At 48.2% G+C, this 115,343-nt stretch carries 100 protein-coding genes, 16 tRNA genes, 3 rRNA genes, 4 pseudogenes and 1 riboswitch (2 of these 124 only partly in view); of the genes and pseudogenes, 47 read left to right on the forward strand and 76 right to left on the reverse strand.

Translation table 11 applies throughout. From position 1 onward, the window contains the following. Positions 1-639, reverse strand: the beginning of a protein-coding gene (locus tag ABNN70_RS14625; protein ID WP_353948217.1) for an EAL domain-containing protein. 1,224 nt of this gene lie to the left of the window's left edge; 639 of the gene's 1,863 nt are visible here — the first part of the coding sequence; it begins with the start codon at positions 637-639; its stop codon lies beyond the left edge, outside the window. A 166-nt stretch (positions 640-805) separates the two neighbouring features. Further along, a riboswitch (SAM riboswitch) is annotated at positions 806-922 on the forward strand. A 91-nt stretch (positions 923-1,013) separates the two neighbouring features. On the opposite strand from ABNN70_RS14625, the gene metE reads away from it, so the two are divergent. Both metE and ABNN70_RS14635 read left to right on the forward strand, forming a co-directional pair. After that, on the forward strand, positions 1,014-3,320 hold the full coding sequence (gene metE / locus ABNN70_RS14630; protein ID WP_353948218.1) for a 5-methyltetrahydropteroyltriglutamate--homocysteine S-methyltransferase: 2,307 nt from the start codon (positions 1,014-1,016) through the stop codon (positions 3,318-3,320). Between the two features lie 228 nt (positions 3,321-3,548). After that, positions 3,549-3,959 (forward strand): DUF1259 domain-containing protein, encoded by a 411-nt coding sequence (locus ABNN70_RS14635; RefSeq protein WP_129927977.1) that lies wholly within the window; start codon positions 3,549-3,551, stop codon positions 3,957-3,959. A gap of 485 nt (positions 3,960-4,444) precedes the next feature. On the opposite strand, the gene ABNN70_RS14640 is transcribed toward ABNN70_RS14635, so the two are convergent. The 3 genes and pseudogenes from ABNN70_RS14640 to ABNN70_RS14650 all read right to left on the reverse strand — a co-directional run bounded on the left by ABNN70_RS14640 (position 4,445) and on the right by ABNN70_RS14650 (position 8,725). After that, positions 4,445-6,022 (reverse strand): peptide chain release factor 3, encoded by a 1,578-nt coding sequence (locus ABNN70_RS14640; RefSeq protein WP_353948219.1) that lies wholly within the window; start codon positions 6,020-6,022, stop codon positions 4,445-4,447. Positions 6,023-6,179: 157 nt separating this feature from the next. Then, a pseudogene (locus ABNN70_RS14645) lies at positions 6,180-7,921 on the reverse strand (phospho-sugar mutase). A gap of 129 nt (positions 7,922-8,050) precedes the next feature. Then, complete coding sequence (locus ABNN70_RS14650) at positions 8,051-8,725, reverse strand: HAD family hydrolase (RefSeq protein WP_129927972.1); 675 nt, start codon at positions 8,723-8,725, stop codon at positions 8,051-8,053. 401 nt (positions 8,726-9,126) lie between these two features. Here ABNN70_RS14650 and yhbH point away from each other — a divergent pair, with 401 nt between their 5' ends. Further along, on the forward strand, positions 9,127-10,290 hold the full coding sequence (gene yhbH / locus ABNN70_RS14655) for a sporulation protein YhbH (protein ID WP_165364193.1): 1,164 nt from the start codon (positions 9,127-9,129) through the stop codon (positions 10,288-10,290). Between the two features lie 137 nt (positions 10,291-10,427). Here the strand turns inward: yhbH and lepB (ABNN70_RS14660) are convergent, their stop codons facing one another. The 6 genes and pseudogenes from lepB (ABNN70_RS14660) to ABNN70_RS14685 all read right to left on the reverse strand — a co-directional run bounded on the left by lepB (ABNN70_RS14660) (position 10,428) and on the right by ABNN70_RS14685 (position 15,961). Continuing rightward, entirely contained in the window at positions 10,428-10,991 is a 564-nt protein-coding gene (gene lepB / locus ABNN70_RS14660) for a signal peptidase I (RefSeq protein WP_129927970.1), read from the reverse strand. A gap of 176 nt (positions 10,992-11,167) precedes the next feature. Beyond that, the gene (gene lepB / locus ABNN70_RS14665) at positions 11,168-11,737 is read right to left on the reverse strand and encodes a signal peptidase I (protein ID WP_353948220.1); all 570 of its coding nucleotides are present in this window, start codon (positions 11,735-11,737) and stop codon (positions 11,168-11,170) included. 52 nt (positions 11,738-11,789) lie between these two features. Beyond that, positions 11,790-13,684, reverse strand: a pseudogene (locus tag ABNN70_RS14670) (PrkA family serine protein kinase). Between the two features lie 159 nt (positions 13,685-13,843). Continuing rightward, a complete protein-coding gene (trmL, locus tag ABNN70_RS14675; RefSeq protein ID WP_129927967.1) occupies positions 13,844-14,317 on the reverse strand; it encodes a tRNA (uridine(34)/cytosine(34)/5-carboxymethylaminomethyluridine(34)-2'-O)-methyltransferase TrmL in 474 nt (157 codons plus the stop codon). Positions 14,318-14,461: 144 nt separating this feature from the next. Then, positions 14,462-15,364 (reverse strand): amidase domain-containing protein, encoded by a 903-nt coding sequence (locus ABNN70_RS14680; RefSeq protein ID WP_240697211.1) that lies wholly within the window; start codon positions 15,362-15,364, stop codon positions 14,462-14,464. Between the two features lie 66 nt (positions 15,365-15,430). Beyond that, a complete protein-coding gene (locus ABNN70_RS14685; protein ID WP_353948221.1) occupies positions 15,431-15,961 on the reverse strand; it encodes a methylated-DNA--[protein]-cysteine S-methyltransferase in 531 nt (176 codons plus the stop codon). A gap of 214 nt (positions 15,962-16,175) precedes the next feature. Here ABNN70_RS14685 and ABNN70_RS14690 point away from each other — a divergent pair, with 214 nt between their 5' ends. Then, positions 16,176-16,844, forward strand: coding sequence for a phenylalanine--tRNA ligase beta subunit-related protein (locus ABNN70_RS14690; protein WP_353948222.1), 669 nt, complete (start codon positions 16,176-16,178; stop codon positions 16,842-16,844). Positions 16,845-16,873: 29 nt separating this feature from the next. Further along, the gene (gene yvfG, locus ABNN70_RS14695) at positions 16,874-17,116 is read left to right on the forward strand and encodes a protein YvfG (RefSeq protein WP_353948223.1); all 243 of its coding nucleotides are present in this window, start codon (positions 16,874-16,876) and stop codon (positions 17,114-17,116) included. Between the two features lie 118 nt (positions 17,117-17,234). On the opposite strand, the gene ABNN70_RS14700 is transcribed toward yvfG, so the two are convergent. From ABNN70_RS14700 to ABNN70_RS14715, 4 genes are all read right to left on the reverse strand, one after another. Further along, a complete protein-coding gene (locus ABNN70_RS14700) occupies positions 17,235-18,170 on the reverse strand; it encodes a thermonuclease family protein (RefSeq protein WP_353948224.1) in 936 nt (311 codons plus the stop codon). Positions 18,171-18,258: 88 nt separating this feature from the next. Continuing rightward, a complete protein-coding gene (locus tag ABNN70_RS14705) occupies positions 18,259-18,981 on the reverse strand; it encodes a Crp/Fnr family transcriptional regulator (RefSeq protein WP_129927963.1) in 723 nt (240 codons plus the stop codon). Positions 18,982-19,152: 171 nt separating this feature from the next. Next, positions 19,153-20,403, reverse strand: coding sequence for a 2-oxoglutarate dehydrogenase complex dihydrolipoyllysine-residue succinyltransferase (gene odhB / locus ABNN70_RS14710; protein ID WP_353948225.1), 1,251 nt, complete (start codon positions 20,401-20,403; stop codon positions 19,153-19,155). A 17-nt stretch (positions 20,404-20,420) separates the two neighbouring features. Then, a complete protein-coding gene (locus ABNN70_RS14715; protein ID WP_353948226.1) occupies positions 20,421-23,330 on the reverse strand; it encodes a 2-oxoglutarate dehydrogenase E1 component in 2,910 nt (969 codons plus the stop codon). A gap of 395 nt (positions 23,331-23,725) precedes the next feature. On the opposite strand from ABNN70_RS14715, the gene ABNN70_RS14720 reads away from it, so the two are divergent. Beyond that, positions 23,726-24,592, forward strand: a complete 867-nt coding sequence (locus tag ABNN70_RS14720) for a S1-like domain-containing RNA-binding protein (RefSeq protein WP_240697209.1) — start codon at positions 23,726-23,728, stop codon at positions 24,590-24,592. A gap of 27 nt (positions 24,593-24,619) precedes the next feature. Here the strand turns inward: ABNN70_RS14720 and ABNN70_RS14725 are convergent, their stop codons facing one another. The 3 genes from ABNN70_RS14725 to ABNN70_RS14735 are packed head-to-tail and all read right to left on the reverse strand — an operon-like array spanning position 24,620 to position 27,157. Continuing rightward, positions 24,620-25,432 carry a metal ABC transporter permease gene (locus tag ABNN70_RS14725; RefSeq protein ID WP_353948227.1) on the reverse strand — a complete coding sequence of 271 codons (813 nt, stop codon included), beginning with the start codon at positions 25,430-25,432 and terminating at the stop codon, positions 24,620-24,622. 25 nt (positions 25,433-25,457) lie between these two features. Continuing rightward, on the reverse strand, positions 25,458-26,228 hold the full coding sequence (locus ABNN70_RS14730) for an ABC transporter ATP-binding protein (protein ID WP_129927958.1): 771 nt from the start codon (positions 26,226-26,228) through the stop codon (positions 25,458-25,460). Positions 26,229-26,254: 26 nt separating this feature from the next. Then, entirely contained in the window at positions 26,255-27,157 is a 903-nt protein-coding gene (locus tag ABNN70_RS14735; RefSeq protein WP_353948228.1) for a metal ABC transporter solute-binding protein, read from the reverse strand. A 288-nt stretch (positions 27,158-27,445) separates the two neighbouring features. Here ABNN70_RS14735 and ABNN70_RS14740 point away from each other — a divergent pair, with 288 nt between their 5' ends. From ABNN70_RS14740 to ABNN70_RS14770, 7 genes are all read left to right on the forward strand, one after another. Further along, positions 27,446-27,916, forward strand: coding sequence for an RpiB/LacA/LacB family sugar-phosphate isomerase (locus tag ABNN70_RS14740; RefSeq protein WP_353948229.1), 471 nt, complete (start codon positions 27,446-27,448; stop codon positions 27,914-27,916). Positions 27,917-28,642: 726 nt separating this feature from the next. Beyond that, positions 28,643-29,650: an acyltransferase family protein gene (locus tag ABNN70_RS14745; RefSeq protein ID WP_129927955.1), complete on the forward strand. Its 1,008-nt coding sequence runs from the start codon at positions 28,643-28,645 to the stop codon at positions 29,648-29,650. 89 nt (positions 29,651-29,739) lie between these two features. Further along, positions 29,740-31,374, forward strand: coding sequence for a sensor histidine kinase (locus tag ABNN70_RS14750; RefSeq protein WP_129927954.1), 1,635 nt, complete (start codon positions 29,740-29,742; stop codon positions 31,372-31,374). Positions 31,375-31,377: 3 nt separating this feature from the next. Next, on the forward strand, positions 31,378-32,118 hold the full coding sequence (locus ABNN70_RS14755; protein WP_129927953.1) for a LytTR family DNA-binding domain-containing protein: 741 nt from the start codon (positions 31,378-31,380) through the stop codon (positions 32,116-32,118). Between the two features lie 177 nt (positions 32,119-32,295). Beyond that, the gene (locus tag ABNN70_RS14760; protein ID WP_353948230.1) at positions 32,296-33,552 is read left to right on the forward strand and encodes an OFA family MFS transporter; all 1,257 of its coding nucleotides are present in this window, start codon (positions 32,296-32,298) and stop codon (positions 33,550-33,552) included. Between the two features lie 267 nt (positions 33,553-33,819). After that, positions 33,820-35,259 carry an FAD-linked oxidase C-terminal domain-containing protein gene (locus ABNN70_RS14765; RefSeq protein WP_353948231.1) on the forward strand — a complete coding sequence of 480 codons (1,440 nt, stop codon included), beginning with the start codon at positions 33,820-33,822 and terminating at the stop codon, positions 35,257-35,259. Further along, positions 35,225-36,523, forward strand: a complete 1,299-nt coding sequence (locus ABNN70_RS14770) for a (Fe-S)-binding protein (protein WP_353948232.1) — start codon at positions 35,225-35,227, stop codon at positions 36,521-36,523. The genes ABNN70_RS14765 and ABNN70_RS14770 overlap by 35 nt, the downstream gene beginning before the upstream one ends. Before the next feature lie 377 nt (positions 36,524-36,900). On the opposite strand, the gene ABNN70_RS14775 is transcribed toward ABNN70_RS14770, so the two are convergent. The 7 genes from ABNN70_RS14775 to ABNN70_RS14805 form a co-directional block, all read right to left on the reverse strand. Next, positions 36,901-37,647 (reverse strand): SDR family oxidoreductase, encoded by a 747-nt coding sequence (locus ABNN70_RS14775; protein WP_353949449.1) that lies wholly within the window; start codon positions 37,645-37,647, stop codon positions 36,901-36,903. Between the two features lie 48 nt (positions 37,648-37,695). Then, on the reverse strand, positions 37,696-38,940 hold the full coding sequence (locus ABNN70_RS14780) for a dihydrolipoamide acetyltransferase family protein (protein ID WP_353948233.1): 1,245 nt from the start codon (positions 38,938-38,940) through the stop codon (positions 37,696-37,698). A 13-nt stretch (positions 38,941-38,953) separates the two neighbouring features. Next, complete coding sequence (locus ABNN70_RS14785) at positions 38,954-39,934, reverse strand: alpha-ketoacid dehydrogenase subunit beta (protein WP_353948234.1); 981 nt, start codon at positions 39,932-39,934, stop codon at positions 38,954-38,956. 19 nt (positions 39,935-39,953) lie between these two features. Beyond that, a complete protein-coding gene (locus ABNN70_RS14790; protein ID WP_353948235.1) occupies positions 39,954-40,919 on the reverse strand; it encodes a thiamine pyrophosphate-dependent dehydrogenase E1 component subunit alpha in 966 nt (321 codons plus the stop codon). Positions 40,920-40,987: 68 nt separating this feature from the next. Then, complete coding sequence (locus ABNN70_RS14795) at positions 40,988-42,283, reverse strand: MFS transporter (RefSeq protein WP_353948236.1); 1,296 nt, start codon at positions 42,281-42,283, stop codon at positions 40,988-40,990. 47 nt (positions 42,284-42,330) lie between these two features. Then, a complete protein-coding gene (locus tag ABNN70_RS14800; protein WP_353948237.1) occupies positions 42,331-43,083 on the reverse strand; it encodes an SDR family oxidoreductase in 753 nt (250 codons plus the stop codon). A gap of 46 nt (positions 43,084-43,129) precedes the next feature. Then, positions 43,130-43,582, reverse strand: a complete 453-nt coding sequence (locus tag ABNN70_RS14805; RefSeq protein ID WP_353948238.1) for a VOC family protein — start codon at positions 43,580-43,582, stop codon at positions 43,130-43,132. 701 nt (positions 43,583-44,283) lie between these two features. Here ABNN70_RS14805 and ABNN70_RS14810 point away from each other — a divergent pair. Then, on the forward strand, positions 44,284-45,978 hold the full coding sequence (locus ABNN70_RS14810; RefSeq protein WP_353948239.1) for a sigma 54-interacting transcriptional regulator: 1,695 nt from the start codon (positions 44,284-44,286) through the stop codon (positions 45,976-45,978). A gap of 145 nt (positions 45,979-46,123) precedes the next feature. Here ABNN70_RS14810 and ABNN70_RS14815 read toward each other — a convergent pair whose 3' ends face one another. The 6 genes and pseudogenes from ABNN70_RS14815 to ABNN70_RS14840 form a co-directional block, all read right to left on the reverse strand. Continuing rightward, positions 46,124-46,981 (reverse strand): hypothetical protein, encoded by an 858-nt coding sequence (locus ABNN70_RS14815; protein WP_353948240.1) that lies wholly within the window; start codon positions 46,979-46,981, stop codon positions 46,124-46,126. Between the two features lie 31 nt (positions 46,982-47,012). After that, positions 47,013-48,107, reverse strand: coding sequence for an excinuclease ABC subunit UvrC (gene uvrC / locus ABNN70_RS14820; protein WP_353948241.1), 1,095 nt, complete (start codon positions 48,105-48,107; stop codon positions 47,013-47,015). Positions 48,108-48,173: 66 nt separating this feature from the next. Then, positions 48,174-48,755, reverse strand: a complete 582-nt coding sequence (locus tag ABNN70_RS14825) for a uracil-DNA glycosylase family protein (RefSeq protein ID WP_353948242.1) — start codon at positions 48,753-48,755, stop codon at positions 48,174-48,176. A gap of 122 nt (positions 48,756-48,877) precedes the next feature. Next, positions 48,878-50,226: pseudogene (locus ABNN70_RS14830) on the reverse strand (tripartite tricarboxylate transporter permease). A gap of 3 nt (positions 50,227-50,229) precedes the next feature. Further along, complete coding sequence (locus ABNN70_RS14835) at positions 50,230-50,475, reverse strand: hypothetical protein (protein WP_353948243.1); 246 nt, start codon at positions 50,473-50,475, stop codon at positions 50,230-50,232. Positions 50,476-50,600: 125 nt separating this feature from the next. Next, positions 50,601-52,631 carry an ABC transporter ATP-binding protein gene (locus tag ABNN70_RS14840; RefSeq protein ID WP_353948244.1) on the reverse strand — a complete coding sequence of 677 codons (2,031 nt, stop codon included), beginning with the start codon at positions 52,629-52,631 and terminating at the stop codon, positions 50,601-50,603. A gap of 481 nt (positions 52,632-53,112) precedes the next feature. Between ABNN70_RS14840 and ABNN70_RS14845 the strand changes: the two genes are divergently transcribed. Continuing rightward, entirely contained in the window at positions 53,113-53,247 is a 135-nt protein-coding gene (locus ABNN70_RS14845; RefSeq protein WP_353948245.1) for a hypothetical protein, read from the forward strand. 129 nt (positions 53,248-53,376) lie between these two features. Continuing rightward, positions 53,377-54,189: an ATP-binding protein gene (locus tag ABNN70_RS14850; protein WP_353948246.1), complete on the forward strand. Its 813-nt coding sequence runs from the start codon at positions 53,377-53,379 to the stop codon at positions 54,187-54,189. 78 nt (positions 54,190-54,267) lie between these two features. Here ABNN70_RS14850 and ABNN70_RS14855 read toward each other — a convergent pair whose 3' ends face one another. Then, positions 54,268-55,989 carry a hypothetical protein gene (locus tag ABNN70_RS14855; RefSeq protein WP_353948247.1) on the reverse strand — a complete coding sequence of 574 codons (1,722 nt, stop codon included), beginning with the start codon at positions 55,987-55,989 and terminating at the stop codon, positions 54,268-54,270. A 526-nt stretch (positions 55,990-56,515) separates the two neighbouring features. On the opposite strand from ABNN70_RS14855, the gene ABNN70_RS14860 reads away from it, so the two are divergent. The 4 genes from ABNN70_RS14860 to ABNN70_RS14875 all read left to right on the forward strand — a co-directional run bounded on the left by ABNN70_RS14860 (position 56,516) and on the right by ABNN70_RS14875 (position 61,590). Then, on the forward strand, positions 56,516-56,674 hold the full coding sequence (locus ABNN70_RS14860; protein WP_353948248.1) for a hypothetical protein: 159 nt from the start codon (positions 56,516-56,518) through the stop codon (positions 56,672-56,674). A 272-nt stretch (positions 56,675-56,946) separates the two neighbouring features. Next, positions 56,947-57,807 (forward strand): DUF1672 family protein, encoded by an 861-nt coding sequence (locus tag ABNN70_RS14865; protein WP_353948249.1) that lies wholly within the window; start codon positions 56,947-56,949, stop codon positions 57,805-57,807. Positions 57,808-57,826: 19 nt separating this feature from the next. Then, positions 57,827-59,920 carry a hypothetical protein gene (locus tag ABNN70_RS14870; protein WP_353948250.1) on the forward strand — a complete coding sequence of 698 codons (2,094 nt, stop codon included), beginning with the start codon at positions 57,827-57,829 and terminating at the stop codon, positions 59,918-59,920. 452 nt (positions 59,921-60,372) lie between these two features. Next, positions 60,373-61,590, forward strand: coding sequence for a dicarboxylate/amino acid:cation symporter (locus tag ABNN70_RS14875; RefSeq protein ID WP_353948251.1), 1,218 nt, complete (start codon positions 60,373-60,375; stop codon positions 61,588-61,590). A 7-nt stretch (positions 61,591-61,597) separates the two neighbouring features. Here the strand turns inward: ABNN70_RS14875 and ABNN70_RS14880 are convergent, their stop codons facing one another. From ABNN70_RS14880 to ABNN70_RS14900, 5 genes are all read right to left on the reverse strand, one after another. Next, a complete protein-coding gene (locus ABNN70_RS14880; protein WP_353948252.1) occupies positions 61,598-62,023 on the reverse strand; it encodes an OsmC family protein in 426 nt (141 codons plus the stop codon). Between the two features lie 259 nt (positions 62,024-62,282). Continuing rightward, on the reverse strand, positions 62,283-63,947 hold the full coding sequence (locus ABNN70_RS14885; RefSeq protein ID WP_353948253.1) for an IS1634 family transposase: 1,665 nt from the start codon (positions 63,945-63,947) through the stop codon (positions 62,283-62,285). A 426-nt stretch (positions 63,948-64,373) separates the two neighbouring features. Beyond that, the gene (locus tag ABNN70_RS14890) at positions 64,374-65,453 is read right to left on the reverse strand and encodes an NERD domain-containing protein (protein ID WP_353948254.1); all 1,080 of its coding nucleotides are present in this window, start codon (positions 65,451-65,453) and stop codon (positions 64,374-64,376) included. Between the two features lie 34 nt (positions 65,454-65,487). Beyond that, complete coding sequence (locus tag ABNN70_RS14895) at positions 65,488-66,627, reverse strand: DUF2927 domain-containing protein (protein ID WP_353948255.1); 1,140 nt, start codon at positions 66,625-66,627, stop codon at positions 65,488-65,490. A 364-nt stretch (positions 66,628-66,991) separates the two neighbouring features. After that, positions 66,992-67,459 (reverse strand): GbsR/MarR family transcriptional regulator, encoded by a 468-nt coding sequence (locus ABNN70_RS14900; RefSeq protein WP_353949450.1) that lies wholly within the window; start codon positions 67,457-67,459, stop codon positions 66,992-66,994. A gap of 454 nt (positions 67,460-67,913) precedes the next feature. Here ABNN70_RS14900 and ABNN70_RS14905 point away from each other — a divergent pair, with 454 nt between their 5' ends. The 7 genes and pseudogenes from ABNN70_RS14905 (at position 67,914) to ABNN70_RS14935 (ending at position 73,129) form a co-directional block, all read left to right on the forward strand. Continuing rightward, entirely contained in the window at positions 67,914-69,059 is a 1,146-nt protein-coding gene (locus ABNN70_RS14905) for a betaine/proline/choline family ABC transporter ATP-binding protein (RefSeq protein WP_353948256.1), read from the forward strand. 28 nt (positions 69,060-69,087) lie between these two features. After that, entirely contained in the window at positions 69,088-69,735 is a 648-nt protein-coding gene (locus ABNN70_RS14910) for an ABC transporter permease (protein ID WP_240697379.1), read from the forward strand. Positions 69,736-69,782: 47 nt separating this feature from the next. Beyond that, positions 69,783-70,658, forward strand: coding sequence for an osmoprotectant ABC transporter substrate-binding protein (locus ABNN70_RS14915; RefSeq protein WP_353949451.1), 876 nt, complete (start codon positions 69,783-69,785; stop codon positions 70,656-70,658). A 15-nt stretch (positions 70,659-70,673) separates the two neighbouring features. Continuing rightward, a complete protein-coding gene (locus ABNN70_RS14920) occupies positions 70,674-71,354 on the forward strand; it encodes an ABC transporter permease (RefSeq protein WP_129930821.1) in 681 nt (226 codons plus the stop codon). A gap of 268 nt (positions 71,355-71,622) precedes the next feature. Further along, positions 71,623-71,730, forward strand: a complete 108-nt coding sequence (locus ABNN70_RS14925; RefSeq protein WP_129930819.1) for an erythromycin resistance leader peptide — start codon at positions 71,623-71,625, stop codon at positions 71,728-71,730. A gap of 128 nt (positions 71,731-71,858) precedes the next feature. Further along, positions 71,859-72,206, forward strand: a pseudogene (locus tag ABNN70_RS14930) (ABC transporter permease subunit); the annotation flags it as partial. A gap of 47 nt (positions 72,207-72,253) precedes the next feature. Continuing rightward, positions 72,254-73,129 carry an osmoprotectant ABC transporter substrate-binding protein gene (locus ABNN70_RS14935; protein WP_129930833.1) on the forward strand — a complete coding sequence of 292 codons (876 nt, stop codon included), beginning with the start codon at positions 72,254-72,256 and terminating at the stop codon, positions 73,127-73,129. A 366-nt stretch (positions 73,130-73,495) separates the two neighbouring features. Here ABNN70_RS14935 and ABNN70_RS14940 read toward each other — a convergent pair. From ABNN70_RS14940 to ABNN70_RS15045, 22 genes are all read right to left on the reverse strand, one after another. Next, positions 73,496-73,577: transfer RNA gene (locus ABNN70_RS14940), tRNA-Leu, on the reverse strand. A gap of 23 nt (positions 73,578-73,600) precedes the next feature. Beyond that, positions 73,601-73,673 (reverse strand) — tRNA-Cys (locus ABNN70_RS14945). 14 nt (positions 73,674-73,687) lie between these two features. Next, positions 73,688-73,762: transfer RNA gene (locus ABNN70_RS14950), tRNA-Gly, on the reverse strand. A 7-nt stretch (positions 73,763-73,769) separates the two neighbouring features. After that, positions 73,770-73,841 (reverse strand) — tRNA-Gln (locus ABNN70_RS14955). A 7-nt stretch (positions 73,842-73,848) separates the two neighbouring features. Further along, positions 73,849-73,922: transfer RNA gene (locus tag ABNN70_RS14960), tRNA-His, on the reverse strand. Between the two features lie 9 nt (positions 73,923-73,931). Next, positions 73,932-74,002, reverse strand: a tRNA-Trp gene (locus tag ABNN70_RS14965). Between the two features lie 10 nt (positions 74,003-74,012). Then, a tRNA-Tyr gene (locus ABNN70_RS14970) sits at positions 74,013-74,094 on the reverse strand. 17 nt (positions 74,095-74,111) lie between these two features. Further along, positions 74,112-74,187, reverse strand: a tRNA-Thr gene (locus tag ABNN70_RS14975). A gap of 9 nt (positions 74,188-74,196) precedes the next feature. Further along, positions 74,197-74,272: transfer RNA gene (locus ABNN70_RS14980), tRNA-Phe, on the reverse strand. 69 nt (positions 74,273-74,341) lie between these two features. Then, a tRNA-Asp gene (locus ABNN70_RS14985) sits at positions 74,342-74,414 on the reverse strand. Positions 74,415-74,421: 7 nt separating this feature from the next. After that, a tRNA-Met gene (locus tag ABNN70_RS14990) sits at positions 74,422-74,494 on the reverse strand. 25 nt (positions 74,495-74,519) lie between these two features. Then, a tRNA-Val gene (locus ABNN70_RS14995) sits at positions 74,520-74,595 on the reverse strand. A gap of 77 nt (positions 74,596-74,672) precedes the next feature. Continuing rightward, positions 74,673-74,747, reverse strand: a tRNA-Glu gene (locus ABNN70_RS15000). A gap of 5 nt (positions 74,748-74,752) precedes the next feature. Further along, positions 74,753-74,844 (reverse strand) — tRNA-Ser (locus ABNN70_RS15005). 104 nt (positions 74,845-74,948) lie between these two features. Continuing rightward, positions 74,949-75,065: ribosomal RNA gene (rrf, locus tag ABNN70_RS15010) — 5S ribosomal RNA — on the reverse strand. Between the two features lie 84 nt (positions 75,066-75,149). Next, positions 75,150-78,079 (reverse strand): 23S ribosomal RNA (locus ABNN70_RS15015). A 130-nt stretch (positions 78,080-78,209) separates the two neighbouring features. Next, positions 78,210-78,285, reverse strand: a tRNA-Ala gene (locus ABNN70_RS15020). 1 nt (position 78,286) lies between these two features. Further along, a tRNA-Ile gene (locus tag ABNN70_RS15025) sits at positions 78,287-78,363 on the reverse strand. 87 nt (positions 78,364-78,450) lie between these two features. Continuing rightward, positions 78,451-80,001: ribosomal RNA gene (locus ABNN70_RS15030) — 16S ribosomal RNA — on the reverse strand. Together the 16S, 23S and 5S rRNA genes with 16 tRNA genes alongside form the textbook arrangement of a ribosomal RNA operon. A gap of 522 nt (positions 80,002-80,523) precedes the next feature. Continuing rightward, positions 80,524-80,958, reverse strand: a complete 435-nt coding sequence (perR, locus tag ABNN70_RS15035) for a peroxide-responsive transcriptional repressor PerR (protein WP_353949452.1) — start codon at positions 80,956-80,958, stop codon at positions 80,524-80,526. A gap of 368 nt (positions 80,959-81,326) precedes the next feature. Further along, on the reverse strand, positions 81,327-81,794 hold the full coding sequence (gene bcp, locus ABNN70_RS15040; RefSeq protein ID WP_129930156.1) for a thioredoxin-dependent thiol peroxidase: 468 nt from the start codon (positions 81,792-81,794) through the stop codon (positions 81,327-81,329). Positions 81,795-81,824: 30 nt separating this feature from the next. Continuing rightward, positions 81,825-82,823: a zinc-binding dehydrogenase gene (locus tag ABNN70_RS15045; protein ID WP_129930155.1), complete on the reverse strand. Its 999-nt coding sequence runs from the start codon at positions 82,821-82,823 to the stop codon at positions 81,825-81,827. 117 nt (positions 82,824-82,940) lie between these two features. On the opposite strand from ABNN70_RS15045, the gene ABNN70_RS15050 reads away from it, so the two are divergent. The 8 genes from ABNN70_RS15050 (at position 82,941) to ABNN70_RS15085 (ending at position 90,050) form a co-directional block, all read left to right on the forward strand. Next, positions 82,941-83,567: a CoA pyrophosphatase gene (locus ABNN70_RS15050; RefSeq protein WP_353948257.1), complete on the forward strand. Its 627-nt coding sequence runs from the start codon at positions 82,941-82,943 to the stop codon at positions 83,565-83,567. Positions 83,568-83,867: 300 nt separating this feature from the next. After that, a complete protein-coding gene (locus ABNN70_RS15055) occupies positions 83,868-85,160 on the forward strand; it encodes a glutamate-1-semialdehyde 2,1-aminomutase (protein WP_353948258.1) in 1,293 nt (430 codons plus the stop codon). A 170-nt stretch (positions 85,161-85,330) separates the two neighbouring features. Further along, entirely contained in the window at positions 85,331-86,413 is a 1,083-nt protein-coding gene (locus ABNN70_RS15060) for an aromatic acid exporter family protein (RefSeq protein WP_353948259.1), read from the forward strand. A 115-nt stretch (positions 86,414-86,528) separates the two neighbouring features. Next, positions 86,529-86,867 carry a flagellar basal body rod protein gene (locus tag ABNN70_RS15065; RefSeq protein WP_353948260.1) on the forward strand — a complete coding sequence of 113 codons (339 nt, stop codon included), beginning with the start codon at positions 86,529-86,531 and terminating at the stop codon, positions 86,865-86,867. Positions 86,868-86,890: 23 nt separating this feature from the next. Beyond that, positions 86,891-87,538, forward strand: a complete 648-nt coding sequence (locus tag ABNN70_RS15070; RefSeq protein ID WP_353948261.1) for a PspA/IM30 family protein — start codon at positions 86,891-86,893, stop codon at positions 87,536-87,538. A 103-nt stretch (positions 87,539-87,641) separates the two neighbouring features. After that, positions 87,642-88,385 carry a cell wall-active antibiotics response protein LiaF gene (liaF, locus tag ABNN70_RS15075; protein WP_353948262.1) on the forward strand — a complete coding sequence of 248 codons (744 nt, stop codon included), beginning with the start codon at positions 87,642-87,644 and terminating at the stop codon, positions 88,383-88,385. After that, positions 88,382-89,425: a sensor histidine kinase gene (locus ABNN70_RS15080; RefSeq protein WP_353948263.1), complete on the forward strand. Its 1,044-nt coding sequence runs from the start codon at positions 88,382-88,384 to the stop codon at positions 89,423-89,425. Before liaF ends, ABNN70_RS15080 begins: the two co-directional genes overlap by 4 nt. Beyond that, entirely contained in the window at positions 89,418-90,050 is a 633-nt protein-coding gene (locus ABNN70_RS15085; RefSeq protein WP_129930147.1) for a response regulator transcription factor, read from the forward strand. Before ABNN70_RS15080 ends, ABNN70_RS15085 begins: the two co-directional genes overlap by 8 nt. A gap of 108 nt (positions 90,051-90,158) precedes the next feature. Here ABNN70_RS15085 and ABNN70_RS15090 read toward each other — a convergent pair whose 3' ends face one another. Both ABNN70_RS15090 and mutY read right to left on the reverse strand, forming a co-directional pair. Further along, on the reverse strand, positions 90,159-90,320 hold the full coding sequence (locus ABNN70_RS15090; protein WP_129930146.1) for a gamma-type small acid-soluble spore protein: 162 nt from the start codon (positions 90,318-90,320) through the stop codon (positions 90,159-90,161). A 46-nt stretch (positions 90,321-90,366) separates the two neighbouring features. Then, positions 90,367-91,536, reverse strand: coding sequence for an A/G-specific adenine glycosylase (gene mutY, locus ABNN70_RS15095; RefSeq protein WP_353948264.1), 1,170 nt, complete (start codon positions 91,534-91,536; stop codon positions 90,367-90,369). Positions 91,537-91,634: 98 nt separating this feature from the next. On the opposite strand from mutY, the gene ABNN70_RS15100 reads away from it, so the two are divergent. Next, the gene (locus tag ABNN70_RS15100) at positions 91,635-92,624 is read left to right on the forward strand and encodes a metal-dependent hydrolase (RefSeq protein WP_353948265.1); all 990 of its coding nucleotides are present in this window, start codon (positions 91,635-91,637) and stop codon (positions 92,622-92,624) included. Positions 92,625-92,654: 30 nt separating this feature from the next. Here ABNN70_RS15100 and ABNN70_RS15105 read toward each other — a convergent pair whose 3' ends face one another. From ABNN70_RS15105 to ABNN70_RS15130, 6 genes are all read right to left on the reverse strand, one after another. Then, positions 92,655-92,780: a hypothetical protein gene (locus ABNN70_RS15105; protein WP_256359837.1), complete on the reverse strand. Its 126-nt coding sequence runs from the start codon at positions 92,778-92,780 to the stop codon at positions 92,655-92,657. Beyond that, positions 92,765-93,082, reverse strand: a complete 318-nt coding sequence (locus ABNN70_RS15110; RefSeq protein WP_129930143.1) for a YfhH family protein — start codon at positions 93,080-93,082, stop codon at positions 92,765-92,767. The genes ABNN70_RS15105 and ABNN70_RS15110 overlap by 16 nt, the downstream gene beginning before the upstream one ends. A gap of 19 nt (positions 93,083-93,101) precedes the next feature. Next, complete coding sequence (locus tag ABNN70_RS15115; RefSeq protein WP_353948266.1) at positions 93,102-93,926, reverse strand: RecX family transcriptional regulator; 825 nt, start codon at positions 93,924-93,926, stop codon at positions 93,102-93,104. Between the two features lie 528 nt (positions 93,927-94,454). Next, a complete protein-coding gene (gene pdaA / locus ABNN70_RS15120) occupies positions 94,455-95,207 on the reverse strand; it encodes a delta-lactam-biosynthetic de-N-acetylase (protein ID WP_353949453.1) in 753 nt (250 codons plus the stop codon). A gap of 110 nt (positions 95,208-95,317) precedes the next feature. Then, entirely contained in the window at positions 95,318-95,530 is a 213-nt protein-coding gene (locus ABNN70_RS15125; protein WP_129930141.1) for an SE1561 family protein, read from the reverse strand. 21 nt (positions 95,531-95,551) lie between these two features. After that, positions 95,552-96,730 carry a pyridoxal phosphate-dependent aminotransferase gene (locus ABNN70_RS15130; protein ID WP_353949454.1) on the reverse strand — a complete coding sequence of 393 codons (1,179 nt, stop codon included), beginning with the start codon at positions 96,728-96,730 and terminating at the stop codon, positions 95,552-95,554. Between the two features lie 195 nt (positions 96,731-96,925). On the opposite strand from ABNN70_RS15130, the gene ABNN70_RS15135 reads away from it, so the two are divergent. Then, a complete protein-coding gene (locus ABNN70_RS15135; protein ID WP_129930139.1) occupies positions 96,926-97,702 on the forward strand; it encodes a carbon-nitrogen family hydrolase in 777 nt (258 codons plus the stop codon). Positions 97,703-97,823: 121 nt separating this feature from the next. Then, positions 97,824-98,267, forward strand: coding sequence for a thioredoxin-like domain-containing protein (locus ABNN70_RS15140; protein WP_129930138.1), 444 nt, complete (start codon positions 97,824-97,826; stop codon positions 98,265-98,267). Here the strand turns inward: ABNN70_RS15140 and ABNN70_RS15145 are convergent. From ABNN70_RS15145 to ABNN70_RS15155, 3 genes are all read right to left on the reverse strand, one after another. After that, complete coding sequence (locus tag ABNN70_RS15145) at positions 98,252-98,698, reverse strand: VanZ family protein (RefSeq protein ID WP_129930137.1); 447 nt, start codon at positions 98,696-98,698, stop codon at positions 98,252-98,254. The genes ABNN70_RS15140 and ABNN70_RS15145 overlap by 16 nt on opposite strands. A 61-nt stretch (positions 98,699-98,759) precedes the next feature. Next, positions 98,760-99,623: a YihY/virulence factor BrkB family protein gene (locus ABNN70_RS15150; RefSeq protein WP_129930136.1), complete on the reverse strand. Its 864-nt coding sequence runs from the start codon at positions 99,621-99,623 to the stop codon at positions 98,760-98,762. A 40-nt stretch (positions 99,624-99,663) separates the two neighbouring features. Further along, positions 99,664-100,179, reverse strand: a complete 516-nt coding sequence (locus ABNN70_RS15155; RefSeq protein WP_129930135.1) for a hypothetical protein — start codon at positions 100,177-100,179, stop codon at positions 99,664-99,666. Between the two features lie 251 nt (positions 100,180-100,430). On the opposite strand from ABNN70_RS15155, the gene ABNN70_RS15160 reads away from it, so the two are divergent. Further along, positions 100,431-102,218, forward strand: coding sequence for a M3 family oligoendopeptidase (locus tag ABNN70_RS15160; RefSeq protein ID WP_353948267.1), 1,788 nt, complete (start codon positions 100,431-100,433; stop codon positions 102,216-102,218). Positions 102,219-102,664: 446 nt separating this feature from the next. Further along, entirely contained in the window at positions 102,665-103,342 is a 678-nt protein-coding gene (locus tag ABNN70_RS15165; RefSeq protein ID WP_353948268.1) for a VIT family protein, read from the forward strand. Here ABNN70_RS15165 and ABNN70_RS15170 read toward each other — a convergent pair. Continuing rightward, entirely contained in the window at positions 103,320-103,622 is a 303-nt protein-coding gene (locus ABNN70_RS15170; RefSeq protein WP_353948269.1) for a hypothetical protein, read from the reverse strand. The genes ABNN70_RS15165 and ABNN70_RS15170 overlap by 23 nt on opposite strands. 106 nt (positions 103,623-103,728) lie before the next feature. Here ABNN70_RS15170 and ade point away from each other — a divergent pair, with 106 nt between their 5' ends. The 5 genes from ade to ABNN70_RS15195 all read left to right on the forward strand — a co-directional run bounded on the left by ade (position 103,729) and on the right by ABNN70_RS15195 (position 109,178). After that, complete coding sequence (ade, locus tag ABNN70_RS15175) at positions 103,729-105,465, forward strand: adenine deaminase (RefSeq protein ID WP_353948270.1); 1,737 nt, start codon at positions 103,729-103,731, stop codon at positions 105,463-105,465. Positions 105,466-105,722: 257 nt separating this feature from the next. Then, complete coding sequence (locus ABNN70_RS15180) at positions 105,723-107,099, forward strand: RsmB/NOP family class I SAM-dependent RNA methyltransferase (RefSeq protein ID WP_353948271.1); 1,377 nt, start codon at positions 105,723-105,725, stop codon at positions 107,097-107,099. Between the two features lie 20 nt (positions 107,100-107,119). Continuing rightward, the gene (locus ABNN70_RS15185) at positions 107,120-107,998 is read left to right on the forward strand and encodes an LD-carboxypeptidase (RefSeq protein WP_129930130.1); all 879 of its coding nucleotides are present in this window, start codon (positions 107,120-107,122) and stop codon (positions 107,996-107,998) included. A gap of 140 nt (positions 107,999-108,138) precedes the next feature. Next, a complete protein-coding gene (locus ABNN70_RS15190; RefSeq protein WP_353948272.1) occupies positions 108,139-108,582 on the forward strand; it encodes a hypothetical protein in 444 nt (147 codons plus the stop codon). 50 nt (positions 108,583-108,632) lie between these two features. Then, entirely contained in the window at positions 108,633-109,178 is a 546-nt protein-coding gene (locus ABNN70_RS15195; protein ID WP_353948273.1) for an NUDIX hydrolase, read from the forward strand. Between the two features lie 4 nt (positions 109,179-109,182). Here ABNN70_RS15195 and ABNN70_RS15200 read toward each other — a convergent pair whose 3' ends face one another. From ABNN70_RS15200 to hypB, 4 genes are all read right to left on the reverse strand, one after another. Next, the gene (locus ABNN70_RS15200; RefSeq protein WP_353948274.1) at positions 109,183-109,914 is read right to left on the reverse strand and encodes an ABC transporter ATP-binding protein; all 732 of its coding nucleotides are present in this window, start codon (positions 109,912-109,914) and stop codon (positions 109,183-109,185) included. A gap of 13 nt (positions 109,915-109,927) precedes the next feature. Then, on the reverse strand, positions 109,928-110,722 hold the full coding sequence (locus ABNN70_RS15205; protein ID WP_353948275.1) for an energy-coupling factor transporter transmembrane component T: 795 nt from the start codon (positions 110,720-110,722) through the stop codon (positions 109,928-109,930). Next, complete coding sequence (gene cbiM, locus ABNN70_RS15210) at positions 110,719-111,684, reverse strand: cobalt transporter CbiM (protein ID WP_353948276.1); 966 nt, start codon at positions 111,682-111,684, stop codon at positions 110,719-110,721. Before cbiM ends, ABNN70_RS15205 begins: the two co-directional genes overlap by 4 nt. Positions 111,685-111,865: 181 nt before the next feature. Then, entirely contained in the window at positions 111,866-112,528 is a 663-nt protein-coding gene (gene hypB / locus ABNN70_RS15215) for a hydrogenase nickel incorporation protein HypB (RefSeq protein WP_129930125.1), read from the reverse strand. A 104-nt stretch (positions 112,529-112,632) separates the two neighbouring features. Here hypB and ABNN70_RS15220 point away from each other — a divergent pair, with 104 nt between their 5' ends. Beyond that, positions 112,633-113,061, forward strand: a complete 429-nt coding sequence (locus ABNN70_RS15220; RefSeq protein ID WP_129930124.1) for a DUF3842 family protein — start codon at positions 112,633-112,635, stop codon at positions 113,059-113,061. Between the two features lie 5 nt (positions 113,062-113,066). On the opposite strand, the gene ABNN70_RS15225 is transcribed toward ABNN70_RS15220, so the two are convergent. Further along, positions 113,067-113,588, reverse strand: coding sequence for a gamma carbonic anhydrase family protein (locus ABNN70_RS15225; RefSeq protein WP_129930123.1), 522 nt, complete (start codon positions 113,586-113,588; stop codon positions 113,067-113,069). Between the two features lie 193 nt (positions 113,589-113,781). Here ABNN70_RS15225 and ABNN70_RS15230 point away from each other — a divergent pair, with 193 nt between their 5' ends. Beyond that, positions 113,782-114,567, forward strand: coding sequence for an arginase family protein (locus ABNN70_RS15230; protein WP_353948277.1), 786 nt, complete (start codon positions 113,782-113,784; stop codon positions 114,565-114,567). A 325-nt stretch (positions 114,568-114,892) separates the two neighbouring features. Here the strand turns inward: ABNN70_RS15230 and ABNN70_RS15235 are convergent, their stop codons facing one another. Beyond that, positions 114,893-115,343, reverse strand: partial view of an ABC transporter permease gene (locus ABNN70_RS15235; RefSeq protein WP_353949455.1) — the 3' portion only. 338 nt of this gene lie beyond the right edge of the window; the window shows 451 of its 789 coding nt (coding positions 339-789); its start codon lies off the right edge, out of view; it ends in the stop codon at positions 114,893-114,895.

Consider the following 115,343-nt stretch of genomic DNA (forward strand, 5'->3'; position numbering starts at 1 on the left):
ATCAAGGGTTATACGGATGGCCTCATCTGCACTTCTGCGGTTTGGAAGACCGGTCAGTGTATCATGATAGGCCTTATAGCGCATGGCTTTTTCTTTCTGATTTTCCGCTTCTCTTACGTACGCCTGATAGGCTTCAATGACCAGCTGCTGTTCAAAACTCATCATTTTATCCATAGAAGTTAAAATCTGTGTCAGCTGAAACACGGTTTTCCATTTTCGGAAGGCAGCCTCTGCCGTCAGATGTCTCAGGTGAGAGAGACAGGCAAGATAGTAAGAGGGAGTCATTTTATGAGCAAAAAGGATAGACGCTTTCCTTCTGCATATTTGCACAACCGATCGATCGATCTGCCCGCTGAAAACGAAGATCAGCTGGTCATAGAATAATTGTTTCAGGATTTTTGACGCACCGGGCTCCTCCCGACTCTTAAGTTCCGGAAACGCCTCAATCATCCTCATGAAGTCATCCATTATTTGACCGAAACAGACCTTCATTCCCGGCTGTGCCCATTTCAGTATTCTAAGATCAAGAGCAGTCAGCCCGATCAATTTTATCTGTACTTGTAACCGTTCATCATCAGTATCGATGTGTACGTCCACTTTTTTCAGTTCACTTTTCCATCTTTCCATTGCCTTCTTCATGCTGCCACCTGCTTGTCTGTCGTCATGGATTGACTGTGGTTAAACACACACACACATTTTTATTATCGTCGCCTGAGAATCAATTGTTTACATCTGTGGTAAATTCATCTCCGGCATTGACGGATACCCGGTTTCATGCTAAAATTTCTGTAAACTTAAAAAGAAACTCTTATTTAGAGCGGCGGAGGGACTGGCCCAATGAAGCCCGGCAACCTTTCAATCTTTTATGAAAAAGGTGCCAATTCCAGCAAAACTTCGAACATGAAGTTTTGAGAAATAAGAGGGTGCTGATGAACGTTTAAGCCTCTCTGGTTCAGAGAGGCTTTTAATTTTGCACCTTGAGAGAAAAAACGAAGAAACGGGAGGATGAGAGCATGGGAGATGTGCTGAGTGCCAATCTCGGTTATCCGAGGATTGGGGAAAAAAGGGAATGGAAAAAAGCTGTGGAACGGTTCTGGTCAAAAAAGATCTCCAAAGGGGAGTTTCTGGAAACAACGAAAAAGCTGTGGTTGAATAACCTGAAGAAGCAGAAAGAAATTGGTGTGGATCTGATTCCGGTCGGAGACTTCAGCTTCTATGACCACGTTCTGGATACCGCGGTCTTATTCGGTTTGATTCCTGAGCGGTTCAACACGGGAGAAAAGCAGGTTTCCCTTGAGACTTACTTTTCAATCGCGCGCGGCACCAAAGAGGCGGAAGCTTCAGAAATGACCAAATGGTTTGACACAAATTATCACTATATTGTTCCGGAAATCAGTAATGAGACGAAGCCGTTTATTACCGAAAATCGCTTGCTCCGTTTGTTCAACGAAGCGAAAAAAGAACTCGGTATTACAGCCAAACCTGTTCTTGTCGGGCCGGTGACCCTGCTTAAACTTTCCAAGGGGTACAACAGGGATCACTTTCAGACGCTCCTGGATGCACTGATCCCGCTGTATATCCAGGTCCTGAATGAATTACGGACTGCCGGAGCGGAATGGGTACAGCTGGATGAACCGATTCTTGTAAAAACGCTGCCGAAAGAGGACGTGTCCGTCTTCCAGAACGTCTATCAGAGGATTAAAGACGGCACACCGGGTCTGTCGATCCTGCTTCAGACGTATTTTGAAGCAGTTGACGCCTATCAGACCGTTGTCAACCTGCCTGTTGACGGCATCGGACTGGACTTCGTCTACGGAAAAGAAGCCAATCTGCAGGCGGTAAAGACGTTTGGATTCCCGCAGGACAAAGTGCTGGCCGCCGGTGTCATTGACGGACGCAATGTCTGGAAAGCAGATCTGCAGGCGACCTTCAGTGAACTGAAGAGCCTGCTCGATGCGGTCGGAGGAAAGGACAAACTCTGGGTCACTCCATCGTGCAGCCTGCTTCATGTTCCCGTTACCGTCAAAAACGAAAGGGAACTGGATCCTGTATTGAAAGGTGCCCTGTCCTTCGCCGATGAAAAGCTTGACGAGGTCGTTGTGCTGGCTCATGCGCTGAACGAGGGCGCATCTTCTGCCGCCGCCGCTTTTCGGCAGAACAATGAAGAACTCTCTGCTCTGAAAACTTCCGTGCACCGCAACAATAAAGAGGTGCAGAAGGAACTGAGTCATCTCGACCAGGAACTGCCGGCACGTCCCGGTTCCTGGAAACTGCGGCAGGCTATTCAGGCGGATGCTTTTAAGCTTCCTCCCCTGCCTTCCACAACCATCGGCAGTTTTCCGCAGACTAAAGAAGTTCGCCTCGCGCGTCGCAGACTGCGCCGGGGCGAATGGTCGCAGGATCAATATGACCGGTTTATTAAAGATGAAATAGCGAAATGGATCGACATTCAGGAAGATATCGGCATTGATGTACTCGTTCATGGCGAATTTGAACGTAATGACATGGTCGAATATTTTGGCGAAAAGCTGGCCGGATTTGCCTTTACCCGTTTCGGTTGGGTACAGTCTTATGGTTCGCGCTGCGTCAAGCCGCCGCTGATTTTCGGCGATGTCGCCTGGCGGGGGCCAATGACGGTCAGGGAAAGTGCCTATGCCCAGTCGCTGACAAAAAAGCCGGTTAAGGGCATGCTCACCGGTCCGGTTACAATTTACAACTGGTCCTTCGTTCGAAATGACATCAGTCAGGCGACTGTATTTAATCAGATCGCACTTGCACTGAAAAAAGAAGTACACGCCCTGGAAGAGGCAGATATCCGGATGATTCAGGTCGACGAGCCAGCGCTTCGCGAAGGGCTGCCCCTGAAGGAAGAAAAGAAGGCAGGGTACCTGCATGATGCCGTATATGCATTCCGGCTCGCCACGTCATTCGTTAATAATGATACACAGATCCATACACATATGTGTTACTCGGAATTCGATGAAATCATCGGTGCCATTGATGCACTCGATACCGATGTGATTTCAATCGAAGCGGCCCGCAGCCATGGGGAAATCATCTCCACTTTTGAAGACTTTGAATATAAAAAAGGCATCGGACTTGGCGTTTACGACATCCACAGTCCGCGTATTCCGAGCGTTGAGGAAATGAAGTCCTACGCCGAACGTGCGCTGAAGGTGCTCAATCCGAAAATCGTCTGGATCAACCCGGACTGCGGCCTGAAAACGCGCAAACCGGAAGAAGCGATTCCGGCTCTCAGAAACATGGTTGAAGCTGCCCGTGAAGTGCGTGCGGAACTCGAAAATACAGTTGGAAAATAAGGATCAAAATGCGAAAGCCGCCGTGATGGCGGCTTTTTTTTGCTTAAGTATAAACATTTCGGCAGAAGCGTATCAAAAAAACGCTGCCAGGGATAAGGGAGCGTAACTGAGCAGGGTCTGTCATAAGTCTCAAACACTCACCCTTTTATAACATAACACTGATTTGCCCGGACGGGTTGTCTTCAATTCACATACCATACACTATCAAAATGAATTGGAGATGTGTATATGTCATCAACCTCATCAACCTGTCAAAAACTTGCAGATATTATTGGCGGAGTAGTGATTACGTCTACTCCAGCCTGTGTGGTTCAACGGCTCAGAAATATAAATGCGACCATTCTGAACCGCCGAACCCGTTCACCTCTGGCACTCCCTTTTGCCCTCTCGTTTGAAAACAGTAAAAGAGGGGAAACCCTTAACTTAGGTGAATCGGTTATTCTTCAACAGGAAATCAATCCGTTTCTGACTGCATTAAGAAAAAGAGGTCTGATCGTAACAGCTGTTCATAATCACTGGCTGTTTGATGAACCGCGGTTAATGTACATGCACTGGGAAAATATAGGGGATCCATTCCAGTTTGCCAGAAATAGTTTTGAAGCCGCAGTAGAAGCCGGCCTCTTTAAAAAATCTCGATGACTCACTCAGGGTAATATGTACTGACCTTCATGATGCATTTCTTTTTCCTTCTCCGTGATGGAGAAGGTTTTTGTCTACATGCAATAGCCTCATGTTTCACAGGCAACCACCTCCACCTGATCTGAAGACTCTGTCATCCCCCTGAGAGGAGAAGAGGTGTCAGACAGACGAATAAGAGAATCAGGATCGTTACCCCAATCATCACATACTGAGCAGAACGAAATCTCACGGACAAAAGACCTGTCATCGTTCCGGCTGATAAAAAATTTGATTGACAGATAAAACTTGGATATAGGCTGATAAATCCCCAGATTGGCTGAAAACCTCCAAATCGGCTGATATATCTCTCAATCAGGGTGATTCCTTCAATTTTTACGCTCTTTCGAATATTCCACCTTATTTGTCCATAACCGGCACGGCCTACAAAAATGTTTTTCTCATACTGTTTTCCGCTTTGTAAAGAAAAAAGGCGGAAGCCCGCCCTTTTACATATTATGACTCGAATCCCTGAGTTCAACGTCCGGATGTTTCTGCCTGAACCAGCGCAGCGTGAAGTCATTTTCAAAAATGATGACCGGCCGCCCCTTATAGTCCGTAACAACCAGGTTATTCGAATTGCGGCGGAGCGCTTCAGCGTCGTCGCGGTTTACAATCCACTTTGCCACCTGATGCGGCATCCGCTCAATATCGAGAGTCACACCGTATTCCGCTTGCATCCGATAGACAAACACATCAAACTGCAGCGTGCCGACGACGCCGAGGATCGTTTCTTCAAAGGGCGTCTTGTACACCTGGATTGCCCCTTCCTGAGCAAGCTGACTGACGCCTTTAAGGAAATGTTTCTGCTTCATTGCATTCTTCGCCCGCACTTTGGCGAAATGCTCCGGAGGGAACTGTGGCAGTGCGCCGAAATTGAAAGTCTCTTTACTGCTGCAGACGGCATCACCGATCTGGTAAAAGCCGGTATCATACAGCCCGACAATGTCGCCCGGCCAGGCTTCCTCGATCAGCTCACGGCTGTCGGCGAAAAACTGCTGAGGCTGTGCAAGTTTCAACTGCTTCCCCGTCCGGTCGAGATACACCGTCATGCCTTTTTCAAACTTTCCCGAACAGATTCTGAGAAAGGCAATACGGTCACGGTGAGCGGGATTCATGTTCGCTTGAATCTTGAAAATAAAACCTGAAAAGCACGTGTCATCCGGCTGAATGAGTCCGCCGCTCGATTGACGTGGCTGTGGATCCGGTGCCATCTTCAGATAATGCTCAAGGAAAGTTGGCACACCAAAGCTGGAAATCGCGCTGCCGAAAAAGACAGGCGTCTGCTTACCGGTTTTGACCGCTTCATAATCATACGTGCTGCCCGCTTCGTCCAGCAGCATCAGATTCTCTTCCAGCTGACTGAGCGTATAGTCATCAATCGTATCTTTCAGAATATCGGTCAGCTCATCTACTTCACCAAGCTGCTGAACCTGGCGTTCACGCTTATCGTTATACCACTCAATTTTATGTTCACGCCGGTCGTAGACGCCGCGGAACGATTGCCCCATGCCAATCGGATAGTTGATCGGATAAGATTCAATGCCAAGTACACTTTCTATTTCTTCAAAAAGTTCAAGCGGATCTTTCCCCTGGCGGTCGAGTTTATTGATAAAAGTAAAAATAGGAATGCCCCGGTCACGGCATACCTTAAACAATTTGATCGTCTGCGGTTCAACACCCTTTGCCGCATCAATGATCATCACCACACTGTCAACGGCCATCAAAGTCCGGTAGGTGTCTTCACTGAAATCCTGGTGGCCGGGTGTATCCAGAATATTAATCTTATAGCCGTCATATTCAAATTGCATCACACTCGATGTCACTGAAATCCCTCTCTTTTTTTCCAGTTCCATCCAGTCTGATGTTGCGAATTTCTCCGCTTTGCGCGACTTGACTGACCCTGCGGTCCGGATCGCTCCGCCCAGAAGCAGCAGTTTCTCGGTCAGTGTTGTTTTACCCGCATCCGGGTGCGAGATAATGGCGAACGTGCGCCGCCTCCTGATTTCCTGCTCTATTGCTGTCATAAATTCCTCCTGAATCCATAAGACCTTCTGAACAGTACCCATGAAAAAGGCACCCGCTGCCCGGGGCCGGGCAAGGTGACATCCTGACCGACATCAGGCTCTTTTTCTTTCGCGAATGCCTTTCTTTTATGCAAAGTATATCCGTAAAACTGACCTGTCACTTATTGACCAGGCCGTGCACGCGATTCATCACATCATTCTTCAGTGCAGTGAATCTCCGGTCACGGTCTTCTGCATCCGTGCCCCGGACACCAAAGTAGAACTTGATTTTGGGTTCAGTGCCTGACGGACGCAGGCAGAACCATGAGTCGTCCTTCAGTTTGTACTTCAGGACATTGGATACAGGCAGCGTGATCGCTGTTTTTGATCCGGTTTTCGCATCGGTCCTGACGGATGTTTTGTAGTCTTCAATTACACTGACAGAAGCCCCTGCCGCTTCAACCGGCGGGTGGTTTCTGAAATCATCCATAATGGCATTGATTTCTTCTTTGCCCTGGATCCCCTTCAGGGTCAGTGATTCCAGTCCTTCTTTAAAATAGCCGTACTTTTGGTAGATTTCCTGAAGCGCATCATAAATCGACTTGCCCTTTGATTTGTAGTATGCAGCTGCTTCGGCCGCAAATAAAGCAGCCTGCACGGCATCCTTATCCCGGACAAACGAACCGATCAGGCAGCCGTAACTTTCTTCATAACCAAAGAGGAACGTATGGGCCCCGCTGACTTCATACTGATGAATTTTTTCACCGATGAACTTGAATCCGGTCAGCGTATCGACCGTCGGGATGCCAAATGCGGCAGCAATCGTCCGCCCGATTTCCGAGGTCACGATCGTTTTAACGACGATTCCGTTTTTCGGAAGTGTCCCTTTTTCTTTCCGCTGAGTCAGTAAATAATTCAGAAGAACCGCACCGGTCTGATTACCGGTCAGGACGACATATTCACCCGCATCATTCTTTACGACGACACCGAGACGGTCGGAATCCGGATCCGTACCGAGCAGAATATCCGCATCCAGTTTCTTTCCGTAGGCCCTGGCGATTTTAAAAGCCGCATGCTCCTCCGGATTCGGTGACTTGACGGTTGAGAATTCAGGATCCGGTTCAGCCTGTTCCCTGACGACCGTGAAATTGGTGAATCCCCAGTTTTTCAGACCGTTCACAACGGGATGATAACTGGATCCGTGCAGTGGTGTGAAGACAATTTTAAGATCCGAACCAACTTTTTTAATGATGTCCGGATTAAGAGACAGAGTCTTCAGATGATCCTGGTAGGCCGTGTCAACTTCATCACCAAGGACCTTGAGCAAACCTTTTTTCTTCAGTTCCTGCTCGTCTCCGACTTTAAGCGTCAACTCATCCTCAACAGAAGACACAAACTTAATGACTTCGTCCGCTTCTTTTGGCGGAAGCTGACCCCGAATTCATCGTAAACCTTGTAGCCATTGTATTGCGGCGGATTATGGCTTGCGGTGATCACAATCCCGGAATACGTATGGAGATAGCGCACGGCAAATGAAAGAACTGGCGTCGGCCTAAGGGCATCGAAAATGTAGGTTTTGATGCCATGTGCACCCAGCGTCTTCGCTGCTTCAAGCGTAAATTCCGCAGAAAAATGACGCGGATCATGGGCAATGACCACCCCTCTTTTCACGGCGTCCTCGCCGGCGTTCATGATAAATCTGGCAAGACCTTCCGTCGCTTTACGTACTGTGTACAGATTCAGCCGGTTCGTGCCGGGACCGATTTCCCCGCGCATGCCACCGGTTCCAAATTCCAGATTCTTGTAAAAACAATCCTCCAGCTTTTCCGGATCGTCTGCGATCGCTTCCAGACGCTTTCTCAGATCAGGATCCAGGTGCTTATCAGCATGCCATTTCTCATAAACCTTTTTCCAGTCCATCCTGTTCACCTCATCTACTATCTTCCTGTTCATGGACACATCTGTCTCTATTATATATCAAATATAGATCAAACTCTGCGGTCATTCGCCATTTTTCTGAAAAAAGGTGAAATCCCGGCAGGCAGGGCCTCACTTCTCCAGTTCCTGATCAGGAGTGAAATAATGGATCAGTTTCTCAATTGAGACATCCTGAAGCGATTTAAAACAGCCGTCCACATGGCCGAACGGCATTTGTTTCGTTACGGCGTTCGGGACAACAATGCAGTACATGCCCGCTTTCTTGGCCGCGAGGGATCCATTAAAGGAATCCTCTATCGCAATTGCTTCTTTCGGCGCCACCTGCAGGCTCTCAAGTGAGCGGATATACAGTTCCGGATCCGGTTTCACACTGACGACATCATCCCATGATTTAATCGTGCTGAAATAATCTGTCAGTCCGAGCCGCTTCAGATGACGGCGCGGCCAGTCACCGCGCGAACTGGTGGCAAGTCCCACTTTCAGCCCGAGCTGCTCCGCCTGCTGAAGAATTGACCGGACCCCTGGAAGAACTTCCTCCTGATCCACCATTTTATTGAATAATTGATTCCTCCGGGCGTAAAAATCTTTACGATCAATCGTCTTATGACATTGGTGCTGAAGATAATTCAGTGAATCAAATCCGTCCTGTGTGCCGATTGACTGGCTCCAGAGGCTGAGTGGAAGATCCACATTATATTGGGCAAACATGTTTTGCATGACCAGGTACATAATGCGTTCACTGTCTAAGATGACTCCGTCAAAATCAAACACGATGGCTTTGATCATACATTTCAACCTTTCATTTTTTTCTACAGCTTATTGTACCATGACTGACAGGTTGTGAAAGAAAAGACGCAAATTCTTCGCAAAAGCGCATGTTCTCCGACATCTTACACGAACAGGCCAGGCGAGGGTTAACGGTCCGCAGAAGCCCGATGGGTTCAACAAACAATCGGTAAGGGCGGCAAATACGCCGCATTCTGCCAAACGCCTGCACGGGCACGTCCTGTGCGCCCGCCCCCACTGAGTGACGTTTTCCTTTATCCCGTAAAAACAGGCGGGGTCCGTCCGGAGAAAAATGACAGAGACGTCCGAAAAGAGGCAAAGTTTCATCTTTGCCGCATAAACTAAAATAATCCACCTTTGCCGGTCAAAGAAACAGCAAATATCAGATAAAAAGGGAGGAAATGTGTGTGAAGAACTTTTTAGTCTCCGAAGAACAGTGGGATCTTCATCAAAAAGGTGAGCAGGATCAGCGGCGACACACAGAAAAAGTAAAAGAAGCTATAAAAAACAATCTGCCCGATCTGATCAGCAGTGAAAGCATTATCCTTTCCGACGGCCAGAAAACAACCAAAATACCGATCCGCTCTCTTGACGAATATAAAATTCATTATAACTACGAAAAAGCAAAACACGTCGGTCAGGGCAGAGGAAACAGTAAAGTCGGTGACGTGATTGCCAGAGCACCAGGTAAGAAAACCGGACAGAGCGCAGGCAAAGGAAAAGGGGCGGGCGACAAACCAGGCGTTGATTACTATGAAGCAAATGTCTCGATGATGGAAATAGAGAATCTGTTTTTCAGAGAACTGGAACTTCCACAACTGAAACGGAAACAGGAACCGGATATTATGGTTGAAAGTATCGACTACAAAGATATTCGCCGTAAAGGGCTGATGGGAAATATTGATAAAAGGCGGACCATTTTATCTGCTATCCGCCGAAACGCTCAATCAGGCAAAGCGCAAATCTATCCGATCCGTGAAGAAGATCTGCGTTTTAAAACATGGGAAACCATTGTTCGGCCGGAAAGCCGTGCGGTCGTGCTGGCATTGATGGATACAAGCGGTTCGATGGGGGTCTGGGAAAAATATATCGCCAGAAGTTTCTTCTTCTGGATGACCCGCTTTCTCAGGACACGATACGAGAAGGTGACCATTCGTTTCATCGCGCATCATACCGAAGCGACCATCGTCAGTGAAGAAGACTTCTTCTCCAAGGGTGAAAGCGGAGGCACCATCTGCTCATCGGCCTATATCAAAGCGCTGGAGCTGATCCAGGACTCCTACCCGCCCGCAAAATATAATATTTATCCTTTCCACTTCTCAGACGGAGATAACCTCTCCTCTGATAATCCGAAGTGTATCCGTCTCGTCAATGAGATCATGGAGGTCACGGACTTTTTCGGATATGGTGAAATCAATCCGTATCATCGTTCCAGCACACTGATGAGTGCTTACCGGACAATAAAGAACGATGCCTTCCATTCTTTTATTCTCAAACAGAAAAGCGATGTCTATCACGCCATGAAATACTTTTTTAAAAAAGACGGCGAACAGGCAGCCATCTGAAACTTAAAAAAGCGTCCGGATGTGTCCGGGCGCCTTTTCATGCAAAAAAGGGATTAGAAAAACAAAGCCTGCGACGGCGCCGGGTTTTCGTTATGGTCGGACTCATGCAGAACCAAAAGCCCTTAACATGGTCAGACTTAATAACTGTGTATGATACCGAAACGGTTCATCGGCCAGTATCTCAGATCGACTTTTCCGACCACCTGGTCCTGATCGACAAATCCGAAAATCCGGCTGTCCACACTGTTCTGCCTGTTGTCCCCCATCACCCAATACTTTCCTGACGGTACTTTCGCAACTCCGGTCAATCCCTCAAGGGTATAGTCCCAGGTCAGCTGGCTGCTCAGCAGCTCCTTTTTCGACGTCTTCAGAAAAGGTTCATTGACCGGTTTATTATTAATATAAAGCTGATCATTCGCATACTTTATCGTGTCTCCGGGCAAACCGATAATCCGTTTGACATAATCGTCCTTTTTTGTTGCATGGAAGATCACGACATCAAACCGGTCCGGCTGACTCAGCTTATAGTTGATTTTATTGACAATCAGGCGATCTCCGCTATACAGAGTCGGCATCATCGAGGGGCCGTCAACGATATAATTACCAAGGATAAAGCTCCGCACGATGATGACGACCAGGATCGCAATACCGATTGCGCGGACCCATGCCCAGGCCTCATTTCTCTTTTTCTGTTTACTCATTTAGGATTAGGCTCCTCATCTTCAATTCCCTGTCGCTGACACGGCATATTCTTCTGCTAAATTTTCTTAACCTCTTTTAATGTACATGACAAAAACAGGATAAACAAGCATTGCTGCATACTATTTTCAAATTTAAAAAGCGCCTGATCTTCTGAGGCGCTGCCGGGATCTCTGATTCACTTCGTCCAGAGGAGAGGAACTGTCCCCCACCCACTCGATGGCCAGTAACGAAAGGCAAGTTTCCCAACGACTGATTTTTCATCAATAAAACCAAAGTCACGACTGTCTTCACTGTTCTGCCGGTTATCCCCCATCACCCACAATTTTCCCTCCGGTACCCGCGCTTTTCCGGTCAGACTTTTCAGGCTGAAATCACCGGTTAGCTTCGTCCCGTCAGGAAGGTGATTTTTATAAGCTTTCAGATAGTTTTCCTCTGCAGGTTCACCGTTCACATAGAGCGTATCATTCCGATAGACGATCGAATCGCCCGGAAGGCCGATTACTCTTTTGACATAGTCCACATTTTCACTGGCATGAAAAACAATAATGTCATATCTGTGCGGTTCACTTATCCGGTAACCGATTTTATTCACAATCAGTCGATTGCCGTCCTGAAGCGTCGGCATCATTGACTCGCCGCGTACCATATAATTGCTGAAAATGAAATGGCGGACGAGAAGAGCAATCACCGCTGCGATCACCACTGCTTTTATCCACGACACTGTCTCTTTCCACACACCGTCCATCGACTGCCCCCTGCTTTTCAGAAGCACGCCGCTGCTTTCCACCATCTGAAGATCAGCGGTTTAGCAGACTGCCTACATATCTTAGTAATTCGTTTGCCGATGTGGAATTATAACCGTATTCATCAACAAGTCTTGTAATCACTTCGTTGATTCGTTTTAATTGTGTTTCGTCGGGCGTCTTACTGGATGTCGTAATTTTAACGACATCTTTCAGATCGGCGAACAGCTTTTTCTGAATGGCTTCCCTCAGCCGTTCATGCGACTGGTAATTGAATCGTTTCCCTTTTCTAGCATAGGCAGAGATGCGAATCAGGATCTCTTCCCGAAAGGCTTTTTTTGCATTTTCTGAAATCCCGATCTGTTCTTCGATCGAGCGCATCAGTTTTTCATCCGGGTCCACTTCGTCCCCGGTGATCGGATCGAAAATTTTGTTGCTATTGCAGTAAGCCTCAACATTATCCAGATAATTATCCATCAGCGTCTTTGCAGATTCTTCAAAGGAATAGACAAAGGCCTTCTGTACCTCGCGTTTTGCCATTTCATCATATTCCCTGCGGGCCGTGGCAATAAACCCGGTGAAGCGTTCCCGGTCTTCTTCTGAAATGGAAGGATGCTGATCCAGTCCCTCTTTGATCGAGCGTAAAATGTCCAGGGCATTGATCGACGGTACACCTTTTTTAATAATTGCTGAGGAGATCCGGTTGATCACATAGCGCGGATCAATCCCGCCCATCCCTTCATCAGAAAACTCGTTCCTGAGTTCCTTAATATCAGCCGCATGATAACCTTCAACGATCTCTCCATCGTAAAGGCGCATCTTCTTAACCAGATCAATCCCCGGCTCTTGGATTCTTTCAGGCGCGTTAAAATCGAGAAAACCGCAGCAGTGCGCAGCGCATGCGGCGCCACATGAACATCAGCCACATCGCTTTCGGAAATCAGTTTCTGATAGATTTTTTCTTCATCGGAAACTCTCAGATTATAAGGAACCGGCATCACGATCATGCGGGAATGCAGGGCTTCATTTTTCTTATTACTGATAAAGGTACGGTATTCGGTTTCATTGGTATGGGCAACGATTAATTCATCTGCCGAAATCAGGGCGAACCGACCGGCCTTGAAGTTTCCTTCCTGTGTCAGAGACAGAAGATGCCAGAGAAATTTCTCGTCACACTTCAGCATTTCCTGGAATTCCATCAGTCCGCGGTTCGCTTTATTCAGTTCTCCGTCAAAACGGTAGGCCCGCGGATCAGACTCCGAACCAAATTCGGCAATCGTGGAAAAATCAATGCTTCCGGTCAGATCAGCAATATCCTGTGATTTCGGATCCGAAGGGCTGAACGTTCCGATTCCGACACGCTTGTCTTCAGACAGAAAGATGCGCTCAACCGGCACCTTCTCAATCTTCCCGTCATAGTCCTTCTCCAGACGCATCGCATTCAGCGGTGAAAGGTTGCCTTCCACTCGGATGCCCGTCTCCTGAAAGAAATCCTCGCGGAGATGGGTCGGAATCAGATGCAGCGGATCTTCGTGCATCGGGCAGCCTTTAATCGCATAAATCGCCCCTTCATCCGTCCAGGAATAGTTTTCCAGACCGCGTTTGAGCAGCGTCACAATGGTTGATTTGCCGCCGCTGACCGGTCCCATAAGCAGCAGGATCCGTTTCTTGACGTCCAGCCGTTTCGCCGCAGGATGGAAATATTCTTCAACAAGCCGCTCAATCGCCTCTTCCAGGCCGTAAATCTGGCCATCGAAAAAGTGGTAATATTTATGACCGTCTTTTTCTGTCACACCCGCAGAAACAATCATCTGGTAGATCCTTGAGTGTGCAGATTGAGCAATCACAGGATTTTGTTTTACCAATTCCAGGTAGTCTGCAAAAGTTCCTTCCCATTTCAGCTTCTCTTCATAATCGCGGAATTGTTTCAGTTTATCCAGAAAGTTCATCGTATCCCCCCAGAAAAGATTCACCTATGTAAATAAAGTGTATGCGGCAGGCGGTCAATCTTTCATATAAAACTTATCCGGTCTGTCTGATCCATCAGAAATCAGCAGCAGGATAAGCATTTTTTCAGGGGAAACTTATGTGATGAGGGAAAGTGTGAATCAGGACAATCCGGGAAAGTGCTGCTGACGCAGGGCTTCAAAGATGATAATTGCCGCTGAATTGGATAAATTGAACGAACGGATTTTGTCTGTCATCGGCAGGCGGACGCACCGGTCCCTGTGCGCGGCAACAAAAGCCCGGGGCAGACCGGTTGTCTCACGTCCGAAGAAGAAGTAATAATCCTTCGCCGGATTACTATAATCAAAAGCACTGTATGGACGGCTGCCATCCGTTTCCACAAGATAATATTCGCGAGGCCTGTTCTGATCAAAAAAATCATCCAGCGAGTCGTAATAATGCAAATCAACCGATGGCCAGTAATCCAGTCCCGCCCGCTTCAGATGCCTGTCATCAGTTGAAAACCCGAGCGGACGGATCAGATGAAGTGAGCTGTGTGTCCCGGCACATGTACGGGCGATGTTACCCGTATTGGGCGGAATCTGAGGCTGATAGAGCACAATATGAATAGTCATAAACCTTAACACCTCTAAAACCACAATCTTCCGGAACATGTTCCAGTAAGCATTGAGAGTAAGCAAAAAGCGGCCACAGTCAGCGGCCGATTCTATACTTCTGTTGAGTAAACCTGTCTCATTATATCATATCCAGCCGCATGCTCAGTCACTCTGACCGTCTATCCGGAAAAATTTATAGTTGATCCGTTCTGTCCATGCAGGTGAGTCGGTATAAGCCCAGTCCCGTGCCCGCGCATCATACGTATGCGCATTCACGAGCGGTGAACCGGAAGGAGCGATTGACGTGACCAGGGTGTTATGATCCCAGTGCCCGTCGCCTTCGAAATCATAACAGATCACGTCGCCGGGAACGAGTTTATACACACTGTCCACTTCAACAGCTTTCATAACATTCCCGCTTCTGCTTAAATACCAGCGCAGGCTGTTCGCCACTGCCCAGCTGTAGCTCCAGCTGGTCCGGCTGTGCCACCAGCCTCTGCTTCGAACCGGCGCCCCCCACATGGGAATACCTCCTGCATGCAGGCACTGAGAAATAAAATTTGTGCAGTCATTTTCAACTCGAGGATAATCAGGATTTCGCCTGTTCCACCAGAGTTCCGCATAGCGGACCGCCTTCAGCCGATCATATGCCGGTCGGGAAATCTCTGGCTCAGCCTGACGCGAGCCCTCCTGATTCGCACTGGCCGAAGCGTGCGCCTCAGGCAGCGGACGCAGGCGATCAAGCGCAATCTGTGACCCGCGCAGAACGGCCTCCCGGTCCTCCACGCGTTCCTCCAGATAAAGCCCGCCCGTCTGCCTGATCAGCCATTCGGAATGCAGTGTATAATAGACGACCTGATCCTCACGTTTTTCCTCAAGATCTGTGACACGGGCATGAACCAGAACTTTTTCAATCTGCGCCTGCTGCTCACTCAAGGTGCGTATTTTTCTTGCGTGAGCAGCTTTTTCGGACATGTCGATAACCGAGTCTGTCCAAGGTGCATCAGTGATCCACCTGCCACATGCCGTTCGAACATGTTCCTCAAGAATCGTCCGCCAGTCCATCTAGATCCCCCGCTTTCCTCACATATTTATGTCAGGAGCAGCACATTCATGAACCGGCAGAATCATTCACTCGTTGCTGCTTTCTTTTTCTTCAAACTGAAGCAGCTTTCTCTTGCAATCCAGACCGCCACCGTAACCGACGAGGGAGCCATCTGAACCAATGACCCGGTGACAGGGAATGACAATCGGCAGAGGATTCCTGTTATTGGCCCCGCCTACTGCACGCACGGCTTTGGGGCGGCCGGCGCTTTCTGCAATTTCCTTATATGAACGCGTTTGCCCATAAGGAATCCTGGCAAGCGCCGCCCATACTTTTTTCTGAAAATCAGTGCCCTTCAGCATCAACTTCAGATTAAATCCTCTACGCGTCCCCGCAAAATATTCTCTGATCTGTCTGACCGCAGGGGCACACGCTTCATCATCGACTTTTACATCTTCCGGCAGGTTCATCCGTCTGGCCCGGCTGATCAGATCCTGCCTTGTTTCATTCAGATTGCCAAATGCAATCCGGCAGAGACTGTCGCCGTACATAACAAGCGTCAGCGCTCCGACCGGTGTATCCAGTGTACAGGCGCTGAGAGATTCTCCGTTTTCCACTATTCATTCCCCCTGATCTTTGCCCTTTCAGGCTTTTGTCACAAAAATAAGAAAGTGTACAAAAGGCCGGCTTATCGGCACTCATTCCGTGAATCCCTTCACGGGCTTTCTTGCCTGCCGGGCGCTGTTAACAATATCTGAATCGGTAATTTTTGTAAAGCTCATGTCCGCGTTTGTGGTACACTTGAATCAGTAAGTAAAAGGAGGCGGCGTGATGTTTCAACTATCGGTTTCTGAAGAACTTGAGCAGCGGGTCCCCGGCTTTAAGGTCGGGTGTATCCGCTACAATCATATTGTCATTTCCGAGATGCCGCCACTGATCAGCGGGCGGCTGCCTCTGTTTTACAAAAATATTCAGCTGTCTCTTGAGAACCGTCCGTTCGCTGATATCCCCGGAGTCCGAGAATGGCGGGCAATCTTTAAAAGGTGCGGAACAGATCCGTCACGGTATCGCCCGTCACAGGAAGCACTGCTCAGGAAAATAAAAAGAGACGGCGCACCGCACAGGATTCATTCGGCCGTCGACCTGAATAATTTCTTCAGTGTGCAGCACAGCATTCCTTTCGGCATCTATGACCTGAACCAGATTCACGGTCCCGTTCAAATAACCATCGGCAGCGATGATGACCAATATGACGGCTTAAATGGGAGAGTGATGCATATGGATTATAAAATTCTCTCAAAAGACAGTAAGGGCGCCTTCGGAAGCCCGATTGTCGACTCGCAGCGGACATGCGTGACAGAACGGACGACAGACGCTTTGCAGATCGCCTATCTTCGTCCTTCCATGCCTGAAGATGAAGCAAAAAAACTGACGGCCAGGGTCGCCGACATGTTCACCCAGATTCACGGCGGCGAAAACACCTGGTCCGTCATCTGCTAATGAAAAACCTGAATTGGGAGTGTCACAACATGGATTCACATCTTTTCAGTGTAGATTACTTTAAAAAGGCGCTGAAAAAACAAATTGAAAAAAACGGAAACCGGCTTACTCCTGTCCAGTCCATGAACAGCTATTACCATTCCGTCGTTTCAGCCATTATTCAGGACAAAATCAATAAGAACTTCGAACTGATTCGCCGGATACGCCATCTTGATGAAGCTTATCAGGCGGTCAACGAAGAAGTTCTTCAGAAACAACAGCAACAGCAGTAACCCGATCCGGTCTTCGGCAAAAGCCAACTCCGGATTTTTACATCCTCTGAGTCAGTAAAGCGGGCCGGGCGTCGGCGTTTCCAGGATCTGCTTTCTCTGTTCGCCTGGCTCCTCCCACTCATCTTGCGGCGCGAAATCCGGCTTTTGCTGCTGCGTCCCGGCTTTTAAAGCAGGCCTCGGCTTTCGTCACATCGTAATAGGCACTGCCCGGCATATGATAGATTTTCCCGCGGCTGGACGCGTTGCCTTTGATTGCCCCGCCGCAATTACCGGACCCGTCCGGTGCGAACTGATTTTTCCCGCCGCCGGATGACGCAGTAGAGGAACCTCCACTGTTTTGCGCCCTCTCATAAGCTTCTGTTCCCTTGACCACTTCCGGATGGTAGCCGTCGGAACGGGCATAGTCAGGAACAGACCATATGCCGAGATGTTTCGACCTGGCCTGAGCCTCCACCTGACGGTATTGATCCACGTACTTCGTATTGGGCGGGTAAACATAAGCCACCCGGGCGAGACCCCGTGAAAGCTGCTCTTCAGCAAAAGATTTCCCGTCTACATAAACATAGGCAAGCAGGCGGTTATACTTATCACGTCCTCCGTTCACCGCCACTTCAAGATGAACGGTTTTTCCCTGCAGCAGGTCTCTTGCATGCTGACTGGCTTCCGGACCGAATGGCTGGACCCCAAGCCGTGGGTGATGGGTTTCCGGCGTGTCAATCAGAAGGACACGGATCGTGGTCACCTTTTTTTCATAAATCGCCTGTAAGGTATCCCCGTCAACCACTTTAACCACTTTCGCCGGGACACCGGGCACCTTCGCCTGCCTGGAAGTTGCAGCAGAAGAGGCGTCATGAGGGTTTTTTGCTTCCGATGTGCTGCTTTCAGCCGGCTGACTCTGCGCCTCTTGGTCCCCGGACTCATTCTGCTGCACGGATGCAGCATCCGAAGACGCAGAACGGTCCGAATATGTATCCTCTGCGGCCGGTTCCGCGCAGCCTGCTAAAAGAACTAAGGAGAACAGGGCACAGAGTATGCGGTTAAACCATCTTTTCATATTGCATCACCTGAATTATTTAATCGAATGAAAGAGGAGCGACCGCCCGAAAGGGTCGCTCCTCTTCCCATTTTATCATAATTTTTTATCATAATCGGCAAATGTTCATCGGACAACGATCTTCACAGTGGCAGATGGCTTTAATATAGCCAATATCTTTAATCACGATGGAACCATGGTAATAATTAATCGCTCCATCCCGCTTCCATGCCTGAAGCATACGATTGACCGTTTCGCGTGTGGAACCGATCAGCTGCGCGAGGTCTGAATTGGTCAGACTGATCACGTAATGGATGCCGTCTTCTTTCTTCTCCCCATAGCCGTGTGCCATGCGCAGAAGCGTAGAGGCCAGCGCGCCGTTCTTTCCGTAGAAGAGCAGATCGCGCAGTTTAATCTGCGTGTATCTGTCCATCAGTCCGATCCATTTCATAAAATCGAAGCTGAGTCCCGGATTAGACAGCAGCAGCGGTTCCACATCCCTTCCTGACAGGACGCCGATCTGGCAGTCTGTCACAGCAGTTGCTGTAAAGGCATGTTCGTCATTGCCGAGGCAGGCCAGCTCGCCGAATAAGTCCCCCGGTGTGAAATAGTGAAGCACGAGGTCTCTTCCGTCAAAAGCCGATTTGTACAGTTTGACCCGGCCCGACTTCATATAGTAGAGTTTATCCGACGCATCGCCTTCCCAGTAAATGTGGGAACCCTTTCTAAACGCCGCATCCGTCATCATATTCTTCAATAGATCCAGGTTTTGTTCTGAAAACATTGCTGTATTCGTCATCTGATCCTGAACAGGATCTAAGGTTCTTTCCATTCTGATCACACCTTCAATCAAAGTTGTACCCGCCAGGTCATGGATCAGTATGCTGACGATACACCCTTTGCCCATGGAACCCTTGTTTTCATTATACAGGAAAACGTTCCACTTTTTTTGTGAAAAGTGTGACGAAAATCATACAACTTTTTTAACTGGACGGATTTGGCCTTAACCTTCAAGCAGGAGCGTTTCAGGATCCTCCAGCAGGGTTTTCACCTTAACGAGGAAACGGACCGCCTCACTGCCGTCGACAATGCGATGGTCATAGGACAGTGCAATGTACATCATGGGACGGATTTCCACTTTGTCTCCATCCGGAGTCGACACGGCCACCGGACGTTTCTTAATCCCATGCATGCCGAGAATACCTACCTGCGGTGCATTAATAATCGGTGTAGACAAGAGAGAACCGAATGTGCCGCCATTGGTTATCGTGAATGTGCCCCCCTGAAGATCACTCAGAGTCAGCTTGTTTGTCCGCGCCCTGACCGCAAGATCCTTAATTTCATGTTCAATTTCCGCAAACGTCAGCCGATCGGCATCACGGACAACCGGCACGACAAGGCCCTGATCTGTTGCAACAGCAATCCCAATATCATAAAATTTCTTAACTAAAATATCGGTGCCGCTGATTTCAGCATTCAACAGCGGGAAACTCTTCAGGGCGCCGACCACCGCCCGGGTAAAGAAGGACATAAAGCCCAGCTTGACGTCATGCGCTTTGATAAAGGCTTCTTTCCGTCTTTTGCGGATGGCCATGACGTTTGTCAGATCGACTTCATTAAATGTCGTCAGCATCGCTGCTTCATGCTGCACGGCAACCAGCCGCCCGGCAATGGTCTGACGGCGACGGGTCATTTTAATCCGTTCGACCGGTTTAGTCGGATCTTCAGCAGGCGCCGGCTTCGGTGCCGGCTTCGGTGCCGGTGCTGCCGCCTGTTTTGCCACGTCCTCTGCCCTGAGCCGGCCCAGCGGATCAGCAGTGTGAACCGCACTCAGGTCAATGCCCTTCTCACGCGCGAGTTTCCTTGCTGCAGGCGAAGCAATCGCCACATTACCACCTGCTGCAGCGGCAGGCTGAGGCGCCTGCTGTTCCTTCTTTACCGGTGCCGGTGCAGAAACTGCTGCTTCCGGTTTTGCTTCAGGCTGCGCCGGGGCTGCATTCCCGGATGGCTCCTCAGCGCCATTTTCATCCAGCAGGGCAATAACCTCGCCGACTTCAACGGTATCGTCAACGTTCTTTTCGATTTTTTTCAGAACACCGGCATGCTCCGCGCTGATCTGAATATTCACTTTATCCGTTTCAATTTCCGCGATATCGTCACCCTGATTGACCTTGTTTCCGACATCGACCAGCCATTTGACAATCGTTCCCTCTGTAATGGATTCCGCCAGTTCCGGTACTTTTACTTCAATCATCCTGATCCCCTCCCGAATCACTCTTGCCCTGCTTTTTCATTTTTATGCAATGTTTCACTGATGATCCTTTTTTGTTCCTGTTTATGGAATTTCGGTTCGCCGGTCGCCGTGCTGGAGCGGGACGGGCGGCCGATATAGCTGAGCCGGGTGCCTTTCGGCGCAATTTTCCGGATCTGCGGCTCTGCATAACTCCAGGCCCCCATATTCTTTGGTTCTTCCTGCAGCCAGACAATTTCATTCAGATTCCGGTAGCGGCTGAAATAAGCCTGCAGATCTTTCTCCGGGAATGGATACAGTTCCTCCACCCTGAGGATCTTCAACCAGTCCGGCCGGCTTGCGGAGGCTTCGATCTCGACAGAAAGGTCAACGGCTACTTTACCGCTGCACAGCGCCACACGCGTAATCCGATCTGGATCTCCAGCCGTCAGCGGATCTTCAAGCACGCTGTTAAAATGCCCTTCAGCCAGATCCTTTGGAGTAGAAGTGGCTTTCGGATGGCGCAGCAGACTCTTCGGTGTCATGATGACAAGCGGACGGACGACATCTGTATTGAGAATCGCCGCCTGCCTGCGCAGGATATGGAAGTACTGAGCCGGCGTTGTCAGGTTGGCAACCACCCAGTTGTTTTCTGCCGACAGCTGCAGAAAACGTTCCAGTCGACCGCTGGAGTGTTCCGGTCCCATCCCTTCATAGCCGTGCGGCAAAAGAAGTACCAGCCCGGACCTCTGACCCCATTTAGCACGCCCGGCCGTCACGAACTGGTCGAACATGACCTGGCCGACATTGGCAAAATCACCGAACTGTGCTTCCCAGATGACCAGAGTCTCCGGCGCAAACACATTATAGCCGTACTCGAACCCGATCACCGCAGTCTCAGAAAGCGGGCTGTTATGAATATCAAAAGTCGCTCTGACGCCTTTCAGATGATGATACGGTGAGTAGGTGGCACCCGTCTTAACATCGTGAAATACCGCATGACGCTGGGCGAATGTGCCCCTTTCTACATCCTGACCGGTAAAGCGGATCGGCGTACCGTCTTTCAGAATGGAAGCAAAAGCAAGGGATTCGCCAGTCGCCCAGTCCAGCTGGTGCCCGGGATTCAGTGCCTTTTCGCGTCGCCTGAGAATGCGCGCCAGTTTGGGATAAACATGAAAACTTTCCGGCCAGTCGAGCAGATCCTGATTCAGTGCCCGCAGCGTCTCAATCGGGACAGCTGTCCGGATATAGGTTAAAGGCTGCGCCAGCTTATCAGGAAAAGGGATTTCCTTAAGATCTTTTTCTTTATCGCGTGCAGCCTGATAAATCTTCTGAAACTTATCATTCAGGTGCTTCTGATAATCTTTCAGTTTTTCCGGATTTGCCAGCCCGTCCCTTTCCAGTTTGACCTGATAAAGCCGGGCAACCGGCAGATGCTTCTGGATCTCCTGGTACAAAACCGGCTGCGTCGCGGAAGGATCATCGGATTCGTTGTGTCCATATCGCCTGTATCCACAGAGATCAATCAGAAAATCCTTCCCAAATGTCTTTCGATATTCGAAGGCGAGCTGAATGGCTGTCAGGCAGGCCTCCGGATCGTCGGCATTGACATGAACGATCGGGATTTCATAACCCTTGGCCAGATCACTGGCATAGGCTGTGGAACGACCGTCTTCGTGGTTGGTTGTAAACCCGAGCTGGTTATTCGCAATGATATGAATCGTGCCGCCGGTATTAAATCCGCTCAGCCGGCTGAGGTTCAGCGTTTCCGCTACAATGCCTTCACCGGTAAAGGCCGCATCACCATGGATCATGATGGGGAACGCCTTGCCGGTATCCTGCTCCGGATAACCTTCTTTCAGTCGATTATCCTGAGCGGCACGGGCATATCCTTCTATGACCGGATCAACCATTTCCAGATGACTCGGGTTATTCGCCAGTGTTAATTTAACCTGAAACATGCCGTCGTCATCTGTTTCGCCCATATACTGCAACGGATATTTTTTATTGACCTCATCAATTTCTCTGGCTGCACCGAGATGATATTTCACATCTCCTGTCCAGCCGTAATTGATCCCTTTTGAGCCTTCAGAAGGCACCATGCTCTTGATCGGTGCATGGACAAATTCTGCCAGAATCTTTTCATAAGGCTTTCCGAGGATATGGGCAAGCACGCTCAGCCGACCGCGATGTGCCATACTGATCACAACCTGCCGAGATCCGTCATGTACACCAAACTGGATCAGTTTATCAAGCATTGGAACGAGAACGTCCAGTCCTTCGATGGAAAAACGTTTCTGACCGACAAACGTCTTATGAAGAAAATGCTCAAACGCTTCTACTTTAACCAGTTGCTTAAGCAGATTTATTTTTTCCCTGTCCGGAACAGGGTTTTGGAAGCGCTTACTTTCAACTGCCCGATTCAGCCAGTTCTTCTCCCGTAAATCCTGGACGTGACTGAATTCATAGGCCAGAGACCGGGAATACAGATCCCGCAGATAACCGACCACATCCAGTGCATTCCGGACGTTCGCCGGTGCTTCCGGCCAGATCACTTTTGACGGAATCGCTTTCAATTTTTTTGGTGATAAATGAAACTGAGCCAGATCCATTAAATGTGTTTCAATCACGCGCATGTCGCTGAGCGGGTTGACATGAGCGAGCAGGTGCCCGTATGCCCGGATTCTGTCGGCCAGCCGGACAGCACCTACCACCTGATCCAGATCAAATGGATCTCCGGCTCCCTCATTGTCCAGAACCGTGTGAGACGCGGCAGGAACACCGTCGATCGTTTTCGGTCTGCCCCATTTATCAAAGACGCGCCGTAAGGTCGGATCAACGGTTTCCGGATCATCAAGATACTTATCATACTGTTCATCAACATAACCGAGATTCAGACGTGAAAAACTTTGCCATGGATTTGTGCGATCTAACGTCTCATTTGCCGTCAATGCACATCGCTCCCTAAGAGTATTTGAGTCACACTTTCCCCTTGTTCGAAACATCAGCAATAATTTGACTAAACTGTGAATATCCGCTTGCAGATTTATTGTAGCATAGAGCTTCTGAAGTTTAAATTGTTACGATATTATGAAATGATGTGTTTTTGTTATCGTTTTCATGCATGATCTGTGCTGCAGCTCTTGACAATCCGCAAAAGATATTGTAACTATCGGTTCTATCTATTCTATTCCGGACATCCGGCAAAATCGCTCTGTGAATCGCCCCATTTTCATAGCAGCCGAAAAGATAACGCCTGCGTCCGAAAGCCCGGCTGACTCAGACATGGTATAATGAGACGGGTGATAGCAAAGTTTAAGAAACAGGCAGGCCCGATGAAAAGAAGGTGGACAGGTTGGAACCATTAAAAGCGGGTACGGTTGTGACACTTGACCTGGCACATAAAGCACCGTTCGGTTATTTTCTGACCGACGGCAGGCAGGAGATTCTGATGCACGCGAATGACGCCATCGAGCCGGTGGACGAACAAGCAAAACAGAAAGTCTTCCTTTATCAGGACCATCAGGGACGTCTTGCAGCGACGATGACGATTCCGAAAATCAGAATCGGCATCTATGACTGGGCACCGGTTGTCTCCGTGCATAAACGATATGGCGTATTTGTCGATATTGGCATTCATAAAGATATTCTGTTCTCAAAGGATGATCTGCCGGAATCTCTCGATGAGTGGCCACAGAAAGGAGACCGCCTGTACCTGAGTCTGATGCTGGATAAGAAAGACAGGCTGTTTGCGAAACCGGCAAATGAGTCGATCATGAACGTCATCTCGATCCCTGCTCCGGAAAGTTTCTTTAATAAAGAAACTGAAGCGACCGTGTACCGGCTGATGGCAGACGGCGCGCATTTTATTACCGAAGATGGGTATCTGGGCTTCATTCACCGGAGAGAATCCGACAGGAAGATGCGGATCGGCCGCACGTTCCATGGCCGCGTAACCGGGATAAAAGACGGGCGGATCACACTTTCCATGCTCCCGCGAAGCTTTGAGATGATTGATCAGCATGCGGCTGGCATTCTGGAGTATCTGAGGGGCCGCGGTGGGACCATGCCCTATACGGATAAAAGCCTTCCGGAAGATATCCGCAAACATTTTTCAATCAGTAAAGGTGATTTTAAAAAGGCCCTTGGAAAGCTGATGAAAGAAGGCAAATTAGTTCAAAAAGACGGGTGGAGTTATCTCGTTGAGAAGTAAAGGACCGGCAATTCTGCCGGTCCTTTTTCACTCCTGCAAGGCATTCCGTTCCGCATACAGACGTCTGAATCCGAGTCCGATAAAATACACGGCCGCTTCGAAACTCGTAATGAAGAAACTGACCGGTGCATTGGTGTAGTAACTCATGACGAGTCCGAACCAGACACCAAGTACGGCCAGAACTGACGACAGGATAATCATCCCGAAAACCGACCGGACAAAACAGCGGGCCGCTGCTGCCGGAACGGTCATCAGGGCGAAAACAAGCAGTGCCCCGATGATCTGCACCGTGACACTGACAGCCACCGACAGAAGCAGCAGAAAGCCGACGGAAATCAGCCGGATCGGAAGGCCCGCCGCTTCTGCCCCCGTCTGATCAAAGGAATCAAACTTCAGCCAGCGGTACCCCAGGGCAATCAGCAGCAGGACAATAAACGACAGCACGGCGATCTCCCGCACATCCCGGACATTGATCCCAATCACACTGCCAAACAGAATGCTGGTCGTAAAGTTTGCCTGCTTATTGGATAAAGAAAGAAAAAGAATACCCAGCCCGAGAAATAGGCTCAGAATCACACTGATTGACGCATCGCGGCGGAACATCCGCACCCCCATCTGACCGATGAACAACGCGCTGATCATGGTAAAAAGCAGAAGCCCGCTCAGCGGGCTGATTCCGATTAGTACAGCAAATGCCGCGCCGGCAAAACCGATGTGCGAAAAGGTATGCGTAATAAATGACAAATTGCGGGCGATGACAAAAACACCGATTGCACCACACATCAGGGCGACGAGTGTCCCCGCAACAAAGGCATGCTGCATAAAATCATATTGAAACATAAATCCATCCTCCGGGAAAACGAGATTAATAGATACGATCGGTCAGTTGGCCGGCTTCTCTCTCTCTGAACAGTCCTGACTTTTCCGGCTTTTCTTCATCCGTCGCATGGTACAGCCAATCGCGGGCCTTCCCGCCAAGTACTTCATTCACACTGCCGATTTCATAGTGGCCGCGCGACATGAACAGAACCTGATCAGCATATTCATGGACCATATGCAGATCATGACAGATAAACAGAACGGCAATACCCTGATTTTTACATAATCGACGAACCAGCTGCATCATCTGTTCCTGGGCATTCGGATCAAGATTAGCCGTTGATTCGTCGAGCATCAGGAAATCCGGATGGCGAACCAGGGCCTGAGCAATAAAAAGGCGCTGCCGCTCACCACCGGACAGCCTCCCAACCGATTTTTTGGCCAGATGAATCGATTCGGTCATCATCATCGCTTTTTTTACCGTCAGGCGCTCTTTAGCTGAAAGCCAGGGGATGAAGCGTGACGACAGACCGAGAGAAACAAAGTCCTTCGCTGAAATCGGCGTTTCTTCATCGATCATCCGTGACTGAGGGACGTAGCCGATCGCTGCATTTCTCCTGTTATCATGGAGTTTTACCGTTCCCTCCCGGGGTTTAATCATCCCGATGATGGTTTTCAGCAGGGTGGACTTTCCGGCTCCGTTCGGACCAATAATCGCCAGCAGTTCACCACCTGACACCTGAAAAGACAAATGATCAAGAATCGTTTCGCCACCGAACCCGACCGTCAGATCCTTCACCTGCAATTGACCGCTCACACAGATCTCCTCCTCTCGTTCACGCTTTATTTCTGGGCCTTTTCTACCTGTTTTAATATATCCAGCATCCACATTTTATAATCTTTTCCGTCAGGGAGCGTCTCCGTAACCTCCACAACAGGGAGATCATTTCGCTTTGCCAGGGCAACCATCTTTTCAACGGTCGGGCTCATCTCCTGAATATTGCTGACGAAAAAGGCGATCCGCTTTTCTTCCATATCTTTTCTCATCTTTGTGATGTCCTGCGGAGAAGGATCTGTTCCTTTTTCCACCGCCTGCTTAAAGTGACTGTTACTGATCCTGTAACCCAGAGCTTCGAGCATATAGTCAAAAACAGGCTCCGAAACATCGACACGCTGACCGGATGTTTTTTCACTCAGCTGATGCACCAGATCCCGCACAGGCCGAATGTCCTGCTGATATGCCTGGGCATTCTTTTTAAAAACATCTGCATGATCCGGATCAATGTCTGACAGAACAGATGCAAGGTAATCCGCCAGTTTCGGCATGGTCTCCGGATCGTACCAGACATGTTCATTATCACCGTTCTTCTTCTTCAGGATATCCTCTGCTACACGTATGATTTTCTTATCACGGCTTCCGGATTCTACCAGCTCATCCATCCAGCCGTCATAACCGACACCATTATAAAGAACGACAGAAGCTCCATCCACTTTTCGTGCAACATCCGGTGTAATTTCAAAATCATGCGGGTCGACGCTCGCATGATGGATAATCGATGTAACATGAACATAATCACCGCCGACTGCTTTTGCTACTTCACCATAGAAATCCTCTGCGGCGACAATGTGTATTCGGGAGTCCGACCCGCCGGATCCGGCACGTCCGCTCCCGCAACCTGCGAGTAAACCCGTGAATAGAATCAGTACACTGCACAAAAGCACAGACTTTCCCGCTAAGCTCCGCATGCTTCTCCTCCTGATCCTCTGTCTGGAAATGGTTAAAACGTAATTATTACGATTTACTGTACACTAAATGGTAATGTTTTCGATTTACTTTGTCAAGCCTATGCCTTGAATCTTTTCTTCATACTTTAAGAAGGTATAAAATTTTTTTGCAGAAAAGAGGTTCAGAAAAAACCAGGTCCCTGGGGACATCTGGCTTTCTACAGAAGGCATGCATCAGCAGGACGAGCCGCAGGATGATATGATAGAAAAGAAAAATCAGGAATGAATAACATACTGGAGGCATGAACAGTGAAAATTGCCATGGCAAGTGATCATGCAGGATTTGAATTGAAAGGGGAAATTAAAGAATGGCTGGAAAGTCAGGGCCACGAAGTCACTGACTTTGGAACAGGCAGCAAGGCATCCTGTGATCTGCCCGATTACGTTTATCCGGCTTCACTCGCGGTTGCCCGCGGAGAAGCAGAACGCGGCATCTTCGTAGACGGCGTGGGCTACGGGAGTGCACTGATTGCAAACCGGATATATGGCCTGACGGCAGCTGTCTGCCAGGATCCGTTCTGTGCAAAACTTGCCCGCCAGCATACGGACAGCAATGTTCTCTGCCTTGGCGGTAAAATTATCGGTTCCGGCATTGCCCTTGACATCGTCAATGTGTGGATGCATACCGATCCGATAACCGATGTGGAAAAATATGTCCGACGCGTGAAAAAAGTGAAAGCCATCTCCGAAAAGCATCTGAAGAAACTATCTGAAATCTGATCAGGGGCATAGAAAAGCGGAGCATCAGCTCATTGAACGGGCTGATGCTCCGCTTTTTCACGCTAAATGTTGATTTTACCCTTCATGAATTTGAGCGTAAGGCGCAAGACTCCTGCCGGGTCAGCAAGTCAGGCGAAGAGAACGGATTACCCGGCGCCTGACTGAATACGCCACATAACAGAAGGCTTCTGTATCGTCACCGGATCAGATACAGCACGCGCTTTCCCCGATCTGACTGAACTCCTCTTTTTGCAGTCAAAGCTCATGAAAATCTGATAAATGCAACTGTTTTACTTCTCTTTTCTTTCCTTTTCTAATGTGCTATAACATAGTTTGCTTCTTAGTTTTCTCTTCATCTGATCGCACGAAACGCGCCTTCTGAAAGAGAACATAAGGGGCTTTTTAATCTCATTAAAAGCGATGAAAATATTTAGTGAAACTTCAATTAATGGAGGTGTTTCGGGCACACAGGACGTGCTCATGCAGGCGTTACGACAGAACGCCTGCATTTTAACCCGCACGCATCTCCCGCTGATTGTCAGTTGAACTCATGGGGCTGCAGCAAGCGTGATCATAACGTTTGCAGGCGATTCACAGTCCGTTAACCTGTAACAGTTATTACAAATACATTGCACAATATTTATCACTTGATTACAAGACTTACACCTGAATACCTGCATACGAAACTCTATTCATATCAGGGAAAAAAGGAGAGAAAATTGCACGATGTCAAAGAAAAGAAGCAGTTATTTTGACAATGCAAAGTTTTTTCTGATTCTGCTTGTCGTTTTTGGTCACAGTCTGACTCAATTGAAATCAAATATATCGGTAGTGGATTCGCTGTACACGTTCATTTTTATCTTCCACATGCCTGCATTTATCCTGATCTCAGGCTTCTTTTCAAAGCATTTTAATAAACCTGGGTATGTCCGCCATGTGGCAAGACATACGCTGATTCCCTACTTTATCTTTCAGTTACTCTACTCCATTTTTTATTACGCGACGGGCTACGAAGACCACTTCACTTTCAGTCTCGTGACGCCGCACTGGACACTCTGGTTTCTCATCAGTATGCTTTTCTGGAAACTGATGGTGATCCCCTTCTCACGTCTCGGCCGATTCGGTCTGCCCGTCGCCGTACTGGTCGGTATCAGTGCCGGGTTTTTTGACGGGATCGGTACGGAATTCAGTGCCTCCCGTACGCTGGCGTTCTTCCCGTTCTTTTATCTCGGCTATCTGCTGAAGTCGGAAAATTTCAGAGCACTGCTTCGTTTCAGATGGAGCAGACCTCTGGGTGTACTGACTCTGGCCGCCCTTTACGCAGCCACACATTTTGTTTTTCCAAAAGCGCTTCAGGACTGGGTGCTGTTTGATTCCTCTTATCATACATTTGGCTTCTCCGCGCTCAGTGGCGGACTGACACGGTTGTCCATGTACGGCATTACCTGCATCGCCATTCTTGCTTTCATGATGCTGATCCCGCGGAGAAAGATGTCGTTCACCCCTCTCGGGAAGAATACCCTGTACATCTACCTGCTTCATGGATTCTTTATTAAACTCGTGGTCCTGCTGCCTGTATATGAAAAAATCAAAGATCTTTATCAATACGGATTCCTGTTTCTTGCCTCGGTCGCGCTCTGCTATTTTCTTGCAAGCCGGCCGGTACGCCTGTTTACAGAACCGCTTGTCGAGACCCGAATCCCACGATTATCCCGATTTCCGGCCCGAATGTGACCCGGCTTTTCAGGCGAAATCCGCTGTAATCTGCTAAACTGAAGATAATATCGGAGGAGGAAGGGATCGTCACGATATCTTCATCTGAAATGCTGATCCGCCTGTTTGAGCGGGCTGCCCTGCTCCTGATCTTTCTCTTTTTACTGACCCGTATTCCGCGATTTAAAGAAATTTTTCAGCAGGAAAGCCATTCACGCTTTGAGATGATGGTTATCACCGCGATATTCACTGCGTTTGCCGTATTCAGTTCGTATTCCGGGATACCGGTCGACGGCTCACTGGTCAATACACGGATCATTACCATCGTTTCGAGCGGGATTCTGTTCGGTCCGATTCCCGGCATCACGACCGGTCTGATCTCCGGGTTGCACCGCTACCTGATAGATATCGACGGCGTGACGGCTCTCCCCTGTTTTATCACCAGTTCAGTTGCCGGGATCGTCTCCGGACTGATTCACAACAAAGTGAAAAAATCGATGCGCTGGATTTACGGGATTGCAACCGGTATGTTCTGCGAAATCCTGACCATGGTTCTGATCCTGCTGATGACCAGTCCCGGTGTCGGTTCAGGTATCGTCTCGCAGATCGCCTTTCCGATGATCATGGGAGAACTGAACATCGGCCTGATCGTCCTTTTAATCCAGAGTATCGAAGGTGAAAAGGAGCGGATCGCGTCACGACAGGCGAAACTGTCACTGGACATCGCCAATGAAACCCTGCCCTATTTCAGAAAGATCAACAGCGAATCACTGAAACAGATCTGTACCATTATCAAGGACAAGATTCATGCCGATGCCACGGCCATGACCGACACGGAGCATGTGCTGGCCTATGTCGGTTTCGGCAAGGAACGCTATCCGATCGGTGGTCATGTGGTCAGCGAGATTACAAAGCAGGCCATCAGAAGTGGAAAGATCACCGTGTCACACCTGGAAAAAGAACACCATATTCCCGGCATCCAGGATGTGCTGATCATTCCTTTGAAAGAAAATGGAAGCGTGATCGGAACGCTTAAAATCTACTATAAGAAAGCCTATGTCATGAGCCACGCCACACAAACCATGGCCATCGGCCTGTCACAGATCATCTCGACGCTGGTGGAGATTTCACGTCTCGAACAGATGAAGGAAGCGGCGAACAAAGCGGAACTCAAGGCCCTGCAGACCTCCATTAATCCGCATTTCCTGTTCAACGCGCTGAATACCATTGCCTCACTGATACGCCGAAAACCGGATCAGGCCCGGGAGCTGATCATTACACTGGCGAACTATATGCGCTATAATCTCGACCATACCGAAGAATTAATCGATATCAAGAAGGAAATCGGTCAGGTCCGCGACTATGTGGCGATTGAAAAAGCTCGCTTTGGTGACCGTCTGAATATCAACTATGAAGTTGACGATGTGAACGTCAGAATTCCCTGCCTAATCCTCCAGCCGCTTGTTGAAAATGCGATCAAACACGGGGTTTTAAAATCAGGAAAACCCGGTCGGGTCACCATTTCCGTTAAAGACCTTGCGGACAGTATCCGGATCAGCGTTGAAGATACAGGCACCGGCATCGATCCGAAAGTGGTCGAGAATCTGTATCATGACGAGCTGCCGGAGAAAAAAATTGGTCTGAAAAATGTTCACCAGCGCGTCAAACTTGTTTTCGGCAATGGGCTGGTAATCCGTCGTCTGTCTCCCGGCACGCAAGTCTATTTCGATATCAGGAAGGTGTAAGTGATGAAAGGGATTATTGTTGAAGATGAACAGCCGGCAATGGAAGAACTCCAGTATCTGATTGAAACCTACAGTTCAATTGACATCACAGATACCTTTTCAGACGGACTGGACGTTCTGAAATTTTTACAGAGCCATGAGACAGATGTCATTTTTCTCGATATCAACATTCCGTCTTTAGACGGCATGCTGCTCGCCAGTAATATCCATAAATTCAGCAAGCCGCCCTATATTATTTTTACCACCGCTTATAAAGAACACGCCGCACAGGCCTTTGAACTGGAAGCTTTTGACTATATCCTCAAGCCTTATGACGAGAAGCGGATCGCCGGTGTCCTGAAAAAAGTTGAAGAAGCCTGGAGGCGGGACCATCAGCCGGCGCAATCAGGAAAAGCAGCTGCAGCCTCACCTGGCCCGGTCCGGATCAATCTGAAAAAAGACGAGAAAATCATTGTCGCTGACGTCAACGATATTTATTATGCCGAAGCTCAGGAGAAAGTCACCGACGTCTACTCGAAAAACAGTCATTATATCATCAATAAAAGTATTTCCGAATTATATGATCAGCTGCCAAAGGACCAGTTCTTCCGCTGCCACCGCTCATATCTTGTCAATCTGAGTAAAATACACGAAATCATCCCCTGGTTCAACCAGACCTATCTTGTACAGTTAAAAGATCTGGGAACCAAAATTCCGGTCAGCAGAAGCAATACAAAAACATTCCGGCAGCTTATGAATCTGTAACGGTCATTCATTCCACTCCACCCGCATCTCATGATGAAATCGCTTTCTGAAGCAATTCCGCAGGTATAATTCTAATTGAGGCATGAGACAACAAGTGATGGCCCTTGAAACAGAGACAAGGCAAGGGAAAGAGCTGCCTTGCTGCCTGTGCCTACCTCGGATAAGGGGGAGATTTCAATGGATGCAGCACGTAAAAATGACATGCAGGTCACTTGCTGGCCGATCCTGATCGGCACCGTAATTGTGATGATTGGATTAGGAACGATCTATACATGGAGTTTATTCAACCAGCCTCTGGAAGATAAATTCGGCTGGGACGTGGGAGCCGTTGCCACAACGTTTTCAATTATGAGCTTCGCACTCAGCCTGTCGACGCTGTCTGCCAGTAAGATCCAGGAAAAGCTGGGTATCCGCGGTCTGCTGGCCCTGTCCGCCATCGGCATGGGCGCGGGCCTTGTGATCACGGCCTTCGATACTGAACTGTGGATGCTCTATATCACCGCCGGCATCATTGTCGGTGCTGCAAACGGTATTGCCTATATGACCACGCTTTCGAATGCGATCCAGTGGTATCCGGAGAAAAAAGGACTCGTCTCCGGTATTGCCATCGGCGCTTACGGTATCGGCAGTGTCCTGTTTAAATATGTTCTTCAGTTTCTCATTGAACACTCGGGCGTTTCCCTGGCTTTCCTGTACTGGGGCCTGATTTCCTTCGTCCTGCTCGGAGCCGGACTTCTTCTGGTCAGACAGGCACCGGTCCTCGAAGCAAAAAAGAGTGCGCAGCAGACAGCCACTGCTGAACGTGATTATTCAGTAAAAGACATGCTGAAGACCAAAGAAGCCTACTTCCTGTTCTTCATTCTCTTTACCGCTTGCATGAGCGGACTGTATATGATCGGCAGTGTCTCAAACATTGGCATCAGCCTCGCCGGACTTGACGCCGCAACCGCTGCCAACGCCGTTGCTCTGGTCGCTCTGCTGAATACGGCCGGTCGGCTGGTGCTTGGAGCGGCATCGGATTATATGAACCGCCTGAAAGTCGTGGCCGGTGCCCTGCTGATCACAGCCATCGCCGCAGTGGTCATCAGTCATGTCACGCTCAACGCCGTCCTGTTCTTTATCAGTGTCTCGCTCGTCGCCTTCTGCTTCGGCGGCAACATCACGATCTTTCCAACGATCGTGGCCGAATTCTTCGGACTGAAAAACCAGTCCCGTAACTACGGCATCATCTATCAGGGATTCGGATTAGGCGGGTTGTCTGCCTCCTTTATTTCGGGTCTGCTCGGTGGCTTTGCCCCGACGTTCAACCTGATTGCAATCCTCTGCAGTCTGGCTTTCATCGTCGCGCTCACCCTCCATGTCCCGGAAGAAAAGGCAGCTGTCCGGAAAGAAGAACAGCGGCGCGAACAGTACCGCAAAAGACAGGCTTATTAATCGAATGTTACAGGCACGGCTCCAATGACTGGAGCCGCGTTTTTTTTTGCCTTTCAGATGTTCGAGTTGAGAATATTATCGCACTGGAAAACGATCATTTATTGTTTGGTCATCGTTATGTACTCAATAGCTCATAATAAAGTGAAACGTCAATCGTACGAAAAAAATTGGCGCCTGAGCAGATCACTTGCCAGCCGTTTAATAATAAGATAAGAATAGAATGACCGTTTTGTAATCGCTTGCAATAAATCAGGGAGTGTGATCCCATTGGTTCTGAAAACTGAAATTGTTCAACAGCTGCGTCGCATCATCAAACCCGGACGAATTTTAACTAAAGAGGCAGATCTGGTCAGCTATGGCTATGATGCATCATTTGGCTTCTATAAACCCGATGTGGTCCTTCAGGTGAAAAATGAAAACGAAGTGTCCGCTGTCATGAAGCTGGCGAACCAGCTCCGCATCCCTGTCACACCGAGAGGTCAGGCATCCAGCCTCAGCGGTGGTCCGCTGCCAGTTAAAGGCGGCATGGTGCTGGACTTTTCGCAATGGAGTAAATCATTAAAGATTGACAGTGAAGATCTGGTTGCCGTCGTCTCGCCGGGCGTGATCACAGCCGATCTGGATGATGCCGCAGCCAGATACGGCCTGATGTATCCCCCGGATCCGGGAAGCTCTCACTTTTCCACCATCGGCGGCAATCTGGCCGAAAACTCCGGCGGTCCGCGCTGCCTGAAATACGGCGTGACCAAGGATTACGTCATTGGCCTGAAAGTCGTGACCCCGCAGGGTGAAGTGATCCGGACCGGCGGCCGCACGGTAAAAAACGTCACCGGTTATGATCTGACCAAACTTATCGTCGGCTCGGAAGGCACACTCGGCATCATCACCGAAGCGACGCTGCGCCTGCTCCCCCGTCCGTTATCCACACAGACAATGATGCTGACCTTCGACCATTTTGTCGACTCAGGGAAAACCGTGACCCGGATTCTGACGTCAGGTATCCTGCCGGCAAAAGTAGAAATGATGGATCAGGCATCTATACGGGCGGTTGAAGCCTACCAGCCCCAGAATCTGCCGGTCGATGCCGAAGCGATCCTTCTGATTGAGCTCGACGGTCATCCCGCCGCCGTGGCAGATGAAGCAGAACGCATCCGCTCGCTTGCGAAAGCCATGGCCGCACGTTCGGTAAAAATTGCCCATTCCAGTGAGGAGGCCCGCAAGCTGTGGAAAGCGCGCAAGCTGGTCTCCCCGGCCATTGCCTCGAAAAAGCCAACGAAAATATCAGAGGATGCCACAGTTCCCCGCAGTAAAATTGCTGAATTCTGCCACCGGCTTCAGGAAATCCGCAACACATACAAAATTGATCTGGTCGTCTTCGGACACGTCGGCGACGGCAATCTCCATCCGAACATCATCTGTGACAAGCGCAACCGTGAAGAAATGAAACGGGTGCAAAAAGCCATTGAAGAGATCTTCCACGCGGCGATCGACCTCGGTGGCACCCTGTCCGGTGAACATGGGATCGGAACGATGAAACGTGCGTATATGCCCTGGGAACTGAGCCCGGTTGAACTGGATATGATGAAGCGGATTAAACTGGCCTGGGATCCGAATAACATACTGAACCCGTCAAAAATTTTCCCTGCCCCCGACAGAAGCTGGTGCTGTCGCAATGAACCCGAATCCGAAAGACAAACTCGCCTATGATGAAACGTTCACCTGCATCCAGTGCGGCACCTGTCTGCCGGCCTGTCCAACCTACAAGACCATGGGCACAGAAACCCAGTCGCCGCGCGGCCGGATTAACCTCGTAAAAATGGCCGCCGAAGGCAAAATTTCACTCGATGAGCTGAAAGACCCGATCGATCTGTGCCTCGGTTGCCGCGCCTGTGAGACCGCGTGCCCGACCAACGTCCCCTACGGAGTGATCCTTGAATCGGCCAAACTTGCCCTGCATGAGCATAACAGGCCCTCACAGTCCCGGATGGAAGTCTTCAAAGAAAATCTGTTCTACAACCATGTTTTTCCCAGAAAGAAGGTGATGAGCACCGGTGCGGGGCTGCTCTGGTTCTATCAAAAATCAGGTGTGCGCCGACTGGTTGAGAAGACCGGCCTGCTGAACAGTCTGCCTGAGTCGCTTGCTACATTTGAGCGGACCCTCCCGGCAGCAACCGCTCCGGTCCGCCGTCGCAGGCGGCCGAAAAGGCTGGAACCGCAACAGGCGCCCCGTTATAAAGTCGGCTTCTTCACCGGCTGCATCATGGATGCCCTATTCGATCGGATTAACGACCTGGGAATGAGACTTCTTGTGCTGGGCGGCTGTACCGTGGTTGCAGCAGACGGACAGACCTGCTGCGGTGCACTCCATCTGCACGGCGGGCGTGATGATCAGGCCAGGGAACTCGCCAGGAAAAATATTGAAGTCTTCGAGCAGGAAGCCTTCGACTACGTGGTTAACACGGCCGGTGGCTGCGGCGCCCTGCTCCATGAATACCCGGCCCTGTTTGCCGATGACCCGGAATGGCAGATACGTGCTCAGTCATTCGCCGACCACACGATCGATATCAGCGTTCTCCTTGCCCGGCTGGACTTGCCGTTTAATAAGGAAATTCGTAAGCGTGCCACCTATCAGCCCTCCTGCCATATGACCAACGTCCAGAAAGTCAGGGACGAACCGAGACAGCTCATCCGCCGAATCAAAGGCATCGACTTCCGTGAACTGCACGATCCGAACTTCTGCTGCGGTTCCGCCGGAATTTACAACGTCGTCCAGTTCGACGAATCGATGAAAATTCTGGACGTCAAAATGGCTGATGTCAAAAGCCGCGATCCTGAACTGATCGTGACCACCAATCCGGGCTGCCTGCTACAGATGAAAGCCGGAATAGAGCGCGAAGGCCTGCAGGACCGCATGCAGGCGCTCCACCTGGTCGAGCTGCTTGCCGAAGCCTGCGGACTGGAAAAGCGGTGAATGGGGAAAAAAGGTACTGATTATCACGGATTCAAAGCGGGGGTATGCATGCCTGATTTCGCTTCAAGGCAGTGGCATCAACTTTAAAAATCCTTAATGGATGTATTTTCCCTTTTTAACAATAATATGTAATCTGTAAAATCACTGATACTTGATAACTGATACTTGATATAAGAGAAAAACGGGATTCTTAAGAATCCCTGATAACAGCATGAACAAATCGCAAAGCTCAATATCACTTTTTCATTAACAGCATGCCATACTGAACCTTCACAATGAACATGGGCCTAAAAATGTAACCAGAGAGGATGTCACTTTTTTTCAAAGCCATAACCGTCATTCTATTAAGCCATCTATTCAGATCTCAATTGTCTTTTCTACCTGCCTAACACCCCACCATCAACTGGGATTATTGTTCCAGTTACATAGTTTGAAGCAGGTGAAGCCAGGAATAAAGCAACCCCCGCTACGTCTTCCGGTGTTCCCCATCTTTTTGCCGGAATTCTTTCCGCAACCTGGGTTGAACGTACCGAATCTTTCATGAGGTCAGTGTTCATAGTTGTTAACATATAGCCTGGTGCAATGGCATTGACTTGGATGCCATACTCTGCCCACTCATTGGATAATGATTTCGTCAATTGTTTGATTGCCCCCTTACTGGTCGAGTAAGCAGCAGCATGATAACCTCCAATTACCGATAGAATTGAGGCAAAGTTGATGATTTTGCCAGATCTTTGTTTCTTCATCTTGACTGCAGCAAGTCTGGATAGTTCAAAAACGGCAGTCACATTTACATCCAGAATCCGATTCCAGCTTTCCATTGAAAAATGAAACGCAGATTCTCGCTGAATGAGTCCAGCACAATTAATTAATATGTCGATATGGCCGCCAAGTTCCTCAATGGCTTTATTAAAAGAATGTCGCAGACTTTCCATAACTGAGAGATCGCCCTTGATGGGATGAATTTTGTCATCTTCTGCTCCGATACTTTGTGATAATTGAAATACCTGATCCCGTATATCGATAACAGCAATTTCAGCTCCTGCCCGATAAAAACTCCTGACCAATGCAAGACCAAGCCCCTGAGCCCCGCCTGTAACTAAAACCTTTTTCCCCTTTATCATAAACAATTTTGAGTTACTCCCATCTTCTGATTTTTTCATCTCGCTCCGTTACATGAATAACTGATATGGGCACTCCAGAGTTTCCTTTAAAGCACTTAAAAATGCTGCTGCAGGTGCCCCGTCTACAATTCGGTGGTCAAAGGTCAGGCTGAGCTTCATCGTAGATTTAATTTTAATTTCTTCGTTAATCACCACTGGCTTTGGACGAATCCTGCCAACCCCTAATATAGCAGCTTCAGGAGGATTGATAATGGGCGTAAATTCATCAATCTCGTACTTCCCTAAATTGCTGATTGTTAACGTCCCTTCTCTCATCTGTTCATACTTTAAATTCCCTTCTCTGGCAAGTCTGATCAGCTGATTACATGTTTCTGTGATCGATACTAAGCCGAGTTTTTGTGCATTTTTAACAACCGGGACAACCAGTCCTGCTGGTGTATCCACTGCAAAACCGATGTTAACGGAAGAATGACAGACAATTTCATCGTTTTGCAACGATGCATTTAATGTAGGGTATCTTCTTATGGTATGCGCGACAATCTTAATCAGGATGTCATTATAAGAAAGCCGAAAGCCATTAGTTTTTTCAATAATTGGAAGCAGGTTTTTGCGTAATTCCACACAGTTTGTCATATCCACTTCACTCATTAATGTGACCTGCGGTATCTGCATGCTCTGGGTCATCCGATCGGCTACAACTTTTCGGATGCCGGTTAATTTCATCCTTTGATCATCCACGACTTCTGCAGAAATGGGTATTGGCTTATTTCCTGATTGATCGGGACCGGGACTACTCACCAAATGGGGCTCTTTAAGGTGAACTGTATCACTTAATGGTGATGTTTTCTTATTGTTCGCAAGATAATTTTCAACATCACTCTTTTTAATCATCCCCATTCGTCCGGTTCCCGGTACATTTTCCAGGTTAATTTGATAGATTCGTGCCAGTTTTCTGGCGGCAGGTGTTCTTCTGATTTTATCCTTAAAGAACAGATTGCCCTCAATCGTTGTTTCTTCGGTGATATGATCCTCACATTTTTCTATAATCTTCTCGTCTTCTTGCCCGATGTAAGCTATAACTTCCTGAACCGTTACTTCTGAACCCTCGTCATATAACGTTTTCAGTAAAACACCGGAAGCCTCTGCTTCAATTTCCAGAGTAATCTTATCGGTCTGAATTTCGGCAATTGGGTCGCCACTTTCAACATAATCTCCCACAGGAGCCAGCCATTTGACGATTGTTCCCTTTTCCATAGTTGCACCTAATTTAGGCATGACCACTTTTGATACCACTATAGTCATCTCCTTATTCCATCACTATTTTCCGGCATTCCTGTAACATGTCCTGAACCTGAGGAACAGCCTTTTGCTCCAGACCGGGATTATAGGGAATAGGCGTTTCCACTCCTCCCAGACGCTTTATTGGAGCATCCAGGTAATCAAAGGCATCACTCTCAGCAATCATACTGGCTATTTCCGCGCCATAACCACCACGTTTTACTGCTTCATGGACCACCAGAACCCTGCCTGTTTTTTTCACCGAGTTGATGATGACCTCCTGATCAAGCGGTACCAATGTCCGGGGATCTATTATTTCAGCAAGGATTCCATCCTTTTCCAGTTCCTCAGCTGCTTCCATGGCTTTTTTAACCATGATCCCTGTTGCGACGATGGTAACATCAGAACCCGTTCGTTTTACATGTGCTTTCCCCAAAGGGATCTCATATTCTTCCCTGGGGACTTCCCCTGTTTCATTGTATAGCAGCTTGTGTTCGTAAAATAAAACAGGATTATCGTCATTGATGGCTGCGATCATCAATCCTTTGGCATCATAAGCATTGGAAGGCTGAACAACTTTCAAACCGGGAATATGCGTCATCCACGCTTCCAGACTTTGTGAATGCTGGGCTGCAAATCCGGCACCGGAACCGCCGGGAAGTCTGACGACCATTGGAACCTTTGCTTTTCCGCCAAACATATAGCGCATTTTCGCTGCCTGATTTACAAGGTTATCCGCAGCAATCATGACAAAATCTGAAAACTGAATTTCAAGTATGGGTCTCATTCCTGTCATTGCCGCTCCCGTTGCACAACCCGTGATCGCTGCCTCAGAAATTGGCGTAATTCGTACACGTTCCGCGCCAAACTCCTCGATCATTCCATTCGTTAATCCAAAAGCACCTCCGTACACGCCAATATCTTCGCCCATGATAAATACATCCGGATTATGCCGCATAATCTGACTCATTGCCTCTCTGATCGCTTCTGAATACGTGATCGTTCTCAAAGCATCCATCTCCCTTCTTTCAGGCAAATACATCTTCAGTGAGAGCATTCAGATCAGGATGATGACTCTGTTCTGCAAACGTAACAGCTTCTACCATCAATTGGTTAACCTCATCATTCAGCTGCCCAAACTCATCTTCACTCATCGTTTTGTTTCTAGTTAACTGATTTTTAAAAAGGACGATGGGATCGCGATCCATCTTCCATTCCTTTTCCTCAGCTCTGGTGCGGTATTTTCTGGCATCACTGCGAGAATGCCCCTCCCATCTATAAGTTTGAGCTTCTATTAAAGTCGGACCTCCACCGCTTCTTGCTCTGGCTACTGCTGCCTCCGTTGTTTTTACAACTTCGATCAGATCATTCCCATTAATGGTTATTCCAGGTATCCCATAGGCTGTACCACGCTCCGAAATGTGCTTAATATTCACCATTTCCTTAACAGAACCCGACATGGCATATAAATTATTCTCACAAAAAAATATGACAGGGAGCTTCCAGATTGATGCAAGATTTAACGATTCATGAAACGCCCCTTCATTTGACGCACCATCACCGAAAAAGCACAATACGACATAACCGAGTTTTTTCATTTTTGAGGTAAGCGCTGCACCGGTTCCGAGCGGTAAACCAGCCGCAACAATACCATTTGCACCAAGATTTCCTATTTCCAGGTCGGCAATGTGCATGGAGCCCCCCTTGCCCTTGCAATAACCCGTCTCTTTAGCCAATAATTCAGCCATCATCCGCTTCACATCCGCACCCTTGGCAATGCAATGTCCGTGTCCCCGGTGAGTACTTGTAATCTTATCTTCTATAGTCAAGGCTGCACAGGCACCTGTTGCCGTTGCTTCCTGACCGATACACAAATGCATGGTTCCGTGAATTTTCCCCTGCTGATACAGTTTTTTCAGAGTTTCTTCAAATCTTCTGATCAGAAGCATGTTTCGTAACATGGCTTTCAGTTTTTGTGGAGTTAACTCAGTCATTTCAGTTCCTCCTGAATATTTATGTGTTTATTTTTCCAAAATGGAGCATTTAGGGCCAAGAGATGCAGTTAAACATTTGCAGCGCTTTTTTGATGTTTGATTGGGTGTACAAAAATCGCTACCGCTAAAGCTCCTGACAAACAGATACCAGACCCCAGATAAAAAGCGGTGTTAAATGATCCCGTCATTTCAACGATGTATCCGGTAGCAATGGGTGAAATGATACCTGCTACGGCTGATACAGACTGTACAAAACCGGAGACGGCACCTAATTTCGTTTTTGGAACAATCGCGATAACAAGAGATTGATATTGCCAGCTGGCCAGAAGAAATCCCATTGCAATGGTCGTTAGTGTTAGTGCCAGCGCGGTTGATGCGACCCATGCGGACATTGCAAATGATAGAGCTGTAAAAAACTGACATACAACGACCATGCGTTTCCTGCTTGTTACCAGATTTCTATTTTTTACAAATTGATCGGCAAGAAAACCTCCCAAAATTAAGCCAACAGATGCACCTGCCCATGGAAGTGTCGAGAACAAACCCATTTGCTGCATGGTCATCCCTCTTTGATCGATTAGATAATTCGGGTACCAGGAAATAATGAGAAACAACACAAAGGAATAGGCAAAATAACAAAAACTGATGCTTAATACATAGGGCTTCTTTATATAGGACCAGGCAGATTGCTTTTCTCCGTTCGAATGACTTGTGTGAGGATCTTCGCTGTACTGCCTGTCTTGCTCTTGCTGGATATACGTCAACTCTTTAAGGTTGACTCCCTTATGTTCCTGAGGCGTCTCTTTTGAATAGAGAAACCACGAAATAGCCCAAAGTACGCCCAGCAGTCCAAGTACAATAAAGCTTATTCGCCAACCAAATAGAACAGTCAGCCAGGCGACGATTGGAGTAGCAATGATAGGTCCGATCGTTGTCCCTACTTGTGATAAAGACAAAGCCTTCGCAGATTCTGATTTTGGAAACCAATTTGAGACCAGCTTTGTCGCGGTAGGAACCTGTGGGCCTTCACCAGCACCAAAAAACAGGCGGATGATAAAGAGTGACAGGAAATTCCAGGACATCGCAGTCAGTCCGACAAACGTTGACCAAATAAACATCGTAATCCCATAAGTATTACGAGCCCCTAACCGATCATTAACCAATCCGCCTATTAAACCAAAAAGTGAATAGGTCCAGAAAAAAGCACTTAAAATATAACCCCACTCCACAGGTGAAAAATTGAGTTCCTCAATAATTGCCGGGGATGCAACAGATATAGCAATTCGATCCCCATAATTAATCAAACAGGCGACAAAAGAAAAAGCGATGATCGTATAACGGACGTTGGTGGATCGATCATTCATTGAATCCACTCCTCTGTTTATTGGATAGACTGGCTTTATTGATTCTTTTATCTCCCAAGAAAGCCACCGTCGACTGGAATAACAGCGCCGCTGATGAAATCCGACTTTTCGGATGAAAGAAACTGAACAATTCCTGATAATTCATTTGGCTGACCAAATCGTCCCATTGGTATACGGGAAACCAGAGATTGATAGCGCTTTTCATCATCGAGAATGTGCCGGTTCAACTCCGTTTCAAAATATCCCGGAGCAATCGCATTAATGCTGATCCCTTCCTTAGCCCATTCATTCGACAGGGATTTTGTCAGCTGAGCAACGGCACCTTTACTTGCCGAATAGGCAGAAGCGAGATAACCTCCGAAAAAGCTGAGCACCGAGGCAATGTTAATGATTTTTCCCTTTCCCTTCTTCTTCATTTCCAGTGCTGCCAGAGTGCACAAACGGAACATGGCCGTTACATTTACATCCATGATTTTGCGGAAACTCTCCGCAGACAGTTCCGTTGCAGGCATTGGCTTGTGCGTTCCCGCGTTATTTACCAGAATATCTACTTCACCGTTTAAAGCTTCCAATGCGCTTACAAATACCCCTGGAATCGAATCGTGGTCGGATAAGTCAGCCTGCAGGCCGTCCACTTCATATCCTTTTCTTCTTAATTTCTTTACGACCAGAGGCAAATCAGTTGAGATGTCCAGGAGGCATACCTTCACGCCATATTCGCAAAGACCTTCAGCCATGGCCAGACCCAGTCCTCGTGCAGCACCAGTCACTATGGCTCTTTTCCCTTTTAAATCCTTCATTTGATCGCCTCCATAGATATATGCGTTTACATTTTTTGTTTCATTTTCACTTTGTTTTCTCCATCAGTTCAATAATATAGCCATCCGGATCCAACATATAGATTGCTTTTGCTCCTTTGTTTGCCCCTGACGTTATATCAGCAATCTGATTGGATTGAAATTTAACCCCTTTTTCCTTCAGTTCTTGATAAAGTTCTGCTAAATGGTCAACCTGCAGGCAAAGATGTCCCGTTCCATAGTCACAGGATCTGGATCTTCCTGACTGCACATCCATACCAGCATATTCCAGCAATTCAATGACAGAACCATCGGGGATCTGAATAAAAGCGATCTTCACTTCCTTCAAACCAGAAAGAGTGACAATATCAAAAATGTATGAAGCATTTACAACCTGAGTGGCTAAACAGGTCAATCCCAATGTGTCTACATAAAATCTTAGTGCATCCTCTAAACATTTGACCGTAATTCCGCTGTGAATATAGCCGATGATCTTACCCATCCGTTGATCTCACCTCCCATAATTTAATAAGCAATTATCGTGCCAGTTTTATCAGAAGCAGACTTTCGTGTAGATACCATTTTTTTCATCAGGCAAGTCGTGCAATTTTGCATACATGTTGTAACCATGCATAAGTATTTCTGCATGAGTCCCTTTTTTGAAGGCAGATTCATTCCTTCCGGGGAAAATATACTGTGGATTGAAGTCAGCAAAAAGTGAAACTTCAATAAGCAGGGGGGGTCGACGCACAGGACGTGCCAGTGCAGGTGTTGCGACAGGGCGTTGCGTCTTTAGCCTGTTTCATCCCCACTGGTTGTACGTTCAACCCATCAGGCTGCGCTGCGGGCAGTTATCCCCCACCTGGTCCTGTTCGTTTACCCTTATGACCCTGAGGGGGGTACTGCCCTGCAGGATAAGACACGAGGCAGAACAAGTTCAATAATTTCACTCAGGTGATTGAAGCATGGTAATATCTGTGTAAGCGTTTTTCGACATTCGTCTGAATGGAAAAACACGATCAATGTTTGATCAAACGAATGGGATGACATTGAGCAATCGTGCTGCCGGCCTTCAAATAGCCAATGCATTCAATTTCAACTGCAAAGGACAGCCCTTCAGTCCCTCACTCCGCCACCTGTTTGAGTCACTTAGCTTATCTGGGGGCGAAGGATTGCCTGATGAATGAGGAGGTTCTTCAAACGATGGATTATTTTTTTCTTGAAAAACTGCAATCAATTGGTGTATTTACTTTTAACCACCAGCGAAAAGTATGCTTTTACAATCAACTGGCCCAGGACTATCAATCTCAATTCAATCAGATCATGGATTTAACATTTAGCGGCGCCACTTTTTACAGCATCTGTTCAAAACCGGCTGAAGTTCAGATCATTACTGATCAGAATGACTATTTTGCTTTTATCAAACCGGTCGATAAACTGGTCCGTCTCATTAGTGAAAAGGAAGAACTTCAAACGATACAGACTGAATTCAACCAATTAATTGATTCGTCGTTCGACGGTATCGTATTTAGCGATAATGAAGGAATTATTCTATATCAAAATCCTGCATATGAGAAAATAGCAGGTCTGTCAACCAAATTTTGTGTGGGAAAAAGCCTGAAGACGCTGCAAGATGAGGGAATCATCAATGTATCAGCATCGCTGCGCGCACTTGCAGAAAATCGGCCGGTCACCGTCAATCAGAAAATTAACACCGGAGCAAGCGTTTTAGTTACTGCAACACCCATTCACGATAAAAATGGATCGATATCAAAAGTTGTTAACAATGTTCGCGATTTAACCTACTTGCAATCTCTGGAAAAAGAAGTGAAGGATTTAGAGGCCGAGAAAAAGGTGGTGTATCAGGAATTAGAAGTACTAAAAAGTCAGACTGATACAGAATTATCGATTGTCGCTCACTCTGAGAAAATGCAGTTTGTCATTGAACGTGCTCTGCGCGTGGCCCAAATCGATTCCATTGTCCTCATACAAGGGGAATCAGGTGTTGGGAAAGAAAAGATCGTGGATTTAATTCACAAGAAGAGCAGGCGCTCAAATGGTTCTTTGATCAAGGTCAACTGCGGGGCAATTCCTGAGACGTTATTAGAATCTGAACTTTTCGGGTATGAATCAGGTTCATTCACCGGAGCTCATCACAAAGGCAAACCCGGCTTATTTGAGGCAGCCAACAAAGGAACCATCTTTCTTGATGAAATCGGTGAAATGTCCTTACCATTGCAAGTAAAACTGTTAAGGGTCCTCCAGGAATTTGAAATTGTTCGTGTCGGAGGTTCAAAACCGATCTCAATCGATGTCCGTGTGATTGCAGCCACCAACAAAGACCTGAATAAAATGAGCGAAGAAGGGATGTTCCGGAAAGATCTATACTACCGACTAAACATCATTCCCATCGTCATCCCACCCTTACGTGAACGTAAGGAAGATATTGTGCCATTGATTTATCATTTTTTAAAAAGTATCAATTACAAGTATGGATTTCAACGCTCTTTTTCCAAAGATGCCTTAGATAGGCTGCAAAAATATAAATGGCCGGGTAATGTACGGGAACTTCGGAACCTGGTCGAACGTATGGTTTTAATGAATCACAAATCCCAAATAGATGTTCTGGACATTCACAATGAAATGACGTTGAACCAGGATAGAAAATTCAGCAGTAAAACCAGCAGTGACTCCATGTTGGCAGATCCAAAACCATTAAAAAAAACAATGGCGGAGCTTGAATCTCATATCATCCAGGACACCATTAATAAAGCACCCAGTGTTCGAGCAGCAGCTTCAATCCTGCAAATTGATCCCTCTACATTGGTACGAAAGATGCAGAAATACCATATAAAAAAAGGTAAAAAAACTGATAAATCATCTATTCACTCATTCTGAAGGAAACTGCCTGATTCTCGGAATATATTTTTCAATTATTGACGTTCGAGTCGCAATTCGTCTGGCATTGGAAAAATAATATATATATGTATACCTTTTGCCGCCCTGGCGTAAGGGCGGCAAAAGCTGTTACGGCCTTCTCCATTCACTCATTCAAAAAGAGTAAATGCCTGGCCCTTTTTCGATGAAAATAATTCTGCATCTTCGCCTCATCATCCAAGTCAAGAATAACAAAATCTAATCGAATATCCTTAAGCTTCCTGAATGTCTCAAATTCGCTCTTTTTAATGATTCCTTTAATCATGTAATGCTCAATGCCATCAAAGTCTGGTTTCCCAAATTCAATTAACGCATGAATCATCCTTTGATTTGAACGATGCGTGAACCGATAACGCAGGGGTTTTCGAAGAAGGGATAATGAGCCATATTTATAGGTCACTTTCTTTTCCACAGCTAATTGACTGGATCTGGCCAATTCATCCTTCAGCTTGTCATACTCAGCTTTTACGGCTTTTAAATGATTTCGATTTTGGCTGATTCTTATCGCCGCATCGTTCAGAGTCAAATTCACTTCAGGTGTTGGCTCACTCTTTATCAGTTCCTGCCCCGCTCGATTAAAAGAGGGTTTCACATAATATTCCGGAGTTAAGTGGTACGGTTCAAATAAGTCCAGCAGTTTCTGGTCTTTATTCAAATTGCGACTGGTCAGTATCGTCAGCCTCTGGAGTAATCCAAGATTATACAGATACTCATTAAGTCCAGTGTAATCATATTGATAAATTTTTTTAGGAATGAACTTCGCCACTAGATGACTGCCAATCTCGTACCTTCTTGATTCACCACTGCTGAGGCAATAGCGCACACGATCTCGAAGTGCCTTCCCTTCCCTTTCAAGTTCTTTTAGCCGTTTATACGAACCGGATGCGACAAAGGCCTCCATTAATTGCTTTGCATCCCCTCTGTTTGAAGAGAGGGTTTTACTTTTTATATGAGAACAGGACATAACCCAGATGCCCCCTTTGAACGGACAGTGATCAGTTCTTAATGCCCGTTGATTCCAATTTCGATAATGACAGCTTATTTTGCAACGCGATGCGTGCATTTTGGCAGGCCATCTGTACAAGATTCTTTTTCGTGCCCCGTTTGGGATGGATCAAACGGATGCCCAGAAATTCCTGGATCGTTTTATCATCATCCAATTCCGGCATTAAGATTTCTTTTGGCCTGATATGGCGATTGCCTAAATAAAATTGTCCCAGATAAGTACGAATACCCGTTTCCGGCTCAGCATACACGGGAAAGAATGAAGCTGCGCGCTGTATTAATTTTCCGCAGCGAATATGGAAAACCTGCACGCATAGCCAGCTTTTCTGAAAAGCGAAACCGAACACATCGCGATCGACGAAATCCAGGTTATTGATGCTCTGCCTGTCCATCGTCGCTTCAATACAAGAGATCAAATCATGGAGATCCCGGGCCTTCTCAAAGTCTAAACGATCCGAGGCCTCCCGCATCTCTTCTTTTAATTTTCGCGCAACCGCTCTGAACCCGCCATGGAAAAAATGAACGATTTTACGCGTTACCTGGCGATATTCTTCTTCGCTTACTTCTCTGGCACAACACCCAATGCATCGGCCAATCTGGTAATAGAGACAGGGGCGCCGCGCGGTAAGCGGGCACCGTCTTAGTGGATAGAGACGGTCCAGCAATGCTTTTGTTTCATTAGCGGCACTTACATTGGGAAAGGGGCCGAAATATTTTCCCTTATCTTTGCTTACCTGTCTAGTAATGATGAGCCTGGGATTGCGCTCATCCGTTATTTTTATATAAGGATAGCTTTTATCATCTTTCAGCAAAATGTTGTATTTAGGATGATAGTTTTTAATTAAATTATTTTCAAGAATGAGTGCGTCAACATTAGATGCAGTCACGATAAACGTAAAATCAGCAATTTGACTCACTAATTTCTCCGTCTTTGGATTATGTTTGCCGATGAAGTAAGAGTGTACGCGTCTCTTTAAGATCTTTGCTTTTCCAACATAAATGACCGTACCACGATAATCCTTCATCAGATAACAACCGGGCTGTTTCGGAAGCAAGGATAGTTTATCTCGAATCACCTGATTCATCTATTTCACCTCCGCATTTCATCATCTGTCGGTTGAATCAGCACGTATAAGCGGTTCGATCAGGATTTACGATAGAATCCGGTTAATCAATTTCTTCAAATCCGGTAAGACGCTGTCCTCAAACCAGGGATTTCTTTTTATCCAAATAGTGTTTCGCGGTGACGGATGAACCAATGGAAAATAGTCAGGTAAATAACGGCGATAATCTTTAACAATTTCAGTTAATGTCATTTTTGAATGCGTCTTCAGGTAGTACTTTTGTGCGTAGGAGCCGACTAATAAAGTTAACTCGATGTCCGGCATCGCCCTGATGATTGGATCATGCCACTTTGCCGCGAATCCCTTCCTCGGCGGCAAATCGCTACTCTTCCCTTTGCCGGGAAAATAAAAATCCATCGGAAGCACGGCAATTTTCCCCGAATGATAGAAAGTATCGTCTGATACACCCATCCATTCCCGTAACCGCACGCCGCTTCGATCATTCCATATTATCTTTGTATTCTGCGCGATCTCACCCGGAGCCTGCCCGATGATTAACAGCTTTGCTGTTGGGGCGGCATAGTAGAGCGGATCGATGTTTCTATTTGTGAAACGAATATTTTCAGGATCTGCTTTTATTTGATTAAAAAGATCTTTTAACACGTCCATCTTCGTTACCTCCTGAATCTGGTTCATTGGCAAAAATAAAAGAGCCGGTCAGTGATCCATCCTGCACCCTGTGCGCATCAGCACGGCGAATGTTTCGGGCGCAGCCCCGGAACGGATCCTGATCAGAATACCAAAACGAGCCATGGCGCCGCATACAGGACCATGAATAATATCCCGTATCCCACACCCCAGCGGTGAAGCAGTCCGGAAAAAAGTCCAATCAGCATAACGCCGCCGATATTCATCCAACCCGCATCCATATACGCAAGCAGGAGAACGAAAGCGAAAAACAGGCCGAGGATGGCTTCGTGGGGAATCCGTTTAAACACAAAGGCACAAATTGATTGCGCATATTTGATTGCCAGCGTATACGTGACCATGAGTGCAACGCCGGCGCCAATCACTGTCGCCCAGATGAAATCGGCCTGTGAAAGGATATGATGCATATTGCGGGTTGCAGTAAAGACTGGTGGCGCGTCAAACAGCGCATGAGCAGGACCTATGGCAACCGGAGAAAGGGGGATGCCTAACGCGATCAGCGGGATCAGCGTCCCGGAAAGATAGGTCGCGTTTGCCAGTGCATTCATCGTTGTAATTGCAAGTACCGACCGTTCAACCGAATCCTGCGTTCGTTTTGAAAAGAGTTCGCCAAGAAGTGTCGTCATCCCGACCGGGCTGAGAATAAAAGTAAAACAGCTGACCAATGACGCTCCGGCGCTTGTGACCCATTCCTGCTTTTTCAACGCGTGAAACGGATTGAGCGATTTCCATTCGAAGGGCACTTTCTGAAGGGTAATCCTGCGCGGCTGATCACACTTCATCTGTTCTCTTTTCTCTTTATTCAGCAGCTCAAACAGAGTCAGGATGATCGGTCCAATCGTAATGCCGAGAAAGAACGAAATGAACACTGTGGTTCCCTTTGGTACAATGCCGATGCCCCAATAGAGATAGCGCAGCCCTTCAATGAGCAGTGTGAAAGGGAGAATGGAGGCAAGTGCCAGTACCTTATTCTTACTCAGCAAGGCAAGTAAAACGGCGCCGGCAAAGAAGAGCGGGTTGGCGTACGCTTTAATGGCTTCGGCAAGCGGGATCAGACTTCTTGCAAGCAGCAGACTGACCGGAACACTGACCAGTACGCCGATCAGTGAACCCCGGCCATTTTGCGCAGCGACTGGTCGGCCATCCCCTTTCGTTTAAGTAACAGCGCATGACCAACGAGCGGACTTGCCATAACGCCGCCGGGAATTCCGACAACGACGGCAGGTACCGCATCCATCAAGTTATTGGCAATCACAGCTGAGATAAAAAAGCAGAGGACAACGACGGGTTGAACACCGGCGAGCACTAAGATCAGTGTGACGGGAACCAGAACGGCCGTTTCGTCCGTCCCCGGGATGATGCCAATAATTGTATATAAAAGTGCAGCTGCAACCGCTGCAACGATCATTTCGGCTAAAAGAACCAGATCCATCCATTATTTCTTCCTTTCCGTCTCTTCAAAAATGCGTTTCGGTTTAATGAAAAGTGAGCAAATCATAAACCCGATCACCGCTCCGATTAAGCCAAATAAGAGCGGCATCGGCGCATGGTCCGGTGCGGCAAAATAACCGCCTAATGTTGTTATGCTGTTGATCGCAATCGCGAGCACAAGATCCCTGATCCGAACGACATCATCCCATATTTCAATCATTTCGGAATCGTGTTTTGAACGTGCAGTCATCGATAACGACTCTCCTTTCTGATTCAGCAGGCAGGAGCAGGCATGTGCAAGTCGGGCAGTCCCCTTTTCACACCTTTTTTCACCACGATCTTTATATCAGGCACTTAATCCTGTACGCTGATGATTTAACCCCGTATTTTAGACTGAGTTAACCGCTCATACTTATCCTTCAATACGGATACTTCACTCTCGTCACAGGAGACAAAATGTCCGGGAATGATTTGGCGCAGTCTCTTCTTCGCTGCCTCTCCTGTCTTCTGACGATCCGGCTGAAAGATCAATCTTTTTTTATGCTGCTCGCGAAGTGGATCCGCCTGCGGGATCGCCGAAATCAATGCCTTTGTATATGGGTGGAGCGGGCATTGATACAGGTCATCTGCCGGCGCGAGTTCGACGATCTTGCCCGCGTACATCACACCGATCCGATCACTTATATACTTGACCATGGAAAGATCATGAGCGATGAATAAAAGTGTGAGCCCGCGTTCTTTTTGTAACTTCTTTAATAAGTTGACAATTTGGGCCTGAATGGAAACATCCAGAGCAGAGATAGGTTCATCTGCAATGATCAGCTCCGGTTTAACGGCAAGTGCCCGGGCGATACCCACACGCTGCCGCTGACCACCGGAAAGTTCATACGGATAGCGCCTGGCAAATCCCGGTTCCAGACCAACCGTTGTAAGAAGTTCGGCGACCTGCTGTTCTAAATCTTCTTTGGATTTTGCAAGATTATTCAGGACTATTCCTTCCGCGACAATTTGACCAATGATTAAATGCGGGTCTAACGAAGAGTAGGGATCCTGGAAAATCATCTGCACCTTTTGATGGAACGCACGTTTCATTTGTTTGCCATGATGATTGCCAATCGACTGATCTTCCAGCCGTATGGCGCCGCCCGACGCTTTATAGATGCCCATGATGGTTCGTCCCAGAGTCGATTTGCCGCATCCCGATTCACCGACCAGGCCAAAAGTCTCTCCCTGATACAGTTTGAGTGAAAGATCATCAACGGCGTTCAACGGGCTTCTCCCATTTAAAAAGGTTTTCTTCAAATGACTGACCTCAAGCATGACTTTGCCTGAGTGCTTTATATTTTCAGCTTCCTTGTGTTCGAATCGTCGCTTACTCCCGGCCTGCTGCCTGCGCATGCGAATCTCCTCCGGCACATCTACGGATGGCGCTTCGGGGTGCAGTAACCAGGTTGCAGCAAAGTGAGTATCGGAAACCCGGAACATTGGTGGTTGCTTAACCTGATCGATTTTCATGGCATATTTATTTCTCGGTGCAAACGCATCACCTTGAATGGGCTGCTGCAGATTCGGCGGAGAGCCTGGTATGGTGTATAACACATCACCGGTTGTTTCCAGACTGGGTGTTGCACTGAGCAGCCCCCACGAATAGGGATGCCTGGAATGATAGAAAATATCCGCTGATGTGCCGATCTCAACGATCTTTCCCGCATACATGACGGCTACCCGGTCCGCCACATTCGCAATCACACCGAGATCATGCGAGATAAAAATAATGGACATGCCGTTCTCTTTTTGAATATCCTTCAGCAGTTCGATAATCTGTGCCTGAACAGTGACATCAAGCGCTGTTGTTGGTTCATCAGCAAGCAAAATATCGGGTTTGCAGGCCAATGCAATCGCGATCATCGCTCGCTGCCGCATGCCACCGGAAAATTGATGCGGATACTGTTTCATTCGCAGATCGGCATCCTTGATTCCGACCCGTTGTAGCAGCTGCAAAGCCCTTTCTTTCGCTTCAGTGCCCGAATGATTTTGATGCGCCTTCACAGCCTCCATAATTTGATTGCCGACTTTCATCGTCGGATTCAATGAAGTCATGGGATCCTGGAAAATCATCGAAATTCCTCGTCCGCGAACACTTTGCAGGACATGCTCTTTCGCCCTGGCCAGGTCTAATCCCTTGTACCGTATACGCCCCTTCTTAATTCGTGTATTATTTTTGGGAAGCAAGCCGATAATTGCCTTTGCCAGGGTTGATTTCCCAGAGCCGGATTCACCGACGAGGCCGAGTATCTCGCCTTTTCTAAGTGACAAATTCACTCCGCGAATCGCCCGGATTTCGCCGCCATACGTGTCAAAAGAAAGATGCAAATCTTCAATTTCGAGTAAAGCTTTTCCCTCCATGATTTTCCCTCTTTTCTATATTTCACTTATTTCTATATCGTCGATCACTGTGTTTTCAATATAAATCGGTTGATCATCATGAACTGCTCCTCAGTGGCATTGTGACTTTCATCACATGTATACTTAAAATTATAGTGATAATGGTTCTCATTTTCAATCAATATCCTCCACCGAGCGCGTATTATCCATGACAGTTTTGTGACTATTCAGGTGGCTGATAAACAATTAATTTTCAAATACAAACCCTGAGCAAAATGAAAAGGATACCACTAAACTATTTTTCTCTTCTTTGCTGACCCGCCCTTGCAATTGATAATGGTTATCACTAAAATAGCAAGTGATCCAGGAAAAAATCTGGCTGCACTGCCCTTGCACTGCAGCTATTAATCTATACAGGTGGAGAAAAGATGGCTATACGCGAACGGATGGCAAGGGGCGAACCCGTATCATCGGTGGTCGAAGAAATCAGGACGACCTCGCATTGAGGCATAGGGAACGCCTGCATCTGCTTCCCTCCCCATTGCCCGGACAGTGGCAAGAAGCGCTGAACGATGCAACGCTGAAGCAGGATATGGCACTGCCCTCTCCCCTTGCGACATATCCATCGTCTCTCTGATTACTTTTTTGCTGCCGCACACGTCGCCAGCTTTCGGCTCCATCGTTCGAAGTGCGCGCGTCTTTCGGGGAATAAAAAGCTAAGAAATATGTGCAGCGTTAATCCATCTCATAAAGGCTGGTGTTATCCATGCGTCGCATAGCTGATCTCTTTAATGCAGACGGCATTGATTTGAAGCGAACCTTAGTCGATGTCACGCATTGCCGCAATTGCGGCAGAGCGTTGAATGTTTATAAAATGCGCATGGTCGGCGGGCCACGAAAAGGTTCATGGACGACGATCACCGAGCATTGTGACTGCTCGTTGTCTCAGCAGGCGGTACAGGAGGCCGACAGAATCAAGCGTGAACGATTTTCCGAACTGTCGACGATCAACGATGCCTTAAAACAAGCAACGTTAAAAAATTTTTCTGTCCAGAATGCGTCACAGATCCATGCGGTCGAACAGGCTATTGCATTTGTTAAAAAGATAGGAGAAAATAAGCCGGCGAGAATGATTTATTACGGCAAACCCGGCCTGGGCAAATCGCATTTGGCCGTAGGAATCAGTAAACTGCTTGACCAAAAGTATCATAAAACGTGCTTATTTATTGATGTCCCGGCTCTAAAGCTCATCTTTAAATCAACCTGGGCGAAAGAAAGTACGCTCACAGAGCGCGAACTCATGACATTCATCGCAGATGCCGATCTGCTCATTCTGGATGATGTTGGTGCAGAAGGGATTACGCCATGGACGAAAGAGCTCCTGTTCGCCATACTCAATGCGCGATTATCGAAGAGTCTGCTGGTAACGACAAATCGATCAATCTCAGAACTCTATCTCGATTACGGTCCTAAAATTATCGACCGTTTTCTGGAGAATATGTCCAAAGCGGATCTTGTCCACTTAGACGGTGACTACAGCTATCGCCTGGCTCGCTTTATCGAGGATGATAAACTATAAAGCCTGGCGGACCGGAGCATAGGAAACGGCTTTCCCGGAAATAAAACCGGGAAAGCCGTTTTTGTCGATAGCTAATGATCAGGAATTCGCCTGGCTCGCCCTTTCATGCCGGCGGATCCAAATGATCGCAAAAATAAAGTAGGCAATCGTCAGGTCAAAACTGATGTTTCTGAAAGCTGTAAAGTCGACGGATCCAACGAAGACGCCAATCGACAGTACCATGATCGCAGCCAGGTCGACAATAGCCAATATACCAACAATCCCCGTAATCCATCCGGCAGGGGACGCCGTGACTTTCTTATTACGTATTTCCTGTTCTTTAAGCGCCTTTTTATCCTGTTCGTGGATGACCCTTTTTGTGATCTCCTCATCCAGTGCCTGTTCTTCGGGATATTTTTCCCTTGCTCCTCCGATTGCTGCCAGACCGATATAAAGGAACAGAGCCACAATCCAGGAAGCAGCCGGAAGAAAGAAGAGATGAAGAACATTAAAGTAATTCATGGCGAGGGACAGGGCAATGGCCAGCATCCATGAGGCAAATGCCGGTACATTCAGTCTGGAGCCCTTATAAAAGGACCAGAAACGGGTCATACCGATTCGCTGAAAAATCCAGTGCTCGGCAACGACAATGGCGCCGATTGGAGCAACGATAATACCCAGATAGGTGGTGAAGTCGAGCAGTTTCGTAAAGACAAACGGAAAACAGGCGACAACCGTCATCATCAGGCCCGTGCAGAAAGTCACTTTTCGCGGTTTAAACTGAGTGAAAATCGTCTGAAAAGCGAGCCCCGCCCGATAAATATTCGGGTTTGATGTGGTCCAGCCGGCAATCAGCACGGCGATGATGCCAGTATAACCGAGTGTGTAAAAGGCCACTGCTCCGGAATCGATTTGTGTAATCGATTGTTGCAGTAACAAGGCGGAAGACGCCCCCATGATGCTGCAGCAGATCCAGGCCAGACAGTGCCCGAAGTACATGCCGACCGCTGACGCGAATCCATAGGAACTTTTTTTGGCGAACCGCAGCACGGCCATATCGCTGAGCGCACCATGCGCAATCATATTTGACAGCCACGCGTAGGCGATCACGTGATAGATACTCAGCCCCTGACTGTTTTCCGAGTCGATGACCCAGATATACTGATTGGCCAGGCTGAGAAAATCGGAGAACGAACCAATGTGGTCAAATCCCGGAACCAGAGTCACAATCTGTGCGACACCGATGATGGCTCCAACGATGAAAATCAATAGCAGCCACGGCGCGCAGACAGATGAAAACTGCGCCACCGATTTAAATCCGAAAGCCGCAATCGTCGAGACAATGAAACCAACACAGAGCACGAGCATAACAAAGCCGGCATTGGTCGGGTACCAGTGCGTCTGCGGTGGCAGACCGAACAGCACACGGATCGCCGACGCAGAGATGGTGACCATCGCTCCGGAAAAGAAAACAAATAAGATTCCATTTACAATATTATAGATTTTCTGCATCCAGGGACCGGCGATTTTTTTCAGATAAGCGTAAACCGTCAGCCGGGTGCTGGTAGCAATCGGTGCACAGATCAGCCCCCAGGTCAGGACTGCGAGCGCGTTCCCGATAATCAAGCCAAGAATGACATCGCCGATACTGACGCCCCATAAAACCAGGCTGGCGCCAACGACAAATTCCGTTCCGGAGACGTGCTCGCCCCCATACAACCCAAGAAAGTAAGACAGTTTCTGCGCTTTATACTTTGATACAGGTTTATCCTGCTCAGGTATGCTCTCCAGTATCTCTTCCTGTTCATTCCCCTTCTCCAATGATAAAGAATTGTAGATTGTGAGATTCCTCCTTATTTATTAGACACTCAGACAAAATGGCGAGTGTGATCCACAATTGAAGACCTTTTTGCCCTTCCCGCAAAGAGTACCCATTCAGGGTTCTTAACGGATCGGATCAACAGAGTATCGTGCAGAAAAAATGCTTATAACCCAAATCTTGTGAAATTGTTTTGGCTGGCGCTTGCTTCAGAAGAAAACCAGGAGGGATAAATCGAAATGGGCACGATCATACGGACTGATATGATCATGAAATATGAATGCTGCCAAAGAAATATTTTCAATCGCAGATTAACAAATGAAAAATTGTTTCATTTACACTATACAATAGTGAGGCACTGCTTTCAAATAATCGGGCCCGCTTGAGTCATGAACGGTGTTTACGGGGAAGAGGAAAAAAGCCGGCATCGGCTTATGTAGGGTTTGCTGAACCAATCCCGTTTTTCGGTAATTATAATATTCAAATATCCCGTAGCCTGAAAATGGTTGGAAAACCTGCGGAGCCTAAATGAAATCAGAATATGGCATGCAGGATATGCGCACCATCCAGCTCCTCAGCAACTATGATCCTGCACAGTTACAAGCCGCACGTGACTATATGAATAAAGCATATGGTGTACAATTCGTCTGCATTAATTCACTTGGCGGAGCTGAGCGAACACGGTGAGTGTTCATTGGGCATATTGCAGCTAATGTTACCTGGACTAATTCCTCAATTCGTTACTTTTGACCTCCCCTCCCCCATAGTTCTATAGACTGATTTTTGATGAGAATATGAGCTGAAGATACACATCTTTCACATAATGTTCTACAATTGTTTCATATCCGCAATCGCTTACATATCTGCAGACCTCATCTGAGGAGGATCTCACTTTGAAATACAAAAAAATATTAACGCCAATTATATGTATATCGTTACTACTGGGAGGTTGCTCGTTTATGAATCAGACAAACGATCCAAATTCGATCACCGGAGAAAATCGGAATGAACAAAATGAAAATGTCTTTGCCCGTGTCCAGGACTACACCGGTCAGGGTTATGCTCTTGAAGGTGGGGAAGAAACCGATAAAATAGCCGAAGCCCATCGAGATGAAGTCGTTCATGCAGTGGAAAAGTTTTTTAGAGAGAAATATAAAACCGAAGTGATCGTTCATAACCTGGTCGGGAATATTGACGGCGTTACGGTATTCGTTGAATCGGTGGGTGAGCCACATTTCTATACTTATGCGATTGTCCCGATTGATAAATCCCAGAAAAAAATAAATACTGACGCTGTTTGGTCTCAGGAAGGCAAGGTCGAGGATGCTATAAGAACCGGAATCTATAATATGGTATTCGATGACAAATTCAAAAATTTAGATGACTATTTAACAGATTTTACTTCAAACAATCTCGTGGTTGGTAAGAAAGAAGATGCGATTGCAAACGTCGGTGGCAACGGATTTAGTACACCATATTATTATATGTCCATTTCGAAAGATGCATTCAGCGAGGACATTCTGAGTAAATATCTTGAAAATCCTCAAATGACCAAAATCGAGTGGAAAGAAGAAATGAAGGATATAAAATTGCACCCTAAAGAAATTTACATTACTTTACAGTTGTTTATGAAAGAGCACAATGCTCAGCCTAATAAAGAAATTTTTAACAAGATATCATCTGATATAGAAAAATTGAAAAATATCCCCTCTGGAGCTTATAGCATTTATCTGCATGACAATAAAATCTATAGGAGTTCAGGGATTGGAAATAAAGAAAATTCGTTAAAAAGAGGAACTCCAAATAAGATAATAAAATAATTTAAAGGAGTTGAACCAGATGTCTGTAACAGCTAATATGATAAAAAGTACTGCGAATGATAAAGACTTGGTTGAATTAGCAGGATTTCATGCTTATAAAGTACATGATATGGATACTAGCATTTACGTAAATAAAACTAGATATTATATTGTTGATAATATACAAGATGAAACCGGTCTCAACGCCATGACTGTACAAAATATCAAATCTGGAGAATTTACCATCGTCTACCAGGGCACTCAAATGAAATCGGAATATGGCATGCAGGATATGCTCACCAATGTCCAGCTCCTGAGCAACTATGATCCCGCGCAATTACAAGCTGCACGTGACTATTTTGAAGATATGAACGAAAAATATGGGGTTCAATCCGTCTGCGGAAATTCGCTTGGCGGAGCCTTAGCGAATACGGTGGGTGTTCATTACCCTGAGGTGAAAGCTGTAACACTGAATCCTGCGATTTTACCCGAAGGACAGGTTAAAGCTGATCAGAATTATGCCAACGTAACCAACTATTTCAGCAAGTACGATGGACTGACACGTGGCGAAGAAGCACTCAATTTAAACGATCGATTCCCCGGAAACATTTATCGGATCAACAATGGGATTCCCCATTTCTCCCGGGCATTTGGCTCAAACCACACCGGGTATATCGGTGACAGCCCGGACAATCAGTCGATCAATGTGGGGATTGAAGGACAACCCGGCTATGGAAAGATCTATATTGCGGCGGACGATCATATTGTGACGAGTATCTGGAGCGGAGAGCCACTTTATCGAAGCGGTTCCTGGGAAAGGATCAGCATTAACCAGGAGAGCATAACCGCCTTGTCGGATGCATTGAAAAACGGAGTCATTGGCCGAATTGGGTATGTGGTTGAATACATCAATCATGCCACCGAAATTGTCATCGACGTCAAGGCTCGTATGCCTGCGCGGCTGAATGAGCTTCAACGCAAATTCGAAGATATTCTCGAAAACAGCTTCGGCAATACATCCTGGTTCAAAGGGATCACAACAGGCGGGTATGTGACAAAAGGAATCATCGACCACCTGATCCATTTGTTATCTCAGGCGGAAACATATTGCCTTTATATTGAAAAAACGGTTAAAAATCGTCCGGATAAACTGCTGGAATATATGACCATTAGAACCTTTCATGTCGGCGATCAACTGCGTGAGGCTCAAAAAATTTTACGGAATGTAAAAATGGAAATCGATGATTTAGTCAATTTTGCAGATAAATTTACCAGGGAGGTCATCCCTCGCCTTCTGGCGGATGAAGCAAGAGGGCTTGCCGATGCCGTTGTCGATGAGCTCTATAATCATTTCCAAATTGTCGGGCAGAACAAAGATCAGTTATTGGCGCAGCTCGTTAAATTCCAGAAGCAGGTCCAGGCCGTTGGTGATCAGTTTCAATCGGCAGATCAGTCTCTTGCTCAGGGAATCAATCAGGGTTCCCTGCAAAGCGGATCTGTCACGATCCCGACGGCTGATCATACTCAGCTGAAGTCATCCAGCGATTTACCTTATGGAGTGAATACCAAAGAACGGCATCTCAATGGATCAATGACCCGTTTATCCGCCTCGATTAACAGGGCAATCACTCCATTGTCCACTCTTCTTACCGGGCATTTATGGGCTTTAGAAACAATTACAGAGGCCACCTCTGCTACAGTTAAAGCGGCGAGTTATGGCGTCTGGTACTCCAGTCCGCCCGCCATCTTGATTGGATTATTTACCGACTGGGACGACAGGCTACGGTTGCAGGTCAAACAGGCATTAAAACCGCTCGACGAATTTGCCAATACAATTGAAGGGCTTCGGACCGGAATCAACCATTTAAAAGCTAATGTACCGGCGCTCATTCAGCAGTATAAACCCTTTATAGATCAGGCAATCTTTGATTCCAACAACTATTCTTATGTCGCCCTGTACAACACTGCTGCCTCCGATATTCTCGATGAAACCGCCCTGCTCTTCCAGGATATTGTTTATCAATTATCCGGTCAGGAAGCCAAATCGATAACCGCCCTCTGTGAGACATCGAGAAGCGTGCTGAAAAATATACAGCTCCTCCACGAGGATGTTTCTCGTGCTGCAATCCCATAAACCCGGGTAAAAGTAGTTAAACGATCACTCACAAGAAACATCTTCTGAACCATGAACACTCAGACAAAACAGCTTAAAAGTCGCATGTTTCAGATCCACATCTGCCACTGTAAGAACGAACCCTCTCGTTTTCAGGATTTTATTAACCTGTCCAAGTCGAAGAATTCCCAGCTTCCAAATAATTAAAGCCTTATCTACTTCCTTAGAGAACTTCTCCTTTTCTGTGTATCTGCATTTCGGGAATCCCGAGCAGCCCGGGAAGTGCTCACCACTGTGTTTCCCATGCCGTGCTACCCGTTGCACCATGGGCTTTCCGTGATATCTGTTCATCGTAAACTAAATTTAGTTAAAAGCACTTCAACTATTATTAGTATCTTGACAAAATATATTGATTAATCTATATTTAATGTAAATTATTCGTATTTAAATAGTAGGATTTAAGAGGACTCTATATGAAATTATCAACAAAAATTACCGTTAGTTTACTACTCGGTATCATTGCGGGAATTATTCTTAATTTATTTTTCCCAAGTATTATTCCTGGTCTGGACCAATATGTGTTATCGCCAGTGGGGAAAATCTTTTTAAGAGGTATTCAATTTATTGTTGTACCAATCGTCTTTACTTCACTAATAGTTGGTTTTACGAGTATTAAAAACTCGGAAAAAGTTGGAAGGCTTACTTGGAGATTATTATCATTGTATATTGTAACAAACTTAGTAGCTCTTGTAGTCGGAATGGCAACTGCCGCTATCTTAAAGCCTGGGAATTCCGTGAGCAATATTGGCGAATTAAGCACGCAAAAAGCGGCTCAAGGCCAAGGAATTCTGGATTGGCTGGTTTCAATCGTTCCAACAAATCCATTTGAGTCGTTTTCAACAGGTAATTTATTGCAAATTATCTTCACGGCGATTTTAATCATTGTAGGTATTCGCCTTGTTGGGGAAAAAGCCAATCCATTTGTATCCTTTGTTAAGAGCTTTCATGAGATTATTGGAAAAATTACATCTGTTGTCATGAAGTTTTCACCTATTGGGGTGTTTGCCTTAATTTCCTCTGTTATTGCAACCCAAGGATTGGAACTTGTCCAAAAACTAGTGATGTATATCGTTGGATTAATTCTAGCGGTTGTCATTATGATTTTTGTCTATTTCTTATTCTTAACCTTTATGAAAATTTCGCCTGTTCGTTTCTGGAAAAGCTTCCTGCCAGCTTTCGGTATCGCGTTTGGTACCTCAAGTTCTAACGCTGCTTTACCTGTTGCGATTGAAAACGCGCAGGGTCCCTTTAAGATGAAAAAAGAAATCGCAAGTTTTGCCATTTCATTAGGAACGGCCTTAAAACGTGATGGCGCCTGCATCATGCAAGGTTTTAACGCCTTATTTATAGCGCAGCTTTTCGATGTAGAGCTAACACCAACTCTCATTGTGAGCGTCATGATTAGTACGGTCATTGTTTCCTTTAGTACAGCAGGTGTTCCCGGTGCTGGAATCATTATGATGTCAACCGTATTAACTGCTGCAGGTTTACCATTAGAAGGCATCGCCATCGTTGCTGGTGTCGATCGTCTAACTGAAGGATTTAGAACGCTTTTAAATGTTCTTGGCAATACAGCTAATGCGGCTATGCTTGATAAGTGGGAAAATAAAGAAGTGGAATCAGCAAATTAGGATTATATTAAAACTTTTTCTCACCTTTTACCCCATTGATGGAATAGCTGGCGGTAATGTCTGCTTTTAATGAATGAGCAACAGAACAATATTTATCTTTTGATAGTTGAATCGCCCGGATAACTTTGTCTTCAGGTAATTCACCTTCTAATGCATAATGAATATGGATATTGGTAAATACCTTTGGTGGATTTTCTGCGCGATCTCCCTTTATATCCATGTGAAAAGAGGTAAGATTCAAACGCATTTTTTTCAAAATCATAATAATATCAATACCTGTACAACCCGCAACGGCGTTCATTACAAGCTCCATCGGTCTTGCACCTGAATTCTGCCCACCTATTTCCTCTGCTGCGTCCATTCTAATTTCATGACCAGAAGCCGTAGCCCCTGAAAAAGCCATATTTCCAGCCCACTTGACAGTTAATTCCATAAGATGATCAAGCTCCTTTCAATTACATATTTTAGCACTATACTTCAGTAGAAAAAATTTTTCTGGGAAGTGTGTGCCGTTGTCCCCTTGCCTCTCCCTCAGCGAAACACCAGCCCTTCTTATTATCCCCAATGCCATATTTTTTGTACGACTTTCATAGGAAATTGGACTCGACTTCGACAGTTTCTAGGTACACAAAAGTCCGAAAAAAGGCGACAGGTAGCCTGTTTTCGGACTTTTAATTTTTATATGTGTGTATCTAGGATTTAAGGTCGATTCGACATATCTTTCGAGGAACCTTTATCCCAAGAGTCTTAATGATTTCATGCTGTTTTGCGGTGATTTCCGTTCTTTGATAGAAGTCTCCTTTTTTCGAAGAAAATTTGCCCAGAACCATCTGATCCATGGTATGTTTCAGTTTTGGCCAGGTTTCACCGGTCTTCAGTTCCGCCAGCCGAATAAGAAGCAGAGCCAGCCAGTTCAGTAAAAGGTGCGTCTTAATCCGATCCTCGATCCGATGGTACATCGGTCGAAGACAGAGTGTAGACTTTAAGGTTCGGAATCCATTTTCTACAGCCATCAGGTTCTTGTATCCCAGCGCCACTTCTTCTGCGGACAGGGTGTCATCCGATGTTCGAATCAGGTATTTCCCGTCATAACGCGCCGCATCTCGAAGCGCCTGCCGATTAATTCTCAGCTGCCCGTCCTTCAGCTGGCGAAGATAACGACCATAAAGCTTATGTGACCGCAGGGCACAGGCCGCTTTGGTATGCTTCTTTTCAGGCAACTGATGTAAGTCTTCCAGAGCCATCTCCAAATCACGAACCAGTCGTTCCCGCTGTTTCTTATCTTTCTCTGCTTCTTTTGAGTTGTAGGCAAGGATAAAACGCTGCCGCTTTTCTCCGTCCCCGACGACAATCTCCTTAACCTCAAGATGGTTGCGAACCTTTTGATAACGTCCCTTGCGGGACATCGCTTCATCCACAATTTTCTTACCGGAACGCATGGGCTCACCAACAATATAATGCCCTCCGGCACGCTGCAGCGTCGTTAGATTGTCTTCCGTGGAAAAGCCACGGTCCATCACACTGATCACCCGTCCCAGCTTCCAGCCAACTAAATCCTTTTTGGCCTCTTCAACGACTGTTTTATCCGCCGTGTTACCTGGCCAGACCCAGCATCGGATGGGCAAGCCTTCCTTCGTAACGGCCATGCCGATGACCACCTGCAGCAGATCCGGGCGTTTGTCTTTGGAATAGCCCAGCTTTCGCAGATTTTCCTTTTCCGGAGCTTCCTGGGGCTCAACCTCAAAGTAGGACGAGGTTGTATCAAAATAGATCAGGTCGACTTCAAGATTCAGTAGATTCGCTGTCGAAAAATAAACCTGTTCCTCCAGCTGGCTGCGCATTTCCAGGAGTAAATCCATGGCACGGTAAAACTGATGGACATGTGCCTCATTGAGTCCGGGCAGTGCCACTTCATCCTGTATCCACTCCTCAAGCCCCAGCTTGCTTGTTGGATCCAGAGCTCGATTGGCTACCATAGCGAAGATGAGTCGTTCGACGTCGATATCATGTTTACGACCCGCCAATAATTCATGAATGATCTGGTCCATGCTCAGCATTTTCCAGAGCTGATCCAGTGTCCAGACTCCACCCAGCCTTTTGGATGCTTTGAAAGCAAAATCAGCCGCCTGACCAATCTCAGACTGAGCCCGCAGGGCTTCTTCAGGAGAGAGATACCTTGAAATGCTTTCCACCAGCCGACGGAGCGCGTCAACATCCAGTTGATCCTCGCGACCGAACGAATAAATCACCCTTGCTTTGGCATATTTGGCCTTGGAATCCCACTCATTTTGAGCCAGCTGCAGATAGGCTACTGTACGACCATCTTTATTTTTTCGAGAAACCCTTCGTAAATACATGCCTATATTATATTACAGGTGAGTTTCAATATCAAGCATAGTTATCCACAGATGTGTGCCTATGGATAACTTTTGGATGACCTATTATGCACATGTGGATAATTTAAAAAAATCCCTAGAACAAGGGATTCCTTTAATCGCTCACTTGAAAGATTGTGCCTACAACTGTCGAAGTCGAGTTGGAGAAACGTTCTTTTAAAGCCTTATCTGTTTCCTTAGAGAACTTCTTATGGGTTACATTCCCCGCCTTCCCGCACTCACTTTTGCCAGAACCTCTGAAAAATCATAATCAGATCCTGTACCGCCATACACAGATCAGTAAATGATTCCTTTGAGAAAGGCTCCTCTTTTGTGATGATTTCTTCTATACCGCCGGTATGCTCACGATAAGGAGCGGATGCGCTATGGGGAAAAAGTAAAATAAAATCAGTCAGCCTTCTCCTTTTCTGTGTATCTGCATTTCGGAAATCCCGAACAGCCCAGGAAGTGCTCGCCACGGTGTTTCCCGTGCCGTGCTACCCGTTGCACCATGGGCTTTCCACATCGTGGGCAGATTTTTTCACCTTCTGTGAGTGGTTCTTTCGGAGCGGACTCTGTAACGGGATTCAGCTGTCGGTCTTCTTTAATCTCGTCAGGGACGGTTCTTCTGGTATCTTTTTCCGGTTGCGTGTGATCCGGTGCGCTTTCTTCTGCAAGAGATCTGTCAGGGTCCAGAGATGGCGCAGTCTCCGTTGCTGTTTGTTTCACTGTACGCTTATTCTGAGAGAGAACGCTTTTCTTTGGACGGGGTCGATACTTTGCCTGAATGTTCTCGATATGGGTCTGTTTCGTTTCTTCGGAAGTTTGTGAATACGGAAAAAGTATCTGATAGATGGATTCCACGTCATTATGACTCAGGACTACTTCGGTGCCGGCAATCGTTCTCTTAACAAACGGCTTGACCTGGTGACGATTCATGACGGCTGCCTTCCCCTGATCCAGGGTAATCTTTTTCAGTTCGCAGCGGTCACTGAATAGAATAATAGAATGACAGACGATCTGCGCATAATCGGAAAGGCACTGCTTCAAATGACTGATATGCCCTTCGTTTTGCATAATCGGGTTATAGAAGTGATTTTTCACGCTTTTCCTGCCGGCAGCGAGTGACTGGGTCCAGGTTCGCCGGCTTTCCGTTCCGAAAATCCAGCCACAGTAATTTTTCGACTCAAAAACGTACAGCCCGCTTGAATGGATCAGCAGCACATCCAGTTCAGTCGTTGTTCCATCTTCTTTCGGCAGATAAACATTGAAAAGAAAGCGTCCTTCTTTTTCCAGTGACCGCAGATGTCTGTATATGAGGTATTCACCGTAACTGCCTGTTGAACGTATCATTCGCAAAAAAGGGCGATGGGTGATGCGATAGTATTCCGTTTTCCTGTATTTTGCATTGGAGTAAGCATAAAACAAAAACGCACAGGTAAGGGTACCCACGAACAGTACAATTAAAAATCCGTAGAGTTGAAGCATTTGACCGCCCCTTTCTTTTTACGGTTTCCGGTCGTTAGCGAATAATAGGGTTTAACGTTTCCAGTACGGCTTCTTTATCCATTCCAGGCTCGATTTCTTTCAAATATAATAGCTGAATGACTTTTTTGTCCATAGCCGAATAGTGCGTCACAGCCTGATTTTTTTCCTGCTGAAAGACACTGTCCTTATAGTCATATGTGTCATTTCCAAGGCCCAGAGCCTGAGTGATTTCTTCCAGTATCACTTCATTCCGTAAATCCTGACTCAGATCCCTGTCAATTAATAGATAAGCCTTATATATCATATTGTCAGAATCGAAATAGTTGAAATAGCCCCAGTTATTTCGATAGGTCGGACCTTGATATTTTGCCATGTCTTTGTCTTTTGGAAAATAAATACTCATATTTTCTTTGCGTTTATCGGACGGATCTAGCACGGAAATATCAAGACCCGTTAACTGGCTTAACGCTTTGGCTGTTTTTTTAATCATATCCCTGTCTTCTTTTGTTGTTTCCAGATAGGGTTTAATCACGATGGGTTCTGTCCATTTATTTATGAACTTATCATTTGGATTATATTCTGTTCCCAGAGCAATTTTCAAAAAGTAACGGACTTCTTCTTTTGAGAAGGCAGTTTCGAAGATATGAAAGGTTCTGATATCGATATTCTTTAAGCCATTGCTCTGATCCGAAGAGATGATTTTAAGCTGGTGCTCTCCTGGCTGTGTGATCGCTTTATTCAGTAGCCAGGGCCTGTTATCCAGATAAGCCTTGTAATCGATTCCGGGTTCTTCTTTTACATGAATAGCAGCCTGTTTTAAGTGAATAGATGAGGGCTCAATGTTCACCAGTGGATACCCGGGTTTCTCCGTGTCGATTGTTAAATGAAATGTTTTGTCCACCGTTTTTCCTGAAAAACTGATTTCCGCTTTGATCAGATGCTTGCCGTTCCGGTTAACGGCGGTCCCCTCTTTATACTTCTTTCCATCGATGTAGAGCTGATAGTGATACAGGCGCCGTTTATTTTCAAAGTGGATCTTTACCGGTTCGTTATATACCGCATGATATTTGTTTCCCTTAATAAAAATTTCAGGCTCAGGCGGATGGAAAAATACAAAAAACAACCCTGAACCGATAAGTACAGTTATCAAGATAGACAGACTAAATCGTTTCACCGTATTCCTCCCGTTTGTTATGTTCACTCACTGATAGTCCAATCAGGCGTACGACTGAATCGCCGACAGGCAGGTAAATAACCCATTTTCTATGTTATCGGCATTTTTTTCTGGCGTTTTTAACTATTCGTAAAAAAAATTTTCCATCACTGGATATGACAGATTCCATTTCTCCATGTGTTGCGCACCTTTTTAGAGACTTAATCTGTTCTGATTGGAGACGGATCGATATGCGAAGCTGTCTGGCCTCAGCATGTCGTATTCGGAACAGGCTGATTCTCTATCCATGGACGTCTTCTTATTCTATGGTGAAAAAAAGCGCCACCTGCGAATATAAGCAAATGGCACTAGTCATGATAGAGCATTATTTTCTGGGCAGATACCGAAACACCTCATCATCGTCAAAAAACTCGATCAGATGGCTAATCCAGTTGAAATAATCCAGATGCTTTCTGGATTCTTGCAGAAAGTCTTCTGCTGTCTTCTGATCAGCCTCGGAAAGCTCGCCTTTGTTCAGAAGCTCGGTTAATTCCTGATAGATCCGTTTTTCCTGTCTGCGGTTGTTACGGATCATTCGCCGCCAGGTCTCGGTAAATAATGAAATAAAAATCTGATAGTAATCTCGTTCAACGTCATAAAGGTCCTGACGTACACCTTTTGTGAACACTTTCTCAGCGATTCCGAGTTCCGCCAGCTCACGGACGACCTGACTCATACGGGTCTTGCTCATCCCCGTCGCCTCTGAAAGTTCAGACAGGGTCATTGGCCTCCGGTTCAGATAGATGATACCAAGGACACGACCAAGTGTCGAGGGAAGGCCGAACGTACTCATGTTCTCAGCAATCTGCTCGGCAAAAAGGATCTGTATCTGTTTCAGACGATTATCTTCCAAAATAAAATGCTCCCCCTCACATCCGACATTGTCATTTTTCTCCCCCTATTTTCTTAGAAAAATGGCTTAAGATCAAGTACAGAACCAAAATTTTTCAGCGAAAAACAAACGCACTGGACACTAGTTTTATACATTATATATAGTCCATGCAATTTATTTGCTGTATAAACTTTATATTACACACAATTTATTATATCATTAATAGAGAAGATAGAGCGACGATTCATGTGTGATCAGGGCGCAGAAACTCATCAGAACACACCATACCGCCGTACATCACCGCTTGACGGGCGTTCTGCTTCTTTTTTCAACGACCGAAAAGAAGCAGGATTCATCAGACAGGTGGTTCTCGAAAGGGATCGTATCAATCTATCAATTAATCGGAGGGTTATTATTGTTAAAACTTGAACATGTATCCAAGTTATATACAGGAGGAAAAGCAGCAGTCAGGGACTTTTCTCTGGACATCGATCAGGGGGAGTTTATCTGTATCATTGGGCCAAGCGGTTGTGGAAAGACAACCACACTGAAAATGATCAATCGGCTGATTGAACCCACTAAGGGGACTGTTTATCTGAACGGCGAGGACATTCTGAAAAAGAATCCCATTCAACTGAGACGGCAGATTGGATATGTGATTCAGCAGATCGGGCTGTTTCCACATATGACTATTGGTGAGAATATCGCGCTCGTGCCGAAACTTCTGAAGTGGCCGTCTGCCAAAAGGAGAAAGCGTGCTGAAGAATTGATTGATATGGCTCATCTCGGGACGGATTATCTGGATCGTTATCCAAGTGAACTCAGTGGGGGGCAGCAGCAGAGAATCGGTGTACTTCGGGCACTGGCAGCTGATCCGCCATTGATCCTGATGGACGAGCCGTTTGGTGCGCTCGATCCGATCACGCGTGACGACCTTCAGGATGAATTCAAGAAACTCCAGCAGAAAATGGGTAAGACCATTGTTTTTGTGACGCATGATATGGATGAGGCCATCAAGCTGGCGGATCGGATCGTCATTATGAGAGAGGGTGAAATCGTCCAGACTGGAACGCCGGATGACATTCTTCGAAATCCGGAAAATGACTTTGTTAAAAAGTTTATCGGAGAAGACCGCATGATTCAGACGCGTCCTTCTCTGGAACGGGTGGAACAAATCATGGACGAACATCCAGTGACGATCAGGCAGAACAGAACACTGTCCGAAGCGGTTACGCTGATGCGCCACCGACGCGTCGATACGCTGCTTGTGGTTGACGAGAAAAAGCGATTCATTGGGTATGTCGACATTGAAAACATTGACCAGTCCCGGGGTGAATCGAAGTATGTCGGCGAAGTGCTCCAGACAAATATTTTCACCGTACGTCAGGATACGCTCCTCCGTGATACCGTTCGCAGAATTTTAAAGCAGGGAGCGAAATACGTGCCCGTCGTTGATGAACAGGATCACCTGACAGGCATTGTGACGCGTGCCTCACTGGTGGATATCGTATATGACAATATTTGGGGTGCTGATGATCGGGTAGCCGCTGAAGATAAATAACGGGAGGCTGATTAATACGGACGCCTGGATTCAATTTTTACAAACTAATGGACTGGAACTGTTGAACAAAACATGGGAACATTTGTATATTTCTATGATCGCCGTTGTCATGGGCATCATCGTCGCGGTACCACTTGGAATCATTATGACACGTATGAAGCGGGGAGCCGGGATCATTCTCGGGGTAGTTAATGTTTTGCAAACGCTGCCCTCACTGGCGGTGCTGGCATTTTTCATTCCCATTCTCGGCATCGGCAAGCTGCCGGCGATCGTCGCCCTCTTTCTCTACTCTGTGTTACCGATTCTCAGGAATACCTTTCTCGGGATTAAGGGAGTAAACCGCGATCTGCTGGAGTCGGGGCGAGGCCTGGGCATGACGGGTTTTGAACGGGTACGGATGCTGGAGCTTCCGCTGTCGGCGCCAATTATCATGGCCGGCATCCGGACATCCTCAGTCTATCTGATTGGATGGGCAACGCTGGCTTCTTTTATCGGTGGAGGAGGCCTCGGGGATTACATCTTTATTGGTCTAAACCTGTATCGGCCAGACTACATCATTGCCGGTGCGATCCCGGTCACAATCATTGCCGTATTGGTGGACTATTTGTTTATGTTGATTGAAAAAAAGGTCACGCCGAAGGGCATCAGGATGACAGAGGGACTGCAGAAGGAGTGAGCGTTCTGAAGAAAAAAATTAAATATCTGGGATGGATTCCGTTACTGATGAGTCTTCTTCTGATTGGCGGCTGTTCGCTGCCAGGACTCGGTGCTTCGTCCGAAGAGCCCGTTCGCATCGGGGCACAGAGTTTCACGGAATCGGAAATTCTGGCGAATGTAATCAGTCAGTTGCTGGAACATAATACTGATCTGGATACCCGAATCGTTAAAAATCTCGGATCCAACTTCGTTTCGCAGAAAGCGCTGGAGAACAACGAGATCGATCTCGCGGCAACACGGTATACTGGAACCGATCTGACAAGCATTCTTAACCAGAAAGTGGAAAAAGATCCTGAGAAAGCGCTGAGGATCGTTCAGAAGGCATTTCATGAACAGTACGGCTATAAATTTTATGATTCTTATGGATTCGCCAACACTTATGCTTTTACCATGACAAAAGAAAACGCCGACAAAAATCATTACCAGAAGATATCGGATCTCCAGGCTGACGCCGATAAGCTGAAACTCGGTGTCGACAATGCCTGGCTCAAACGCGCCGGTGACGGATATCCGGCATTTAAAAAGACTTATGGATTCGCCTTTGGCAAAACGTATCCGATGCAGATTGGTCTGGTTTATGACGCGGTAAATCAAGGCCGGATGGATATTGTCCTTGCCTATTCTACTGATGGCAGAATCAAGGCCTATGATCTGAAGATGCTAAAGGATGACCGGCGATTTTTCCCGCCTTATGACTGTGCACCCCTTGTTAAGGAAAACACAATCAAAAAATATCCGGAGATTGACCGGGAACTGAAAAAGTTACAGGGGGTTATTTCAACAGAAAAGATGCAGGAACTGAATTATGAGGTGGATGGAGAGCTGAAGGAGCCCTCCACTGTGGCCAGGGAATTTCTTGAAGCACATGATTATTTTGAGTAAAGGGGGAAAAAAGAAATGAATGTAATCAGCCAATTGTGGACCTACTACGTTCAAAACGGAAGTTACGTCCTTGTTGAATTTTACCGACATTTTCTAATGTCCGCTTATGGCGTGCTTTTTGCTGCCATTGTAGCGATCCCATTAGGCATTTTCATTGCAAGGCATCGACAGCTGAGTAAATGGATATTTGCAGTCGCTAATGTCATTCAGACGATCCCGGCTCTTGCGATGCTGGCGGTGCTAATGCTCGTCATGGGGCTTGGAACGAACACGGTTGTTTTCTCTCTGTTTCTGTATTCGCTCCTTCCCATTCTGCGTAATACCTGTTCGGGCATCAGAAACATCAGTCCGGCCTACCTTGAGTCGGGCCGGGCAATGGGCATGACAAAATTCCAGATTTTCCGAATGGTGGAATGGCCACTTTCGCTGTCTGTTATTATGGGAGGACTGAGAACGGCGCTGGTCGTGACGATCGGCATCACCGCGATCGGAACTTTTGTCGGCGCCGGTGGACTCGGAGATATCATCGTCCGGGGAACAAATGCAACGAATGGAACGGCCATCATTCTGGCTGGCGCCATTCCAACCGCAGTCATGGCTGTACTTGCGGATCTGCTCCTCGGCTGGCTGGAGCATGCGCTTTCCCCCGTCAAAAAGGCGAAAAAGACGAAAGAAAGGCAGTCGCTGGCGGCCTGAGTCACTCGGTTACCTTTCTCTATCGCAGCCAGAGCCTCATCCTGAATCCAGGATGAGGCTTTCATCTTCATATGAAACAGGCAGCGACGTGAATCTTATGGGCCTATGCATCGTCCCGGCTGCGATACACAACACCTGATTAATAATCCTTCCCCTCCAGCCAGGAAAGTTGATATAATTTTAGAATAACAAGTCATTGTTTTGATTTTTAACATAGAATAACCTACAATGTTGATGTTCAGGATTTTACAGGAGGATTATTAAAAAGATGACACACTCTATGAGACTTAAATTCCCAACTTTGAATCCGTATCTTAATATGTTCAAAGACTCTGTCTGTGTGCAGAGTAAACGGGATCAGTCCGTCCTTTTTTAATAATCTTGACGTACCTGTTAAATACGGCAAAAAAAGAAGGGTGGATCATTCTGCCCTTCTTTTTCAGTTTCTGATATTGATAAAAACGTATCGTGACGTCTATTTCTTATGCTCATGAATCTAATCAGGTGCTCAGGAAGACCTTCCTCAGGATCAGAGGAGTAAACCGCGATCTGCTGGAGTTGGGGCGAGGCCTGAGCATGACGGGTCTTGAAGGGGTACGGATACTTGAGCTGCCGCCGCCCGCGCCGATTATCATGGCCGGTATCCGGACATCCTCAGTCTATCTGATTGGATGGGCAACGCTGGCCTCTTTTATCGGTGGTGGAGGCCTCGGGAATTATATCTTTATTGACCTGAACCTGTATCAGCCGGACTACATCATTGCCGTTGTGGTTGGCTATCTGTTTATGTTGATTGAAAAAAAGGTCACTCCGAAAGACATCAGGACGACAGAGGGACTGCAGAAGGAGTGAGCGTTCTGAAGAAAAAAATAAAATATCTGGGATGGATTCCGTTACTGATGAGTCTTCTTCTGATTGGCGGCTGTTCGCTGCCAGGACTCGGTGCTTCATCCGGAGATTCCGTTCGCATCGGGGCACAGAGTTTCACGGAATCGGAAATTCTGGCGAATGTAATCAGTCAGTTGCTGGAACATAATACTGATCTGGATACCCAAATCGTTAAAAATCTCGGGTCCAACTATGTGGGGCAGAAAGCCCTGGAGAACAACGAAATCGATATCGCGGCAGCACGGTATACCGGAACCGATCTGACAAGCATTCTTAATCAGAAAGTGGAAAAAGATCCTGAGAAGGCGCTGGGGATCGTTCAGAAAGCATATCACGAACGTTTCGGCTATAAATTTTATGACTCTTATGGATTCGCCAATACTTATGCCTTCACCATGACAAAGGAAAACGCCGACAAACATCATTACCAGAAGATATCGGATCTCCAGCCAGACGCCGATAAGCTGAAACTTGGTGTCGATAATATCTGGCTCAAACTCGCCGGTGACGGATATCCGGCATTTAAAAAGGCTTATGGATTCGCCTTTGGCAAAACATATCCGATGCAGATTGGTCTGGTTTACGACGCGGTAAAAAAAGGCCAGATGGATATCGTCCTTGCCTATTCTACTGATGGCAGAATCAAGGCTTATGATCTGAAGATGCTAAAGGATGACCGGCATTTTTTCCCGCCGTATGACTGTTCACCTGTTGTTAAGGAAAGCACGCTCAAAAAACATCCGGAGGTTGACCGGGAACTGAAAAAGTTGCAGGGGGTTATTTCAACGGAAAAGATGCAGGAGCTGAATTATGAGGTGGATGGAGAGCTGAAGGAACCTTCCACTGTAGCCAGAGAATTTCTTGAAGCACATGATTATTTTGAGTAAAGGGGGCTCTCCCGCGTTAAAAAATGCAAAGGAAAAACAGTCGCTGACCGCCTGAGACACCCGATTACATTTTTCTATGGCAACCAAAGCCTCATCCTGGTGGATCCAGGATGAGGCTTTCATCTTCATATGAAACAGGCAGCGACGTGAATCTTATGGGCTCTGTGCATCGTCCGGCTGCGATACGCAGCACCTGATTGATGACCAACCTTTTTTCTGTATGAGCGTAGCACCATCACCCTGCCGCAATTCTCATGCAAAAATCGCCTTCAGCACAGTTTAATTGCGCTGAAAGCGATTTTTATAACGCTCTTTATCCATTTCTATTTGATCTCACATTCAATAGCAAGCAACTGGAAATTTTAATACCGGCGGTGGGGGTCGAACCCACACTCCTTACGGAACACGATTTTGAGTCGTGCGCGTCTGCCTATTCCGCCACGCCGGCAAATAAAAATAAACATAAAAAAATGGAGGCGACACCGGAATCGAACCGGGGCTAAGGGTTTTGCAGACCCGTGCCTTACCGCTTGGCTATGCCGCCATCATAAATAAAATTGGAGCGGAAGACGGGATTCGAACCCGCGACCCCCACCATGGCAAGGTGATGTTCTACCACTGAACTACTTCCGCATTACTACTGGCCCAGCTGGATTCGAACCAGCGCATGACGGCACCAAAAACCGTTGCCTTACCGCTTGGCTATGGGCCAACAACAGGGCGGTTAGTGGGGATCGAACCCACGCGTGCCGGAACCACAATCCGGTGTGTTAAACCGCTTCACCATAACCGCCATAATAAGCAGGGGTAGTAGGAATCGAACCCACACTAGAGGTTTTGGAGACCTCTGTTCTGCCTTTAAACTATACCCCTATATGTAAGATGGAGGGAGAAGGATTCGAACCTTCGAACCCGTAGGGAGCGGATTTACAGTCCGCCGCGTTTAGCCACTTCGCTATCCCTCCATGAATATATATATAAATGGTGCCGGTCAGAGGACTTGAACCCCCAACCTACTGATTACAAGTCAGTTGCTCTACCAATTGAGCTAGACCGGCATACCGTAATGGTGGCTCGAGGCGGAATCGAACCACCGACACGAGGATTTTCAGTCCTCTGCTCTACCGACTGAGCTATCGAGCCGTAATATAAAGCAGTTTGTTTGATAAATCAAATTCTGAACAAACACACTGATATGAATAATAAAACGAACGGGTCCGAGCGGATTTGAACCGCCGATCTCCTGCGTGACAGGCAGGCATGTTAACCACTACACCACGGACCCATATGTATTGCGGGGCAGGATTTGAACCTGCGACCTTCGGGTTATGAGCCCGACGAGCTACCGAACTGCTCCACCCCGCGATAATTTGATAAAAATATCAGTAAATGGTGGAGGATATAGGGTTCGAACCTATGACCCTCTGCTTGTAAGGCAGACGCTCTCCCAGCTGAGCTAATCCTCCATAAAGAAAGAAAATGCTTTCTCTCTTAAAAACACCACTATATTTTATTATATGGTGAGTAAAAAATCAAGATAATATGGTGACCCGTGCGGGATTCGAACCCACGAACCCACCGTGAAAGGGTGGTGTCTTAACCACTTGACGAACGGGCCATAAATGGCGGAGAGCGAGGGATTCGAACCCTCGAGACGGCCTTAACCGTCTACACGATTTCCAATCGTGCTCCTTCAGCCTCTCGGACAGCTCTCCAAAAGGCTTCATGACAGAGCCCGTGTCTGCTCCGCCCGTTTTTCGGCTGATAGCCGGATACTCTGTTTATGAAGCACAGTATTCATTTCAATATCAAAGATATTGCCTGGCAGTGACCTACTCTCACAGGGGGGCAACCCCCCACTACCATCGGCACAGAAGAGCTTAACGACCGTGTTCGGGATGGGAACGGGTGTGACCTCTTCGCTATGACCGCCAGACTGAAAATCACCCGGGCCAGACGACCCCTCAAAACCGGTAACGAAAGATACAGCACGTCTTTTTTTTCTTTTGTCCACTGACTTTGGGTTAAGCCCTCGGCCGATTAGTATCTGTCCGCTTCACGCGTCACCGCGCTTCCACTCCAGACCTATCCACCTCATCATCTCTGAGGGGCCTTACCAGCTTAAAGCTGTGGGAAATCTCATCTTGGAGGGGGCTTCATGCTTAGATGCTTTCAGCACTTATCCCGTCCACACATAGCTACCCAGCGTCTGCTCCTGGCGGAACAACTGGTACACCAGCGGTGTGTCCATCCCGGTCCTCTCGTACTAAGGACAGCTCTCCTCAAATTTCCTGCGCCCGCGACGGATAGGGACCGAACTGTCTCACGACGTTCTGAACCCAGCTCGCGTACCGCTTTAATGGGCGAACAGCCCAACCCTTGGGACCTACTTCAGCCCCAGGATGCGATGAGCCGACATCGAGGTGCCAAACCTCCCCGTCGATGTGAACTCTTGGGGGAGATAAGCCTGTTATCCCCAGGGTAGCTTTTATCCGTTGAGCGATGGCCCTTCCATGCGGTGCCACCGGATCACTAAGCCCGACTTTCGTCCCTGCTCGACTTGTGGGTCTCGCAGTCAAGCTCCCTTGTGCCTTTACACTCTGCGAATGATTTCCAACCATTCTGAGGGAACCTTTGGGCGCCTCCGTTACCTTTTGGGAGGCGACCGCCCCAGTCAAACTGCCTGCCTGACACTGTCTCCGGACCGGATCACGGTCCCGGGTTAGAATGTCGGTATCGAAAGGGCAGTATCCCACCGGCGCCTCAGCCGAACCTGGCGGTCCGGCGTCAAAGGCTCCTGCCTATCCTGTACAATCGATACCCACATCCAATATCAGGCTGCAGTAAAGCTCCATGGGGTCTTTCCGTCCTGTCGCGGGTAACCTGCATCTTCACAGGTACTATAATTTCACCGGGTCTCTCGTTGAGACAGTATCCAAATCGTTACACCTTTCGTGCGGGTCGGAACTTACCCGACAAGGAATTTCGCTACCTTAGGACCGTTATAGTTACGGCCGCCGTTTACTGGGGCTTCGGTTCAAAGCTTCTCCCCGAAGGGATGACCTCTCCTCTTAACCTTCCAGCACCGGGCAGGTGTCAGCCCCTATACATCACCTTTCGGTTTAGCAGAAACCTGTGTTTTTGGTAAACAGTCGCTTGGATCTTTTCACTGCGGCTCAGAGGGCCCGAAGGCCCTTTGAGCACCCCTTCTCCCGAAGTTACGGGGTGATTTTGCCGAGTTCCTTAACGAGAGTTCTCCCGAGCGTCTCAGAATTCTCTTCTTGCCCACCTGTGTCGGTTTGGGTACGGGCGCTGGTTCACTCGCCAGAGGCTTTTCTAGGCAGTGTAGGTTGTGGCCCTTCGGTACTTAAATTTCCCTCCTCATCACCGTCCGGCCTCAGACAGCGGGATTTGCCTCGCTGCCGGCCTCGCGGCTTGAACGCACGCTTCCATCCGTGCGCTGACCTCGCCTTCCTGCGTCCCCCCTTCACTCAAACGTGTTCCAGCGGTACAGGAATATCCACCTGTTGTCCATCGCCTACGCCTTTCGGCCTCGGCTTAGGCCCCGACTGACCCTGGGCGGACGAACCTTCCCCAGGAACCCTCGGGCTTTCGACGGAGGAGATTCTCACTCCTCTTTTCGTTACTCATACCGGCATTCTCACTTCCAGACGCTCCAGCCTGCCTTCCGGCAGACCTTCACAGCCTCTGGAACGCTCCCCTACCATGACTCTGAAAGAGTCATCCGCGGCTTCGGTGCTGCGCTTAGCCCCGTTACATTTTCGGCGCGGCGCCACTCGACCAGTGAGCTATTACGCACTCTTTAAATGGTGGCTGCTTCTGAGCCAACATCCTGGTTGTCTGGGCAACGCCACATCCTTTCCCACTCAGCGCAAACTTAGGGACCTTAGCCGGCGGTCTGGGCTGTTTCCCTTTCGACGACGGATCTTATCACTCGCCGTCTGACTCCCGGAGCCTGAGCGTCTGGCATTCGGAGTTTGACTGAACTCGGTAATCCTGTGGGGACCCCTTATTCAATCAGTGCTCTACCTCCAGACCTCTTTCTCCGAGGCTAGCCCTAAAGCTATTTCGGGGAGAACCAGCTATCTCCGTGTTCGATTGGCATTTCACCCCTACCCACACCTCATCCCCGCATTTTTCAACATGCGTGGGTTCGGGCCTCCATCCAGTGTTACCTGGACTTCACCCTGGACATGGGTAGATCACACGGTTTCGGGTCGGCAACCCTGAACTCATTCGCCCTCTTCAGACTCGCTTTCGCTGCGGCTCCGCCTCTCCGGCTTAACCTTGCTCAGAATCGCCACTCGCCGGTCCATTCTACAAAAGGTACGCTGTCACCCCCGAAGGGGCTCCAACTACTTGCAGGCACACGGTTTCAGGATCTCTTTCACTCCCCTTCCGGGGTGCTTTTCACCTTTCCCTCACGGTACTGGTTCACTATCGGTCACTGGGAGTATTTAGCCTTGGGAGACGGTCCTCCCGGCTTCCGACGGGGTTTCTCGTGTCCCGCCGTACTCAGGATCCACTCCGGAGAGCGCGCCTCTTCGGCTACAGGGCGTTTGCCTTCTTCGGCCGGCCCTTCCAGGCCGTTCGCCTGAAACGCGCTTTTCTGACTCCATGCGGAGTGTCCTACAACCCCAGGGGGCAAGCCCCCTGGTTTGGGCTGTTTCCTTTTCGCTCGCCACTACTCGGGAAATCGCATTTGCTTTCTCTTCCTCCGGGTACTGAGATGTTTCAGTTCCCCGGGTCTGCCTTGACGCCCCTATGGATTCAGTGCGTCATCCTGTCCGTCAGGACAGGGGGTTTCCCCATTCGGAAATCTCCGGATCAAAGCCCACTTACAGCTCCCCGGAGCTTATCGGAGTTCGTTCCGTCCTTCATCAGCTCCCAGTGCCAAGGCATCCACCGTGTGCCCTTTAAAACTTAACCACCGACACAATCATTGATCATGTCCTGGACAAAATGGAATTCTTGACGTGTTTTCTGTATCTTTCGTTATCCAGTTTTCAAGGATCGTTATACCCTGGTCAGGTGATAGATAAAATACCTGATTGATATATGGTGGAGCCTGGGAGGATCGAACTCCCGACCTCCTGCGTGCAAAGCAGGCGCTCTCCCAGCTGAGCTAAGGCCCCATGGTGGGCCTGAGTGGACTTGAACCACCGACCTCACGCTTATCAGGCGTGCGCTCTTACCAGCTGAGCTACAGGCCCACACCAAAAGGGTTCACTATACTGAAGGAATGATTCCTTCAAAACCAAACAAAAGCGCAAACGTTTCGCTATCGATCGTTTCCTTAGAAAGGAGGTGATCCAGCCGCACCTTCCGATACGGCTACCTTGTTACGACTTCACCCCAATCATTTGTCCCACCTTCGGCGGCTGGGCCCATAAAGGTTCCCGCACCGACTTCGGGTGTTACAAACTCTCGTGGTGTGACGGGCGGTGTGTACAAGGCCCGGGAACGGATTCACCGCGGCATGCTGATCCGCGATTACTAGCAATTCCGGCTTCATGCAGGCGGGTTGCAGCCTGCAATCCGAACTGGGGGCGGCTTTATGGGATTGGCTCAGCCTCGCGGCCTCGCTGCCCTTTGTACCGCCCATTGTAGCACGTGTGTAGCCCAGATCATAAGGGGCATGATGATTTGACGTCATCCCCACCTTCCTCCGGTTTGTCACCGGCAGTCACCCTCGAGTGCCCAACTGAATGCTGGCAACCAGGGTCAAGGGTTGCGCTCGTTGCGGGACTTAACCCAACATCTCACGACACGAGCTGACGACAACCATGCACCACCTGTCACTTCGTCCCCCGAAGGGGAAAGCCCGATCTCTCGGGCGGTCGAAGGATGTCAAGACCTGGTAAGGTTCTTCGCGTTGCTTCGAATTAAACCACATGCTCCACTGCTTGTGCGGGCCCCCGTCAATTCCTTTGAGTTTCAGCCTTGCGGCCGTACTCCCCAGGCGGAATGCTTAATGTGTTAACTTCAGCACTAAGGGGTTGGACCCCCCTAACACCTGGCATTCATCGTTTACGGCGTGGACTACCAGGGTATCTAATCCTGTTCGCTCCCCACGCTTTCGCACCTCAGCGTCAGTAACAGACCAGAGAGCCGCCTTCGCCACTGGTATTCCTCCACATCTCTACGCATTTCACCGCTACACGTGGAATTCTACTCTCCTCTTCTGTACTCAAGCTCCCCAGTTTCCAATGCCCGCCTGCAGTTGAGCTGCAGAATTTCACATCAGACTTAAGAAGCCGCCTGCGCGCGCTTTACGCCCAATAATTCCGGACAACGCTTGCCACCTACGTATTACCGCGGCTGCTGGCACGTAGTTAGCCGTGGCTTTCTGGCCGGATACCGTCACGACGCGGACATTTCCTCCCGCATCCGTTCTTCTCCGGCAACAGAGCTTTACGATCCGAAAACCTTCTTCGCTCACGCGGCGTTGCTCCATCAGACTTTCGTCCATTGTGGAAGATTCCCTACTGCTGCCTCCCGTAGGAGTTTGGGCCGTGTCTCAGTCCCAATGTGGCCGATCACCCTCTCAGGTCGGCTATGCATCGCAGCCTTGGTGGGCCGTTGCCCCGCCAACAAGCTAATGCACCGCGGGCCCATCAGTCAGTGATGGCCGAAACCATCTTTCAGCTCCGCACCATGCGGTGCGGAGGATCATCCGGTATTAGCTGCGGTTTCCCACAGTTATCCCAGTCTGACCGGCAGGTTGCCCACGTGTTACTCACCCATCCGCCGCTCACCTCAGGGAGCAAGCTCCCCTCTGTGCGCACGACTTGCATGTATTAGGCACGCCGCCAGCGTTCGTCCTGAGCCAGGATCAAACTCTCCAAAAAAAGTATTGCTTCTTCCAGATCCCTTTCGGCATCCGGGTCAGACTTTTTTCGTTCATCAGATCCATAGCAAATTGAATTGATCAGGGGATAAACCCCTCAAATCACGCTTGGCTTTTGTTCAGTTTTCAAGGAACATTCAAACAGCAACTCTAATATTATACTATCAAACAGGAATGATGTCAACACCTGAAAAATATCAGGCGAAACATTCACTGTCTGTCGAAAAGGGCAAGAAAAATCTTATCATGTTCGTTCAGACAAGTCAACCGGAAATTTTAAATCAATCCGTCAATCTGTCGCTGAAAGAACATGTTTGATGTTCCCGCCAAAAGACAACGATATATAATTTAACATGGATTTTATCGATCGTCAATACCTGATCGTAAAAATCAGTAAAGCAAAATCCGCCAGAATATAATCAATCAACAAAACAAGGCTCCGATGGAATTGAAATCAGGAGCCTGGTTGAATCTCACGCATTCATCTCATTGATTCAGACTTCCATCGGGAACATGCCTTACTCTATTTTCCGACGGTATCCGGATCGTCGGTATGACTGGCTTCTTTATGCTGACATTCCGGACAGATACCATACACTTCCAGCCTGTGCGAATCGACTTTAAATCCTGTCACCTGAGCCGCCAGAGACTGAACTTCATCCAGTCCCGGATAATAAAAGTCTACAATTTTTCCACACTTGCGGCAGATAATATGATAATGCTGTTTAGTTGAAAAATCAAAACGGCTTGACGAATCTCCATAGGTCAGTTCTTTGACCAGACCTGTCTTTTTAAAAACACGCAGGTTGTTATAAACCGTCGCAACACTCATATTAGGAAATTTATGTTCCAGAGCTTTATAAATCTCATCAGCAGTTGGGTGCGAACCGGAAACCACAAGGTATTCCAGAATCGCATGGCGCTGAGGTGTAATTCGAACACCGGAGTTTTTAAGCATATCAATGGCTTTATCAACTTTCACCGTTCCTGTATCCACCGTCACGCACCTCGCTTTCAGACAGATAGCGTTATCAAATATAAATTATCACCTTAAAATGGTTACAATTCATTTTCAGTTTATCCTGTTTATGCCTGTCCTGTCAATGCAGAGCACTTAGTCTGTCTGTCCGCCATGTTTTTCCAGATTGTGTCCGGACCGGATCATATTATTATGTATATCATATACCGATTTTTCGATGTGTATCCGAATTCTTTTTCTCAACTGCGCCTGTATCTGAAAAGATCTGTTTAACAATAAGTAAAGAAAAAACCGGACAATGAACAACGTCCGGTTTACCAAAGGGAAGTGATGCATTTACTTCCGAATTAATTCAATTTTTCTTTTACAAACTGATAAACATCGGCAATATGTCCGGATACTTTAACTTTCGGCCAGACCTTTACGACCTTGCCCTGCTTATCAATCACAAACGTTGAGCGGACAATACCCATATACTCTCTGCCGAAATTCTTTTTCTTCTGCCAGGCTCCGTACAGCTTCGCTGCGGTATGATCAATATCTGCGAGAAGGGTAAACGGCAGATCGTGTTTCGCTGTAAACTTCTGATGCTTCTCGATCGGATCCGGGCTCACACCGATGACGACGGTGTCCAGGTCTTTAAACATTTTATTCTGATCACGAAAATCGCACGCTTCATTCGTACAACCCGGTGTCATGTCCTTCGGGTAGAAATACAGAACAATATTCCTTCCCTTCAATTTTGACAAGGTTACATTTTCTCCGCCGGTTGCCCGAAGAGTAAAATCCGGTGCTTCCGTTCCTTCTTCAATCATCAACAATGCCTCCTGGTTTGATTATGTTTTTCAGGAAATCCGAATACCAATCTTTCCAAACTGTGTGCCCGCCTTCAGTTTCTGAAGCGCTTCTCCGGCATGTTCCAGGGGGACGACTTCATCTACTACGGGCCTGATTTTGTTTTTACGGAATAAATCCGTCATCCGTAAAAATTCCTCAATACTGCCTAAAGTGGATCCGTGCAGATTCCACTGATTGTAGAAAAACTGTCGCAGATCCAGCTGAATGATGTCTCCCGCCGATGCACCGAAAGCAACGACCGTTCCGCCCTCCTTCAAGAGGCCGAGCGAACGGTGAAACGTCGCGGCTCCGACACTTTCAATGACCAGATCGACCGTCTCACCTTTTAAGGCTTTCTGCCAGTCCTGATCATTTTCCAGCGTGATATCGGCACCGAGGTCCCTTGCCTTCTCCAGCTTTTCTGTGCTGCGTGAGGATACAATGACTTTTGCCCCGACAGCCTTTGCCATCTGCAGCATATATGTAGCAACGCCGCTCCCGATACCGGGAATAAATACGGCTTCCCCCTCCTTCAGGGCACCGCGGGTGAACATCGCGCGGTAACCGGTCAGTGCAGACAGGGGCAGAACGCCGGCTTCATCCCACGACAGATATTCAGGCTTTGCGGTCACCTGAGACTCAGCGACAACGATATATTCCGCAAGCGTCCCGTTGTCAGGCAGTCCGAGAATCTCAAAATCTGCAGGGGGGGCAGGAGACTCCTTTTCCCAGCGCAGAGCAGGGATGATCAGCACCTCATCACCGACCCGTGCTTTCGTGACACCCTCTCCTGTTGCAGTAACGACACCGGCGCCGTCTGAACCGATAATCAGCGGTGGATCACCTGCCTGATGGCGTTTCTGAACGACAAACAGATCACGATGATTGAGACCGGAAGCTCTGAGTGCGACTTTTACTTCACCCGGGCCAGGCTGAGGTTCGGGGAAATCGTTTCGAAAGTGCAGCCCTTCAAAACCCGCGTGACCTTCATGAACTAATGCTCTCATTTTGACCACCTCATGTCTATTCTCTCAAAAGTGGCATCAATACACAAATTAAACGGCATTTATATCGCCATGGATTATGGTAAAATGAGTTGAAACTGGATTTTCAAAGGTGAGGACATGGATTTAAAAAGTATTCAACGACGCATTGAAAATGACGGCATGATTATCGGGGAAGATACGGCAAAGAAAACATCCGTCTTTATCCCGCTGATCCCCGATCAGGATACATGGGACCTCCTTCTTGAAGTCCGCTCGATGAACCTGAAAAGGCAGCCGGGTGATGTCTGCTTTCCGGGCGGGCGCAGCGAGAAAATAGACAATTCACTCCGCGGAACGGCTATCCGGGAGACGTGTGAGGAGTTGGGGGTGCCGGAAGAAGCGATCACCGTGATCGGCAGAATGGCGACCTGCATTGCGACACCGGATCTGTTTATTTATCCGTTTGTCGGGGTGATCGATGCCGACGTACCGATCAGGCCGAATCCGGACGAAGTGGCAGAAGTCTTCACGATTCCACTGCCCTGGCTGATGAAACAGATGCCGGAAAAGTTCCCGCTCTCCCTTTCCGCCGATCCTGATCAGGATTTTCCCTTCGAGCGGATTGTCTCAGGTAAAAATTACCCTTTCCGTTCGCGAAAGATTATTGAGCCCTTCTATGACTATCAGGGCCGGACGATCTGGGGACTGACCGCCCGCATTCTCGAACATTTTGTTTCTCTAATCAATCACAGAATGTTTGAATAACGAGACCGGTCTGACTCTTGTTAAAATCATCCATTTGGCGGATACTGGATATGCCTGCTCAGATAAAGTGAAACGTCGGTCAGCGGAGGGTTTTCGGACGCAGAATGTGCCCGTGCAGGTGCTGCGACAGCGCCATCGCTTTTAGCCCGCGTCATCCTCTGCTGATTGTCAGTTGAACCCATCCGGCTGCTGCGCGCCTCAGCCTGCTCGTTTACCCTCATGTCCTGAAGCAGGGTCTTACTGCCCGTTCATGCGGGAAAAAGAAGTAAAGAAGTAAAGAAACTAAGGGGAGATTTTTTCATGAACATCAGCACTTCAGAAAAACTTTATCAGGAAGCACTGGAACATATCGTCGGAGGAGTCAACAGTCCTTCCCGCGCGTATGCAGCGGTTGGCGGAGGCGCTCCGGTTTTTATGAAGAAAGGAAAAGGCGCCTATTTCTGGGATGAAGACGGCAACCGGTATATCGATTACCTGGCGGCTTACGGGCCGATTATTACCGGTTTTGCCCACCCGCACATTACGGAAGCCATTAAGAGGCAGGCTGAACTCGGCGTTCTGTACGGGACGCCGACTAAGCTGGAAACCGAACTTGCGGTCATGCTGGAAAAAGCCATTCCTTCGATGGATAAAGTACGCTTCACCAATTCCGGTACCGAGGCGGTTATGACGACGGTACGTGTCGCCCGTGCGTATACAGGAAGAAAGAAAATCTTAAAATTTGCCGGGAGCTATCATGGCCACTTTGACCTGGTACTTGTTGCCGCCGGTTCCGGACCTTCCACACTTGGATCCCCGGATTCAGCCGGTGTGACGGAAAGTACGGCACATGAAGTGATCACAGTTCCCTATAACAACGTCGACACCCTGCAGCAGGCTTTTGATAAATGGGGCGATGATATCGCCGGCGTTCTTGTTGAGCCGATTGTGGGCAACTTCGGTATGGTAATGCCAAAACCGGGATTTCTTGAAGCGATTAATAAAATTGCACACCAGGCGGGAGCGATTGTCATCTACGACGAAGTCATCACCGGATTTCGGTTTATGTACGGTGGTGCTCAGAATTATCTCGGCGTGATTCCCGACCTGACAGCGATGGGCAAAATCATCGGCGGCGGTCTGCCGATTGGTGCTTACGGCGGACCAAAGAAAATCATGGATGAAGTCGCACCGCTCGGCCCGGCATATCAGGCCGGTACGATGGCCGGTAACCCGCTTTCCATGGCGAGCGGCATCGCCTGCCTCGAAGTTCTTCAGAAGCCCGGCGTCTACGAAGAAATGGACAGACTCGGTCATAAGCTGGAAGAAGGCATCCTGTCACTGAACGTGAAATATCATCTGCCGATTGCAATCAATCGAATTGGCGGATCGATGACCCTGTATTTTTCCGATCATCCAGTGACAAACTATGAAGAAGCGAAAAAAACAGATACGGAAATGTTCGGCCGCTTCTTTAAACTGATGCTGTCCAAAGGTGTAAACCTGGCGCCATCAAAATATGAAGCCTGGTTCCTGACGACTGAACATACAGAAGCAGATATTGATGAGACACTTGATGCTGTTGATTATGCTTTTTCAGAACTTGCAAAATAATCACCGCCTGAGCTGAGCATGCTTTAACCCGGACGGAATTGAGGGGCAGATGCCCCTTTTTTTATGCGATAAAGTACAATCTTTGCAGGAAAAAGGATCAGAAAAAAGGTCTCTGACACCTGTAACTGGCCGCCTGCGTTTCTCTTTATAAAAATACTGGAGGAAGAACGATGCATCTGGGTGCAAGAAGCCTGAAAACAGGAATAGCCGTTACCATCGCTCTGATGATCGCCGATCTGTTTCAGCTGACACCTCCGATTATGGCCGGTGTTGCCGCTGCCGCAACCACATTACCTTCTGTCCGTCGCTCTTTCCGGGCGATGATCAGTAATATCTATGGTAATCTGATCGGTGCCGTCATTGCGATTCTATTTGTGATTCTGATTGGTGATCACCCGATTTCCGTTGGCCTTGCCGTCGTCACGGTGATTGCCATCCATCTGAAATTCAGTCTGAATAACACGCTTACACTGACGATGATCACCGTTATTTTTATTATGTCGAGCGGGATGAATGACCAGATTGCTTTTATCTTGGAAGCCTTCAGACGTTTCGTCCTGATCTGCATCGGTGTTGGCTCGGCAACCCTGATTAACATTCTGCTCCTGCCGCCAAAATATGAAGACAGCCTTTATCAGTCGATTCTCGGACAGACCGGCGGACTTTTCAAATGGGTCCGGCTGCTCAGCGCAGGTACATCGGACAATACAAAAATAAAAAGCGAACGGGCGGCCTTTGACCGGGAGAAGCTGAAAATAGAAGACTACTATCACTGGTATAAGGAAGAACGCGTTTATTCACGCAAAATACGGCTGGTGAAATTCAGGCGGTGTGTCCTGTTCCGGGAAATGATCCGGACGACCGGGCGGCTGCATCGTATGCTTGACCTCCTCGACCGGCAGGAAAACGCCTGGCGCAAGCTTCCTGCTGATTTCCGGCAGATGTTTAAAGCACATCTGGATGCTCTGATGGACTACCACGAACGGATTTTGCTGATGTATGACGGAAAAATCAGGCGTAAACGCCATGAAGAACAGGCAAAAAGCAGCGGCCAGGATAAAAGCGGCATCGTCTCTGCTTTTGCGCGCCATTGTGCCGATCCCGTCGACGGGGTATGGATGGATGTTTTGCCACTGATATCCGCACTGACCGAATACAGTCAGCATGTCGAACATCTCGATTCACTTGTAAACAGCTTTCAGACCTGGCATCGCAAAGAAAACCGGATCCGGATCAACGGCAGGCCCGGATAATCTAATCTGTTTCTTTCCCATACGCCTTAAGTCCTAAATTGAAATACAGCGGAGGCTCATTACCCGGCCTCCGCCTTTTTTATACACTTAAGTCATAGAAAGGAGGACACAAATCATGAAAAAATTTCTGTTATTCGTACTCGGAGCTGTCAGCCTGATCATTCTGCTGACCCAGATCGGCCCGCTTATCGGACTCGTCGTCAGCCTGGCTGTCCTCTGGTTCGCATTCAGAAGATTCATCCGATCAGGCGAGACCGGAGGCAAAATCCTCTGGGCAGCGGTCGGTCTGATTGCCCTGTGCTTCTCAATCGGAAACGTTCCGGCCATCATCGGTATCGTTGCACTCGCCGGCCTTTATTTCGTTTACAAATTCTGGAATAAAGAGAAGAAGGAAGAAGCAGAACCTGCAGATCCTTTCGACAACTTTGAAAAACAGTGGAAAGAAATGCACTGAATGAAAAAAAGGAGCGAATGAAAATGAGTAACCTGTTTACCCGTATCAAAGATTCCATTTCAGCTGATCTGAATGATCTGCTCGACCAGAAGGAACAGAAAAATCCGATTGCCATGCTGAATCAGCATCTGCGCCGCTGTGAAAAGGAAGTGAAGCGTGTCCGTGAACTGATCGACCGCCAGTATTTTCTGAAAGACACCTTCATGAAAGAATATCATCAGGCAGCGGACATGGCGGCAAAACGTGAGCACCAGGCAGATATCGCTGAACACGCTGCTGAAACGGAACTCGCCGGATTCGCACGCAAAGAGCAGCAGGACTACGCAGAAAAAGCGACACGTCTGAAATCGGCGTATAAAAAAAACGTACGCCAGATTGATCAGTTGGAACAGAAGTACGCGGACATGAAGCGTAAGCTGAAGGATATGTATCTGAAAAGGATGGAATTGATGAGCCGTGAAAACATCGCCAATGCCAGCCGGCGGATCGATCATGTGATCCGTCCGGACCAGGCGTTCGGCCAGTCTTTCTCGAAGTTCGAAGAAAGTGAACTGTACCTGGAGCGTCTGGAGCAGAAAGTGAACGCGGATTATCATCATAACACCATTGATGCGCGGATTCGCCAGATTGAACGCGAGCTGGAGAAAAAGGATACTGAAGCCCGATCCTGAGCAATAAACGGCTGTGGCAGACATAGTGGCACTCTGATAAAATGAAAAAGGCGTATCAGGCGCCTTTTTCTCTTGTACATAATGGAACGCCCCGGGAAGGCAGGTGATCCCCTTGTTCGAACAGTTCAGAAACGATAAATACAGCTGGACACTGATTGGCGGACTGATACTGATTATTGTTCAGGCTGTATTCGGCGATTGGGGATTTCTCTTCCCGGCCGCCCTCTTCGGCGCCATGGTCTATTATGGAAAAAATAAAACTCCCTCAAGGAAGGGAAAAATCATTTTCTGGATTGGGATCGCCGGGCTTATTTTCACCGTAGTGAACCTGATTGTCTTTAAATTAGTGATTCTGATCCTGCTTATTTTCCTGGTCTATGAATTTGTTCAGAACAAAAAACATCCGAAACACATTTTTCCGGTATTTCATCCGGATTCAGACGATGAAGCAGGATCAGAAACGGTATCCGGGACCCCGCTCCTGAAAAATAAATGGTTCGGGTACCAGAAGACCCCCGACGGAGATTATGAATGGCAGGATATTAACATCCAGACAGGTGCCGGGGACACGCTGATTGATCTCAGCCGGACGATACTCCCGAAGAAGGAGTCAGTGATCTTTATTCGTCACTTTGCCGGGCGCGTCCGTATTCTCGTCCCTTATGGTGTCGAAGCGGCCCTGCAGTATTCGATGGTTCTCGGTCAGCTTCAATTTTTTGACCGAAAAATTCCACAGCTGGTCAATTCATCCCTCACCTTTGAGACAAAAGACTATGCACAGGCCGAACAGAAAGTGAAAATTTTCGTTTCTGGCGTAGCCGGTAATCTGGAGGTGCGTCGCATATGACGGCCATGAAAAGGCAGATACTGACCGGCGTGTTTTTCGCATTCGGTTTTCTGATTCTGTTTTCAGTGCTTTACCTGTTTGCCTTCCCGATCGATGACTGGTCCCTGCTCTGGAGGCGGCAAATATGGAATCTTCCCTTTGTCTTTATCGTTCCTGTTCTCGCTCTGTCGGCAGGTACAGTGGCCGGTGTGCTTTCCGGATTTTTCTGGCGGAATGCACTCATGTCAGTCAGTGACGCTGTGGACGGTCTGACAGAAGGCCTTGCAACGGACGTATCCGGGGCGCCGCATCTTGAAGAACTGGAAAATATTCAGGGGCGACTGAGCAGGCTGGCCGGACAGATGGCTCTTCAGGCTCAACAGGTGCAGAAAATGTCCAATGAGAAGGCTGAAGCTGAAGAAGCAGCCATAGAGAAAATTGTCTCTGAAGAACGTAACCGTCTTGCCCGCGAGCTGCACGACTCGGTCAGCCAGCAGCTGTTCGCCGCATCCATGCTCATGTCAACAATTAACGAGCTGCGGCCCTCTGTCGATGATCCGGAATCAAAGCAGCTCAGACTGGTTGAGGCAACGATTCATCAAGCGCAGCTTGAAATGCGGGCGTTGTTTCTCCATCTCCGTCCGATTCAGCTTCATGGTAAGGCGCTGAAAGACGGGATGGAGGGCCTTTTGGGAGAACTCCGGCAGAAAGTCCCGATGAAAATCAGCTGGCACATTGAACCGGTCACACTTGAAAAAGGAATTGAAGATCAATTGTTCCGGATCCTCCAGGAATCGGTATCCAATACTCTCCGTCACGCCCGGGCGAAGTCACTTGACGTGCTTCTGATCCGTCGTGAAAAATGGATTATTATGCGGGTGACCGATGACGGTACCGGATTCCGGCCAAAAGAGACGAAGCCCGGATCGTACGGGCTCCAGAATATGAAAGAACGCGCATCGCAGATCGGCGGCCAGCTGAAACTGGTCAGTGTCCCGGGAAAGGGAACGAGCCTTGAGGTCAAGGTTCCTGTACTTAAGGAGGATGAGGGAAATGATTAGAGTTGTGTTTGTCGATGATCATGAAATGGTCCGGATCGGGGTCTCGGCGTATCTGTCTGCTCAGCAGGATATCGATGTGGTCGGCGAAGCGTCAAACGGGAGCGAAGGCGTCGATATGGTTTTAGACCTGAAACCGGATATTATCCTCATGGATCTGGTCATGGATCAGATGGACGGCATCGAAGCAACCAAACAGATTATCGCCCGGTGGCCGGAAGCAAAGATTATTATTGTCACGAGTTTTCTTGATGACGACAAGGTCTATCCGGCAATCGAGGCCGGAGCCACCAGCTATCTGCTCAAAACATCCAAAGCTTCTGAAATTGCCGATGCGATCCGGACAACCTATGGCGGCCAGTCCGTACTTGAACCTGAGGTGACGGAAAAAGTTATCGCCCGAATGAATCACCGGCAGCCAAAGGCCCTGCATGAGTCGCTGACGAAGCGTGAAATGGAAGTGCTTCTTCTGATGGCAAAGGGAAAAAGCAATCAGGAAATCGCCGATGAACTTTACATAGCCCTGAAAACGGTCAAAGTGCACGTCAGTAACATCCTGAGTAAACTGGAGGTTCAGGATCGGACGCAGGCCGTCATTTATGCCTTCCAGCATAATCTGTGCCACTGACAGCATGGCCCTGCAATCCTTGAACATTTCTTTGCTTTTAATGTAATGGTATGAAAAGCGCCCCACCTGTTGCTCACAGGCGGGGTGCTTTTTGATAATGTAAGGTGATTACTGTTTGTTTTGCTGAGATTTCTTGTTCTGCTGACGAACTTCCTGAGCGTTTGTTTCGCTGGCAAATTCGCTGCCGAACTGACCTGCCCCGGACTGGGACTGGGCATTTTGCTTTTTCACTTGTTCAACATTCGTGCCCGCATTTGTCTTCTTAGCCATTGAGTATCACCTCCACGACCATTAGACTTGCCAACTTTTCGATATTTTATGAGTTCATGCTGTAATTTTTTTTCATCCATTCGATGACTTTCTGATGCGGGACAGGAAAAGGATACCGCTCCAGCTGCTCAGGCGTGACCCAGTGCCTGTTTCCCATTTTATCCGCTTCATCCAGTTTCCCGGTATAAAGAGACAGGTTCCAGATCAAATGTGAGAACCTGTGGGTACAGGTAAAAGGAGTTTTATGCAGATCACACCGCGTCCCGAATGTTTTCTCCGCAGACCGCCTGACATAGCCTTTTCCGTGACCGGTCATGCTGATCATCGGAAACTGCCAGAGCCCGGCGAGCAGACCCGTTGATGGCCGTTTCTCGATCATCAGACGTCCCCGGCTGTCACTGATCAGTAAAACCGCGTAATCTGCCAGGCGCGGTTTTTTTGCCCGGCTCTTTACCGGATAATCCTGCTGCACGCCCTCTTCATATGCCTTGCAGTATTTCCTGACCGGGCAGGCACCGCAGTTCGGGTTTTTCGGACGGCAGATCATGGCGCCAAGATCCATCAGGCTTTGATTAAACGCGGATGGATCAGTCTCGGCAATAAATGCGGCAACCCGCTGCTCAAACAGTTTTCGTGTCCGCGCCCTGGCAATATCCGCGTCGATGAGAAAAATACGGGACATGACACGCATCACATTGCCGTCTATTGCCGGCTCAGGTTCACCGAATGCCATACTGAGCAGTGCACCAGCTGTATAGGGTCCGATTCCGCGGATCGAGAGCAGTTCTTTTTTTTTATCCGGAACCTGTGCCCCATATTTCTCCGCGACTTCACGCACACCGGCCTGAAGATTGCGTGCTCTTGAATAATAACCCAGCCCTTCCCATCTTTTCAGAACATCTTCTTCAGGCGCATGAGCAAGTGCTTCTATAGTTGGAAAACGTTCGATAAATTTCTGATAATACGGGATCACCGTATCCACCTGGGTCTGCTGCAGCATGATTTCGGAAATCCAGATATAATACGGATTCTTTGTACGCCGCCAGGGCAGGTCCCGGCTGTTCTGATGAAACCATGACAGAAGATCATGATTAAATGACTGAATAAATTCCGGATTCACAGGTTTCACTCCATTTGATTTCTTCAATTGCCAGGAAGGTTCTGCACGAGGTTCTATTTTACACACTTCTGTCATTTTTTTCACCACATTTTCCATATATATCCCTTTCATTATCACTGATTTTGTGTGACAATGATAGTATATAAGCACATGTTTCCGGGATATATTTACTTTAAGGAGGACATTCGCCAGGAATGGATACAGCAACTCATGTTGTTATTGGATTTGGTCTTGCGGGCATTGCGACACTGGACCCGGCTGTAGCGGGAAGTTCGCTGACTTTTCAGGCTGTCATGCTGGGTACTGTTGCAGGATCCGTTATTCCGGACATTGATACGGTTTTGAAACTGAAAAACAATGCCACGTACATCCGCAATCATCGGGGCATGACGCACTCTCTTCCGGTCACTATGCTGTGGCCGTACCTGATTGCCATGCTGACGATGATGATTTTCCCAGGAGCGAATGCATCACATGTTCTGTTCTGGGCCGCAGTCGGCGTCTTTCTGCATGTGTTTTCAGACATTTTTAATGCCTATGGCACACAGGCGATCCGGCCGCTGAGCGATCAATGGATTGCACTCGGCGTTATTAATATCTTTGACCCGTTTATTTTCAGCCTGCACATTATGGGATTGATCATCTGGCAGACGATCGGTCATCCAGGGATCACCTTCCTCATCATCTATGCCATCCTGATTGCCTACTATATACTGCGCATCCATCATCATCACCAGATGGTGATGGAAGTAAGAAAACAGCTTCCGAACCTGACCAAGGTTCTTCTGTCTCCGACAATGAGATGGTCGCATTATCATCTTGCTGCCGAGAGTGCAGATCGTTATTATGTAGGAAAAATCGAAGGCAAAAAGCTGATTCTGATTGACGCGTTCAATCGGAAACCGATAGACCGCCGTGATGGAAAAATCCGGGCCGCGATGAAGGATAAAAATGTGCGCGCCTTTCTGTCTTTTTCGCCAATGTATCGCTGGACGGTATCTGAGAGAAACGGCCGCTACGTCATTCAGTTCACGGATCTGCGCTATTTTTCAAAGGGCATGTATCCTTTTACGGCTACTGTGTGGCTGAATAACGCTTTATCTATACAGAGTTCTTACACGGGCTGGGTCTTCAGCGAAAAGAAGCTCAGGAAGAAGCTGGTCCTTGCCCAGACTAAAGCTTAAATTTTGAAAGCCGGGATATCCCGGCTTTTTTTATACCTCACCGAATGAGTCCGTTGTTTTCCGCTTCCATACGCTTGCTTTCTGCAGACGACCCCGTAAACCGGCAACAGCGACCGGCCAGCCGGCGAGTTTTTCTTCAATTATTGCCGTACCCATTTTTTCTTCTTCAGAAGTGATATAGGGAAAGCACAGAATTTATCTTCATTTTCAAACGTTCCCCAGGCAAATGTGCCTTTCATGTGATCAATTGTAAACGGGCGCTGATCCACATAATAGATCTGACCGGGTTTAAAGCTTTGCGGATCCATCAGGTATGCCTTTGCCATATCGATCTTCCGCTCATAGACGGCGAGCTCATTGAGCATCCCCGACTGCTCTAGTTTTCTGGCTTTCTCTGTAAATTCCCTGATTTTATCGGTTAATTCATAAGGCGTCATTTCACTGAATCGTCGCTCCAATTTTCGCATCTCCTCATTATTATCTGTCACCTGTCTGCTCCCGAAGATAAGAAGTAATGGCATCGACGGGAAATCCTTTTTTATATAGAAACGTCCGGACTTTTAGATTAAATTCTTTTCCGCTGAATTTCCTGAATTTCTGCATGGCTTTCTCCGCCTGATGTTGCAGGGCATTTCTTTCATTTTCAATCAGAAAATCATTGATCTCGTTTACGACCTGTTCCGTGATTTTACGTGAGTAGCCTCTTTGCATCAAGAGACGTGAGAGCACCTGTCTTGATTCAATATATGATTTCTTGTTTTTTACTGACGCCTTCTGCTTATGCAGATATTTCCGCGCATGTTCCAGCTGCTCTTTAGCAGGAAACAGATCTTCTGTTTCTGCTGCCAGCTCCTGATTTATTCCGGCCTGAAGCAGTTCGCGATAGATCATCTGCGGACCCTTTGTCGACGTCCTGATCCGTGTTTTGGCAAATGACAGTGCGTATTGACGGTCATCCAGCAACTTTTCTTCCTTCAGGTGTTCGATGGCGAAGGTGATCTGCTGGTCTGAAAAATGCTTTCTGTTCAGATAATCCCGCATTTCATGGACAGAGCGGATCCTGTAGGACAGATAACGCAGTCCGGCGTGGTACGCCCGGATTCCCTGAGCTTCACGCCGCAGCTGCTCCAGCTTTTCCCGCGAGAGCATCATCCCTTTATGCAGTCCTTCATGTACGAGAACATCCTCATGAACATCCACCGTGGAAATTTCTCCGCCCTCTTCCGTCACATCAATCTGATAAAAACCCTGTTCCTCCTGATTATTGGTTCGGATTCTGGCGATCACCGGCATCCCGTTCATCCTTTCAGCTCTTTTTAAGTATCATAGCACAACCTCAAAATCAGGGTTATGCCTGCTGTTTCGTCTACTCCGCGTATACGATCCATCACTGGTATCAATAACTCCGGAATTTCACTTCTCCTGATACTCATTATATCGTAACAAAATGACTATGCGTGAACCTTTTTAAACGCTTTTTCTGAAATTTTAAAGGGGAATGGGGAATGTTGGCTAAAAATTTCCTATTCTGAATTTGTCAGGTCAAAACATATGAAATTGTCAATAACTCTGTGGATAAGTGGATAAGTTGGATAAATGGCGGTACTAAGCCAGTCGAAATGTGGACTTTTTTGTTGATAATTCACAGATTATCTGTGGATAATGTGCATAAGTGGGGACTATCTCGATACGATCAGGAATGGCTGATGTCAAGTCTGTGGATAAATCTGTGGATCCTGTTCTTTCATATTTTTTATAAATTTTTTTTGAAGAAAAAATGAACCTTCTTCCCTGTTTTACCGGAAGAAGGTTCATTGAATTTTGGGCAGCTCACCAGAATACGGCAGGAAGCTGTTTTTTGGCTGTCAGATCATCCAGACTGCGGAAGTGATACCCCATTTTCTTCAAATCATGAATGACCCGGGGCAAGGCCTCTGCATTATCACTGGAAACGGTGTGGAGAAGCAGAATCGCTCCGGGATGCATCCTTTTCATGATCTGCATGTAAGCGTAATCCGCCCCGCGCGGCTGGTCACGCAGCCAGTCCTTATAAGCCGCAGACCAGAAAACGCTGATATAACCCTGTTCCTGCGCGAGCTTCATCGAACGCTCGCTGAATGTTCCGCGTGGCGGGCGCAGATAAGGCATCGACCGCTTTCCTGTCAGTTCGGTGTATGCCTGTCTGAGTTTTTCAAGCTCCATTTTATATTTTTCATCGCTGATACGGGACAGATCCGGATGACCCCAGGAATGATTGCCGATAATATGCCCTTCCCGTACCATCCGTCTGACCAGTCCCGGCTGATCCTTGATGTAATGACCGGTGATAAAAAAAGCAGCCGGTACATGTTCCTTTTTCAGTGTATCAAGGATTTTCGCAGTATAACCCGCTTCATAACCGTTATCAAATGTAAAGTAGACTTCTTTTTTCGTTATGTCGCCAATATAGATGCCGTCGTATTTTTTCAGAAGCGCCTTATACTCAGGTTCTGTTGTTGCCGGCTGATGATTCTTCGATGGTTTGAAATACCAGTCCGCAGCAGCAGCGGTGCCCGGCGCAGCCAGAATGACAGCAGCCAGCAGAACAGCCAGCCCTTTTTTCAAATCGATCCCCCTAAGTCGTCCTTCTCTTAGGGTGACCATCTCTTATCGGATTATGTCTGTTCGGATAGAAACTTCAATCCGTGGGGAGCTTACTGTCCGTTAAAGCGGGATAAATCTTCTTTCCAGTCGTCACGGAACCGGCGGATTCTGATTTCAAATTCATCCATCATATGAAGTAATTGATCAAGATCTTCCGGCTGCGTGCTCCCAGCTTCGAATGCCTGAACCATATAAGAAATTAATTGAATCCGATTCTTCATGTAACTGATTTGCGCATCCTTTGAATGTGTTGCTCTTCCCATTTCTATTCCTCCGGTAAAAATTCAGTCGAACAGATGCAGTGCACCAATGCGTTCAACGGCTTCGGTCAGGCGTTCCGGTTCGGTCAGAAGTCCGACACGGATGTAATTCCCGCCGCTGCTTCCAAAGCCAATGCCCGGTGCCACAACCACGTGCGCCTTAGTGAGCAGTTCATCAAAAAATGTTTCAGAGGTAAATCCTTCCGGCACCGGCAGCCAGCCAAAGAAGGAGCCCTGTGACGGAGCCGCATGCCACCCGATCCGGTGCGCCGCATTGAAAAAGGCATTCCTTCTGGTTTCATAGCGTGCCACAAGATCACGCACGCAGTCCTGCGGTCCGAGAAGTGCCTTCGCACTGGCTTCCTGGATAGCGCCGAACAGGCTGACATAATAATGATCCTGGATCAGTTCGATCGCGCGGATCACGCTCTTGTTTCCGAGTGCGAACCCGACGCGCCAGCCGGCCATGTTGTACGTTTTCGACATGGTGTACATCTCCACACCGATATCTTTTGCTCCCGGCGTCTGGAGGAAACTGCGGGGCTTTTCCCCGTCAAATCCCAGTGCCCCATAGGCAAAGTCGTGAACCACACAGATGTTGTGCTTCTCAGCCGTTCTCACGGTCTGTTCAAAAAAATCAGCGGGTGCCGTAACCGCCGTCGGATTGTTCGGATAGTTGAGGAACATCAGCCGGGCTGTGTCCAGTACACTTTCCGGAAGCGCATCATAATCCGGTAAAAAGCCATTTTCCGAGGTCAGCGGCATTTTTTCCACTTTCAGATTGGCCAGAGCGAATCCCGACAGATAATCCGGATACCCGGGATCCGGCATTAATACGGTGTCTCCGCTGTTCAGCAGGCACTCCCCGACCTCAACGAGTCCCGTTTTTGAACCAAACAGGATCGCAACTTCTTTCTTCGGATCGAGATCAACATCATATTCCCTCTTATAGAAAGTGGCGATGGCTTCCTTCAAAAAGTCATAACCGCGAAAGGGTGAATACTTATGATACAGCGGGTTCGCCGCCGCCTGCTGCAAAGCACGGACGATGTGCTGCGGCGTCGGCTGATCGGGATTCCCCTGTCCGAGATTAATCACATCATACCCCTTTGCAATCTCCGCATTCGTTTTGACAACAAGATCGGCGAAAAACTGTTTCGGCAGACGCTTCAAAGCGTCCGACATTGGATAATCAACCACAATCCATCACTTCCACTTCAATAATTTAGAGATAACCTGCTGCTTTTGATTCATCCTGCAAGAAACAGGAAGCATCAGCTTATATTTGACCCCGTTGTTTATTTTCAACAGTGTGAAAAAAACATATAATAGAGCTACGGTTTCTTTTATTGTCGGAGAAAAAAAGCGTTTTGTAAAGACGTGAAAGGGGGATCTGAAATGAAAGCAGCGATTATTCAGCTGAATATTGCATTTGGCAACCCGGATCAGAACCTGGAGCATGCGGAACATCTGATTTCTGAGGCACTGAAAGACCATCCGGACGTCATCATCCTTCCTGAACTCTGGACAACAGGCTATGATCTGGAACATCTGAACCGGACGGCGGACTCTGAGGGAAAAGCGATACGGCGCGCAGCCGGACGTCTGGCCGGAAAACATCATGTGAATCTCATCGCCGGTTCAACAGCAGTAAAAACCGATAAGGGCATTTTTAACAGAATGGCCGTTTTCAATCGTGAAGGAACATGTATCAAAACATATGATAAAATCCATTTGTTCCGTCTGATGCGTGAAGAACGATTCCTTAAGGCGGGCAGGCGGGACGGTCTGTTTCAGATCGACGGGGTCCTTTCAGCCGGTTTCATCTGTTATGATATCCGCTTTCCCGAATGGATCCGGAAACATGTCCTCGCCGGGGCGAAAATGCTGTTCATCCCCGCAGAATGGCCAAAACCCCGGCTTGACCACTGGCGGACCCTGTTAACCTGCCGGGCGATTGAAAACCAGGTCTATGTGGTGGCCTGCAACCGTGCCGGCAGCGACCCGGACAATCATTTTGCCGGTCACTCCCTGGTGATCGGTCCCTGGGGAGATATCCTTGCAGAAGCGGATGAGAATGAAGGGATTCTGTCTGTTGATCTGCCTCTTTCAGCTGTGGAAGAGGTCCGTTCCCGGATTCCCGTCTTCGAGGACCGGCGTCCGGAAATATACTAACGGTTTTGAAACGAAAGTATGTCAACTACTGTCGAAGAACAGTTGAGCAAATAACCAATACCACCGCTTTGCATACAATAAAAGGGCAATCCATCAACTATTGAGGAATGGAGAATGCCCGATGAAGAAAAATCTGAAGTTGCCCGATCTGAGTCAGGCTACGCACTGGATCAATCAAAGACCCGATCAAAAGGCCCTGTCCGGCCGGCCGTTGCTTGTTTATTTCTGGTCTCTTGGCTGCGTCTACTGCAAAAAGGTCATACCTCAGATCCATGAATTACGAGAACGGTGCCGCGATCAGCTGAACATCATCGCCATTCATATGCCGTTATCTGAATCTGAACTGGATCCGGAACAGGTAGCCCGGAGCTGTATGATGCATGAAATGAAGTGCCCCGTTCTGATTGATAACCGGCACCGTCTGGCAGATGCATTCGGCAACCGCCATGTCCCCACCTGTTATCTCTTCGACAGACGCGGACAACTGCTGGAATACCATATGGGGGAACTCGGAGTCAGGCGCGCCTTGAAAGCGGCAGAACAACTCGTCTATTCTTTGGAATAGAATATGATGAAATGGCGACGGACAAACAGGAGAAAGCTGAAGATCATGCGGCCAATAACTGCACCGGTAATATTCAGCCACATATCATCAATATCAAAAATGCGGGAGGCAAACAGATACTGCGAGGACTCGATAAACAGACTGAACAGAAAGGCAGACAGAATGAGCAGCGGATACCTCCCCGCCGGTTTTGACAAGATTGGAAGCAGGAGACCAAACGGGAGAAACAGCAGCATATTTCCGATGACATTTTTAAAAATCAGGGCCAGACTCCCACTCCTTATCATCAGAGCAAGGCTGCTGAAAATCTTCAGGTTTTCTGATCTTCCATAGGTGTAGTAGTTGTGGGTGAAAAGGGTCAGTAGGAGCACAACAGAAAGGTAACTGAGAAAGAAAAACATAAGAAGATATTTTTTCTGAAAGAGGTTCATCAGCTTTTCCCTCCCTTTTGCATAGGTATGATCTGTTGCGGACAAACATGCCCGCCGGCAGTTATCCTGTGTGCGTCCGCCCTTTTCCTATATGAAGCTGATAACAGAGCGCATTGATCTGACCACCGATAATAATCGTAAATGCAGTCAGATAAAACCAGAGCATCAGAATGATGATCCCGCCAAGGGTCCCGTATGTAGAGGTATAATTGCCCAGATACCGGACATAAAAGGAGAACGCGTAAGAGGCGAGCTGCCACCCGGCGCCGGCTATCACTGCCCCGATAATCACTTCGCCCGGCTTCAGCCTGATATTCGGAGCGAGCATAAACAGAAAATCAAAGATCATAATGATCACCACAAACGTGACCAGTGTGCTGATAACAGACCACATTCCGGCAAAGCTTTCGGAAAAGCCGAGATATCTGAACAGAGAGCGCATCCACGCTGCAGCAATAACGTTGACAGCAAGCGTCATCGCAATCGCAAAAATCATGGCCAGTGTAAAACACATGGCAAGAAAGCGGGTCAGAATAAAGGGCCTTGTTTCTTTGACATGATACGCCCGGTTCAGCGTCCGTATCAAGGCATTGATGGCGCCTGAAGCCGGCCAGATGGTCGCAATCACGCCGAGAGAGAGCAGACCCCCGCTTTTTGTAAAGACGCCGTTCAGGTTCTGCTCAATTAAGGACATGACCTCCCCCGGCAGGTAACGTTCAAGAAATGGAATGATCTCCGCCTGCGTCAGGCCGAGATAAGGGAGGATCGCAAAAAGAAAAATCACCAGCGGAAAAAGCGACAACAGGAAATAAAACGCTAATGTTGCCGCCAGATCCACCGTATGATCTTCAATAAATCTTTTTGTGAGAAGTTTAATGAACAAACGGACTTCCTTAAACTCCTTTTCTCTTTTCACTTTCTCCATCTCCGCGTCTTTCCTTTTCATTTCCGGACAATGACCGAAGTCAGGCGTCGTCCGAACCTTCAGGCTTATATCCGGATGGCATGGATTTCAGCGGCATCGTACCGGGATTCGGTACAGTGGTTTCATTTTCAAGACGCTGCAAAGCCTCTTCTTCAGGACTAATCAGAGACGGTTCCTGATAGTTCGCCACACTCTGCCCGGCGCGTCTTATTTTTCCTGCTATTTCCGTCAGCTCGCTGCCTGCTTCCATGACATACTGATACGTATTTCCCGTACTTTTCCTGGCCTTCTCCGCGTTGTCGATCATCTGCTGGACGTCTTCCGATATTTCACGTGCCAGACCTTTCAGCCGGGATCCCGTCGCCGTAAAATAATTTCCGACCTGATCGGGATGCCTCCAGACCGTCTGAATCACTCTTCCGCTGTTCTTTGCAGCGGTCTGCAGCCGGTTTCCCCATACCGACCGTGTCTCCCGTCCGAAGAGTGACAGTCCGCAGCCGATCATTCCCCCGATCAGCATAAACCTGCCCATCCGGCTCCTGCCGTATATGCTCATCAGAATCAGCTCCCCTGCGATAAGCTATAACCCATCAAGGATTACGCTTTTTAGTGTGCACCGGAGGCCGTTTAATATGAGAATCCAGGGTCTGTTAAAAAGTGGAGAAACTCCGTAATAGAAAACCGGACAGCTTATCACTGCACTCATCATAACAGAAACGGTATAAAAAAACATAAACTCAAGTGTCGTTCGGTCTTGCAAGACGGGTATGCTAAAATGAGGCAAGGATACAGAAAGAAGGGACACTGTTGGCAAAACTGAATCAGAAGTGGGATCTTGATCCCGTTTTTAAAGGGGGAAGCGCGTCCCCGGCATTTTCCGGCTTTCTTAAGCAACTGCAGGAAGACCTCAGACATTTCAAGTCTGTCCTTCAGCACAGAGTTCAGGTAACTGCAGCTGATGCCGACGCCTTTCAGACCATCATGAAACAATACGGTGAGCTCGCAGGGCGACTGCGTGAAGCGGCTGCATTCACGGAATGCCTGACTTCTCAGAATGTCAAAGATGAGAAAGCGCTGGCGCTGAGCAGCCGGGTGCAGCGCCTTATCGCTTTATTTGAAGCCTGCGACACGCAGACCGATGCACTCCTGCGCCGGATTGACGATAAGGACTGGCAGAGACTTGTTGAAAACCTGGGCGACATCCGTTTTGCCCTTGAGGAGAAAAGAAGTCTTTCCAGAAAAAAGCTACCTGCTGAGCAGGAAGAACTGATCAGCAGCCTGTCGGTTGACGGTTATCATGCATGGGGACAGCTGTATTATGCCCTCGTCGGGAAAATAAAGATCCCGCTGGCGCATCCTGCAGGTGGAAAAGAGACCCTCTCCGTCAGCCAGGCCAGTAATCTGCTTGATGATCCGGATCGCACCGTACGACAGCAGGTCTTTCATGCGCTGGAGAATTCCTGGTCGGAAAACGCCGACCTTTTTGCTGCAACCCTGAATCATCTCTCCGGGTACCGCCTGTCCGTCTACGAAGCACGCGGCTGGTCAGACTTTCTCGCTGAACCTCTGGCTTTTAACCGGATGACGCGCCGTACACTGGACACGATGTGGCAAACGGTCACGGAATATAAACCGAAATTTGTCAGGTTTCTCGAAAGAAAGGCGAAACTGCTCGGACTGGACCGACTCTCATGGTTTGACGTTCATGCCCCGCTCACCCGGGATACAAAAAAGGTATCCTATGAGGATGCAGCCGGTTTTATCGTTAAGCATTTTCGGACATTCAATCCGAAGATGGCCGATTTTGCAAAACACGCCCTGGAAAATCGCTGGATTGAAGCGGAAAACCGCCCTGATAAACGACCGGGCGGATTTTGTACCAGTTTTCCTCTGACCGGCGAATCGCGTATTTTCATGACATTCAGCGGCACTGCCTCAAATACGTCGACTATTGCCCATGAACTTGGCCATGCCTACCACCAGTCAGTGATGCAGGGTATTCCTTTCCTTTCGCAGCAATACGCGATGAATGTCGCAGAAACGGCATCAACTTTTTCGGAAATGATCGTCAGCGATGCTGCTGAATCGGCCGCAAAATCTAAAGAGGAAAAGCTGACTTTTCTCAGCACCAAACTGGAACGCAGTATTGATTTACTGATGAATATCCATGCCCGTTTCCTGTTTGAAACGCGGTTTTATGCCGAGCGGAAAAAAGGGGCGGTTCCGGTTGACCGGCTTAATCAGCTGATGGAAAGCGCAGAGAAGGAGGCCTATCTGAATTCGCTGGACGTTTATCATCCGGCGTTCTGGGCATCCAAGCTGCATTTTTATATTACGGACTGGCCCTTCTACAATTTCCCGTACACATTCGGGTTCCTGTTCAGTACCGGTATTTATGTCCAGGCGCTTAAGGGAGGAAAATCTTTTGCGGCTAAATACGATGCACTTCTCCGCGATACAGGACGTATGACAACCGAACAGCTGGCTGAGAAACATCTGGGCGTCGTTCTGAGTGCACCGGACTTCTGGCGTTCCGCACTAGACTATCTGGCGCAGGACGTAGATAAGTTCCTGGCGCTCACAGACTCACCGTGAAGTGAAGCTTGAATCAGCGGGAGTTTTTCGGACGCGCAGGACGTGCCGTGCAGGCGTCGCGACAGGAGGTTCTTATTTTTAGCCTGCGCGCATCTCCCACTGAATGTCAGTTGAAACCCATCGGGCGGCTGCGGACCGTTACCTCCACCTGAGTATTATCATTTACCCGCATGACCCTGTGGTGGGGGTCTTACTGCCCGTTCATGCGGGATTTTCCATACGATTTGAAGTGAAATGGAATCATTTTTCTATAGACAAAAATTCTCTTTCCGAATACAATAGGAGTGGAAAATTAAATTATAATTGTTTTAATCAACAAATCATGCTGTCATCCAAACGGGTGGCAGCATGTTCCGTTTTAAGAGGTATGAAGATGATTCCCATTCTCAATTAAAATGAAAATTTTTCATTCTTACAGGTATTTATCAGGAAAAGAGGACAAAACCATGAACGAACAGGCTGGAACCATGAATCAAAAACTGAACGTCCTTCGCGCCGGTGTTCTCGGAGCAAATGACGGGATTGTCTCAACTGCAGGACTGGTTGTCGGTGTGGCCGGGGCGACAGGAAATACGATGACTTTACTGATATCCGGTCTCGCCGGGCTGGTTGCCGGCGCGCTTTCCATGGCCGGCGGTGAGTATGTGTCTGTCAGCACACAGAAGGATACGGAAAAAGCAGTTGTGGAGGCAGAAAAGGTCAGATTAAAAGAAGATTATGAAGGTGAAGTGAATGAACTGACAGACATCTATGTGGCCAATGGCTTATCGGAACAACTATCCAGACAGGTCGCCCTGGAACTGATGAACAAGGATGCCATTGGGGCCCATGCGGCCGCGGAGCTGGGCGTCAGGCCGGGCGAATACGTGAATCCATGGCATGCCGCCTTCTCCTCCATGTTCGCCTTTTCTATCGGAGCGATTCTTCCCCTGCTGATGATTGTCCTGATGCCGCCGCCGGTCAGAGTGCTGTTTACTGTGATTGCCGTTCTGATCTCACTTGCTTTAACCGGTTATATCAGTGCCCATCTCGGCGGTGCGCCAAAATGGCCGGCTGTCCTGCGCAATGTGGTTGTCGGTGCCCTGACCATGGGATTAACCTTCACGGTCGGCACGCTTCTATAAGAAAGGCACTCAGGCTGAGCAAGTCGCCGGCATCACAGAGGTCTGGTTTACCCAGGCCTTTTTCCGTAAAAAATTTTTTATGAAGTGAAACGTCAATCAGTGGGGGCTTGATTCCCCACTGATTTTTAGTTGTACCCATCGGGCTGCTGCGGGAAGTGATCCCCGCCCGGGCCTGTTCGTTTGCCCTCATCACCCTGGGGCGATGCTGCCGTTCATGGGGAATAAAGGATAAATAAGGCGGGTATCCGGACGGTCCCTGCACGTGGACCGTCTTTTTCAATGGCTGTCTGTTTCTCATTTTTCGTCTATAATGGTCTATATATATGGAATCGGTACGAGAAACGGGAAATCTGTTACGACGTTCTGGCGGGAGAGGAGAAAGACATTTGACAGGAACAAGAGAGACTTATATCCACAGGATTCATACTGCTGCAAAAAAGGAACCTGCAGATCTGGTGATTAAAAACGGCAAGGTGGTCGATGTGTTCAGTGGAACACTGATGGACACAGATGTCGCGGTCAGGGATGGCATGATTGTCGGCCTGGGCCATTACGAAGGAAAGAAAACACTTGACGCAGCGGGAAAATTCATCTGCCCCGCACTGATTGACGGGCATGTGCACATCGAGTCATCGATGCTTACCCCCGGTCCGTTTGCCCGCGTACTTGCGGCACACGGGGTGACCACGGCCATCACAGATCCACATGAAATTGCCAATGTACTTGGGACAAAGGGCATCCGTTTCATGCTGGAGAGGGCGCGGGACAGCCTGATTGACATCTATGTGATGCTGCCCTCTTCTGTTCCATGCGCCTCCTTTGAACACAGTGGTGCAACGCTTCATGCTGAGGACCTTGAACCGCTGTTTCGTTATGATCATGTCCTCGGTCTTGCTGAGGTCATGGATTTTCCGGCTGTGCTGCATGCTGATCCGCAGATGGTCGACAAACTGCTCATGGCGCAGAAACACACGTGGCGAATTGACGGGCACGGCGCCGGGCTCGATGCCGACGGAATAAATGTGTATACGGCAGCAGGCATCCATACCGATCACGAATGTGTTTCAATCGATGAAGCACAGGATCGGTTATCGCGGGGCATGTATGTCATGATCCGTCAGGGAACCGTGGCGAAGGATCTCAATCAGCTGATCGGACTGGTGAATGAGAAGAACAGCCGCCGTTTCCTGTTTTGTACGGATGATAAATATCCGGATGATCTGATTGCGGAAGGCAGCGTGGATTACAATGTGCGCCTCGCAATCAGGAACGGGCTTGATCCGATCACCTGCATCCAGATGGCTTCGCTGAATGCAGCCGAGTGTTTCGGCCTGCGGACAAAAGGGGCCATAGCACCGGGATACGAAGCCAGTTTTCTTCTTCTGAATGACCTTGAGTCCTTTCAGATTCACGAAGTCTATGTCCGTGGAAAACGGGTTGCCGCGGGCGGTGCAGCCGAAGAGGCGGGTAGTAGCTCATCGATTCCTGCCGCCTCCCATCCGCTGGTCCTGAACGGTCTTAAGCCTGACAGGCTGCAGATTCCCATTGGTGATTCGGGAAAAGCACATATTATTGAGATTATCCCCAACAGTCTGGTTACCCGCGAAAAAATAGCCAGGGTCCCGGTTAAGGACGGGAACTTTCAGTATACAGACAAGCAGGATCTTCTGAAACTTGCCGTTATTGAGCGCCATAAGGGACTGGGTACGATCGGACTCGGGATCGTCAGTGGATTCGGGCTGCACTCCGGAGCGATCGCAACAACAATCGCTCATGATTCCCATAATCTGGTAGTCACGGGACACAGCGATTCCGATATGCTGGTCGCCGCTGAACGTCTGAAACAGCTGGATGGCGGAATGGTTGTCGTTGACGGGGGCAGGGTCCTGGCTGAACTTGCTCTGCCCATTGCCGGACTGATGACGGACGCGCCGGCCGCTGAAGTAGCCGCCGCCCTGCAAAAACTGCGCGCGGCAGCAAGCTCCCTTGGGTCGGCCGAATCTTTTAATCCGTTTCTGACTCTGTCGTTTCTCAGCCTTCCGGTCATTCCAGACCTGAAGCTGACTGACACCGGCCTGTTCGACGTACGCGCCTTTCACCATATTCCGGTCTCTGCCGGATGATCCATTCAATGTTCCGACCCGGAAGGCCACAAGCCAGAGTAACCCATTGTTCTCGCTGACAGCAACGGCTGCTGATGATACCATGCAGAGAGATCGTAAAAGTCAGCCTGAAAGAGATTGATTCGCTGAAATTAAGATTGATCAATCAAAATGAGTAATCTGAAAATCGTTCGGCCGAAGTTCAGAACAGGGTATGCCCGCCCTTTTCGCGGATTCTAATAAAATGGATGATTGACACTTCATGGGAGGTTCTTTTCTTGACGCTGCCTGAAGCATTTACAGAAAAAATGACACACCTGCTGGGAGACGAGGCCCCCGCCTTTCTGGCCACATACCAGGAGAGCCGTTCGTACGGCCTGCGGGCGAATCTGCTGAAAATAACCCGTGATGAACTGGTGCATAAAAGTAGTTTTGCCCTGAAGTCCGTGCCTTTCTGCCCATCCGGATTCTATTATTCAGAAACGGATAGGCCGGGAAAACACCCGTGGCATCAGGCGGGCTTATATTACATCCAGGAACCCAGCGCGATGTTCGTTGCCGAAGTCGTTGGTGCCAAGCCTGGTGATCGAGTGCTTGACCTGTGTGCCGCCCCCGGCGGAAAGTCCACGCAGCTCGCTGCAGCAATGCATAACCGGGGATTACTCGTGACAAACGAAATCTATCAGAAACGGGCAAAAGTGCTGTCCGGAAATATTGAGCGTATGGGGATCACGAATGCCCTTGTCACGAATGAAACCCCTGAGCGTCTTGCTGCTTATTTCCCGGGCAATTTTGACAAAATTCTTGTCGACGCCCCCTGTTCGGGTGAGGGCATGTTCCGGAAAGATCCGGAGGCTGCCGAATACTGGAGCCCGGAGCATGTCCGTGAATGTGCGGCGCTGCAGGCCCGGATCCTTGAGGAGGCCTGCCGCATGCTGCGCCAGGGCGGAGTGCTCGTCTATTCGACTTGCACCTTCTCACCGGAAGAAAATGAGCAGCAGATTGAAGCCCTCCTCACCCGTTATCCGGATCTCGAACTGGTACCACTCAAAAAAAGCGACGGGGTTGAAGACGGCCGTCCGGAGTGGAGCCGGTCAAAAAATCCTGCCCTGCTCCGAACTGCCCGGCTCTGGCCGCACCGTCTCAGGGGAGAAGGCCATTTTGTTGCGAAACTGATCAAAAACGGACCTGCCCCGACTAAGAAACTAAAGGCAGCACCCTCTGCCGGAACATCCTTATTGAAAGACTACCGGACGTTTGAAGCCCAAGCCCTGACCAAGAGAAGACACGGCCGCTTTTTCTATCGAGGCAGCCAGTTGTATCTTCTTCCGGAAGACTGTCCGGATTTTGGAAAACTCCGGGTCATCCGGGCAGGACTTCATCTCGGGGAACAGAAGAAACACCGCTTTGAGCCGAATCACGCCCTCGCCCTTGCGGGATCTGCAACGTCATTTCAATCACTTCTCCCGCTCCTGTCATCAGGAAAAGAATGGGTACGCTATCTGCATGGCGAAACCCTGCCTGTTCCACCGGAAATAAAGGGCTGGACCGTGGTGACCATCGACGGCTGCCCGCTCGGCTGGGGCAAAGCCTTGGGCGGTATTCTGAAAAATTTTTATCCGAAAGGTCTGCGTCTTTACGGACTGAATCACTAACTATTAAAGGAGCTGGTCATTTGCCATTGCTGAATATTGGAGATGCCGTCGGTCTGATCTCTTGTTCAGACGGACTGTATCCGGATGAGAAGAAAAAACTGAGAAAGATTATCCGGACCCTGGACGGGATCGGCCTGGACATCCGGGTCGCGAGAACCATCTATCGTACTGAGGAAGCGCCCTTCAGTGGAACACCTGAAGCCCGGGCGAAGGAACTGATGAAGCTGTTTCGCGATCCTTCCGTCGAAGTCATTTTTGATGTATCCGGCGGCGACAGCGCCAATCAGATTCTGCCTTTTCTTGATTATGACGTGATCAGAAAATCAGGCACCCTGTTTACCGGCATCAGCGATCTGTCGGTGATCAACAATGCCATCTTCGCTCAATGCGGCCTCCCCGCCTGTCATTACCGAATCAAAAATCTCGCCGGTTCCTGTGCAACGGATCAGAAAGCTGTCTTCCTCAATTATTTCTCCCATCCGTCGGCACGGACCACCTTCAATTGCCGCTGGCTGCGCGGTCACAAAATGAGCGGCACGGTCGTCGGAGGAAACATCCGCTGCTTCCTCAAACTCGCCGGAACAGTGTATTTTCCAGATACCTGGCATCGCATTCTTTTCCTCGAATCGCTCGGCGGAGGGCCTGCCCGCATGGCCTCCCTTCTCGCCCAGCTTGACCAGCTTGGCGTGTTCAGCAGAGTCAGCGGTGTTCTTCTCGGCACGTTTACCGAAATGCAGTCACGAAACAGAACCCCGGCGATCGATCAGCTGGTTCTTGCGGTGACGGAAAAATATCAGCTCCCCGTCGCAAAGACGAATCAGCTCGGGCATGGAGAAGATGCTGTTCCTCTGCCGATCGGACTGCCGCTCACGCTGACGGACCCCGGTTTCGTATCTTAGGTAGTCGAAAGGGCCTTCTGTTTATTCAGCCGACTGGCACTTTTATCAATCCATCCGGTCAGCTGATCAGCCGGTAGCCACAATCATTCAGCTGTTCCGGTCAGCCGGTTCACAAAACGATGAGAAATGAGGGAGATACGGTGAAGAGGATCACGATCATGCTGATTTTGCTGATGCTGGTTGCAGGGTGCGCCCCGTCACCCTCCGGCTCTGTCCCTGAATCCCCTCCTTCTGGCGAACCTTCCGAAACCGTCCGTGTAATCCTACGAATCATGGATCATACTGACAAATACAGGTACTACGGGATCAGTGTCAATAAAGTACATCCGGATCCCGGCCAAACCATGGTTTTCCGAATAAAATATATCAAAAAGAAGACAGAAATCCTCCATCTCGATAAGGGAGATCCGTACCGGATTGACCTCGCACCTGCCGTAACCAACCCCATTGACGCCATGAAGGACGGAACATGGCTGAAGAAGAAAATAGAGCAGGCTGACCAGATGGATGAAAAACATGTGCCGATCAGAACCTATATCACACCGGTAAAAGACAATCAGACAGTCACTATCGAAATCAGCTGATATCAGCCATTGAACTTAAAAAGCATGATCAAACAGAAAGGACGGATCAGATGAAAAAATGGAAAACACTGCATTCTGATTATCTGTATAAAACGCCTTATGGGAACCTGAGAACAGATCAGTGCCTGCTGCCGAACGGCATGACCATTAACGATTACCATGTCATGGAATATGACGATTGGGTTAACGGTGTAGTGCTGACAAAGGACGGAAAGCTCGTTCTGGTTGAACAATACCGGCAGGGCGGCGGTGACTTTTTTCTCGAAATACCCGGTGGGAAAATGGAGAAAGATGAATCTTTTGAAGAAGGGATCCTGAGAGAGGTCAGAGAAGAAACCGGATACGCTTCTTCGGCCCGTCCGGTTCTTCTCGGAAACTATATGGTCAATCCGGCAGCTCAGAACAATCGCTTACATATTTACCTGATCCGTGAGGCCGTAAAAACAGCGGAGCAAAATCTCGATCCAACCGAAGACATCGCCATTCATCTCATTGACATTGATCAGCTGGACGACCTGATCCGCGCGCATCGGGTCAGAATCTCCTTTTTTACCGCTGCCGCCTGCGCCATGGCAAGGCCGTTCATCAATCGCTGAAACATCAGATGATATTGTGATTAAGCAAAAATTCCCGGTCGCGCATCACCGACTCATAATCATCGCAGCGGATCAGCCGATGATCTTCCGAGAACACCGCAGCCCGCCGGAAAATCCCTTCGACGTAGGCAAAGTCATGGGTTGAGCAAATGAGGGTTTTCCCGAGCTGATTCAGTTTAATCATAAACTGACGCAGGAAGCGTTTGGATTTTGGATCGAGATGATTCATCGGTTCATCAAAAATATAGACCTGAGGATTAAGTGCTACTACTGCGGCGATGGCGACACGCTTTTTCTCTCCTTCACTCAGGTGGTACGGCGGCCGTTCCGCGAGTCCTGAAATCCCGAGCAGACGCATCGAATCTGCAACTCTTATGTTGACCTGATCTTCGGTAAGCCCCATCTGATCCGGACCAAAAGCAATTTCTTCTTTGACACTGCCACAGAAAAGCTGTGTATCCGGATTCTGAAAGATTAAGCCGATGTGTTTATGAAGCTGCTGCGCGAATCGACGGTCCTTTAGCTTCTTTGCCGTGACCGCTTCTCCATTTAAAAGATATTGACCCTTTTCTGCCGTGATCAGCCCGCCGATCAGCTTCATCAGTGTGGATTTCCCGCTTCCGTTCGGACCGATGAAAGCCACCGCTTCACCGGGCTCGATACGCAGTGACACATCTTTCAGCGCCTCAAACTGATCTGAATAGCGATAAAAGAGATGCTGTAAATCAATCATCATCAATACAGACTCCTTATTTCAAAATAAAAAACAGGCAAACCGAAAGCAGGATAAAGCCGGCGCACAAGCCGTCGGCCAAATGAAAAGCCGGCTTTTCCCGCAACCGGTACGTTCCGGAAAATCCTCTGCAAACCATGGCTCCGTATAGTTCTTCAGCCATTTCCTTCGATTTCAGGAAAAGCGTGCCCGCGATACCCCAGACCGCATGCCTGCCCGAACTCCCGACGGACCGTGCTTTCAGTGCATAAAACAAATGAAGTGTGACTTCAGTCAGAATAAAAATATATTTCAGCGTGACATCAAAGATTAAAATAACTAGATCGGGTATATGGACGATTTTTAACGCACGGACAAGTCCATGCCGGGAGGTGGTCAGGGCAAGCAGACTGGAAAAGGAAACGCTCAGCCAGACCCTGGCGGTGACCAGAAAAATATGTCCGCCGAATCCGAACCACAGGGCGGGAATCAACGTCAACAAAGTAAAAGCGGCGCTGATCAGGCCGAGGGCGAGCACCCGCTTCAGCAGCCACAGCGGCATCATCGACAGAAGGACAAGCAGAATGACCGACATGACCTGAATATAAGCTGCAGTACCCAGAGAAATCAGCAGAATGAGCAGAACCACGGCCGGCAGTTTCACAGCGGGATGAATCTTCTCCGGCAGACTGCCCGTACGCCGCTGATCACGCAGGCTCGCCAGACTGCGGACAAGGTGCGTAATATTCTTTTCCACAAAGGATGTTTTCCCTGAACCGGTGTCGCAGGGCTCATCCTCAGCCAGCCAGTCCGGAAGATTCACCGTTTTCACTGTTCAGCATCCTTTTTCTTATGTATTTTCAGTAACCGGAACACGATCACGAGAACGGCCGTACCGGCAAGGGCGGAGAGTATATAGCCGATGACGTCCGGCAATCCGGAAAAGGTATAATCGGCAAGCGGTGCATGAAAATCAAAACCTTCTGCCATACCGTGCGGCAGATAGCCGAGTGCATTTCTCAGATCATGCCGGCTCCACTCACCCCAGGCATCCGCTGCTGCCAGCAAACCAAGCGGCGTCAAAAGGATTATGGTCATAAGAGCGACCATCAGTTTTCCCGCAGGCAGCACCTGTTTCTGACTCAGCATCGCCGGCGATACCTTCTTCAGAAAGGAAAGAACGCCTGCCGTGAAGGCGATTTCCGCCGCGCCGGCAACGGTCAGGGACGGGATCAGCATCGCCGGGACGGCAATCTCCGGCGGGTAAGGCGCATACAGCGGCAGGCCCCGGGCATCGGAGAAAAGCAGCGGCTGAACACCAAACTCAATACCGGCAAACAGAGAGGCCAGGTTGAGCGCCACCCAGGAAGCGACGGCAGCAGAAAGAATATTCCTGCGTGTCAGTCTGAGCAGCATGCGGTAAAAGGCATAGCCGGCATACGGCATCACAAAAGCCATGTTGAATAAATTGGCGCCCAGGGCGAGAAGCCCCCCGTCCCCAAAGAACAAGGCCTGAATGAGCAGGGCGGCGGAAAGGGCCAGGCAGGCCGCCGCAGGGCCAAGCAGAATAGAAAGAAGCGTCCCGCCGACCGCATGTGCAGTGGTCCCCCCGGGCACCGGAATATTGAACATCATAACAAGGAAGGAAAGTGCTGCGCCGACCCCGATCAGCGGGACACCGCCTGCCTGTACTTTTTTTCTGACACGCCGGATGGATACGGCAAGCACAGGAACCATTGCTGCCCCCATCACAAGACATGTTTCCGGGCTCAGATAATTGTCCGGAATATGCATAGACGACTCCTCCTCCGAAAAAAAACCGCGGAAGCCGAACATCCTCTCAAGCAGGATGCACATCAGCCTTCGTGGCTCATCTATTATCTATTTTCATGATCATTCAGGAAATTTTCATCAGGCTTTCGTAGTCTGCGACATTAATCATAAACAGGTTTCTGGTTTTTGTAAACCCTTTCTTTTAAACGTTCACTTTTTCTCCAACTTTTGCGGCAATCGCCTCATAAAGTCTGTCAATCCCCTCACCGCGCAGGCAGGAGGTCCGAAATACCTTTGCATCACCGTTCAGTCCGTTCACATCCGTTTCTACCTGTTGATCGTTGAAATCAAAGAAACGCATCATATCCCATTTATTCAGGACAACCAGGTCGGCTTTTGAGAAGAGAAGCGGATATTTTACCACTTTGTCGTCCCCTTCAGGGATACTGACCAGAGCTATTTTCATATCCTCGCCGACTTCAAACTCGGCCGGGCAAACCAGATTTCCGACATTTTCAATAAAAAGCACATCAATATCATCCAGATCAAAATAATCAAGCATCTTTTTCATGGACATGGCTTCAATATGACACGCCCCGTTTGTATTCAGCTGTACGACCGGAACACCCAGGGCATCCAGCTTTTCTGCATCAATCTGACCGGCGATGTCCCCTTCGATTACCGCCACCTTATAATGTGGCTGCAGTTTCTCAATCAATTGAATGATCAGACTCGTTTTACCGGCGCCTGGTGCAGCCATCATATTGATGGCATAAATCTTTTTTTCTTTTAAAATGCTTTTTACTTCATTACTGCAGTCTTCATTCCACTCCAGAAGCTGCCTGACTACCTTAATGGTATTCATGATCCGCCACCCCTCCACTGCTTCGGGAAATCTCTCGCATTCTATTATATAATATTCAGAGACAGACGTTAGAAAAATTTCAACCAGGCTGAAAGGAATTGTTTATGAAAATTGCTGTACTGGATGGTCAGGGCGCAGGGCTTGGCCAGTCGATCATCAAAAAAATCAGGCAGGAGCTGCCGCAGAACACATCCATTATCGCCATTGGTACAAATACCTTTGCCACATCAAAAATGGTTCGGGCCGGAGCAAATATTGGTATCAGCGGTGAACAGGGCTTCTGTGCCTTCTGCCACAGAGAGTCGATCGATGGCATCATTGCACCGATCGGTATGATTCAGCCCGGTTCGATTCACGGCGAGGTCACCCGCCGTATCGCCCATACCTTTTCTGATCTTACCTGCCAAAAATACCTGCTGCCGATGCATCATAAACAGGTGATGATTCCCTGCACCGGGAAAATTCCGATTAAAGAACTGATACAGGCAGTCATTGAGGACCTGAAACAAAAAAGCAGGGAATCTCCTTGCTGAAGCGATCAGAAGCTCTGTCCATACCCCATCTCAAGGTACCGTTTCGCCTGTTTCATGTAGTGTTCAGCATCATATTTCAAATAAGCGGCATTTTCCTCTGTCAGTTCACGCCGCTTTTTTGCCGGCACGCCGGCGACAAGTGTCCCTGCCTCAACCACCTGATTTTCCAGTACCAGTGCACCGGCAGCAACAAGCGCTCCTTTTTTAACCACGGCTCCATTAAGAATTGTCGCTCCCATGCCGATCAGCGCTCCGTCTTCTACCGTACACCCGTGCAGGGTCACATTGTGGCCTACCGTCACATGTTTTCCCACCCTGACCGGATCAGATGTATCCACATGAACGACGCTGCCGTCCTGAATATTCGAACCTTCACCAATAAAAATACCGGACTCGTCCCCACGAAGAACCGCATTAAACCAGACAGATGCGCCGGCTGCGAGTTCTACCTGACCGATCACCTGTGCTCCCGGTGCGATAAAGGCAGACGGATCAATGCGGGGCACATACTCACCATATTGATTCATCACGGATCACCTCATTTTTATTTGATAACGTTTACACCCCTTATTATGCCACAAGTTAGCAAATAAGGAACGCGGTTTGTATGGCTTCGATTTCAATCGTTCTTGTCAATCCCTCTATAAGCGGTAGAATAAAGGATGTAAGCGATGCAGTGACGACCCGAAATTACATTCGGGAGCAGGGAGGCGTGGTGTCATGACATTGCTGCAGGATGGAATCACTTTTTTAAATTTTGACGGGACATATGAATACCAGCATCGTCTGACAAGGCATCTTTCTCATCAATGGATTGATTTCAGGACTTTGCGTGGAACCAGCCTGTACTGCTCGCCGGAAGCCTTTTGTGCGATCCGGCGGAAGCTCGCTGCTCATCCCGGCCATGGCCTGACCTTTATCGGAAGCGGCAATTACCATTATGTGGCACTGGCACTGATGGAGGAGCTGTCGCAGCCGTTCACTCTGATCCTGTTTGATCATCACACCGACCTGAATGAAGGACAACTTGGGTCCTTGCTGTCGTGCGGTTCCTGGGTGCATCAAGCCATCAGGCGCCTGCCTCATCTTCGCCAGGTGATCATAATCGGGCCTGATCCCCGGACTGCCGAACAGGTACCCCTGTCGATCAGGCGTCACGTTGTCATCATACCGGACAGCAGGCTCCCGGAAATGCGGCGTCTTGATCAATCGATTCCGACCGACCATATTCGAATCAGTATCGATAAAGACGTCCTCTCGCCGGAAGAAGCCCGGACCAACTGGGATCAGGGGCATCTTCGGTTAGATGAGCTTTGTCGCATGATTGATTTTCTTGCTCGCAGCAAAAAAACAGATGGAATCGATATCTGCGGCGAGTGGCCGACCCGGCCGCATGAGCAGTTCAATCCGCAGGCCGTAGCGTGCATCCATAAAAATGAAGCGGCCAACCTGAGGATCATGCGATTGTTCAGCAGGCTTCTCCGGGGATCCGGTATATCTGTATGAAAAAAAGGACTGACCCCGGACTCTTGTTCCGGCTTTAGCCCCTGAATCATCTTTTGCGGAGTAACACATATCAGGCCCAGATATCTTCAAGCTTCCAGGCATTCTGTTTAGGTGAAAAACGTGTGGATTGCCGCGCAAAGCAAGTACATATTGCTAGAGTATCCAACAACAGGACTTGATCAAGGCCAGGCTTTTCCACCTATTTATCTTTTTATAAAAGGTCAAGGTCCCGCCTCTAAGAAAGGGTGGAGTTTTCCAATCAGGTGGGATAGAGCCCCCAACTGATTTCTCGATGTTTCAGCCTGCTAGCTGAGCTCATTTCTATCTATCGACGCCCCGACTTGCGCTGGAAGGCCCAGCCGCTTAACAGTAATGCAATGCCCAGAAACAGAATGCACCAGCCAATTGCCCACCAGGCGCTGCCATCGATCGGTGTATTCGTCAGAAGCCCTCGGATGGTTTCAATAATTGGCGTAATCGGCTGATTGTCAGCAATCACCCGAAGCCACTCTGGCATCGTGTTCGTTGGAACAAAAGCACTCGATAGGTAGGGAAGAAAAAGCAGCGCAAATCCATAACCGCTGGCAGCAGTCGGACTCGACGTCAGCAAGCCAATCGCAGCAAATAGCCAGGTGATGGTCAGGATAAACAGAAGTATGATGCCAATCGCCCCAAGCCATTCATAAAAGTGGGCAGATGGTCGGAAGCCGACCAGCAGGGCGATTGCGAAGACAACAGCTGTCGCAAGTGAATTTCTGACGACACTGGCAACAACA

Source organism: Sporolactobacillus sp. Y61 (assembly GCF_040529185.1).
Taxonomy (GTDB): domain Bacteria; phylum Bacillota; class Bacilli; order Bacillales; family Sporolactobacillaceae; genus Sporolactobacillus.

What these genes read in the sequence shown, in the direction of transcription:
- metE (WP_353948218.1), top strand. Translation starts at nt 1,014, where the DNA reads ATGGGAGATGTGCTGAGTGCCAATCTCGGTTATCCGAGGATTGGGGAA.
- ABNN70_RS14815 (WP_353948240.1), bottom strand. Translation starts at nt 46,981, where the DNA reads ATGTCCTGTTCTCATATAAAAAGTAAAACCCTCTCTTCAAACAGAGGG.
- ABNN70_RS14915 (WP_353949451.1), top strand. Translation starts at nt 69,783, where the DNA reads ATGAGTCTTCTTCTGATTGGCGGCTGTTCGCTGCCAGGACTCGGTGCT.
- ABNN70_RS15135 (WP_129930139.1), top strand. Translation starts at nt 96,926, where the DNA reads ATGAAAGCAGCGATTATTCAGCTGAATATTGCATTTGGCAACCCGGAT.
- ABNN70_RS14865 (WP_353948249.1), top strand. Translation starts at nt 56,947, where the DNA reads ATGAATCAGACAAACGATCCAAATTCGATCACCGGAGAAAATCGGAAT.
- ABNN70_RS14635 (WP_129927977.1), top strand. Translation starts at nt 3,549, where the DNA reads ATGTCATCAACCTCATCAACCTGTCAAAAACTTGCAGATATTATTGGC.
- ABNN70_RS15105 (WP_256359837.1), bottom strand. Translation starts at nt 92,780, where the DNA reads ATGGGTACGGCAATAATTGAAGAAAAACTCGCCGGCTGGCCGGTCGCT.
- ABNN70_RS14725 (WP_353948227.1), bottom strand. Translation starts at nt 25,432, where the DNA reads ATGTTTCAATATGATTTTATGCAGCATGCCTTTGTTGCGGGGACACTC.
- ABNN70_RS14760 (WP_353948230.1), top strand. Translation starts at nt 32,296, where the DNA reads ATGGATGCAGCACGTAAAAATGACATGCAGGTCACTTGCTGGCCGATC.
- ABNN70_RS15220 (WP_129930124.1), top strand. Translation starts at nt 112,633, where the DNA reads ATGAAAATTGCTGTACTGGATGGTCAGGGCGCAGGGCTTGGCCAGTCG.
- ABNN70_RS15165 (WP_353948268.1), top strand. Translation starts at nt 102,665, where the DNA reads ATGAACGAACAGGCTGGAACCATGAATCAAAAACTGAACGTCCTTCGC.
- ABNN70_RS14750 (WP_129927954.1), top strand. Translation starts at nt 29,740, where the DNA reads ATGCTGATCCGCCTGTTTGAGCGGGCTGCCCTGCTCCTGATCTTTCTC.
- ABNN70_RS14835 (WP_353948243.1), bottom strand. Translation starts at nt 50,475, where the DNA reads ATGACTGCACGTTCAAAACACGATTCCGAAATGATTGAAATATGGGAT.
- ABNN70_RS14790 (WP_353948235.1), bottom strand. Translation starts at nt 40,919, where the DNA reads ATGACTGAGTTAACTCCACAAAAACTGAAAGCCATGTTACGAAACATG.
- ABNN70_RS14755 (WP_129927953.1), top strand. Translation starts at nt 31,378, where the DNA reads ATGAAAGGGATTATTGTTGAAGATGAACAGCCGGCAATGGAAGAACTC.
- ABNN70_RS14775 (WP_353949449.1), bottom strand. Translation starts at nt 37,647, where the DNA reads ATGATAAAGGGGAAAAAGGTTTTAGTTACAGGCGGGGCTCAGGGGCTT.
- ABNN70_RS15115 (WP_353948266.1), bottom strand. Translation starts at nt 93,926, where the DNA reads ATGAACGGGATGCCGGTGATCGCCAGAATCCGAACCAATAATCAGGAG.
- ABNN70_RS14935 (WP_129930833.1), top strand. Translation starts at nt 72,254, where the DNA reads ATGAGTCTTCTTCTGATTGGCGGCTGTTCGCTGCCAGGACTCGGTGCT.
- ABNN70_RS14920 (WP_129930821.1), top strand. Translation starts at nt 70,674, where the DNA reads ATGAATGTAATCAGCCAATTGTGGACCTACTACGTTCAAAACGGAAGT.
- mutY (WP_353948264.1), bottom strand. Translation starts at nt 91,536, where the DNA reads ATGGAAAATGTGGTGAAAAAAATGACAGAAGTGTGTAAAATAGAACCT.
- ABNN70_RS14700 (WP_353948224.1), bottom strand. Translation starts at nt 18,170, where the DNA reads ATGAAAAGATGGTTTAACCGCATACTCTGTGCCCTGTTCTCCTTAGTT.
- ABNN70_RS15090 (WP_129930146.1), bottom strand. Translation starts at nt 90,320, where the DNA reads ATGGCTAAGAAGACAAATGCGGGCACGAATGTTGAACAAGTGAAAAAG.
- yhbH (WP_165364193.1), top strand. Translation starts at nt 9,127, where the DNA reads ATGTGTGTGAAGAACTTTTTAGTCTCCGAAGAACAGTGGGATCTTCAT.
- ABNN70_RS14870 (WP_353948250.1), top strand. Translation starts at nt 57,827, where the DNA reads ATGTCTGTAACAGCTAATATGATAAAAAGTACTGCGAATGATAAAGAC.
- ABNN70_RS15145 (WP_129930137.1), bottom strand. Translation starts at nt 98,698, where the DNA reads ATGAACCTCTTTCAGAAAAAATATCTTCTTATGTTTTTCTTTCTCAGT.
- ABNN70_RS15230 (WP_353948277.1), top strand. Translation starts at nt 113,782, where the DNA reads ATGACATTGCTGCAGGATGGAATCACTTTTTTAAATTTTGACGGGACA.
- ABNN70_RS15085 (WP_129930147.1), top strand. Translation starts at nt 89,418, where the DNA reads ATGATTAGAGTTGTGTTTGTCGATGATCATGAAATGGTCCGGATCGGG.
- odhB (WP_353948225.1), bottom strand. Translation starts at nt 20,403, where the DNA reads ATGATTGAAGTAAAAGTACCGGAACTGGCGGAATCCATTACAGAGGGA.
- ABNN70_RS14925 (WP_129930819.1), top strand. Translation starts at nt 71,623, where the DNA reads ATGACACACTCTATGAGACTTAAATTCCCAACTTTGAATCCGTATCTT.
- ABNN70_RS14795 (WP_353948236.1), bottom strand. Translation starts at nt 42,283, where the DNA reads ATGAATGATCGATCCACCAACGTCCGTTATACGATCATCGCTTTTTCT.
- ABNN70_RS14800 (WP_353948237.1), bottom strand. Translation starts at nt 43,083, where the DNA reads ATGAAGGATTTAAAAGGGAAAAGAGCCATAGTGACTGGTGCTGCACGA.
- ABNN70_RS14840 (WP_353948244.1), bottom strand. Translation starts at nt 52,631, where the DNA reads ATGGAGGGAAAAGCTTTACTCGAAATTGAAGATTTGCATCTTTCTTTT.
- ABNN70_RS15050 (WP_353948257.1), top strand. Translation starts at nt 82,941, where the DNA reads ATGGATTTAAAAAGTATTCAACGACGCATTGAAAATGACGGCATGATT.
- ABNN70_RS14875 (WP_353948251.1), top strand. Translation starts at nt 60,373, where the DNA reads ATGAAATTATCAACAAAAATTACCGTTAGTTTACTACTCGGTATCATT.
- ABNN70_RS15070 (WP_353948261.1), top strand. Translation starts at nt 86,891, where the DNA reads ATGAGTAACCTGTTTACCCGTATCAAAGATTCCATTTCAGCTGATCTG.
- lepB (WP_353948220.1), bottom strand. Translation starts at nt 11,737, where the DNA reads ATGGACGGTGTGTGGAAAGAGACAGTGTCGTGGATAAAAGCAGTGGTG.
- yvfG (WP_353948223.1), top strand. Translation starts at nt 16,874, where the DNA reads ATGGATTCACATCTTTTCAGTGTAGATTACTTTAAAAAGGCGCTGAAA.
- ABNN70_RS15225 (WP_129930123.1), bottom strand. Translation starts at nt 113,588, where the DNA reads ATGAATCAATATGGTGAGTATGTGCCCCGCATTGATCCGTCTGCCTTT.
- ABNN70_RS15195 (WP_353948273.1), top strand. Translation starts at nt 108,633, where the DNA reads ATGAAAAAATGGAAAACACTGCATTCTGATTATCTGTATAAAACGCCT.
- ABNN70_RS14850 (WP_353948246.1), top strand. Translation starts at nt 53,377, where the DNA reads ATGCGTCGCATAGCTGATCTCTTTAATGCAGACGGCATTGATTTGAAG.
- ABNN70_RS15100 (WP_353948265.1), top strand. Translation starts at nt 91,635, where the DNA reads ATGGATACAGCAACTCATGTTGTTATTGGATTTGGTCTTGCGGGCATT.
- ABNN70_RS14805 (WP_353948238.1), bottom strand. Translation starts at nt 43,582, where the DNA reads ATGGGTAAGATCATCGGCTATATTCACAGCGGAATTACGGTCAAATGT.
- ABNN70_RS14890 (WP_353948254.1), bottom strand. Translation starts at nt 65,453, where the DNA reads ATGCTTCAACTCTACGGATTTTTAATTGTACTGTTCGTGGGTACCCTT.
- bcp (WP_129930156.1), bottom strand. Translation starts at nt 81,794, where the DNA reads ATGATTGAAGAAGGAACGGAAGCACCGGATTTTACTCTTCGGGCAACC.
- ABNN70_RS15150 (WP_129930136.1), bottom strand. Translation starts at nt 99,623, where the DNA reads ATGGAGAAAGTGAAAAGAGAAAAGGAGTTTAAGGAAGTCCGTTTGTTC.
- ABNN70_RS14885 (WP_353948253.1), bottom strand. Translation starts at nt 63,947, where the DNA reads ATGTATTTACGAAGGGTTTCTCGAAAAAATAAAGATGGTCGTACAGTA.
- ABNN70_RS14690 (WP_353948222.1), top strand. Translation starts at nt 16,176, where the DNA reads ATGTTTCAACTATCGGTTTCTGAAGAACTTGAGCAGCGGGTCCCCGGC.
- ABNN70_RS14650 (WP_129927972.1), bottom strand. Translation starts at nt 8,725, where the DNA reads ATGATCAAAGCCATCGTGTTTGATTTTGACGGAGTCATCTTAGACAGT.
- ABNN70_RS14900 (WP_353949450.1), bottom strand. Translation starts at nt 67,459, where the DNA reads ATGAGTACGTTCGGCCTTCCCTCGACACTTGGTCGTGTCCTTGGTATC.
- lepB (WP_129927970.1), bottom strand. Translation starts at nt 10,991, where the DNA reads ATGAGTAAACAGAAAAAGAGAAATGAGGCCTGGGCATGGGTCCGCGCA.
- ABNN70_RS14735 (WP_353948228.1), bottom strand. Translation starts at nt 27,157, where the DNA reads ATGCGGAGCTTAGCGGGAAAGTCTGTGCTTTTGTGCAGTGTACTGATT.
- ABNN70_RS15125 (WP_129930141.1), bottom strand. Translation starts at nt 95,530, where the DNA reads ATGGGAAGAGCAACACATTCAAAGGATGCGCAAATCAGTTACATGAAG.
- ABNN70_RS14770 (WP_353948232.1), top strand. Translation starts at nt 35,225, where the DNA reads ATGAACCCGAATCCGAAAGACAAACTCGCCTATGATGAAACGTTCACC.
- ABNN70_RS15055 (WP_353948258.1), top strand. Translation starts at nt 83,868, where the DNA reads ATGAACATCAGCACTTCAGAAAAACTTTATCAGGAAGCACTGGAACAT.
- ABNN70_RS14680 (WP_240697211.1), bottom strand. Translation starts at nt 15,364, where the DNA reads ATGGACTGGCGGACGATTCTTGAGGAACATGTTCGAACGGCATGTGGC.
- ABNN70_RS15155 (WP_129930135.1), bottom strand. Translation starts at nt 100,179, where the DNA reads ATGAGCATATACGGCAGGAGCCGGATGGGCAGGTTTATGCTGATCGGG.
- ABNN70_RS15200 (WP_353948274.1), bottom strand. Translation starts at nt 109,914, where the DNA reads ATGATGATTGATTTACAGCATCTCTTTTATCGCTATTCAGATCAGTTT.
- ABNN70_RS14825 (WP_353948242.1), bottom strand. Translation starts at nt 48,755, where the DNA reads ATGGACGTGTTAAAAGATCTTTTTAATCAAATAAAAGCAGATCCTGAA.
- trmL (WP_129927967.1), bottom strand. Translation starts at nt 14,317, where the DNA reads ATGACTATTCATATTGTGCTCTATCAGCCTCAGATTCCGCCCAATACG.
- ABNN70_RS14705 (WP_129927963.1), bottom strand. Translation starts at nt 18,981, where the DNA reads ATGGAAAGAACCTTAGATCCTGTTCAGGATCAGATGACGAATACAGCA.
- ABNN70_RS14880 (WP_353948252.1), bottom strand. Translation starts at nt 62,023, where the DNA reads ATGGAATTAACTGTCAAGTGGGCTGGAAATATGGCTTTTTCAGGGGCT.
- ABNN70_RS15045 (WP_129930155.1), bottom strand. Translation starts at nt 82,823, where the DNA reads ATGAGAGCATTAGTTCATGAAGGTCACGCGGGTTTTGAAGGGCTGCAC.
- uvrC (WP_353948241.1), bottom strand. Translation starts at nt 48,107, where the DNA reads ATGAATCAGGTGATTCGAGATAAACTATCCTTGCTTCCGAAACAGCCC.
- ABNN70_RS15080 (WP_353948263.1), top strand. Translation starts at nt 88,382, where the DNA reads ATGACGGCCATGAAAAGGCAGATACTGACCGGCGTGTTTTTCGCATTC.
- ABNN70_RS15065 (WP_353948260.1), top strand. Translation starts at nt 86,529, where the DNA reads ATGAAAAAATTTCTGTTATTCGTACTCGGAGCTGTCAGCCTGATCATT.
- ABNN70_RS15140 (WP_129930138.1), top strand. Translation starts at nt 97,824, where the DNA reads ATGAAGAAAAATCTGAAGTTGCCCGATCTGAGTCAGGCTACGCACTGG.
- perR (WP_353949452.1), bottom strand. Translation starts at nt 80,958, where the DNA reads ATGCTTAAAAACTCCGGTGTTCGAATTACACCTCAGCGCCATGCGATT.
- hypB (WP_129930125.1), bottom strand. Translation starts at nt 112,528, where the DNA reads ATGAATACCATTAAGGTAGTCAGGCAGCTTCTGGAGTGGAATGAAGAC.
- ABNN70_RS15060 (WP_353948259.1), top strand. Translation starts at nt 85,331, where the DNA reads ATGCATCTGGGTGCAAGAAGCCTGAAAACAGGAATAGCCGTTACCATC.
- ABNN70_RS14810 (WP_353948239.1), top strand. Translation starts at nt 44,284, where the DNA reads ATGGATTATTTTTTTCTTGAAAAACTGCAATCAATTGGTGTATTTACT.
- ABNN70_RS14860 (WP_353948248.1), top strand. Translation starts at nt 56,516, where the DNA reads ATGAAATCAGAATATGGCATGCAGGATATGCGCACCATCCAGCTCCTC.
- ABNN70_RS14745 (WP_129927955.1), top strand. Translation starts at nt 28,643, where the DNA reads ATGTCAAAGAAAAGAAGCAGTTATTTTGACAATGCAAAGTTTTTTCTG.
- cbiM (WP_353948276.1), bottom strand. Translation starts at nt 111,684, where the DNA reads ATGCATATTCCGGACAATTATCTGAGCCCGGAAACATGTCTTGTGATG.
- ABNN70_RS14640 (WP_353948219.1), bottom strand. Translation starts at nt 6,022, where the DNA reads ATGACAGCAATAGAGCAGGAAATCAGGAGGCGGCGCACGTTCGCCATT.